Here is a 109309-nt window from a genome sequence, read left to right as displayed (position 1 = left end):
GGCCCGACAGCCGAGAGCGTGTCACGCGGGATCGGCCGGATCGCGATGCGAACGGCCTCGACCTCGACGGAGCGCAGTGCCGGGATCGTCGTCTTGGCCCGGGCGAGCAGTTCCTGAGCCTGGGGATGCGTGGGCAGGGAAGCGGCGTCGGCGGCGACCAGCCGGTCAAGCTCGTTCGAGCGCAGCAGGAACCTGCCGCCGCCATCGGGCCGCATATTGAGCAGGGGAGTGCGCAAGGCACTGCGCAGCGTCACGCCCGCCGGTGGGGTATAGGCGACTAGGCCGACCGTCGGTGCGAGCGGAACCTGATGTTCGCTCCGGTTGGCGACCTCGTTGGACCAGCGTCCCGAACAGTTCACGACGATATCGGCATGGATCGGATCGCCGCCCGCGATCTCCACGCCATCGCAGCGCCCGCCGCTGACCAGCAGTCCCGAGACCTTGGCGTTGACGAGCCTCGCACCATGGCGCTCCTGCGCAGCAGTGACGAGCGCGCCGGCATAGGGCACGGCATCGAGCCAACCATCCCGGGGGTAGTAGATCACCGGCGCATTGCCGATCACGTCCGGGTCGATCTCCGGCTCGAGCTCGCGAACCTCCTTCAGACTGAGCAGCTCGGCCGGGTAGCCCCAGTCGATCAGCTGCCTGAGCTTCACCAGCGGGTCGGTGCCGTCGCGTGCGCCGGCTTCGGCCTCCGCATTCTGCCATTGCAGCACGCCAGGGCGGTGGTACCAGTTCGCGTGCGGAAACTCGGCCAGGATGTCCTCATGGGCCTGCCGGCCGGCGAAGTTCAACTTGTAATAGGCATGGGAGGTCAGCTTCTCGCAGGCATTGACCCAGGCATAGGTCACGCTGGAGGTGCCGCCGCCGATCCGCCTTTCCTCGACGATGGTGACCGCCGCGCCGGCCTGGGCGAGGCGATAGGCGACCGACGAGCCGATGACACCGGCACCGACGACGATGGCTTTCATCTGGAATGTCCTTGACGATTGAGAAGAGGGGGGCGCGGCGGCCTGGCCTGTCCGCGCTTGCCGGTCAGCCCGGCTAGTCAGCCTTTCCCGACCAGCATGCGATCGAGCCCGTAGATGCGGTCGACGAGGACCATCAGCAGGAAGGTCAGCAGGATGACGACGGTCGAGACCGAGGCGACGAGCGGATCGATCGATTCCTCGATGTAGTGGTACATCTTGACCGGCAGCGTCATCGAGGACGGCGTCGCCACGAACACCGTCATCGTCACCTCGTCGAAGCTCTGGATGAATGAGATCACCCAGCCGCCGGCGACGCCGGGGATCATCAGCGGAAACACCACCCGCCGGAACACGGTCCAGCTGGAGGCGCCGAGCGAGATCGCGGCGCGTTCGAGCGCCGGATCGGCCGCGGTCAGGGCCGCGAGCACCAGCCTCAGCCCATAGGGGAAAATGATCAGCACGTGGCTGGCGAGCAGGCCTGCGGTCGAGCCGGTAATATTGACCTGTGTGAAGAAGCGCAGGAACGCGACGCCGAGCACGACATGCGGGATGATCAGCGGCGACAGGAACAGCCCGACCAGGGCCTCGCGCCCGGGGAATTGATGCCGTGCCAGAGCGAGCGCGGCCGGCACGGCGAGCGCCATCGCGCAGGTCGCGGCAACGACGCCGAGCACGATGCTCATCCAGAAGGCGGAAACGAACTGCGGATTGGCCAGGATGGCCCTGAACCAGCGCAGCGAGAACGAGGTCGTGGGCAGCGAGAGCAGGTTGCTCGGCGTCAGCGACATCCACATCACCACAATTAGCGGTGCCAGCATGAAGATGACGAACAGGCTGTGGCAGAGGAGCGCGACGGGGCCGTTGCGGTTCATTGGGCAAACCTCGCATAGCGCCGCTCGAGCAAGCGGTTATAGGTCAGCATGATCGTGGCGTTGACGATGAGCAGCACGATCGCGATCGCCGCGCCGAGCGGCCAGTTCAGCGTGCCCAGGAACTCGTCATAGGTGGCGGTGGCGACGACCTTGAGCTGGCGCCCGCCGATGATCGCGGGCGTCGCGAAGGCACTGGCCGCGAGCGCGAAGACGATCAGCGATCCCGACAGGATGCCGGGCACGATCTGGGGCAGGATGATCCTGATGAAGATCGTGGTCTCGCCAGCGCCGAGCGACTGCGCCGAACGAACCACCTTGGGGTCGAGCCGTTGCAGGGCGGCCCAGACCGAGATGATCATGAACGGCACCGCGACATGGACGAGCGCGATGACGACGCCCTGGATGGTGTAGAGCATCGGGATCGGCCCGCTCGTCAGGCCGAGCCCGGAGGCGACGTTGTTGATCACACCGTTGCGGCCGAACAGCAGCGCCCATCCGAGCGTGCGCACCACGACCGAGATCAGCAGCGGGCTCAGCGTCACGATCAGGAAGATCGAGCGCCAGGGTGGTCGCATCCGCGACAGGAAATAGGCTTCGGGTGCGCCGATCAGCACGCAGAGCACCGTCGTCGCCAGCGCGATCCCGACCGTCCGCAGGAAGATGGTGTGGTAATAGGGATCGCCCAGCGTATCCGCGAAGTTCGACAGTGTCGCCCCGCCGGTCGCACCGGTCGCGAGGTCGAAGGACTGGAAGCTCAGCACGGCGATCATCACCAGCGGCGTCACCAGAAGCGCTGCGAAGAAGAGCAGCGCCGGCAGACTGAGCAGCAGCGGCACGCGGCTCCTGGATGCCTCAGCCATGATGCGCGTCCGCGATGATGGCGGCATCCTCGGGCCGCCAGTTGAGCCCGACATCGTCGCCCTCGTTGAAGGCGGGCACTCCACGATGCGGCTCCGACGACAGGACCGCACCAATGGCCGTCTCGACGGAGAACAGCCATGAACTGCCTTGGAAGACCCGTGATGTCAGCCGACCGCCGAGAAAACCGGTCCCGGGCGGCACGAGGCGGACCTTTTCCGGGCGCAAGGCGATCACCACCGCGCTGCCTGCCGAAAGCGAGGGCTGCGCCGTGCCGGGCACCGCCGCCTCGACGCCCTCGATGCGCAGCGAGCAACGCCCGGCCTCCACCGAGACGATCCTTGCCTTGAGTTGGGAGGAGCGGCCGACGAAGCTCGCGGCGAAATGGCTCGTCGGTGCGTCATAGAGCGTCAACGGATCGGCAAGCTGGACGATCCGCCCGGCATCCATCACCGCGATCCGGTCACAGGTCGCCAGCGCCTCGGCCTGATCATGCGTGACCATGATCGTCGTCGTGCCGACGCGGCGCTGGATCGCCCGGATCTCGACCTGCATTTCCTCGCGCAGCTTGGCATCGAGATTGGAAAGCGGCTCGTCGAGCAGCAACAGGGCGGGCTCGATGGCGAGCGCCCGCGCCAGCGCGACCCGCTGTTGCTGCCCGCCGGACAATTGCCGGGGATAGCGCTCGGCGAGATGGCCGAGACGCACCAGATCGAGCGCTTCCTTGACCTTCTGCTGACGGGCGGGCTTGGCGATCTTCCGCATTTCGAGCCCGAACGCGACATTCTCGGCGACCGTCAGGTGCGGGAACAGGGCATAGCTCTGGAAGACGATGCCCATGCCGCGCTGGCTGGCCGGAACACCCCGGAGGCTGCGCCCGTCGAGCAGTACCTCGCCGCTGGTCGGCTCCTCGAAGCCGGCGACGATGTTCAGCGTCGTGGTCTTGCCGCAGCCGGACGGACCGAGCAGCCCGACGAACTCGCCGGGCTCGATCGCCAGGTCGATTCCGTTGAGCGCCGTGAAGGCGGCAAAGCGCTTGGTAAGCCCGCGAAGGGCGATCTTGGCCATAGTCGAGGGTGATCCATGAAACCGCCTGCGCCCTTGGCGCAGGCCTGATGTCCGGAGGAACGAGGGCTTCAGGAATCGGCCCGAAAGGTGATGCAGATCAAAAGGTTAGATCGGCGAATCGGATAAGATCCGGTCCGCTGATCTAGCGCTCGATCTCGCGGTTCCAGCGCTGCGTCCACGCAGCCCGGTTCTGGTTGACGGTCGGCCAGTCGATCTTGGCGAGCTTGGAAACGGCCTGGTCGCCGACCGCCAGCCCCGCGGCTTCATCCGCCGTCAGCTCCGTCTTGCGGTTCACCGGGCCATAGCCCGCGCCGGCAAAGACCTTCTGGATGGCTGGCGAGAGCATGTGCTGGATGAACTTTTGCGATTGCGGCGCCACGTCGCTGTCAACGACGGGGCACATCGTCACCATCAGTGCGCCGGCCCCTTCCTTCGGCTCGGCCACTTCAAGCGGCAGGCCCTCCTTCTTCAGCGCGACGGCGCGCGAGCGCGAGATCACGGTCAGCGCGATCTCGCCGCTTTGCAGCAGCTCCTCGAGCTTCGGTGCGGAGGGTGCGAAGGTCAGGATATTGGGCCGGATCTTGTCCTTGAAGGCGGCGAAGCCGGGCTCGATCTTGCTCTCGCCGCCGCCCTCGGCGCGCGCCACCATGATCAGCCCATGCAGGCCGGTCGTGCTGGCGGCGCCGAGCAGGGCAAGCTGCCCCTTATAGGCGCTGTTGCCGAGGTCGCCCCAGGAGGTCGGCACCGGCCAGCCTTTCTCCTTGAAGATCTTGGCATTGTAGACCGGGGTGGTGACGCCGATGCCGAAGGCGATGGCCTTCTCGTCCAGTTTCGCGATCGGATAGACATCGTCGAGCACCGGGGCCTTCTCGATCGGCGCGCAGAACCCGAACTGCACGGCCTGATACATCGGGCCGTCATCGACCATGGCGACGTCGATCTCCTGCTTGCCGCGCTGGGCCTGCAGCTTGGCGAGCGTCGCCGTCGACTGTCCCGCGACATACTCGACCTTGACGTTGTTCGCCTTCTCGAAGGGCGGAATGATCGCGGTGCGCATCAGGCGCTCGAAGGAGCCGCCATAGCCCGCGACATACATCGTCTGCTGGGCGCTCGCTCCCGCGCTGACAAGGCCGCCCGTGGCGAGCGCGAGGGCGAAGACGGATCCAAGCGAAGTCGAACGCAAAGTGGCCATGCCGAAAAATCCCCTGTTTGGCCGGGGAACACGGCCCCCGTTGCAGCCAAGGGTTGGGGAGCGGCACCCATCTGTCAATCGACTGATTATGGATCACGCCATTCAGATTTGATATGGTATCGCCGCGATTGCCCTGCCGGCGCACCGACCGGGTCGCAATGCCCGGTCAGGCCGACCGTAGCGGAACGGGAATGGAGTGCCGGATTTGGCTCAGATCACCCACAGGCATGCCGAAGCCTTCAACGCGGTTCTGCATGTCGGGAGCTTCACCAAGGCCGCGCGCCTGCTTCGCAGCTCCCAGCCCTCGATCAGCCGATTGATGAAGGAGCTGCAGGAGGCGGTCGGATTCGTGTTGTTCACGCGCAGCGATGGCCGCACGGTCGCGACGCCCGAAGCGATGGCCCTGCATCAGGAAGTCGAGCGCAGTTTCGTCGGGCTCGAACGGATCAGCGAGCGCGCCGCCCAGATCAAGGAGCGCCGCGTCGAGCAGTTGCGGATCGTCAGCATGCCCGCGCTGGCGCACACCTTCCTGCCTGTCGCCCTTGCCGGATTTCTCAAGGACCGCCCGAGCGTCGCCGCTGCGATCCAGGCGCAGCGTTCGGAGTCGATTGCCTCGTGGGTTTCGACACAGCAATTCGATGTCGGCTTCGCGATGCTCCCGATGGACAAGCCCGGTGTCGAGATCGAGCTGTTCGACCCTGCCATCGGCGTCTGCGTGATGCCGGCCGGTCACCCGCTTGCGGTGCGGCCGGAGATCGTCCCGCAGGACCTGGACGGCATGCCGTTCATCGGCAAGGGCGCGGGGAGTTTCATGTCCCGCTCGCTGCAGCAGGTGCTCGACGACGCCAGGGTGCGCTGCGACGTTCGCGTCGAAACCCCGATCGCCGCCATTGCTTGCCAGATGGTGGCGCAGGGACTGGGCCTGACGATTGCGGACCCGTTCACGGCAAAAGCGTTCGAACCGCTGGGGTTAGTCTCCCGTCCGTTCCGGCCGGCCATCGCCTATAATTTCGGAGTTCTCTACCCCTCGCACAGCCTGCGCTCGCAACTTGTCTCCGACTTCGTCGCGCATCTGCATCTTGAGCGCCAGAAGGTGCACGGAAAGGCTCCAAGCTCGGGGGCGCCGTGAGCCGAACCTGGACTCCCGTCCGTAGGCGGGCGTCTCCAAGCGCCTGCTCCAGCCGGGGCCCTGCTGGCGCAGTTGCGTCTCAGGTCATTTCAGCACCGGCAGGATGAACGCAGTTGAGACCCGGAGAACCGCGCTAACGAGGCGCCCGGTTCGCCGACGCGAAACGCACGTTTCCCATCGTAGCCTCGGTCAGCGCGCCCTGGAGAGATCCCGAAAGCTGCTTCACGAGTTCCGGTGTGTATCGATCGTAGAGAGACTGGTTTGATCGGCCCAGCGCATGCTCGCCGGTAAAACTGCCCGCGTAGCCTCGGATCACGACGTCCAGCACCTTGTCCCGGACGCGGTCGATATAGGCGGCATCTGGCCGGCCGGGATGCACAAGATTGAAGTGCATGCCGCCATCGGCAATATGCCCGAAATCGCAGAGCTCGAGCTCGGGGAACTCGGCGTTGAGGAGCGGAATGATCTCGGTTCGGAAGGGAACAAGGTCTGAGCGCTTCAGGGAAAGATCGAAGGCGATCACATGCCCCGCCGCCTTCAGCCCCTCCGGCAAGGAATGCCGCAACGCCCAGAGTTCCTCCGACCGACCAATCAGCGCATCGGCGAGCAGCGGATCATCCTGCTCGAACAGCTCGGCGAGAACGGTCTCGAGAACGGCTGGGAGCGCGGCTTCATGCCCGCGCTCGGGCCAATTCCGGGTCAGTTCGACGAGGATCGCGTAAGGCGGAATCTCGCCGCGAGCGAACGGATTCCTCAGGCGCTCGACATGGGCAAATGTTCGCTTCATCGCGTTCCGCGAAATCCCCTCGACGGCGCTCAGATACTCGCCGCACGCTTCCTCAAGCGCCGTGAGCAGGAGGGGAATGGCCTCATCGTCACGCGGCACGAGCAACGCCGTCGCGACCTGTCGCGGGACGCGCTGCACTTCGAGAACCGCCCTTGTAATAACGCCGAACGCCCCGCTCGTCCCGACGAAGAGATGTTTCAGGTCGATATGCGCGTTGTCCTTCCGCAGGCCGGTTGTGAGGTCAAGGATGGTGCCATTGCAATCTGGAAGCACGACCTCCAGACCCAGAACCTGTCGCCGCATGGCGCCATAACGGAGGAAGCGAGCGCCACCGGTGTTCGTGGCAATCATGCCGCCAACCATCGGATCTGCGCCGAGATCGATCGGCAGAAAGAGCCCATGCGTCGCGAGGGTCTCATTCAGCGTCGACAAGCGAACGCCGGCCCCTACCGTCACCGTGCGATTGGTCAGATCGATTTCGAGCGGAGCGCTCAAGCGGTCGACGCTGAGAACGACCTGCGTTCCCGACTGATCGGGAGTGGATCCCCCGACCACACCCGTATTCCCGCCTTGGGGCACGAGGCGAATGCCATTCGAGACCGCATAGGCGACGATGCGGGACACCTCTTCGGTTGTCCCGGGCCGGACGACGAATAGCGCCCTCCCCTCGTCATACCGTGCTCCGACCTCGTATCGGCGCCTATCGGCAGCGTCTGTGACCAATCCCTTGGTCCCGACGATTGCGCTGATGGCGTCAAGATGTCTGGTGTCGCTCATGTCTGTGCTCGATCGCTGGCAAATCCGGGCGTGTTGATCGGAACCGTTTGGGAACTCTCGCCCCGTCAGACGGATTCGCTTTGCTTGCACCGGCCACTGATTGTGCCTGGCCTTGCCGACCTAAGGTCAACAGGCGGAGTTCGGTCCGGGTGGGCTCGGCCGACAGCCCTGCCCGCCCGGGGGTTCTCAAGATCCAGTCCGTCAATCCACTCCATCGACGGGACTATTGCGGAGGCGACATGTCGGACTTGAACCATTTCATCGACAGAGTCTTGATCGTGCCATCCGCGAGTGCCTGCTCGATCGCCTGGTCAAAGCGTTGCTTGAGCTCGCCATCGTCCTTGCGCAGGCCGATCGCGACGCCACGACCAAGCAGTCCGCCGCGAAATGACGGCCCCGCAACGGTCATGCCGTTCAGTTCCTTCCTTTCACGCGACGACATCGCAGACGCGTAATCGACGAACACCGCATCGATGCGACCTGCGGAGAGATCAAGATCATGCTGCTCGGCTGTCTTGTACTCCCTGATCTCGATGTCTCCCTTGAAGTAGGTCTCCAGGAATGCAAGGGCGTTGGTCGATGTCTGCACGCCGATCGTTTTCCCCTTGATCAGCTTTTTCATCTGCTCAATCGTGTTTTTGCCGTCGTCGTTCAGAGATGTGATGTCGATCAGCTGTCCGCTCTTGGGCAGATTGAGCATTTCGCGATCGGTCATCGTCGCGAAGACGTGGCGGCTCGTGGCGTAGGGCCTCGAAAAGCCGATCACCGCCAGCCTTTTGTCGGTGATGTTCATTCCCGTCATCACCGCATCGTGCTTTCCGGCCTGGAGAGCCGGGATGATGCCGGCCCAGTCCTGACCGACGACCTTGCACTTGGCATTCATCCGGCGGCAGAGATCGTTCACCAACTCGACGTCGAAACCGCCGAGCTTCCCGCTCGGCTCGGTGTAGTTCCAGGGCATGAAGGCACCTTCGGTTGCGATGGTGATCTCCTTTCCCTGCTGTGCTTCGGCGGCAGTCGCCAGGAATGCGCAAGCGCTCAGCGCCAGCCAGCCCAGTCGAAATCTCGGGTTGTTCATCGTGTCCCCTCCTAACGATGCTCAGAGATGAATTGTCGAAACCGTGGCGATGTTGGTGCGCTGAATACTTCGCCAGGCGGCCCGTCCTCCTCCACCATCCCCTTGTGGAGGAACACCACGCGAGACGAGACATCCCGGGCAAAACCCATTTCGTGCGTGACCACGAGCATGGTGCGGCCCTCTTCCGCCAGCGATCGCATGACGCGCAGGACCTCGCCGACGAGTTCGGGATCGAGCGCCGAGGTTGGCTCGTCGAACAGCATCAGCTTCGGCTTCATGGCGAGGGCGCGCGCGATTGCGGCACGCTGCTGCTGGCCGCCCGACAGATGAGCCGGATAGTGGTTGCGCTTGTCGACGATGCCGACCTTCGCAAGCAGCGCCTCGGCCTCGGCGATGCACTCCGCCCTTGGTCGCTTTTGCACATGGATCGGCGCCTCGATGACGTTCTCAAGCACCGTCAGGTGCGACCAGAGATTGAAGCTCTGGAAGACCATCGCGACGCGGGAGCGGATCCGGTCGACCTGGGAGCGATTAGCCGGCTCCGTGCGTCCGTTTCGGCCCTTGCGCAGTGCAATGACTTCACCGCCGATCGCGATCTCGCCGGCGTCGGGCGTCTCCAGCACGTTGATGCATCGAAGCATCGTTGACTTGCCGGAGCCCGACGAGCCGAGGATTGAGATCACCTGTCCCTCGGCCGCATCGAGCGAAATACCGCGCAAAACTTCCAAGGAGCCGAAACTTTTGCGCAGATCGCGCACCGAAACGGCTGGCGTGGACAATGAGGTCACCGATCGTCTCCGCTACTCATGGACCGGCTCAAGGCGCTGAATGGGCATGGGCGCGTCCCGCAGATGCGGCGAAAGCCTGTGCTCCAGGGCTTGAATGGCCCGCGTCACGAGGAAATTGAGAATGAGGTAGATGGCCCCGGCGCAGATGAAGATCTCGATCGCGCGGAAGCTCTGCGAAATCAGCTTATGCGCAATGCCGGTCACTTCCATCATCGTGATGATCGAGGCGAGCGAGGTCGCCTTCACCATCAGGATGATTTCATTGCCGTAGCCCGGAAGTGCCTGACGGACAGCAATCGGAACGATGATCCGCCGATAGAGGAGAAGCGGCGACATCCCGCAGGCGCGTGCCGCTTCGATCTGACCTTGCGGGACGGACTGCAAGCCTCCGCGGATGATCTCGCTCACATAGGCGGCGGTATTCAGGGTCAGGGCGAGCAGAGCGCACCAATACGGCTCGCGGAAGAAACCCCATAGGTTCATGGCCTGCAGGGCCAGCCGAAATTGACCGAGCCCGTAGTAGATGAGGAAGATCTGAACAAGAAGCGGCGTCCCGCGGAACACGAACACATAGCTGCGCGCAAGCCAGTCCAGGACCGGCACCCCTGACATGCGCATCGTCGCGAGGGCCATCGCAACGATCAGACCCAGAGTGACGGATGAAAACGTGAGTTTGAGTGTGAGGGGCAGTCCTTCCAGCAGCTTGAGGAAGGTTTCCCCCATGAATGCGGCGTCAATCACGGGCTTCGCTTCTCAGGATGCTTGAGGGTGATGGGCATGTGAGCGGGCTGCATTCAGGCTCTCCGGACGCCGCGCATCGCGTAGCTCTCGGCGCGCCGGAATCCCCATGAGGAAACCGTGGTGATTGCCAGGTAGAGCACAGCGGCAGCGAGATAGAAGCTGAACGGCTCACGCGTGGAGCCGGCGCCAATGGCCGACTGGCGGAGCAGCTCGACCAGCCCCGTGACCGAGACGAGGGCGGACTCCTTCAAGGCCAGTTGCCAGACATTGCCCAGGCCCGGGATGGCATATCGCAGCACCTGTGGCGCGATGATGCGGCGGAACATCAGCGTGCGGTGCATGCCCACGGATTTCGCCGCCTCGATCTCACCCCAGTTCAGCGCCGTGTACGCGCCTCGAAAGACCTCTGACTGATAGGCGCCGGAGATAATGCCGATCGCAGCGGCACCCGCGGCGAACCCCGACACACCGACGAAGCCCCCGGGACCGAAAAGTCCCGCGATGCTGCTGAGCAGCGCGCTCCCCCCGAAATAGAAGAGGTAGATGATGAGAAGGTCCGGAATGCCGCGAAGAATCGTGGTGTAGGCATCGGCCGCAGCGCGAGCGACCGCACCGCCTGACAGCTTCACCCAGGCAACAAGGCCACCGATCACAGAACCGAGGAGGAAGCCGCAGGCGGCGACTGATAAGGTCACGCCGGCAGCGACCAGCATCGCCACGCCCCAACCGTCGGAGCCCAGACTCATCAGCGACAATGTCGACATAGGCAGCGTCTCGCGGGCTCAGGCGGACAAGACGCTCATACCAAGCCCGGAACCAATGCCCGCGGCTCCAGGGCACCTCCGCTGGGCTATGCATCCGCCGTTCGACTCGTATGGCAGTTTGATTGCGTTCACGTCAGCCTCCCCGGATGCTGCATTCTTTGTTCTTGTCTTGAACTTAACAAGCGTTTGGTTGTCGGACAAAAAGACATACTAGAAGATGGCCGTCAAGCGCGGTCGCGTTCCGCCCGACTTTGCGGATCGCGAAAACCAAGCAGCGCGAAGAATGTCCCTGAATCGAGTTACACAGCTGGGCGCGCGAGCCTTTCATAGGTTTCGCGGGAAGATGACACGCTCCGCCTGGAATCGAGCAGAGGCCTGCCCCGAGAATGTGTTCCTGCAGCATGAACAAGCGCCGCATTCCAGCGACGATCAAAGTTGCCCGACAAATATTCCTTTGATAGGGATTGGGTGAAATGAAAGCCAAGAGCGCCGGATCCACGCCTGCCGAAGAGCCTCGTCCCTTGCGACGGCCGAACCTTGCCGAGCAGATCGCCGGCGATCTCGCGGCACGCATCAGCGGGGGCGAACTCGAGATCGGCCAGAAATTGCCGACCGAGTTCGCACTCTCACGGAGCATGGGTGTCAGCCGAGCCGTCATCAGGGAAGCCATCTCGAGGCTCAAGCAGGAGGGGCTGGTCGACGCGCGCCAGGGCAGCGGCGCCTTCGTGACGAGCATGCGCGCCGCGGGATCGTTCCGGCTCGATCCACGAGAGATCGAGAATAATCGCGAGCAGCTGTCGCAGGTCTTCGAATTGCGCCTGACTCTCGAGGGTGATGCGGCGGGCTATGCCGCGCTAAGGCGTTCGGACAGCGACTTGCGCGCGCTCTCTCAGTGTCTCCACGCCATTGATGCGAATATCCGCGATGGGGATGACGGCATTGACGCGGACTTCGCTTTCCACAGCACGATCGCCAAGGCGACCGGAAATGCGTTCATTCTCGAGCTGGTTGATCTTCTTGGAGCGCAGCTCAAGAACTCTGTCCGCATCGCCCGTCTGAATTCTTCCTCCTATGTCGGCCGGCCGGAGGCAGTTCTCATGGAACATAAGGAAATCTATGACAATATTGTCGAGCAACGTGTGGAGGCGGCACGCAGCGCCGCCCGGCGGCACGTCATGAACGCAGCGAAGCGGCTGGGTCTCTCGGTCGGCTTCTAGACTCGCGCAAGGGAGGCGGATGCCCGCGCCCTGCCCCGTGAGAAGCCTCAAAATCCCTCGGTCTCCACAGAAGATCCATGCCAATCATGAACCTGGGCGATCTGCGCCCGACCCTTCCGCGCTCGGGCCGCTATTGGTTCGCCCCCGATGCCTCGATCATCGGCGACGTCATCTTCGATGACGACACCAGCGTTTGGTTCGCCGCCGTCATCCGGGGCGACAATGACCGCATATCGATCGGTGCCGGATCAAACATTCAGGACGGCGCCGTGCTCCACGTGGACGCAGGATATCCTTTGGCGGTCGGCGCCTCGTGCACTGTCGGGCACCGCGCCGTTCTGCACGGCTGCACGCTTGCCGACCGGGTGCTCGTCGGCATGGGCTCGACCATTCTGAACGGCGCCGTCATCGGAGAAAACTGCATCGTCGGCGCAAACGCTCTCATCACCCAGGGCAAGCGCTTCGAACCGAACTCGCTGATCGTGGGGGCCCCTGCCAAGGCGGTGCGGTCGTTGACGGATCAGGAGATCCACGACATCGCGGAGACCGCGGCGGAATATGTCTCCAACCACCGACGCTTCATCGCGGAGATGGCAATTGACCATCCAGCGCGGAGCTCCCGGCATCTGGTCTGACGCCGACGAGGTCAAGCGCCATGGTGGCATAGAGCCCGGCCGCTTCTTTCACGGTAAGCCTGCCGTTGCTGCGATACCAGGTGATGACGCCGTCACACATCGAGATGATTGCGAAGGCGGCAAGTGATACGTCCTTGACCGTAAACACACCCTCCGTGACCCCGCCCTGGATCACACGGCGCAGATTCTCGGTGTGCCGGCGCTGCAAGACACGCATGACGCCGCGTTGCTCGTCGGAGAGAAATTCGACCAGCGGACCCATTCCCAGGAACGTCCGGTCATAGACCCGGGCATATTCGACCTTCTCGATCTGATAGCGAACATGCGAGGCCACCAGCGCCGCGAGTTGGCGCCTTGGGTCGGGAGCTGCCTTCGCGACGGCTTCCTCGGTCGTTGCGAGGAAATCCCGTTGATTGTCCTCGAGGACGGCGAAGAGCAGCGCCTCCTTTGAGGAGAAATGGTGATAGAGGCTGGGGGCGGTGATGCCGAGCTGCTCCGCCAGGAGGCGCATGCTCACCCCCTGATAACCGCGCTCACCGAACAGCAGGGTTGCGGTGCGTACGATCGCATCCCTGCCGCTCTCCCGTTGCTCCGGTCTAAAGCTCGTCGTCATCCATCGCTTGTGCACTGGATCCCATGAGAGTTCCAGCCAGGCGTCGCGGCTCGGGCCAATCAGGCGATATGGGCCGAGCTTCCCAGGATGGTTTCGATGCAGCGAGACCAGTAGAGCAGGCGCGCATCTTCCTTGACGCAGCCGACCACCTGGAAACCGAGCGGCAAGCCTGCTGGTCCGCGAGACACCGGCAAGGTGATCGAAGGGTTGTGCAGCAGGGACCAGATGCGGATGAAGGCGGAGCTGCCGGTGCTCGTCGCCTCCGGCGCCTCGCCCAAGGTCGACGGCATGACGAGCACGTCGACATCGCGCGCGAGATCGTGGAAGGCCCTGCGGCACGCGTCCGCGGCGTCGAGCGCACGCGCATAATCGTCGGCGGAGTAGCTCTCGCCGAGTTCGAGGTATTCGATCAGTTCGCGATCGCACTTGTCCGCATGGTTGCGCTTGATGTCGGCATACTCGCGCGCCAGATCATAGGCCATGATCACATCCTGCGCTTCCCCGATCGTCTCGAAGATCGCGGGCATGACCAGCGACTGGACGGTCGCACCTGCCGCTTCCAGTTTGCGCAGATTGTCCTCGAAGATGGCCAGCGCAGCGGGATCGGCCTTATCGAAATCCTTCGTCCTCCACACGCCGACGCGCATGTCGGTACGCACGGATGTCGTTGCATCGAAGCGCGGATCGCGGGTGAAGCCGCGCATGAAGAGCGTCGCGTCTTCCACCGAGCGACAGATCGGCCCGATGACGTCGAGCGGGCGCGAATAGGTCCTGATGCCGACATAGGGAATGGCGTCCAGCGTTGGCTTGAAGCCTACCGCTCCGCAGAAGGCGGATGGCCTCAGGATCGAGCCGGCCGTCTGTGTGCCGATGGAGATCGGCGTCATGAAATCGGCGACGGCGGCGCCGGAGCCGGCCGAGGAGGCCGCCGGCGTGCGCGTCAGATCGTGAGGATTGCGTGCGGGTCCCGGCAGCATGATGGCGTGCCGCGAGACCGTGTTCTTCCCAAGGATGGTGAAGCCGAAATTGCGCGCCATCGAAACCACCGGCGCGTCGGACTGCGGCTGGCGGCGAGGAAATATCTCGGGATCGCCCAGCTCAGTCGGCATGTCGGCGGTGTCGATCGTATCCTTGAGACCGAGCGGGACGCCGTCGAACAGGCGGCTACGGCCGTTCCGGTCGAGAGCCCGCGCGTGAGCGAGGGCGGCGTCGGCGTTCACATGGACCCACGCCTTGACGCCGCCATTGCGCTCCTCGATGCGCTCCAGGCAGGCGCGTGCCCAGGCTTCGCAGGTCAGAGTCCCCTGATCGAGCGCTCGCAAGCCCTCGGTCGCGGTGAGCATGGCCGTGCGCGAGGCAGCCGGCCGTTTGGCCGTCACCGGCCGGTCGACGGAAGAAATGTCCATTGTGCCTGTCCCGTTTCTAGACGTGCGTGGAAGGTGCGTGGGGCATTGCCGCCTGGGATTGGCCGCGTCCGATATAGACGTCGCCCATTTCCTCGTTGGCTAGCAGGCTTGCGCCTGTGTCAGACAAGACGATGCGCCCCGCATCGAGGATGTATCCGCGGTCGCTGAAGGCGAGCGCCTGACGTGCCCGTTGCTCGACCATCAGCACCGCAACATCGGCCTGCGGCAGCCGCTTGACCTCCTCGAAGACCTGGTCGGTCAGCGCCGGCGACAGCGCCGCGGACGGCTCGTCAAGCAGGATCAGGCGGGGCGAGGACATCAAGGCCCGCGCAAAGGCGAGTTGCTGACGCTCGCCGCCGGAGAGGTTTTCCGCATAGGTGCCGCGCCGCCCCGCCAGAGCGGGGAAGAGATCGAACATGTCGCGGATTCGTGCGCTTTTGCCAGGCGCATGTTCCACGACCTGCAGGTTCTCCAGCACGGTCAGGGTGCCAAAGACGTTTCGGACTTGCGGCACGTAGGAAATGCCGATGCGGACGCGGTCCTCGATTTGCAGCTTCATCAGATCGATGCCGTCGAACACCATGGTGCCGGCGATACGGGGCAGGATGCCCATCGCCGCCTTGATGAGGGTCGACTTGCCGGCGCCGTTGGTGCCCGCGATCGTGACGATTTCCCTGGCGCCGACATGCATGTCGATACCGGTGATGATGTCGACATCGCCGTAACCGCCGGACAGGTTGGCGATTTGCAGAAGGCTCATATCACACCCCCCATATAGGCTTCGCGGACGCCCGGATCGGCGAGAACCGCGTCAGGCGTGCCACTGGCGATGACCTTGCCGCGATCCATCGCGTAGAGTCGGGGCACGACGCGCGCGAGCTCGGCGAGATTGTGCTCGATGATCAGCACGGCGATGCCGCGCCGGTTCAACTCGACGATCCGGTCGCAGAGCTGCTCGATCAGAACCGGATTCACCCCGGCGAAAGGCTCGTCGAGCAGGATGCATTTGGGTTCGAGCATCAGCAGCCGGCCGATCTCGAGCAGCTTCTTCTGGCCGCCCGAGAGCTTGCCCGCCAGTTCGTCCGAGACGCGCGCGAGGTTGAGGAAGGCCATCACTTCCCGCACGCGCTCGGCCAGTCGCTCTTCCTCCTGCCGGATCGCGCCGCGCGCGAAAACCAGGGCGGCGAGCTTCTCGCCACGCTGATCCCGCGCTGCCACCATCAGGTTGTCGAACACCGTCATGTGGCTGAATTCACGCGGGACCTGGAATGTGCGGGCGAGACCGCGCCGGACCCGCTGATGGACCGGCACTTCGGTGATGTCTTCGCCCTGGAAGACCACACTGCCGGACCCCGCCGGAATATAGCCGGTGGCGACCGAGAACAGCGTGCTCTTTCCCGCACCATTCGTTCCGATCAACCCGACCAGTTCGCCTTCGCCGACTTCGAGCGAAACATAGTCGAGGGCACGAAAGCCGCCGAAGCGAGCCGTGATATCGGTTATCGAAAGGAGCGCCATCAGTTGCTCCTCCGCGACGATTTTCCGAACAGGCCTTGCGGGCGGTAGAGCACGACGCAGATCAGAGCCATGCCGATGATCCAGATCCGGACGCTCGCCAGTTGGACCTCGGAGACGCCGGTGAAGACATCGCGCAGGAAACGCGAGCCTTCGAGGAACCCGACGAGCAATACGGTTCCGATGACCACGCCGCGCAATGATCCGACACCGCCCAGGACAAGGGCGATCCAGATGTAGAAGGTGATGAGCGGGACGTATTGCTCGGGGCTGATGAAGGTCAGGTAATGGGCCTGGAGTCCGCCCGCGAGGCCCGCGATTCCGGCCCCGATCATCAGGGATCGCGTCTTGAACTGGGCCGGATTCTTGCCCAGCGCCCTGACCGCTACCTCGTTGTCGCGGATGGCTTCGATCACCCGGCCGAACGGGCTCCTGATGATATGATGGATCAGCAGGAAGACCACGGCACAGACCGCAAGCAGCAAGAGAAAGATGTAGAAATCGGTCATTTTCGGATCGACCCAACCGGCAAAGAGCCTGGGGATGCCCGGCAGCCCATGCATGCCGCGCGTCAGCCATTCCTCTGTCTGCAGTGTCATGCGGACAGCTTCGGAGAAGCCGAGCGTGACGATGGCGAGATAGTCGCCGCCCAGCCGCAGCGAGATCATCCCCAACGGGTAGGCCGCGAGGGCGGCGAGCGCCGTCGCTGCAGCCAGCGAGACGGGGATCGGCACCCCTTTCAATGCTAGCAGGGCCGAGGTGTAGGAGCCGATGGCGAAGAACCCGACATGGCCGAAATTCACCAGGCCGGTGAAGCCGTATTGCAGCGCCAGCCCGCTCGCCATCAGGAGATAGATCAGCACGCTGATCGAGATCGCGATCAAATAGCCTTCCATGGCATCACCTCGCTGCAATCGGACGGCCGAACATTCCCTGCGGTCGCAGGAGCAGCACGCAAAGAAGGATCAGGAAGGCGAGAACGACCTTGTAGGCAGGGCCGACGAACAAGCTCGCGACTTCCTGCGCGATGCTGAACGTCACGATGCCCAGAACCGCGCCCACAGGGCTGCCGATCCCGCCGAGGATCACGCCAGCAAACATCGGCATCAGGAGTTCCCAGCCGAGTTCGGGCAGCACCACTGCCTTGATGCCCAGCAGCGCACCACCGAGTCCGCAGAATGCTCCGGCCACGGCCCAGAGGAAGATCATCACCCTGCGCGCTCGAATGCCGCTCGCGGCGGCCAGTTCCGAGCTGTCCGCGATCGCCCTCATGCGACGTCCCGTCGGGGTCAGATACATGACGCAGAAAACCAGCAGGAGCGCGATGATCGCAGCGCCGACGATGTAGAGATCCGTCGGCAGGATGCGGATTCCGCCGAAATTCCAGGCCCGCACCAGTGGCAGGTCCACGACATATTGGTCCTGCCCCGCGAAGAAGGTGATTGTGCTGCGAACGGCAAAGGCCACGCCGATGGAAGCAATAAGCCGGGCGACGTGCGAGCGTTCCGCCAGTGCCCGGAAGACCCAGAAATACATCAACAGCGAAACAGCGGCGGTCATCGTCATCGCGCCGAGCACGGCGGTTACGATCGAGCCTCCCAGAAACATCTGGGAGGCAATGGTCGTGTAGGCGCCCAGGGTCATGTAGTCGCCGGTGGCCGCATTGGGAAAGCGAGCAATGCCGAACACGAGCGTGATCGCGAGTGCGGGCAAGGCCAGTAACATCCCGATCACGACGCCGTTGATGACCGCGTTAGCGATCGAGATCCAATCCATCGGTGCGACCTTCCTATGCCGGCAGCTGGCCGGGGATGGTCTCTTTCAGGACGAGCTTGCCGTCCTGAATGTCGAACACACCGAAATCGGGCACCGTCTCGCCATGCTTGCCGAACTCGAGACGCGAGGACGCCCCGTCGTAATCGACCTTCTGTCCCTTGCGCAGGATATCGCGGCCTTCGACGAAGGAGTTGGCCTTGGTGCCTCCGGTCCCGGTGACCGCGCGGATCTGACCGTTGATGGCGGCGACGTCCGCCTGGGCTCCCGCAGCTTCGAGGGCAAGGGCAAGCGTGATCACCATGTCGTAGCACTGCGCGGCAAAAATATCGGGCTCGCGCTTGGTGATCGTCTTGAATTCGGCTGCGAAACGCTTGAACGCCGGATGCTGCTCGGCCGCGACATTCGAGATCGAGATCAGCCCTTCCGTCGCTTCCTTGCCGAGCGCCTTGACGAGGTCTTCGTTGGCGGTCCAGCCAGGCATGATGAACTTGCAGTCCTGGCCGCTCTGGTACCATTCCTTGAGGATGATGGTGGCGTCGGGACGATAGGCGCTGAGCGAGATGACATCCGGCTTCGACGCGAGGACACGGGCAAGCTCGGTGCGATAGCTGCTCTGGTTGGGCTCGTAGACGACAAAGGCGCTGACCTTGCCGCCATTGGCCTCCCAGGCGCTCTTGAAATAGTTCGCCTGCCCGACAAAGGTCGAGTTGTTGAAGGCCATGACGGCGGGGCGCTTGAAGCCCCGGCGCCGCGCAACCTCCGCAAAGGCATTCCCGAAGATCGCATTGGAAGCCTGGAACATCCAGGCGAGGCCCTTCTTGTTCTCGGTGAGCATCTCCGGCGCGCCGCAGGTGTTCATCGTGATCAGATTGGCGTCGTTGGTGATCGGCATCGTCGCCAGGCCGACCGAGGACGCCCAGATGCCTACGACCGCCTCGACCTTGTTGATCTCGACGAGCTTCTTGACCGCGAGGACAGCCGCCTCGGGCTTCGTCTGATCATCTTCGGCGAAGAGCTGGAACTTGCGGCCCGCCGCACCGCCCGCAGAGTTGACCTCGGCCACCGCTAGTTTGATCGCTTCCAACATGTAGGGGCCGTAGGGGCCGCCGATGCCGGTGATCGAGTTGAGCGCGCCGAGCCGAAATACCCGCTCCCCCTGCGCGAAGCTTTGGCCCGGAAGCGCCCCTAGGCCTGCTGCGGCGGTCCCTGAGACCAAAAAGGCGCGGCGTGACAGATTGTAAGGCTGTTTCATCATCGTTCCCCTATGTTGGCTTTTGCCGTTATTCTTGGACGGTTGGGGGCGGCTTTCCGCCCCCGAGTGACGGTCTATTGAACGGCGCCGCGGCCTCGTAGGCTCGCGATCTGGTCATCCGAAATGCCGAACCGACGCAGGACCCTGTCGGTATCCTCTCCGAGCAGTGGGGCCGGCTTCCTGATTGCACCTGGCGTCTTCGAGAATTTGGTCGGAATCCCGATCATCCGCATGGCACCGAGCTTGGGATGGTCGATCTCCTCGATCATGCCGCGAGCGATGTAATGCGGGTCATTCATCGCCTGTCCGAAGTCGTTAATCGGACCACATGGGACACTGGCCGCCTCGCAGCGCGCGATCCAGGTCGCAGCATCGGCGGAGGCGAAAGCCTCTTCGAGCAGGGGCTCGAGCGCCTTAATGTTCTCGAGCCGGTCCATATTGGTCACAAATCGCGGGTCGGTGATCAGTTCCGGACGGCCGATCACATCCCGGCAGAGCTTCTCCCACGTCCGCTGGTTCGCGGCTCCGATGATGATGAAGCCGTCGCCGGTGCGCAGTGCCTGGTACGGCGCCGAAACGCGGTGGCGGCTGCCCGTCGCCTTTGCCACCGTACCCTCGGCGAAATAGGCGGCAGCCTCCCAGATGAACCAGGGCAGACCGCATTCGGCGAGGGAGATGTCGATGTGCTGGCCCTCGCCGGTCTTAAGCTGATGGACATGGGCCGCGATGATCGAATAGGCGGCCGTGAGACCCGCGCCAACATCATAAATCGCGATACCGGATTTGAGGGGTCGGCCGTCGGGTTCGCCGGTCATGCTCATGATGCCGGTCAGGCCCTGGGCGACCAGGTCGAAGCCGCCCTTCCCGGAATAAGGCCCCGTCTGGCCGTAGCCGGACACCGAGCAGTAAATCAGGCGCGGATTGATCTTGCTCAGCGTCTCGTAGTCGACCCCGAGGGACTTCGTCACGCCGACCCGGTAGTTCTCCACCACCACATCGGCCCAGCGAACCATGTCGTAAAGGATATCGCGCGCCTGCGGATCCTTCAGGTTGAGGGAGATACCCTCCTTGTTCCGGTTGATCTGCGCGAAGCAAGTCGACTCGCCGTTCACATAGGGGCCCATCTCACGGGAATCGTCGCCGGTGACGGGCTTCTCGACCTTGATCACCTCGGCACCGAGATCGGCCAGGACCATGGTGCAGTAAGGACCCGCCATGATCTGGGAGAGATCGAGGACCTTCATGCCGGAGATTGGCGACGGACGGCTGCTCATCGGAATTTTACCTGTCATCTTCTTGTCAGCGCCCGACAAAAGCCGGCTTGATCTTCTGTCCGAACGCCGCTCGGCCCAGCCGGTAATCCTCGGTGTCGAAGCAGGCATAGGCTTCGTCACTTTCCTCCGGCGTCAGCGTCCCGCCCTGCCGCAGGCGCTGGATGAATTTCTTGTGCCAGCGATTGACCAGAGGCGCCGCGCCGGCGATCCGCTCTGCGGCGCCATAGGCCTCGGCGGCGACGGCATCATCATCGGCAAGCCGGGTCACGAGTCCTTTCGACAGAGCCTCCTCGGCTCCGAAGATTCGACCTTCCAGCAGGATTTCGAGCGCCGCGGAATGGCCGATGACGGCGACGATGTCCTCAAGCTCGCGGTAGTCCAGCGTGATGCCAATGCGGTTGATCGGCACTCCGAACCGGGCCGAGCACGCCGCGATCCGGATGTCGCACATCGAGGCGATCTCCAGGCCGCCCCCGACACAAGCGCCTTCGATGCAGGCGACAGTCGGGTGACGCAGGTTCTTGAGCCGGTCCGTCATCGCAAGCGTGAAGTCGGCATAGTCGCGGGCTTGCTGGCGCCCGTCGCGATCATCCCCGAAGCCGCCAATGTCACTCCCGGCACAAAAATGCCCGCCGGCGCCCCTGACGACGACGCAGCGGACCGCGTCATCACTCTCAAGCTGGGAGAAGGCTGCGCCGAACGCCTGGTACATCTCCATGGTGAAAGCGTTGCGCTTCTCGGGACGGTTGAGCAGGACCGTCACCACGCCTGTCCCGTCGCGCGAAACCTCGATGCCCATCATACGTACTCCAGCAGCAGGTCCCTGCCGCGAAGGACGGCGCGTCCATCCAGCTCGAGCGTGGCGTCGGTGAGGATGGTGTCGTAGTGGGCAGCGGCCTTTACTGTGCCGCCGATATAGGCGCTGGTGCCGAGGGCAAGCTGGATCGAGCCGTAAACGCTCTCATCGGACAGCATGGTGCCGTCGAGAACGCAGTTCGGATTCATGCCGACGCCGAGTTCACCGAGATTATAGACCAGCGGATCGTTGAAGCTCTTCAGGAGGTCGCTGAACATCCGGGCCTCGGCTCCGCCTTCGATCGCGACCGCCATGCCCTTCTCCATGTGGATGCGGACGGGCTCGTCACGGATCAGGCTCACGCCTGGAATGCTGGCGTTGACGACAATGACGCCCTCGGCCGTTCCCTCCACCGGCGCCAGGCTAGCCTCGAGACAGTAGCCTGCGGAGATGTCGACCGTGTTGGCGAAGCCATGAAGGGCGCGACCACGTCGCCCGGCGATGCTCATGGTCACGTTCGTCCCGTCGGGACTGGTGACACGGGCAGTGCCGGCCTGGGTGAAGGCATCGGCCAGACATTCGATCTGCGGCCGCAAGGCCACGAAATCCGCCTCCCAACCCTCTGCCAGGAAGAAATCGCCTTGATGCGACTCGGGCAGAACGATGACTCCCACACCGGCGCGCGTGGCCTCCTGACGCGCCTGTGTGTGTGCGATATTGGCGCGGGTCAGTCCGATGACGAGATCCGACGCCTTCATGGCTTGCGCGGTGATCTCGGAGAGCTGCCGCCCATGTCTCGACGAGCCCTCGATCTGCATGAGGTGCACGCCCGCGCCGGCTTCGGACAGGGCGATCGCCAGCGCCTCGACATTATGATCGGTGAAGAGGTCGTAAAGGACCAGAACCTGGCTGTCCGACCCGGCATTGCCGAGCAGTTTCACGACCTTGCGCGCATTTTTGAGCTTGAGAAGCGTGTTCATGTCGATCTCAGGCGCTCATTGCCAGCGGGCTGGCGCGCCGGTCTGCGGCGGCGACCGCATCGCCGAGAATGCCGAGGCCGCGCTCCAACTCCTCCGCCTCCAGCGAGAGCGGCCCAAGGAAGCGAATGACGTTGCCGTGGAAGCCAGCCTTCACCAGGATCAGACCATTGCGATAGCACTCTTCGACGATCTGAGCCGCCAGATCGCCGGCCGGCGCGTGAGATTTGCGATCCCGGACGATCTCGATGGCTCGCATCGCCCCGAGGCCACGCGCATCGCCGACGATCGCATATTGCTGCGCCCAGCCGGAGAAACGATCCTCGACGACCGCACCGATGCGGCGGGCCTTCTCCTGATAATCATCCCGTTCCATCACCGCGATCGTGGCCAGGGCGGCGGCGCAGGAAAGAGGATTGCCTCCATAGGTCCCGCCCAGACCGCCGACACGGGGCGCATCCATCAGCTCGGCGCGTCCGACTAACGCGGCGATCGGCAGCCCGCCGCCCATCGATTTGGCGAGTGTGTAAAGGTCGGCCTCGATGCCGGCATGCTGCGTCGCGAACCACTCGCCCGTCCGACAGAAACCGGACTGGATCTCGTCGGCAATGAGCACGATACCGTGCCGCGTGCAGTATTCGCGGAGCTGCCTCAGGAAGGGCGCAGGCGCAGCATGAAAGCCGCCCTCGCCCTGAAGCGGCTCGATGATCACTGCAGCGACGGCGTCGGGAGAGACCTCCATTTCGACCAGCCGAGCAAACTCGGCGAAGGCGGCCGCGCTGCAAGCCTCTTCGCTTTCATGGCCGGAACGATAGAGGACCGGGAACGGCGCGCGGTAGATCTCCGACGCCAGGGGCCCGAACCCGCTCTTATAGGCCGGCGCCTTCGCGGTGAGCGACAGAGCCATGAAGGTACGGCCATGGAAGGCTCCTTCGAAAGCAATGACAGCCTGGCGCCCCGTCGCGCTGCGCGCCACCTTGATGGCGTTTTCGACCGCCTCCGCGCCGGTCGTCTGGAGCATGACCTTCTTCGGCCATGAACCGGGAACGAGTTCGATGAGCTTCTCGGCCAGATCGACATAGCCGGGATACATAACGATATTGAAGCAGGTATGCAGGAACTGGTCGGCCTGGGCCTTCACCGCCTGCACTACGTCCGGGTGCGCGTGCCCCACGTTCAGCGTGCCGATTCCGCCCGCGAAATCCAGGAACGCATTGCCGTCGACATCCGTCAGCTTCGCGCCGGAGGCGTGTGAAGCAAAGACCGGCGGGCCATTCGCGACGCCACGCGCCACGGCGGCATTCCGCCTGTCGAGCAACGATGCGCACTCAGGGCCCGGAACGGCCAATTCTTGATTCAGCCTCATGCGGCTCCCTCCCCGGCGGCAATCGCCATGAGTGGAGTTAAGCGTGTACATTTTCGTGTGTCAACTATCTTGCAATCGATTGTACAATCTGTTGTCGAGACGATTGATCTATCTGTTCAGCCGCTCTATCGAAGGGAACCGACACCGTGAGGTTGCAGAATGCCTAGGCAAAAGAGAAAGGCGGCGACTGTCGTGGGCGCCATCGCCGACATGCGCAGGAAAATTTCCTCGCGGGCGATCAGCCCTGGCAGCCGCATTCCGGAAGAGGATCTGGCCCAGGCCTATGATTTGCCGCGAGCTAAGGCGCGCGAGGTGCTGGCGACGCTGGAAGACCGCAGCCTGATCACACGAGAACCCAACAAGGGTGCAATCGTCTCCGCGGTTGATATGGAGACCACATATCGCCTCTACGAGGTACGGGAAGCGCTCGACGGCCTCGCCGTTCGGCTGGCGACCCTGAACTCGAAAAGGGGCGATTGGGACGACATCAGCGAATTGTTCGGCCCGTCATTCGAGGAAAGCCTGAAGGCAGGCGATATCGACCGCCATGTCGAGGCAATCGAGACGTTTCGAACCCGCATAACCGAAGCCGCGCGCAACCCGGTCCTCACCGATCTGCTCGAGCGCATCTACGACCGCACCCGTGTCACGATCCGTCGGGTGGCGCTCCTTCCCGGCCGTGCCCAGGCGGGCATACTTCAATATCGGGCCGTACTGGCAGCGATCATCCGAGGCGACGCCGACGACGCCGAGATGCGCATCAGAGAACTAAACCGGAGCGCGCGCGAATACATCGAGCGTTACAAGGATTACGTCCTTTAGCGAAACGCCGGCGGCCCGGCTTCGCCCAGGTCAGGGTGCTCGCACATGGCCGAGAACGAACAAGGCGAGCGCTGCGAAGGCCCCGACGGTTGCGACCGCGGCCGACAGCAGGAGCGCACCCGCGTCGCCGTAGCGCGTGATCGTGGCCGCATAGGCGATCGGCGCCGTGGCCGATAGCAGGAAGCTCGGGGCCACGAGTGTCCCGACGAAGCGTCCATAGCTCGCCGGATCGAACAGGATGAGCGGCACGGTTCCCCGCGTGATCGTCAGCAAGCCGTTGCCGGCGCCATACATGAAGGCGAAGACAAGCGCAGCCTGCCAAGTCGACACCGCCAGGAAGCCAGCGACGAAACTGACGAGCAGGACGACGGTGGCAAAGAGGTTGAGAGCAATGGGATCGACCCGGGCTCCGAACAGGACCTCGCAGAGGCGCGCCGCCGACTGGCCGATCCCACGGAAGCTCGCGGCCATGATTGCAGTCGACGCGCTCAACCCGAGGCCGACCATCATCGCAATCATGTGCGCCGACATCGCCGAATTCAGGAAGTTCGCCAGCGTCACGATCAAGGCAAACAGGCCTGCCGCCCAAATCTTCCGACGCGGGGTTTCGATGCGGCCGGTACTGGACCGGGAGGACGACCTGATCGGCCGCGAGGGGACGGGCAATGTGATCAGCAGCGGGATCGCCAGCAGAGAAATCGCCGCATAGGCGAACACGGCTCCCCGCCAGCCCAGGGTTTCCGCAAGAGCACTGCCGATCGGCCAGAAGACCGTCGAGGCCAGGCCTCCCAGGAGCGTGATCTGGGATATCGGGCGGCGCGCGTCGCTACCCAGCAACCGCGCCAGGGTGGCGAAGGCAGCGTCGTAGAGCGACATGCGCATGCCCAGACCGAGCATGAACCAGGCCGTGAAGTAGAGCGCGAGATTGCCTCCCAGCGCGAGCAAGAGGCAGCCGAGCGCATTGAGCCACGCTCCCCCGATCATGACGGAGCGCCCTCCCCTTCGATCGATCAGTGCGCCAATCGGCGCAGAGCTCAGCCCCATCACCAGGAGGGCAAGCGAATACCCTCCGTAGACCGCCTCTCGCGACCAGCCCGTATCCGCGACGATCAGATTGCCGAACGCGCCGATCAGGTAATACGTCACCCCCCACGAGATGAGCTGCGTGAGACCGAGATTGAAGACCGCCCAGGGGCGCATCATGCCGAGGCCGATGGATACGAACCGTCATCTGGTGGCGTATGGGCTCCCTGGCCCAACGCCCTTTGCATCAGCACCGTGTCCAGCCACCCTCCCAGCTTGAAGCCGATTGCCCGAAACGTGCCGACCGGTTCGAAGCCGAGCCTGCCGTGCAAGGCGATCGAACCACGATTGTCGCTATTGCCTATGACGGCCACCATCTGGCGCCAGGGGCCCCTCTCGCAGTGGTCGATGAGGGCGGCCAGGAGCCGGCTCCCGATGCCGCGCCCTGCCATTCCCGGCGCGACATAGACGGAATCCTCCACCGTATAACGATAGGCGGGCCGGGGCCGGTAGCACGTCGCATAGCAGTAGCCGACGACCGCCGCGTCGATTTCCGCAACCAGGAAGGGCAGGCCGAGATCGAGGACAGCGGCGCGCCTGGCCGCCAACTCGTCGAGCGAAGGCGGAACGGTCTCGAAACTGGCGAGCCCATGCAGAACATGGTGCGCATAAATCTCCTGGATGGTCTCGAGGTCGCGCTCTTGCGCCGCGCGGATTGCGACCCTGGACGACGAGATGGCCGATAGCTGTGATGGGCATTCCGCCAGGCTGGGCATGTTTCGCTCTTCGAAGGTGGATCCTGGCACCCTGGCTACGCCTCCCTCCGTCATTAGGGAAGATTTGCCTCATTATACGGAGCATGAGATATTCTTTGGGTGTCCAATCTCAGTCTCGATCAGTTACAGGCCTTCGTCGACGTCGTGGAGCTGAGCAGCTTCACCGCTGCGGCCGAACGCCGAGGGCTCTCGCAGCCCGCGGTCAGCTTGCAGTTGCGCCAGCTGGAGCGGCGTCTGGGAGTGACGCTGATCGAACGGATCGGCCGCAAATGCCAGACAACCCCGGCAGGTGATGAACTCCTGGGCTATGCGCACCAGATCGGCCGCCTGGTCGGCAGCGCGACCGAAGCCATGGCACGGCATGGCAAGGGCGCGATGGGACGTGTCAGGCTCGGAACAGGCGCAACGGCCTGCATCTATCTGCTGCCACCGGTGCTGAAGGAACTCCGCCGGAAATTCCCGACGCTCGAGATCACGGTCACCACCGGCAACACGACCGATTTTCTCAAGGCCATCGAGGAGAACGCGATCGATATCGCACTGGTGACGTTGCCTGCAGCGGGCCGCATGCTGGACGTGACCCCGGTGCTCGACGACGAGTTCGTGCTCATCGCGCCGCAGGACATGCCGCTTCCCGCCAAGGTCGACCCGGCCTGGCTCGCCGGACGGCCCGTGATTCTTTTCGAGCCCGGCGGGAGGACGCGCAGCATTGCCGATGCGTGGCTCTCTCAGTCTGGGGTGACGCTCAGGCCGATCATGTCGCTGGGGAGCGTCGAAGCCATCAAGGAACTCGTCGGTGCAGGGCTGGGCTGTGCCGTCCTGCCAGGCATGGCCGTCGCAGGCCACCGAGCACCATCCGGCGTCGCGGTGAGGAGCCTGACCCCGAACCTCAAGCGCACGCTGGCGATCGTCGTCCGGCGCGACAAGAAACTGCACAAGGGCCTCATGGAAACGATCCGCGCGTTGGGCAAGCTGTCCGTCTGAACGATCCCGGCAGCGCGTTTCGGGACACTGCGAGTTCGTGGCAAGCGCGATCTTTTCAGGTGGCAGGCCACCCGGCAAAATTCTGGCACCACATGTCGGCACGGGGGCTCAAGCTTCGTCCTTGAACCGAAGGCAGGTCTGCAGATGCTTTACACCGTGCTGTGCTACCATGACAAGGATATCACGACCGCCTGGTCGCGCGAGGAGGAAGCGGTCGTCGTCGACCGGTTGATTGCCGTACACGACAAATCGGGCCGGACGTTCAGGCCGGTGGTTCGGCGGATGCCCACCAATACCGCGACAAGCGTGCGCAAGAGCGGGACACTCGTCACCGACGGTCCCTTTGCCGAGACAAAGGAACAGTTGCTCGGCATCTATGTGATCGAGGTTCGTGACCCGATTGACCTGGGCTTCTTGTATAACCGCGCCTTCGAGGATCCGGACGGCCATGTCCTCGAGCTGGCGTGGATGGATATGAAGGCCGCGATGCCCGCGGCAGACACTGTGCCTGCCTGACGGTTGCGGAGCAGGTCGCGAGGCTCGGCTTTACCGTCCGCCCAGCATCGCGGCCATGTTGCCAGGCAGCCCTGCCACGCCAAAGCGCCTCGTCAACGGTGATACAAGGAAGGGCGCGCCATTGCCAAATGCGTGGCGGAGGCCGGCGCAAAGATCGAGATGGCCTTGGGATGAACCTTGAAATGGGCCGGCGTTGCAGTGACGATCTCGCCGTCAGTGTTGATCGGCATGGGCCTCTTCGTCTCGATGTCGAACTCGACGCATTTCGCAGTGCGAACCTCGCGCCACGCACCATGAGTTCCCGAGCGGAATGAACGCAGCATCAATGCCAGCTTCCAGAGGTTCGTCATCTCCAGGCTGTAGAGGTCGAGATGCCCGTCATCGATCTCGGCATTCTCCTGCACCACATTGCCACCGCCATAGTGCCGCCCGTTGCCGACCGCGATCTGATAGGTCTCGACGTCGATCGCCCGCCCCTTCTCGGTGATGGTCGCGCTGAACCTGGACGCCCGGGTCATGACCTTCATGGCGGCCAGCGCGTAACCCAGCCTTCCGAAACGCCGCTTCAGCACCGGGTCGAGACTTTGCGCGAGCTCGCTGCTCAGCCCGATGCTCGCGACATTGAAGAAGGCGTGGCCATTGACCGTGCCGACATCGACCGGGCGCGTTTCGCCACGCGCGATCACATCGGCGGCTGCCAGCAGGTCCATCGGGATGTCGAGCGTTCGAGCCAGGTCATTGGCCGTGCCCATCGGGATGATGCCCAGCGGCAGGCCGCTTTCCATCGCCGCGAGCGCCGCAGAGGACACCGAACCATCGCCACCGCAAACGATGACGAGATCCGCCATGTGGCGCAGGCGTACGATATCGCGGGCGATCTCGGGCAATGCCTCGAAGGTTTCAACGCTTACGGTGAGCCCGCCGCCTTCCAGCCGCTCGAGGAGGGGCGTGATCGACTCCTGGCCACGCCGCGCCTTGGGATTGCGCAGCAGCAGCGCGCGCTTCTGGATCAATTGGCTCATCGGCTCTTGGGTTGGCAGGACATCGGGCAAGGCAGGTGGGGAAGCTGCCCGCCGATTTCAACCGCAAGGCCCCGTCTCCGGCGGTCCGACCGGGGTATGCCTGATCGGACGGACCGGTTTCCCGATGCGCCGAAATCGGAAACCGAGCCCACCTGAGCACACTCGCGAACGGGCGTGAGGCATTGGGCCGCCCGGCTCAATCCGAAAGAACTCGCTTCCACCGAGACCTACGAAGGCGCCTTCCGGCAATCGCGGATATCGTGGGGTCCAGCGGAAACCTCAGGCTGCTTCTGCCGGCGGCGGCGGCTCGGTTGGCGCCGACCCCAGTCTCACGCACAGCGCCAGCATGGCACGCGCGATCTCGGCCTCACCCATGATCGTCAGCGTCGCACCGCATTTGGTCAGGTGCTCGACCTCCGCATCCGAATGCGCGCGGGCGACGATCGGCAGCGTCGGGTTGTCGCGTCGGGCCTGCATGCAAACCTGGCCGGCCTCGAAGCTCTGCGGAATCGCCACGAAGAGCCGTTTGGCCCGCGCCACACCCGCAGCCGAAAGGACTTCGGGATCAGCCGCATTCCCGACGATGATCTCGGCCCCATCGCGCCTGGCGGTTTCGATCGCATCGGACTGGTCCTCGATCACCAGCAGCTTCTCGCCATGCGCGAGCAGCCCGGCCCCCAGCAATGAGCCGACACGACCGTAACCGACGACGATCATGTGTTGGGAAAGCGAGGTCGGCACGATATCCCGTTCGGGCTCAGGCGCCGGCGCGGGCGCCGCCACGCTCGGCTTCGGCTTCGCCGGCTGCGTCTCCGCGCTGATCTTCTCGACGATCGCGAACAGGACCGGGTTGAGCAGGATCGACAGGATGGCGCCGGCCAGGATCAGGTCGCGCCCCTGCTCCGGCAGGATCGCGAGCGAAACGCCAAGCCCGGCCAGGATGAAGGAGAACTCGCCGATCTGCGCCAGGCTGGCCGAGATCGTCAGCGCCACGGCATTCGACCGGCCAAAGGCGCGCACGATCAGCCAGGCCGCCACCGATTTTCCGACCAGGATGATCGCGAGCGTCGCGAGCAGCGGGCCCGGCGCGCGCAGCAGAATCCCCGGATCGAACAACATGCCGACCGAGACGAAGAACAGCACCGCGAAGGCATCGCGCAGCGGCAGGGATTCCTCCGCAGCGCGCTGGCTGAGCGGTGACTCGCTCAAGATCATGCCCGCGAAGAAGGCACCAAGTGCGAACGAGACACCGAACAGGCTGGCTGCCAGGAAGGCGACACCGAGAGCGACAGCGAGCACCGCCAGCCGGAACAGCTCGCGAGAGCCGGTATGGGCGACCCAGTGCAGGCACCAGGGAATGACGCGACGACCGACGATGAGCATGAACGCGACGAAGGCGATGACCTTGGCGAGGGTCAGCCCGAGCACGCCCCACAGCCCCAGATCGAACTGGGCCGCAAGCGGGCTCGGCGCACCCGGCCGCGCGCCGTTCAGCGCATCAGCGACCGCCGGAATCAGGACCAGCGCGAGGACCATGGCGAGATCCTCGACGATCAGCCAGCCGACCGCGATCTTGCCCTTCTCGGTCTGGACGAGGCGACGCTCCTGGAGCGCCCGCAACAGCACGACCGTACTCGCCACCGACAAAGCGAGGCCGAAGACCACGCCTGCGACCCATGTCCAGCCCAGCAGCAAGCCGAGGCCGAGGCCCAGCAAGGTCGCGACGCCGATCTGAACGATGGCGCCGGGCACGGCAACGGCTTTGACGGAAAGCAGGTCCTTCAGCGAGAAATGCAGGCCGACGCCGAACATCAGCAGGATGACGCCGATTTCGGCCAGCTGATTGGCAAGCCCCTGATCCGCGACGAACCCCGGGGTGAAGGGCCCGACCGCGACGCCTGCGAGCAAATAACCGACGAGAGGAGGGAAGCGGAATTTCTGGGCAAGCGCCCCGAAGACGAAAGCAAGGCCGAGGCCCGCGACAAGGATGGCGATCAGCGGGCCGTGATGCATTGGTCTCCCGGAGCGGTGAGTGATGAAAAGGGGTTGTCAGACCATGGCGGGCGGAAGGTGGAATTTCAACCGCAGCGCGCCGCCCCTCTCGCTTCAGGCAGCAATAATATTGCCGATCGTGCCCGGCGAATTGTCGCAATGGGTCACTGCAGCAGCCTGATGGTGAACGGAAACTTTACGAACGCGAAGCGTTCCGGCAGCGCCCGCCACCTGTGATCAGGAGCGTGGCTTCTCGAGCAGGACCTGTCCCTGCTTCTCGACGCCGAGCTCGAGCTTCTCGGCGAAGACCGCGAGCACCCAGGGCAACATCACCTCGATGCGGACAAGCGTCTCCTCGACCTCGAGCTTGCCCCTGACGGTATAGCCGAGTGCGGCGACGCCGAACTGGACGGCATCCCCGTCCCAGTTCTCCTCGACCAGCTGCATCTTCACCATGCCGAGCTTGTCGCGGATGCGGTCGATGCCGCTGCGCAGCCGGTCCAGGGCGGCCTCGCGTCCGAGGTCATGAGAAACGGTGATGCTGACAGGCTTGGCCATGGCGCTCTTCAATCAGGACGACTGACTGTCATGTGATGTATCGCCGCGCGATATCCAGAGGCACACCCGGCCAATGATGGCCAAGAGACCGGGTTTTGGCCGAAAGGGCTTCCGCTCACCCCGAGAACGCGCTGGAGCAGAGCGAGCGCGAGGCCTGGGTATGCGCGAGCCACCAATAGTTGCGCTCGCTCAGAGCCCGGTGGCCGCGCGCAGTGACACGCCACAGGCCATCGGCCGGCTCCACGAGTCCCCGCTGCCGCAGCGACAGCAACACGGCATCGTCGAAGATGAAGTGCTTGGTCTCCTCGTCGAGGCTTTCAAGGGCAATCCATTCCGGGTCGGTCATGATGGGGTTGCACTGCATCTGAAGGTGCTGTGTTTCCATGATCATCTCCTTAGTCGATCCCGATCGGATGGTGACGACCTCGCATCCAATCTGGGCACCCTCGTGACCGGAAGTCGGCCTCAACAAGCCTTAGCCGGCAGGCTCGGCACATTTCCGTGAACGCTGACGGAACTCTGTCGCTACAGCATCGTTCAGTTTGCACACCCGAAACGAGAGACTGGAGTGTCCGCGATGGCGACCAACAATGCGTTTCCGCCCGACATGCCGAAGGATTGGGACGAGGCAGAGGATGAGGCCAAGCGTGCCGGCAATACGATCCGCGCCAAGGCGGCCGATCTCGCTGGGACCGTCAAGGATGGCTATGATCGCGCCAAGGACGCGATCCGCGATGTCGATCCCGGCGAGGCAGGGCATTACGCCCAGGAAAAGGGCGAGGTTGCCCTGCGCGCCATCCAACGCCATCCGGTCGTCGCCTTCGGCCTCGGCGCCCTCAGCGTCGGCTTGATCGCCTGGGCGAGCATGCGACCCGCACGACCGCAATGGGAGCCCGACTACGGGCGCCTGCGCCGGCTCTTCTCCGATTATGGCGGAGACGACATGATCAAGGCGGGGAGAGATTCGATGAAGGCCGGCGAAAGCTGGCTGCAATCGTCAGGCAATATCGCCCAGGATTATGCCCGTGATGGCAGCCGCCTGCTGGCGAAACGGACGGAGAAGGAGCCGCTCGCAGCGTTGCTCGGCATTGGCATCGCGGTCTATGTGCTCGGCTCGCTGCTGACGTCATCGAGCGAGCCAGCGCCGGCTCCGGTGCGACGCCGCAGCACGAAACGCTAGAGCATCGGCCCGAGAGGTGGATCGCGGCCTTCGGGCAAGCCGATGCAAACAGAAAAGTGAAATCATTGGACGGATTTCGAGATCCAGTCCGGTGATCTTAAAAAGTGATCGGGGAGACCTGCAGCCGGTCAACCAACCAGTGCGCGCTTCAAACAAAAACCGGGAGGCCGAAGCCTCCCGGAAATGGAATGTCACCACCAGTAGCCGGGACGGCCATAGTAATAGCCGCGACCGTAATAGGGGCGAGACGCTGCGGCACCGACAATTGCGCCGCCGACGACGCCCGCGGCAACGCCGGCGGTCACCGCACTGGCGGTCTCATTCGATGCACGGCGGTTCTCGACATAATTGGCAGAACGGCACTGCTGATAAGCGCGCGTGCCCGGACGGAAGCCCTGAGCTTCGCAGGTGATTTCTGCGTCGGCCATCGATTCCTGTGCAGTCTGGCAGCCGGCCAGCCCCGCGGCCAGAAGCCCCACGACAATAAGAGAACGCATCAATATATCCTTTTTCAGCCACCCAAGACCGCCAATTCGCATGAAAACTATCGCTACGGCAACCGTCAAGGCAGACGAGATATTAAGGTTTCCGCATGTGTGGCGTCGCGGTTACGCGTGCTAGCGGCGGGCTTTCTGCGCCGGCTTTTCCGGGGCGGCCTTTCCGGAACGGGTCAGCGAGGTGATCGCGAGAGCCGGCCTGCCGGACTTCTCCGCGATGATCTGGTCCTGTTCCATGATGGCCTCGCGCGCCGGCTCGTCACCATCGAGCCCGCCGAGCAGGTCGGAGGGAACCCGCCGGTTCGACGAGCGCGAGCCATCGGAATAGACGATGTCGAACATGACGAACTCGGCATCGAGCGGTTTGGATTTCTTGCGGGCCATGGTCGATCCTTATGCGAAAGGTCGCCGGCTGCGGCGCGATGGGCCTGCGGCTCTTGAAGCGACCTGAGTGAAAGCGGCCCCGGGATAGAACACCTGCGTCCGCGGTTCAATGCGATCGTCCGCGGCGGCCTGTTTCCCGAAATTGCAGCCAGGCGGCTGATCGTGCGAAATGTGATATGGCCACACACAGGCCTTCAGGAAAGACCCCGATGCTACTGCGCCCGATACTGCTCCTGTCGACGCTCGCACTCGCCGCCTGCGCCGTTCCGAACTCGCGCTCCAACGCAGTCGTCGTGACGGAGAACAAGGAAATCGTTCAAGCCTGCAAGCAGATCGCGGAGATCAATGGCGATTCGACCATCAATCAGACGCTGCTGATCGACAGCGCCCGCGACAGTGCCCTTGCCAGGCTGAAGATCCGTGCCGCCGAAGCCGGCGGGACACATGTGGTCTCACCGGTCGCAGCCCATACCTGGAAGGGACCCAGCACCGCCGGCACAGTCTATAAGTGCTGAGACCCGCCTGGGGATCGGCCCGAGGCTCGGATTGCGTCGGGTTTCGTTCGTTCCTTCGCGGCAGCACGACAATAGGAAACGCCGCGGCAAACGCTCGTTCGGTTCAGGAAAGACCTAGCCGAGGCGCCGGATGACCTTCTCGCCATTCGGCCAGGGACCACGCGCGCGCCCGGAGCGTTTCTCATAAGGCACATACCGGTACCCGGACAGCACCGGCGCCGGAAACTCCGGCACAGGAGCGAAAATCCAGCATTGCCGCCTGATCCGCTCTGCTTCGGACTGGGCTTCCGCACAGGCCATGATCTGGGAGCGCTCCCAGAAAGCCTCGGCGCGCGACGACAGTGCAGCGACGATTGTCGCTGCCGCAAGGCCGCTCAACAGAACTCTGCTCATGAGACAGTCATGGATTGGAGCCTCTTCGGTCTGGGCACCCGTCTTGCACCCCCAGCATAACATCGTCTGCGTCTTACCGGGTCGTAAACACCACACTCGAAAACCTTCGCCAGTCTTCTGTCTCTGCACCGAAACTCTTCGCTTGACGATGAAACCGAGGCCGGCCCAGCTTCCCTCCATCACGATGTGGGGACCGAATCGATGCGGCGGCACGTTTTGAAAATCGGTGCCGCAATCTGCGCCTTCGCCGGCCTGGCAGCGGGCCCGGCATTTGCGACCGAAGGCGGCGCTAGTCTTTATATCCCGGGCTTGCGCGGGGCTCTGTCGGGCCTGGTGCCGCCGCCGGGCTTCTATTTTCAGAATGATTTCTACAGCTATTCCGGCAGCTTGCCGGGCTCCCGCCGTCTCCAGCTCGGCGGGGCCGTCCTCAGCGACGTCAAGGTCGAGGCGCGGGTCGATTTCCTGACACCGACCTGGGTGACTCCGCTCGAGGTCCTGGGCGGCAATCTCGGCTTCGCCGTGACCTTGCCCTTCGGCATTCCGAGAGTCAGCGCCGGAGCCCTAATTGCCGCCCCGCGCCTGGGGCGAGCTTTCGCCTTCAGCCAGCGCGACGCCACCTTCAACATCGGCGATCCCGTCGTCACCAGCTTCATCGGCTGGCATTCCGGCAATTTCCACTGGACGACCGGTGTTGCCGTCAACATTCCCGCCGGCGCCTATCAGGACGGCCAGCTGTCGAATGTCGCGCTCAATCGCTGGATTGGCGACCTCTACGGCGCCGTGACCTATCTCAACACGACCACGGGGCTGGAAGTCTCGGCCGCAGCCGGATTCGAGATCAACGGCACGAACACTGCCACCGACTACAACAGCGGCAACGCCTTTCACGCCGATCTTTCGATCAGCCAGTACCTGAGCAAGGACTTTTCCATCGGCGTGCAGGTCGGCCATTACCAGCAGGTGAGCGGGGATGGCGGCAGCGGCGCCTCGCTGGGCCCGTTCAAGGGTCGGACCACGGCGATCGGCGGAACCATCGGTTATAATTTCGAGGTTGGTGGCCTCCCGATCTCGACGCGATTGAAGGTCCTTCGCGAGGTGGGGGTCGAGAACCGCCCGCGCGGTACGATCGGGCTCTTCACAGTCGCCTTCCCGCTCGGGGGACAGGCGGCTCCGGCAGCGCCCAAGCCGACCATCGTCAAGCACTGACCCCACACCCCGGCCAAGAACCTGGTCCGACCGGCGATACCGAACTTTGCCGGCCAAGGTCGCGGACGCAGCGTCCCCATCAAGACTCCGCTCTCGCTCCACGAAGGCTGCCACAAAGCCACGCGCTGACGCTGGCCGGTGTCACCGGCATGCCAGGCTGCCGTGCCGGCTGCCTGCAGGGAATCTTGTCATTTCCGTCCATCGAGCCAAGATGCGACGCTATCATTTGCGGCGGTCGGGCCGGCCTCGCATGACATCATCCGACGGCAGCGGGCCTCGTCGTGCCAGCGCGATGCCGACGCCGGGCAATCCAGGGGAATACCATGATGGACAAGGACTCTGAGGCCGGTTCGCGCACTGCGATCGATGGCGAGATCGGAATTCTCGCACGTCGCAAGATCGAGGCCGGAATCATCGCGCCGATCTACGAGGTCATGCGTGAAAAGCTGGGCGAAGAGTTGGCACAATCCATTCTCGACACGGCGATCAGGCGGGCCGCCGTTGAGACCGGCAAGGCCTTTGCCGCCAAGACACCGGGAGGGACGACACTGCGCACCTTCCAGGAACTCCAGGATCTCTGGACGCAGGACGATGCGCTGACGATCGAGGTCATCAAGGCCACCGACGCGGAATTTCACTACAACGTCAAACGGTGCCGCTATGCTGAGACCTATCGGGAGATGGGCCTCGGCCATATCGGCCATCTGCTCTCGTGCAATCGCGACGGAGTCTTTTGCACGGGTTACGACCCACGGATCTCGCTGGAGCGCAGCCAGACCGTGATGGAGGGCGCTTCGCACTGCGATTTCAAGTATCGTTTCTCGGACAAGCTCGACACCGCCCCGGAGTGAGCGGCACCGCGTTCCTGCGACCCCGCTTCACCGGCACGGACCGCCGCAAGAAAGGATGCGGCTCGAGCCTGGGCCCTGGGGTCGAGCCAGATTGTCGCGGCAGGGGAACGCCGGAGCGAACGCGCGGTTTCATCCGGTTGTGACTGGCGAAGGGAGCGAGAGATGGCCAGCAAGGACAGTGCCCAGCGGGAAATCCGCAAAATTGCCTATGCCCTCTGGATGGAGCAAGGCCAGCCGGACGGCCGCGATCGCGAACATTGGGAAGCGGCCAAAGTCATTTGGGCTTTCCGCAACCACGAAGCCGGTGGACACAAGACGGTGATACCGCGCTAGAGACCCGCTCTCACGCGGCTCGACCGCTGCCGGATCGCAGATAGTGCTCGGCCAGCTGATAATAGCGCTCGGCCTCGATGCGATGACCGGCCAAGGCTTCGGCATCACCAAGTTTCAGGGCACGCTCATAGTGCTGCCGCGCGCCCTGGAGCGGCGCCTGTTCGGCGCGCCCGGACTGCGGCACGCGATATGGACGCGGGCGCGACGGGATGGAGTAGGTGCGAGGCATCGTTGCTTCTCCCTAACCTAGGATCTCAGCCACGATCTTGCGGAGCTCCTCACGGCTGAGGCCACAGGGTTCGGGCTTCCAGTTCGGATCTGCCCTGAGCGGGACGATGGCATTCTTCCTCAAGATCTCGGGGCGCGCACGCGCCTCAACAGGCTTCGTTTCAATGTTGTTGTGCATGTAGGTCCATTGGCCACGCGGCGAGGCCGCAAGGCATTCGTGTTGGAGAATCGTCGAGCGAAATGCATGCGACGGGCGCGCTGCATCGAGGCAGCGATCAATCGTCGAAGGGATACGGGTTGAGGCTCCGTGCTCTCTCAGGAGACATGAGCCAAGCCGAGCATTTCTAAGTCGACCCGGCACTGTTAGCGGAACAATGTGGCGAATTCAGGTTGTCCAATTGCTGATCGAGCAACCGGCGTCGCCTTTCAGGAAGCCAGGGCCATCATCCGCACCAACGGTCGGATGCGACGCCCCTGCGCGCCACGGCGGGGCGTCGCTCAAAAAGCCAGGACCTTCGTCGCTTGCCGGGGAACAAGCGCCGCCAGCATCATGGCCCCTCCTCCCGGGGAGAGACCCAACATGATCGGATGGCTCATCCTCGCCTTCATGAGTGGGCTTCTGCTCGGAGATATCATCGGCGCGCGTCGATGGCAGCGCCGGGCGGACGAAGCCCTGCAGCTTGCAGCACAGTCTCTCCTGCTTGTCCGCCGCCGCTCAGGACCGACCGGCAATCCGAAATGATGCGCCGAGCTTCGACTCCCAACAGGACAGATGGCGCAGATCGCATGGGCGCGGGACACCAATTGTCAGGCCCCGTTGGCAGACGATGCCGTCTGGCTCTCGCCCTTGACCTTGCACACCGTTCAAGCCCCCGCGCCCGATCATACAGATTCGCCGAAGACTGTGTCAGGAGTTGCCGCGACTGAAGCCGAAGGGGAAAAGCGATGTCCGCCCTGTGGAAAGAGGCTGCCGCCCTCCCGAACAGCAGCCTCCTCCCGCAGAACGGCGTTCCCCCGAGATTATTACTAGCCCTGCGCTCTCTCCCGGCTGACCATACGATTCCACACGCTTCGGGAGGCCGACAGCTAGACTTTATGCTGCGTATCATCGATCTGCGGTGGTGAGCTTCGCAACTTCCGCGCGTGTCGCGCCGGGTGTCGATCGCGCCTCGTCAGTTCCGCCGCGACCGCGATGGTGAGGCGAGGGAGACGAGGCCTGGAACTGAAAACTCCGGCGCGGCGATCAATCCGGCAGACGGGTTTCCGCGAGAGTGCCGTGTCCCACAGCGTAAGGGCCCGGCGCCCCATTCGAGGAGCCGGGCCCTGTTCAAGGCTATGGCGATTGAGCCTATTTCGCGAAGCGACCTTCATATTTGAACTGCGGCGCCGCTTTCAGCTGGTCCTTGGTGGCGTTGATCCTGGCATTCCACTTCTTGTCGGTCGCATTCCAGGTGATGGCGAGCGCGTTCGGGCTGACCGCAACATAGTGCGTGCCCATTCCAAGGAAGCCGCCGACCGACAGAATGTAAGAGGCGAGGGAGTTACCGGCGATGACGACGTCCTCGATCTCACCCACATTCTCGTCACCGGCATTCTTGACGTTGAGCCCCTTGAGACTGCTGGTCAGGGCGGATGCTTCGTTCACTGAGACGAAGACCGGAGCCTGAGCCGGAGTGGGAGCGGTCTGCGCGAAAGCGGCGCTGGAAAGCACGGTGGCGGCGAGAGCAAGAGCAATGGGACGCATTTTTGGGATAACCTTCTTGTTGGGCCGCAGTCGGAGACCGCTGCGGCGTGACAGAGAGGTAATTCCCGGCCTCCCGATCGGTTCCGGGAATATCTGCAGTGCGACAAGGGGGCTCATGGCCCGGTGGGACCGCTGACATCTGCATCGCGCGCCTGGATATTCGCAGGAGCGCGCGGGCGAACATCTCTCCAGGAGATCACGATTTTCGAGAAGGACTGATCCGATCCCTGCCTCGGGCGTTTAGCCGGCAGGAGGAACGGCCATGAAACATGATCACATGCTCAAGGCATTCACCGTGATGCTTGCGACGACCGCGGTGACGCCGGCTTCAGCCCAGCAGGCCATGATCGACGAAGCGTCCTTTCTACAGGCATTCGAAGGACGCTTCACGGGCACCGGGACGCTCGAAAATGCGGGCGGATCGAGCCATAAACTGAACTGCAAATTCGACGGCGATCAGCAGGGCTCCCGGGTCACTTTAAGCGGCCATTGCTCGACCGCGCTGGTCCTCTCCACGACCGTGAAGATCGATCTGCGCTATGATCCCAGGACGCAGCGCTATGACGGTGAGTTCCGCGAGAGCAAGGGCACTGTGGCAAACCTCGCCGGCGCACGTCGTGGTGACAATCTCGCATTGTCCTTCCGCGAGACGGCGGAGAGCGTTCGGCCCAGTCCGCCGGCCACGCTGACGATCAGCCGGCACGCAGAAGGGTTGGCCCTGGCGCTCAGAGCGAGCCAGCCGGGGCAAGGGCAGAACCTCGACCTGCGCCTCAGCGGAAAACGGCGCGGCCCTTGAGGACAGGGGCTTGGCGAAGAGCAATTCGCGGATAGTCTTGCCCCATGACCAGATCTCTTCACCTCCTCGGCTCGATCGCAGCATTGGCGCTCGCTGCTTGCACGGCCGCCGGTCAACCATCCAGTGCCGCGCCGCCAAGTCCGTGCTCGCCCGAAGGAGCCAAGCGCCTTGCAGGGCAGATCGGCAAGAGCGACGCCGAGGTCATGCGTGCGACCGGCGCAAGTGTGGTGCGACGTCTTTCACCCGGCTCGCCCATGACGATGGATTACCGCCGGGAGCGGGTGACGATCGAGGTGGATGAGAGCGGAAAAATCCAGCGGGCGCTCTGCGGCTGACGCCAAACGGCGCTCCGCAGGGGGGCCATTGCTCGAGGCGATGAAACCCTGAGCGGGAAGATGGCGGACAGGGAGGGATTTGAACCCCCGATACCCTTGCGGGTATGCCGCATTTCGAGTGCGGTGCATTCAACCACTCTGCCACCTGTCCGCGGTCGCCTTCGGTCGAAGCGGGCTGGTTACTACACGCCACATCGGACGGTTACAAGTCTCCTCGCTGTCATAAATCCGACGAATCTGAAGCCTCGCGACTTGACCTGAAGAGCCGCCAAGACTATCGAGCCTCGTCCGGCGTGGGGAAACCCGCGCCTGATCTCTTTTGCGTGTCCGGCTCCGCGTTGCGGCATCCGGCATGATCGAAGAGTGAACCCGACCACGTAACGACTGCCAAAAAGCCGTCCCGCATGCGCCTCGCGAGGCCATGACAGGGCGGGGCTGAACATGGAGAACAACGATGTTCGCAGTCATCAAGACCGGCGGTAAGCAGTTCCGCGTCGCCGCGAACGATGAAATCACCATTGCCAAGCTCGAAGGCGAGCCTGGCGATACCGTTGCCTTCGGCAACGTCCTGATGCTGACCGACGGCGAGAAGTCGACGCTCGGCGCGAAGGAACTGGCCGAGATCACCGTTGCCGGTGAGATCGTGCGCCAGGCCCGCGGCGAGAAGGTCATCGCCTTCAAGAAGCGCCGCCGCCAGAACTCGAAGCGCAAGCGTGGCTTCCGCGCCGAGCTGACGATCGTGCGCATCACCGACATCCTCACGGGCGGCAAGAAGCCCGAGATGAAGAAGGGTGACGCTTCGACCGTTGCCGTGAAGGCCGCCGCCAGCGCCGTCAAGGGCAAGGCGAAGGCTGAAGCCAAGGCTGAGGCGCTCGACGCCTCGAACCTCTCGCTGATCTCGGGCGTCGGCCCGACCATCGAGAAGAAGCTGCGCGCTGCCGGCATCACCTCCTGGAACGACATCGCCGCTTGGTCCGAGGCCGACGTCGCCAAGTGGGACGAAGAGCTCAAGCTGCGTGGCCGCGCCACCCGCGAGGAGTGGGTTGTTCAGGCCAAGGAACTCCTGGCCGGCAAGCCCCCGCGCGCCAAGGTCGACCAGGCCGAACAGGCTTCCGGCGAGGACTACTGACAGCTCCTGTCAGGCAGTCTTCGGCTTTCATCTCCGAACCGGTGGCTTTTGCCGCCGATTCGGGTTAGAGAGACAACAGTAGTTTCGAGGTAGGGCGTTATGGCTCACAAAAAAGCAGGCGGCTCGTCGCGCAATGGTCGCGACTCCGAAAGCAAGCGTCTCGGCGTGAAGCGCTTCGGCGACCAGGCGGTCGTGGCCGGCAACATCATTATTCGTCAGCGCGGCACCAAGTGGCATGCCGGCGTGAACGTTGGCATGGGCAAAGACCATACGCTCTTTGCGACGACCAATGGACGAGTCCGATTCACGACGAAACTCGGCCGAGCTTTCGTGAACGTAGTCCCGGCCCAAGAGGCCGCAGAGTAAAAGGCGGATAGGGAAGTTCCTTGATCCGCCGGTTCCATCGAACCGATCGGATCAAGGGCAAGGCCCGACAAGGGTCTCCCGAAGGTCAAGCGAAAGGGGAGATGGGACCAAAGTCCCAGCTCCCTTTTTTCGTTTGCGCCGACGGAGAGACCGATGTTCCCCGAACTGACCCGCGACGATGTCTTCCGGCTCGAGACCCGCCGTCTCTGGCTGCGTTGGCCGCGCATGGCAGACGCTTCCGCCATCCTGGGCCAGGCTGGGGAGAAAGCCGTGGCCGAGATGACGGCCTCGATCCCGCATCCCTATCCGGCGGATGCGGTCGAGCCCTTCATTTTCGCCATGCGCAAGGGCAATGCGCTCGGCGAGCATCTGGCGCTGGCGATCACGCCGCGCTCCAGGCCGAACGAGCTCATCGGCATGATCGGCGCCCATAAGCAGGCGACCGGCATCCCCTTCATCGGCTACTGGCTCGGCACCCCGCACTGGGGCAAGGGCTACACGACCGAGGCCGCGCAGGCTCTGATCGACACGCTCTTCACCTTGCTCGACATTCCGGCGATCGAGGCGGACACGCGCGTCATCAACCCGGCCTCACGCCGGGTGCTGGAGAAGTCCGGCTTCCGGCAGGAGGGCTCCTTCTTGAAGTCGCTGCCGGCTCGCGGCGGGCTGTTCCCCTGCGAGCAGTACCGGCTCGACCGCTCGACCTGGGCTGCCCTGAAGAGCTGGGGAGCAACGGGCTGGACCCACGCGCCCGAAATCGAGACCCCCGGCGAATTCTGCGTCGCCTGAAACGAAACAGCCCCGGCAGATGATGCCGGGGCTGATTGCTGTTGGCCGTGAGCTCCAGGCTTACCTAACGAAGTTGCCGCCAAGCTCGTCATCGATATGGGCGCGGATGATCTCCTCGAAGCTCGCTTCCGCCTTGAAGCCGAGCGCGGTCGAACGCTGCGGGTTGAAGTTGCGCGGCCAGCCGGCAACGATGCCATCGATGACCGGGTCCGGAACCCGCTTGATCCGCTTCACCACATTCTCGCCGGCGACCTTGCGCAACGCCTCGATCTGCTCTGCCACCGTGCAGGAATAGCCGGGCATGGTCAGGGTGCGGCGAGGCCCGATGGCGCCGGTATCCATCGTCGCGGCATGGATGAGGAAGCCGACGGCCGAACGCGGCGAGGCATGCCAGTGCCGGACCTGATCGGAAACCGGCAGCACCGCCTCTTCACCGTTCAGCGGCTCGCGGATGATGTTGGAGAAGAAGCCGGACGCGGCCTTGTTCGGCTTGCCCGGACGCACGCAGATCGTCGGCAGGCGAATTCCGACGCCATCGAAGAAGCCACGGCGGGAGTAATCGGAGAGCAGCAGCTCGCCGATCGCCTTCTGCGTCCCGTAGGAGGTCAGCGGCGTGGTGAAGAACTCGTCCTCGATCTTCTCATGGAAGGGCGCACCGAAGACCGCGATCGAGGAGGTGAAGACGACACGCGGCTTGTAGCCGCCGCCGACCTTTCGGATCGCTTCGAAGAGATGGCGCGTGCCGTCGAGATTGATCCGGTAGCCCTTGTCGAAATCGGCCTCGGCTTCGCCCGAGACGATCGCCGCGAGATGGACGATCAGGTCGGGGCGGGAAGCGATCAGCGACTCGGCCTCCCCCTCGTTCGACATGTCGGAGACGACGACGTCGAAGATGAAGGGCGCTGCGGCTGGCGCGCTTGCGGCGATGACATCCTGGGCCGTGATCTTGGTGACCGGCTTGCCGCCGAGCTGACCGTCATGGGCCAGTCTTTCGATGAACTTGCGGCCGACCATGCCGGCGCCACCGAGAACGAGAATATGCATGGGGATTTCCTGGTGCTTGTTGTTGATCAGTGTGGCAGGCGCCCGCCGAGTTCATCTTCGATATGGACGCGAATGATCTCGTCGAAATCCTTTTCGGCCCGGAAACCGAGCCGAAGCGCGCGCCTGGCCTCGAAGCCGGTCGGCCAGCCGGCGACGATCTCGGTGACTGCCTTGTCCGGAGCACGGCGGATCAGATTGACCGCCTTCTCGCCGGCCACGCGCCGCAGGGCCGCGATCTGCTCCCCGACCGAGCAGAAGACGCCCGGCATGGTCAGATTGATCCGCGGGCCGAGGGTTTCGCGGTCCAGCCCGGCAGCATGGAGCAGGAAGCCGACAGCAGAACGCGGGCTCGCATGCGTGAACACGAGATCGTCGCCGACCGGCAATGACGCCTCCAGCCCGACCAGCGGCTCGCGGATGATGCTGGAGAAGAAGCCACCGGCCGAGGCGTTCGGCTTGCCCGGGCGCACGGCAATCGACGGGAAGCGAATTCCGACGCCGTCGACGAAACCCCGCCGCGCGTAATCCGCAAGCAGCAGCTCGCCGATCGCCTTTTGCGTCCCGTATGAGGTCAGCGGCGTGGCATGGAACTCGTCCGGAATCACCGCCGGATAGGGCGCGCCGAAGACGCCGCTCGACGAGGTGAAGACGAGACGGGGCACATAGGAGCCGCCATCCTTCCGTCCTTCCCGGCGGATCGTCTCGAGCAGGCTCAGGGTCCCGTCGAGATTGATCCGATAGCCCTTGTCGAAATCTCGCTCGGCCTCGCCGGAGATGATCGCAGCAAGATGGAAGATCACGAGCGGGCGGGCCCCGATCAGCTCCGCGGCGATGGCGGGATCGGCGAAATCCTCGGTGCGGATCTCGATCTCGCCGTCAAAGCCCCCCGGCGTCTCCGGCGTAACGACATCGGTCAGCGTCAGCTTGCTGATAGCCTTGCCGGCGCAAGCACCGTCAGCCGCCAGCTGCGCTGCGAGCTTGCGGCCGACCATGCCGGCCGCGCCTGTCACCAGGACGTGCATCGACGCGCCCTTCCCTGCGTCAGAGCGCGAAGCCACCATCGGCGAGATGAATCTGCCCGGTGGTGTAGCTCGACTCGTCGGAACCCAGATAGACGGCAAGCCAGGCGATTTCCTCGGCCGTGCCAAGCCGGCCCATCGGCTGGCGGTCGACGAAGGCCTGACGCGCAGCCGCCTCGGTCGTCTTCGTCACCTTGGCGAGATCGGCGATGCGCTGGTCGAGCGAGGGCGACTGGATCGTGCCCGGGCAGATCGCGTTCGCGCGAATGCCTTTCTTGATGTAGTCGGCGGCGACTGCCTTGGTCAGGCCGATCACGGCCGCCTTGGTCGCGCCATAAGCATAGCGGTTTGGAATGCCGCGCACCGAGCCGGCGCCCGAAGCGATATTCACGATGGAGCCCGCGCCCTTCGACAACATCCCCGGCAGGAAGGCCTTGGTCGTGCGGTGCATCGACTTGACGTTGAGGTCGAAGGAAAAATCCCAGGCCTTGTCGTCGCAGTCCAGAACGGTGCCGTGGTGAACGAAGCCGGCGGCATTGACCAGGATGTCGATCGGTCCGACCTTCTCGGCGAAAGCGTCGACGGCCTTGCTCGAAAGCACGTCGAGCTTGCGCTTCTTCGCCTTCGGGATTCCCTCCAGCAGCGCAACATCCTTGTCCGTTGCCCAGACCGTCGCGCCTTCCCTGACGAAGGCTTCCGCGATCGCCCGGCCGATGCCCTGCCCCGCGGCCGTGACGACGGCGACCTTGCCCTTCAAACGTCCTGCCATGTCCTTGGTCCTCTTGTTAAGCCGGCTTATTGTCAGAGCTGCTTGCGCATATGCGTCAGGCGCCGATCGGCCAGATCAGTGTGATGGGTAACCGCGAAACCCAGGCGCTCATACCAGGCGATGCGCTCGGTTAGTTTCGCGTGGGTGTAGAGATGCACCGAACCAAAGCTGAGTGCGGCGGCGCGCTCGTCGGCAAAGCGCATCAGCAGCAGACCGAGCTTGCGCCCTTGTGCCCCTGGGGAGACCGCCACGCTCCAGATCGTGAAATCGTCCGGAGAGATCTCGAGAACAAGCGCGGCATCCAGCCCGTTGTCGCCGTCGACCAGCCAGACCTCATGCTCGGCCACGACCTGCGCATAATCGGCGATCCGCGGGAGCGAAGGCACGCCGATAATGGCCTCGTTCGGCGTATAGGCTGCGCTCTTCAGCGCCCTGATGGCGGGAATGTCGCCGGATGACGCCCGGCGCAAGGACAGCCCATCGATCCCGCCCAGCATCTGGTTGAAGGTCCCGAGCGCCAGCTTCTGCCGGCCCTCGGCGTCGAAATTCGCGGGATCCAGCCAGCGCTGGAAGCCTTGCGCCCGCACCGGCCATTCGCTGTCGAGGATCGAATACCAGGCGGTGTCGCGATTCCTGCCCTTCACCACCATGTGCTGGCGGAACAGACCCTCGTATTGGAAGCCGAAGCGCAGAGCGGCCCGCTTCGACGGTTCGTTCAGGGTGTTGCACTTCCACTCGAAACGGCGATAGCCGAGCGAGAATCCGTAGGCGCCGCACAGATAGATCGCCTCGGTCGCAACCCGGGTCTTCTGCAGGCTCGGCGAATAGGTGATGTAGCCGACCTCGAAGACGCCATGCTCGGGCCTGATCTCCATCAGCCAGAGATGGCCCTTGGCCTTGCCGTCGGCCCTGTCGATCGCCGCGAACGGCACGATGCCGGCCTTCGCCGCCATCGTCGTCAGCAGCTCGCGATAGCTTTCGCGATCCTGCGGCGGATGGGCCGGCATCCAGGTCCAGATCTGATCATGCCCGCCATTGGCCTGCCAGATATCGTCAAGATGCCGGTCCGGATCGATCGGCTCGAGCCGACAATAGCGCCCTTCCAGTACCTTGGCGGGCGGAAAGGGCGGTGCTTTCCAATCAGGCGAAAGGGTCATGATTTCCCCCGCGCATGCCAGGCGGAGAGATCGAGCGAGATATTCCAGCCAGCACCGAGCTCGGCAGCGGCCGCATGGGCGAGCGCTGAACCCTCCGCCTCCCAGACAAGCCGCTCGACCTCGTTCGCGAAGGCCGACGCCGCCTCGTCCTCTTCATCGTAGATCGCGTCGAACGCATCCATCCAGGCTTCCAGCCGATCGCCGAACGCCTCGGAGAGACCGGCGTCCTCGGCGTCGATCGCCTTGCGCCTGTCCTTGGCGTCGATCATCCAGAGGCCGCTTCGCCCGAGCCATTCGGGCGCAATGACGAGTTCGCTGCTCACGAGCGCGCCTTGAGGTCGTCCTCGAAGAAATTGTTAAGCGGGACCGACGGCCCGTTGCCGGCGAAGCCTGCAAAACTGCCCTGCTCGGTGATCAGGCGTGTCGCCTCGATGAAGGCAGCCCAGGCCGCGCGCGCCAACGCCGCGCCGATCGAGATGCGCCGGACACCAAGTGCGGCGACATCAGACACCGTCAGGCCGAAATCGCCATAGATCAGCGCATTGACCGGCTTGCCGCCGGCAGCCGCGACAATCGCGGCGATCTGCTCGCGGGTCTTTGGCCCGGGTGCATAAAGCACATCGGCGCCCGCCTCGGCATAGGCGGCAATGCGCCTGACCGATTCGTTCAGCGGATCGTCATGGCCGGTGAGAAAGCACTCGGCACGCGCCGTCAGCAGAACGCCGGAGCCGGTCTCGTCAATCGCCCGCCGCGCCGCGCGGATCCGCTCGACCGCGAGCTCGAAAGGATAGAGCGGGACGTCATCGCGCCCGGTCGCATCCTCGATCGAGAGCCCGGCGACCCCGGTCGCCACACAGGCTTTCACATTGAGCGCGACATCGGCCGGTCCGTCGGCATAGCCGTTCTCGAAATCGGCATTGATCGGCAGGTCGGGTACGGCTTTCACCATATCCGCGATATGAGCGAGCATCATGTCGCGCGGCACGTCCTGATCAGCCCGCCCCTGCGTGAAGGCGAAACCGGCGCTGGTCGTGGCCAGCGCCCTGAAACCCTGCCCGCGCAGCCAGCGCGCCGAACCGACATCCCATGGGTTCGGCATGACGAAGCAGCCAGATTCGTGAAGTGCACGAAAGGCGGCGATCTGCGGACTGTCGGTCATTTTAAATCGTTTCAGATGCGAGTTGGCCGAGCGATGCCCCATACTGTCCGGGCGCGTGCCGTTTGTCAGCCCTTCACGTCATGCGTCAAGGCTCGGCACCGATGCGCAACCGGCATGGAGGCCGATCAATAGGCTGCAATCAGCTCGTAGATGAAAGCCGTGAGACCGGCCGGGCTCGGAATCCTGGAGGCAAGAGCACCGCGCAGCAGCGCAGGCAGTGCCTCCCGGTCTGAGCCGCTGAGCAGGGCAATGCCTTGCGCTGCACTCGCATCCTGCATTGTGGGAAAGGCGGGATGGGGCCTGGCCGCCAGGGCAACGCCTGTTCGGACCGAGAGGACGCCAGAACGCCCGATCAGGTCCACCAGGCTCGGTGGCGGCACCGCCTCTTCACCCGCGCCCTGCCATGTCACTCCAGCGAGATAGCGGCCGAGGCCACGCCCGGCCCGGCCCGTCTCACGATAGACAGAGCGGCTGAACGCCCCCATGGCCGGTCGCATCCTGCGCGTTTCCGGGGTCGGATTGGCAAGCAGATCGAGATATTCGGGCGTCTCCAGTGCCTCTGCCGAGCCGAGGTCGTAGAGCGTCAGATAGCGGGCGGAGGCGCCACGCCCCCCGGCGTAACGCTTCGCGGCGAGGAAGCCGGGCATAGTCAGCCGCTCCGGGACATGCTCGCCCCCGTGCCAGACCTCGTAATCCGGGCGCATGGCCGGGTCGACGCTGTTGCCGATCGCCAGGAAGACTGGTCCGGGCCAATCGGCCGAACCTGACGGCATGCCCGTCATGGCCGCAGGACGATCTTGGATGCAGTGCGACGGCTTGCTCTTGCAAAGGCGTCGAGCCCCGCTGCGAGCGGCATCTCTTCACTGATCATCCGCCGGATGCGCTCCTGTTGCGCAGCCATGAGCGCGATCACCCGCGGCCACGTTGCCAATGGCGAGCGATAACTCCCGCGAATCTGCTGGTGCCGCCGCACAAGCGCCGTCAGGTCGATTGGCGCCGGACGGGAATGAATCCCGCAGATGACAAGGACACCGCGCAATGCAAGCAGATCGATCGCCTCCCGCACCACTACCGGTGCGCCCGCGGCCTCGATGATCACATCATAGCTGACAGGCAGGCCGACGCGCGTGAGCGCCTCTCGCAAGGTCGTCCCGGCCGTGTCAACCGTCTCGGGAAAGCCGAGTGCCTCGACGGTGGCGAGGCGCACCGCGTCGTCGCGCCCAGCCACGACAACCCGCGCTGCACCAGCCACCTCGGCGGCCAGCGCCGCCCCTTGCCCGATCGTACCGGGCCCGATGACCAGCACCATATCGCCCGGTTTCACCCCGCCCGTATCGACGGCCTCGGTCGAAACCGTCATGGGCTCGGCGAGTGCCGCAACTGCATCATCGAGCTCATCGGGGAGTGCGATACAATTCTCTGTCGGAACGGCGGCAAGGGCTGCAAAGCCGCCATTGCGAGCAATGCCGATGCCGGTCCGCATGGCGCAATCCTCTGCCCGTCCTGAGCGGCAACGCTCACAACGCCCGCAGACGACGGAGGGACGCACCACCACGCGTGTCCCGACCGCGATGCCGTCGGTGCCTTCACCGAAATGCCGGACGCGGCCGACGAACTCGTGCCCGAGCGTGACCGGCATTGCGGCCGCCATCGCTTCGTACCCGCCCGACCAGTCCGCGATATGGAGATCCGTGCCGCAAAGACCTGCAGCCGTAACCTCAAGCAGCACTTCGCCGGGACCGGCACTCGGCTCGGATATCTCACCGAGCCAGAGCCCGGGCGCGGGGGCGGTCTTGCGAAGCGCGAGCATGAACCGCTCTCACTCGACCTTGATCGCAGCCGACTTGACCACCTTTGCCCAAGTTTCGGCATCCTTGGCCATGAACGCCGCGAGTTCGGCCGGCGTGCCGGGTGCCGGCTCGGCGCCGATCTCGACCAGGCGGGCGTTCACATCGGGCCGGGCCAAGGCCGCATTGATCGCGGAATTGAGCACCTGCACCACTTCGGGGGCCGTTCCCTTGGGGGCGACGAGGGCGACCCAGGCCGAGAGGTCGTAGCCGGGATAGCCTTGCTCGGCGACAGTCGGCACATCCGGCAACAGCGAGGCACGCTTGCCCGTGGTCACCGCGAGCGCCTTCATCGTGCCGCCCTTGACGTGGCTGGAGGCGCCGGCAAGGGTCGAGAACATGACGTCGATATTGCCGCTGATCGCATCGGTCAAAGCTGGCGCTTCGCCGCGATACGGCACATGCTGGACCTTGGTATCCGAGACCAGGCCGAAGAATTCTCCAGCCAGATGCGCGACCGTGCCGGTGCCGCCCGAACCGAAGGTGATCGGCCGCTTGCTCGCCTGCCCATGCGCAGCCAGTTCCTTCATCGTATTGGCCGGATAGGATTTCCCGGCCGCAACAACGAAGGGCAGCTTCGCGATCATCGCGACCGGGACGAAATCCTTCTCCCAATCGAAGGGCACAGTCGCCTTCAGCGCGGGATTGATCACCATCGTGGTCGGCGCAGCGAGCAGCGTGTAGCCGTCGGGCTCCGCCTTGGCGACGGTCTGGGAGCCGAGGATCGTGGCAGCACCGCCGCGGTTCTCGATGACGAAGCGCTGCTTGAGCACGTCGCCCGCCGCTTCGGCAACGACGCGCGTCACGACATCGACGCCACCACCTGCGGCAAAGGGCACGACAAGCTGCATGGCCCGCACCGGATAGGCCTGGGCCCGCGCCGGCCCGGCAGCCGTTGCCGCAAGCAGCCCGAGCGCCGCCGCCATCGCCTCACGCCTGCTCAGGGGGCCCGGCCGGATGGGGGTAAGCGCCAACGGGTCCGTCATGATGTTTCCTCCTGCTCTTATTGCAAACGACAAGGCCATCGATGGGGAGGGGCGACAACAGCGAATCCTGCGTCCCGCGATAGCCTGAGGCTATAGATCAGCCCCGACTTTTGAGATCTCGGCCCGCAAGGCCGTCTCGAAATGCTGGATCAGGCGACTGCGCGCGCGTTCGACATTCCGATGCAGGAAGACCTCGTACTGGGCCGGGTGATCGAGCGGCAGAAGCGCGACCACATCGCGGTTGGCCGCCAGCGCGCTGAAACGGTCGACGATGGCAAGACCGAGCCCCGCCTCGGCAAGCGCAATCGCGGTTTCGGCGAAGCGGGCGACATGCGTCCGCTCCGGCACGACGCCACCGTCGCGCAGCACCGCGTCGACGACCTGACCATGCACGGATTGTGGCTCGAACACGATGATCGGAATACCAGCCAGAGCCGAGGGCGACAGGCGCTTGGCCGAAGCCAGCGGCCAGTCACGCGGACACACGGCAACCGCCTTGCCGGTCCCGACCGATATGCTCCGGATTCCCGCATGAAGAATAGGGAACAAGGTGACGGCACCCTCGCCCTGAGCCGAGAGCAGATACTCCATCACCTGGCTGACCGACAGGATATCGAGATGCAGGCTGAGCCCGGGATGGTCATTCAGCAGGCTGGCGGCTGCGCGCGGGATCAGGACGCGGCCAATGCTCGGCGAAGCGCCGAGACGGAGCGAGCCGGTATCGGCCCGCGCCAGCCTGAGCGCCCGCGCCAAAGCGCCTTCGAGCTGGTCGAAGGCGATGTCGACCTCACCGAGAAGACGATGCGCCTCCGCCGTCGGCGTCAGGCGGCCGCCATGCCGGTCGAACAGGGCAAACGCGCAGATATCCTCGATCCGCCGCACCGTCTTGGTCACGGTCGGCTGGGCGATACCGAGATCGCGCGCCGCACCGACGATGGTGCGAGCGCGCATCACGGCGCGGAAGACCTCGATCTGCCTCAGCGTGAGCAGCAAAGCGGCGCGCTCCTGCGCCAGCGACGACCGACTAGTGATTGTCGCGCGGAACGCCGAACTTCTTGTGGATTTTCTGGTACTTGACCGCCGGCTTCAGCACCATGCCCTCGGAGAGCTCGCCAACGATCTTGCGCTGGATCTCCTGCCAGGGGGTCTGGCTCTTCGGATATTTGTAGCCGCCGGCCGCCTTCAGCGCGACGCGGCGCTCGTCCAGCTCCTTGTCGGAAATCAGGATGTCGGCCGTGCGCTTCTTCAGGTCGATGCGGACCTTGTCGCCGGTCTTCAGCAGCGCAAGTCCGCCGCCGGTCGCCGCTTCCGGCGAGGCGTTCAGGATCGAGGGCGAGCCCGACGTGCCGGACTGGCGGCCGTCACCGATACAGGCCAGCGCCGTGATGCCCTTCTTGATCAGGTAATCCGGCGGCCGCATGTTCACGACCTCGGCCGCGCCGGGATAGCCGATCGGCCCGACGCCGCGAATGAAGAGCACGCTGTGCTCGTCGATCGCGAGCGACGGATCGTCGATGCGGTGGTGGTAATCCTCCGGTCCGTCGAAGACGATTGCCTTGCCCTCGAAGGCCATTGGGTCCTTCGGGTTCTCGAGATAGCGCTTGCGGAATTCCGGCGTGATCACGCTGGTCTTCATGATCGCGGAATCGAACAGGTTGCCGCGCAGATTGAGGAAGCCGGACTGCGCCTTCATCGGCTCGTCATAGGCCTTGATGACCCGACGATCGCCGGAGAAGAAGCCTTCGCAGTTCTCGGCCAGCGTCTTGCCGTTGGCGGTGATGGCGGGCTTGATCTTGCCCTTGGCGACGAGCTCGGCAACGACCGCAGGCACGCCGCCGGCGCGGTAGAAATCCTCGCCGAGATATTCGCCGGCGGGCTGCAGGTTGACCAGCAGCGGGATGTCGTAGCCGATCGCAGTCCAATCCTCGTTGTCGAGTTTCACGCCAATATGCTTGGCGATGGCGTTGACATGGATCGGCGCATTGGTGGAGCCGCCGATCGCCGAGTTGACGACGAGGGGGTTCTCCAGGGCTTCGCGTGTCAGGATCTTCGACGGGATCAGGTTCTCCCAGACCATCTCAACGATGCGCTTGCCGGTGTGGTAGGCCATCTCATAACGGTCGCGATAGGGCGCCGGGATGGCGGCGCCGCCGGGCAGGGTCATGCCCATCGCCTCGGCCAGCGAGTTCATGGTCGAGGCCGTGCCCATGGTGTTGCAGTGGCCGGCCGACGGAGCCGACGACGCCACCAGATCGACGAAGCCGCGATAGTCGATTTCGCCGGCGGCCATCATCTGGCGCGCCTTCCAGACGATCGTGCCCGAACCGGTGCGCTCGCCGCGGAAATTGCCGTTCAGCATCGGCCCGCCCGGCAGTGCGATGGCCGGGATGTCGACCGTGGCGGCCGCCATGATCTGTGCCGGGGTGGTCTTGTCGCAGCCGGTCGTCAGCACGACGCCGTCGAGCGGATAGCCATAGAGGATCTCGACGAGCGAGAGATATTGCAGGTTGCGGTCGAGGCTCGCGGTCGGGCGCTTGCAGGTTTCCTGGATCGGATGGATCGGGAACTCGAAAGGCACGCCGCCCATCTCGCGGATGCCGTCGCGGACGCGGGCGGCGAGCTCGATATGATGGCGGTTGCAGGGCGCGATATCGGAGCCCGTCTGGGCGATGCCGATGATCGGGCGGCCCGACTGCAGCTCTTCGCGCGACAGGCCGAAATTCATGGTGCGCTCGATATAGAGCGCGGTCATGTCGGCATTGGCGGGATTGTCGAACCAGGCCTTGGAGCGCAGCTGCTCCGGCTTGATCTTGCGGACCGACTTCCTTGCAGGCGTCTTGGCCATCCCCGTCATTCCCTCTCGCACCGGCGCGCAGCCTTCGCGCCGCGTCCGCCATGGTCTTTAAATCGATTTGACCAGCCAATCATGCCGATCGCCATGCGCGCGACAAGAGCCAAATTCGACCAAATCGCGTCACCTGCATTCTGCATACAGCACACAAATTACTTCGCCAATCCATGCAGATGCCGGCTGCGCAGGAAAGGTCGCCGCCCTGCAGTTTGCAAGTGTTCCAAATGCGCGGGCGCCCGGCGGCCGGTGCAGACGGCGGGCTTGCATCGCCGCTGCGTTTCCGGCCAAGACAGCGCACCACGACAGCGCAAGGCCCACGACAGGGCCGCCTCGTCGAGAGCTTGCAGAGGAAAACGCACCATGACGCTGCAGACCGTCTCCTCCTTCGCCCGGATCGGCGAGGAAAACGCTTTCGCCGTGCTGGCACGAGCGACCGAGCTGCAGCGCAAGGGCAAGGACATCATCAATCTCGGCATCGGCCAGCCCGATTTCCCGACGCCCGACCACATCGTCGAGGCCGCGGTGAAGGCGCTGCGCGACGGCCATCACGGCTATACGCCGGCCAATGGCATCCTGCCGCTGCGCGAGGCGGTCGCCGCCGACGTGCACAAGCGCTTCTCGGTCGACGTCTCGCCGGAAGAGGTGATGATCGTGCCGGGCGGCAAGGTCACCATGTTCATGGCGATCCTGATGTTCGGCGAGCCCGGCGCCGAGATCCTTTATCCCGATCCCGGCTTCCCGATCTATCGCTCGATGATCGAGTTCACCGGCGCGACCCCGATCCCGGTACCGATCCGCGAGGAGAACGGCTTTGCCTTCTCGGCCGAGGAGACGCTCTCGCTGATCACGCCCAAAACCCGGCTGCTGATCGTCAATTCGCCGGCAAACCCGACCGGCGGCGTCACGCCGAAGGCCGAGGTCGACAAGCTCGTCGCCGGGCTCAGCCGCTTCCCCGATGTCGCGGTGATGTCGGACGAGATCTACGACCAGATGCTCTATGACGGCGAGAAGCACGTCTGCCTGCTGAGCTATCCCGAAATTCGCGACCGGCTGATCCTGCTCAATGGCTGGTCCAAGACCTATGCCATGACCGGCTGGCGCATGGGGTTCTCGGTCTGGCCGAAGCCGCTCTACGACAATGCCCGCAAGCTCGCGGTCAATTCGCATTCCTGCGTCAACGCCCCGGCGCAATGGGCGGGGCTCGCCGCGCTCACCGGCCCGCAGGACGCGGTGCATGCCATGGTCGCAGAGTTCGATCGGCGCCGGAAGGCGGTGGTCGCCGGCTTGAACGCCTTGCCCGATGTGTCCTGCGCCGTGCCGAAAGGCGCCTTCTACGCCTTCCCGAATATCTCGAAGACCGGGTGGAAGGCGAAGAAACTGGCCTCCGCCCTGCTCGAGGATGCGGGTGTCGCGACGATCGGCGGGCCCGATTTCGGCATCCATGGCGAAGGCTATATCCGCCTGTCCTATGCCAACTCGCTGGAGAACATCGAACGCGCGCTGGAGCGGATGAAGAGCTTCCTCGCCAACGCGAAGGCAGCATGACGATGATCACCTGCCATTTGAGCTATATCGTCGATCCCTACCAGCTGCCGGCCTTCGAGGCCTATGGCAAGCTCTGGATCAGGCTGGTCGAGAAATTCGGCGGCAAGCATCACGGCTATTTCATGCCCTCGGAAGGCACGTCGAACGTCGCATTGGCGATGTTCAGCTTTCCGTCGCTTGCGGCCTATGAGGAGTATCGCACCGCCTCGTTCAGGGACGAGGAATGCCTGGCGGCCGTGGCGATGAACGAGAAGCACCGCTTCATCATCAGCTATGAACGCTCGTTCTTCCGACCGGTCTTCGAAGACGATCAGGGTGCGCGCCGCGCACCCTGATCGCGCCGATTGGAACGGCGTCAGGCTTTCGCCGCGCTCGCGGCCGCGTCGATATTGGCGACCAGTTCGGCATCGAGCCCGACCGAGCCCGCAAGCCCGGCGAGGAAGTCCTTCTCCGCGGGCGTATCAGGATTGATGGCGATGCGAGCCGCCGTGTAGATCTGCGCCGCGAGTTCCGGCGTTTCCGCCGCTTCGGCGAGGACATCGACCGAAGCCGGATTGGCCATTTCATGGGCGAGCCAGGCATTGGCTTCCGGATCGAAACCGGCGTCGCGCAGGCCGCCGAGAATGGCATTGCGCTCCTCGGTGTCGATATGACCGTCGGCGGCAGCGGCTGCGATCATCGCCCGGATGAAGATCAGGGCCGTTGCCTCGCTTGCGGCCTCCGGCTCGAAACCGGTCCCGACTGGTGCCGGCAGAACCTCCTGACGCTTCAGATCGAGCAGGGGTTTGCCGGCTTGATGGTTCTGGTAGGCCTTGTAGGCGAGGCCGCCGATCAGCGCGAGGCCGCCGAGTTTCGCCGCAGAGCCGGCAACCGAACGCCCTGTCGAGGAACCGAAGAGCAAGGCGCCGAGGCCGCCGAGCACCGCAGTCGCCACGGCCGGATTGCTGCTGAACATCCCCTTGGCCTGTTCCAGCAACTGGTCGGGCGTCTTGCCGCCGGAGACCTGGCCGAGAACGTCGCTCGCCTTCTGCTCCAGCCCTGTCTGGCGCGCGGCATCCTGCATGCCCTGCGTCGCCTGGCCGAGCACGCTGCCGACGAGGCCGCCAATGCCACCCGAACCACCGGCCTGCTGAACCTGTTGCGCCAGATTGCCCAGCATTCCGCCGAGCCCCCCGGACTGGCCGACCTGCTGACCGGCTTGATTGCCGGCGCTGACCAGCGCGTCCAGCAGAGATTTTGCGTTGAACATCGAGAGGCTCCCTCGTTTAGGCCATTCACCGCAAAGCGGCGGCGTAACCTGCACCCGGGTCACGGGCTTCACAAGCCGCCCCGCATGGAAGGGAACCTTGACGCGATCATGACGAAGGCAACGGCAGGAGCCCCGGCTCCTTCAACGTCTCGAGCGCGATTTCCGAGCGGACCCGCGCGACGCTTTCATGCGGCATCAGGATCTCGTTGACGAAGCGCGAGAGCTCCTTGAGGTCGCCGACCGCAACCTTGAGCAGATAATCCGCCTCACCCGTCAGGGCATGCGCCTCCAGGATCGCGGGAGTCAGCCTGACGAGATCGCGAAAGCGGCGGGCATTGTCACGCGAATGAGTGTTCAGCGCGACATGGATGAAGACGGTCACGCCGAGCCCGACGGCTGCCGGATCGATCAGCGCGCGGTAGCCGCGGATCGTCCCCTCCTCCTCGAGCCGTTGGCGCCGGCGGGAAATCTGGCTCGCCGACAACCCGACCTTCTCGGCCAGCGCGCCATTCGTCAGGGAGGCATCCTGCTGGAGCGCATCGATCAAGCGCCAGTCGAAGGAATCGAGACCGCTCACATCACGCACCGTTGGTGACCTCCCTGCACAAGTTGTGCGGATCTCGCGCCATGACGCGGCATTTTGCAAGCTCCTTGCCTTCGCCGTGCGCGACCATGTCGGCAATCACATCGAGAGGAGAACGCCATGGGTCCATTTCCGCACGACACCGCCCCTCCCGCTATTTCCGAGGTCAATCCGATGGGAACGGACGGATTCGAGTTCGTCGAATACGCCCATCCCGAGCCAGAGAAGCTCGGCCCGCTCTTCCAGCAGATGGGCTTCACCGCCGTCGCCCGGCATCGCTCCAAGAAGGTCACGCTGTACCGTCAGGGTGACGTGAATTTCGTCGTCAATGCCGAGCCGGATTCCTTTGCCCAGCGCTTTGCGGCCGAGCACGGCCCCTGCGCTTGCGCCATGGCCTTCCGCGTCGTCGATGCCAGGCATGCTTTCGAGCGCGCCGTGTCGCTTGGCGCCGAGCCCTATGAAAGCAAGGTCGGCCCCGGCGAGATGCAAATTCCCGCCGTGAAGGGCATTGGCGGCTCGATCCTGTATTTCGTCGAGCGTTATGGCGCGAAGGGCTCGATCTGGGATGTCGATTTCGAGTGGATCGACGAGCCGGATCCGCACCCGGAGCAGGCTGGTCTCTATTACCTCGACCACCTCACCCACAACGTCCATCGCGGCCGCATGGACCATTGGGCGGGCTGGTATGGCAAACTCTTCAACTTCCGCGAGATCCGCTTCTTCAATATCGAGGGCAAGCTCACAGGCCTGATCTCGCGCGCCTTGACCTCGCCCTGCGGCAAGATCCGCATCCCGATCAACGAGTCGCTCGACGACAAGAGCCAGATCGAGGAGTACCTGCGCCAGTACAAGGGCGAGGGTATCCAGCACGTCGCGCTCGGAGCCCACGACATTTACGCCACCGTCGAGCAGCTGCGCCGCAACGCCCTGCCCTTCATGCCGGCGCCGCCGGCAACCTATTATGAGCGCGTCGAGGCGCGCGTTCCCGGCCATGGCGAACCGGTCGAGCGGCTGAAGGCCAACGGCATCCTGATCGACGGCGAGGGTGCGGTTGCGGTCGGCTCCAAGGAGGGCCGGATGAGCAAGGTCCTGCTCCAGATCTTCTCCGGCACGGTGCTCGGGCCGATCTTCTTCGAGTTCATCCAGCGCAAGGGCGATGACGGCTTCGGCGAGGGCAACTTCCGCGCCCTGTTCGAGTCGATCGAAGAGGACCAGATCCGTCGCGGCGTGCTGAAGGTCGAGGCGGCCGAGTAACCTCCGCGATCGCGGCACAGGACGCGGCGCCGCCCCCCACGGCAGCGCCGCGTTTCGCTTGTCGGGGAGCCAAGACAAGCGTAGCATTTTCGGGAGCGCGCACGCAGCCAAGTGCGCGTCTCGAGGGACTGCCCATGTCGACAGCTGCGATCACGCGCGGTCATCAGGGTCCCTGGTGGACGCATCTCTACGTCCAGGTGCTGACCGCCATCGCGATCGGGGTGCTCGTCGGGCATTTCTATCCGCATACCGGCGAGGCGATGAAGCCGCTCGGCGACGCCTTCATCAAGGCCATCAAGATGATCATCGCGCCGATCATCTTTCTCACCGTCGTGCACGGCGTCGCGTCGATGGACGACATGAAGAAGGTCGGCCGCGTCGGCGTGAAGGCACTGCTCTATTTCGAGGTGGTGACGACGCTTGCGCTCATCGTCGGGCTCATCGTGATCAATCTCTGGAAACCCGGAGTCGGCATGAGTGTCGATGTCGGCGGGCTCGACACCAGCTCAATCACCGCGTTCACGGCCAAGGCGAAGGAGCAGAGTACCATCGGCTTCCTGATGGACATCATCCCGGCGACAGTGGTCGGTGCCTTCGCAACCGGCGAAATCTTGCAGGTGCTGTTCTTCGCCCTGCTCTTTGCCTTTGGTCTGCAGATGCTCGGCGAACGCGGCAAGCCGGTCCTGCACTTCGTCGACGATATCGCCCAGGTCTTCTTCAAGATCGTCGGCATCATCATGAAGGCGGCACCGATCGGTGCTTTCGGCGCGATGGCCTTCACGATCGGAAAATTCGGCATCGGCACGCTGCTGTCGCTGGGCAGCTTCATGGCCGCCTTCTACACGACCTGCCTCATCTTCATTTTCCTCGTGCTCGGCACGATCGCCCGGCTGCATGGCTTCAGCATCGTGAAGTTCATCGCCTATATCAAGGAAGAGCTGCTGATCGTGCTCGGCACCTCCTCCTCCGAGAGCGTCCTGCCACGGATGATCGCCAAGATGAGCTATCTCGGCTGCAAGGAGAATGTCGTCGGCCTGGTCATCCCCACCGGCTATTCCTTCAACCTCGACGGCACCTGCATCTATCTGACGATGGCCGCGATCTTTCTCGCCCAGGCAACCAATACCGAGCTGAGCCTGTCGCAGGAGATCGGCATCATCGCCGTGCTGCTGCTGACCTCGAAAGGCGCGGCCGGCGTCACGGGCTCCGGCTTCATCGTACTCGCCGCAACACTGGCCTCGGTCGGCACTATTCCCGTGGCGTCGATCGCCCTGATCCTCGGCGTCGACCGCTTCATGTCGGAGGCGCGCGCCCTCACCAATCTGATCGGCAATGGCGTCGCGACGATCGTCGTGGCGAAATGGGAAAATTCGCTCGACGAGCGTCGCATGCAGCGCATCCTCGCCAAGGAAGCCGATTACGACGCCGCCGAGCCCGAGCGCGTCGTGGCGGTCTGAGCGCTGCCAGATCATCTGACGGGATATCGTATCCAGCCCGATGATCTCACCTTTGTGTTTGCATCGGCTTTCCCGAAAACCGCGATCCACTTTTCGGGCCGATGCTTAGGGCGCGAGCTTGCGCAGCATCAGCGGTGCGCCCACCGCAGGGTCCTTGCGCCATTGGCCGTTCTCGAAGACGAGATCGACGCTGTGCCCCTTGCGTGCAACCAGCGAAAGGCGCCCGGCCGCATAGCGCCAACCGACGGGATCGAAGATCGTCAAGCCAGTATCGTCGCAGCGCCCGTCGAAACGGGCGGGAGCGCCACCCGGAGAATTTGCGGGGCCGGCCGCAAGCATGAGGCGACATCCCTCGCGGTTCTGCTGGCGCATCGTGACATAGCGGCCGGGCACGGCGTCGGTGGCAGGCGCGCCCGCAGGGTCGACAACGGTCGGCCGGGCCGCAGCGGTCGCGGCGCGCTCTGCCGCGCTCGGAGGCACTGGACGCGCGCTGCGTGGATGATCCTTCGGATCCAGCAGATAGTCCTGCCCGTCCGTGCCCTTGCCATTCAGGCCGGCGCCGGACTTGCTGAGCGTGATCACGGCCTTGCCGGCCTCGTCATTCAGGCGCAGCCCGCCCCCCTCAGCCACACTCCAGGACACAATCTGCCCGATAATGGGCAATGCGCGGCGGCAGGTGGCAGGGAAGCGCAATTGCCGCCCCTGTCCCGACTGTTCCGCTCCAAGGGTAATGGTGCATTGGCGCGGCGCGCCGACCTGTTCGAGGTTCCAGGCACCGATCATGGGGCGAACGGTGTCAGGCGCGGTCTCCGCTCCCTTCGGAAGCGGCGGCTTCTGCGCCTGTACGGGCCCCGCGAAAAGGACGCCCGCCACAAGCGGCAGGCATCCGCGCCTCATCTGAACCAAAACGTGGTGTCTCAGGCTTTCTTCCATGGTGTCTCGGCAACCGGCGTCAGAGGACCCCTGCCATCGAACCATGAAACCAGGTTGTCGACCAGAAGCTGGCCCATCTGTTCACGCGTATGCACCGATGCCGATCCGACATGCGGCAACAGCACCACATGATCCATCGCGATCAGTTCGGCCGGCACGCGCGGCTCGTCCTCGAAGACGTCCAGGCCGGCCGAAAGGATGACCTTGTTCTTGAGCGCCTCGATCAACGCCTGTTCGTCGACCACCGAACCGCGGCCGACATTGATGACGATGCCATTGGGGCCGAGCGCCTTCAGGACGTCGGCATTGATCATGTGATGAGTCGCAGCGCCGCCAGGCGCAACCGAGATCAGGGTGTCGACATCGGCCGCCATCTCGATCAGCGAAGGATAGTAGCGATAGGACACATCCGCCTGGCGGGTGCGGCCATGATAGCTGACCGGCAGGCCGAAGGCCTCGATACGCTGCGCCACGGCCTTGCCGATTCGGCCGAGCCCAACGATGCCGACCTTGCGGGTCCGCAGCGAGGTCGTCAGCGGATAGGCCTTCTCCAGCCACTTGCCGGCGCGCAGGTACCGGTCGACCTGCGGCAGCTGGCGCACCGTCGCGAGCAGCAGGCCGAGTGCCAAGTCCGCAACCTCATCGGTCAGCACGTCCGGAGTATTGGTGACGATCAGCCCGCGCTTGCCGGCTTCCTTGGCATCGACGGTGTCGTAACCGACGCCGAAATTGGCAACGATCTCCAGTTTCGGCAGGGCGTCGAACAGCGTGCCATCGATCCTGACATGCGCGCCGCCCCCGGCGACGCCACGAACCTTGCCGCCGATCTCCTTCAGCATGGCGGTCCGGTCCTCTGCCTTCCAGAGTTCATGCACCGTGAAACGGGCCTTCAACTGGTCGGCAGCATAGGCCATCAGCGGGCCGGTCATGATGATGTCGGTCATATCGTGAACTTTCGTCGGGCGTGAGTGTCAGAGCGGCTGGCTTGATTTCAATTCTTTAAAACGATTAGATCGCGAAACCTCAAGGCCTCCGCCACGCGGCATCGGCAGAGCAGTACTACACGGGCTGCAGAGCGAGAAAAGCGCGTCGTTGTCATATGTAGTATGACTTATTCAGGCGATTTTCGGGGTGCTCTGCTGTCCGGCCCATGCCAGGAAGGTGAGCGTGGTGTTCAGGCTGTCCGTTACCAGCGCACTCATCCGGGCCGCGGCGAGATCGCCGTCCCGCTGGATGATCGCATCCAGCACCCGCTCGTGATCGAACAGCGACGTGACATAGAACCCCTGATCGTCTCCCGACTTCAGCAGCAGCGACCATTGGATCGTCGCCGAGACGACGCTTGCCAGACATTGCAGCGTCGAATTCTGCGCGGCAGCGAGGATCGCCTCGTGGAAAGCCAGGTCGGCACGAATGGTTGCCTCGGCATAGGGCGGGTTGTCGATCATGCCGTGATAACCCGCCTGGATTCGTACGAGATCGGCGGGCGTACGCCGCAGGGCCGCAAGGCGCGCTGCGCTCGGCTCGACAAAACTGCGCAACTCGAACAGGTCGCGGATGAATTTCTCGTTCGGGTCGGCCTCGAAATGCCAGGACAGCACGTCGGGATCGAGCAGGTTCCAGCCGTCGCGCGGCGCTACCCGCGTGCCGCTCTTCGGGCGCGCCTCGACCAGCCCCTTCGCCGTCAGGTACTTCACAGCTTCGCGATAGGCGGTGCGCGAGACCGAGATTTCGGATTTCAGATCGGCTTCGTTCGGCAACAGCTCGCCGGCTTTGAACGTCCCTGAAATGATCGCGACCGCGAGCTTCTGAGCCACCTGCCCGAACAGGCGGTCGGGATTCAGGGTCGTCGGCCGCGAAAAGTCGCGCACCCGCATCTGCTGGCGTCCTCACCCGTTTTCAATCGCGCCCAAGCCGCCGGAAGGCGGTTTCATTGGAGCGATTCCGGCGCTTGACACGCCTGTCCGTATCGTATGACTTTATCGTAGATGAAACCCGGCGCAACAGGCACTGCCTGGTCTGCGGCGCTTTTCGTCGGTCGGTCACGAGAAGCCGACAGCAGCGGCGGTGCGGAGTGCCCGGACACGGGACGATACCGGACCCCAGAGGAAACTTAAGTCCGGGAGAGGGTTCAGATGGCCTCAGTCCAGATCGCTGATGTGCGCAAGGCTTACGGCTCGACGCAGGTCATCCATGGCGTCGATATCGACATCAACGATGGCGAGTTCGTTATTCTCGTCGGCCCCTCCGGCTGCGGAAAATCGACCCTTCTGCGCATGATCGCCGGGCTGGAGAATATTTCCGGAGGCGAGATCCGCATCGGCCCGCGCGTCGTCAACGACGTGCCGCCGAAAGAGCGCGACATCGCCATGGTGTTCCAGAATTACGCGCTCTATCCGCACATGACAGTGGCCGACAACATGGCCTTCTCGATGAAGCTGCGGAATGCCCCCAAGGCCGAGATCGACGAGCGCGTCAACAAGGCTGCCGGCATTCTCGGCCTCAACAAGCTGCTCGACCGCTATCCGCGCCAGCTTTCGGGCGGTCAGCGCCAGCGTGTCGCCATGGGCCGCGCGATCGTGCGCGATCCGCAGGTCTTCCTCTTCGACGAGCCGCTTTCGAATCTCGACGCCAAGCTGCGCGTGCAGATGCGCACCGAGATCAAGGAACTGCATCAGCGTCTCAAGACCACGACGGTCTATGTCACGCACGACCAGATCGAGGCCATGACCATGGCCGACAAGATCGTCGTGATGCATGACGGCATCGTCGAGCAGATGGGCGCTCCGCTCGACCTCTACGACCGGCCGAACAACCTTTTCGTCGCGGGCTTCATCGGCTCGCCGTCGATGAACTTCCTCAAGGGCAAGATCACCGCGGCCGGGTTCGAGACCGAGGGCGGCGTGATCTGGCCCATCGGGCAGCATCCGGCTGACTCGAACGGCAAGGCCGCGGTTTTCGGCATCCGTCCGGAGCACCTCCAACTCAACCCCAACGGCCTCAAGGCCGAGGTCGTGGTCATCGAACCGACCGGCTCCGAGACGCAGGTCGTCGTGCGCTGCGGCGGGCAGGAACTGACCTGCGTCTTCCGCGAACGCATCACGGCCAAGCCCGGCGAGACCATTGGCATCACGCCGGACACCAGCGTCACGCATCTGTTCGACGCCGCCACCGGCAAGCGTATCTGAGCTTCTGACTGCTGCGGAGGCCCGCGCCTGATTGCGCCTTGGCCCGCATGACATGACGTCACGACAGGCCAGCACGGACACCGGCTGGCCTGGCGCAGCCAAAAGAGCCGGCGATGACTTCCAGGGACGGGTCGCAGGCCACATAAAAAAGGTCCCTTCTTTCCGGGAAGGAACAACCAATGACGATTTCAAGACGCGATATGCTGCTGGGCAGCGCCGGCGTGGCTGCGGGCGCCGGCCTGATGGGGCACTTGGGGACCGCCCCCGCCTTCGCCCAGGCGGCCGCTCCAAAATTCACCCCCGAACCAGGCGCTCAACTGCGCGTGCTGCGCTGGGCCCCCTTCGTCAAGGGTGAGGAAGACGCCTGGCTCGCCAATACCAAGAAGTTCACGGATGCGACCGGCGTTCAGATCCGGGTCGACAAGGAAGGCTGGGAAGATATTCGTCCGAAGGCCGCCGTCGCCGCCAATGTCGGCGCAGGCCCCGACATCGTGCTCGTCTGGTTCGACGATGCCTTCCAGTATCCCGACAAGCTGCTCGACGTCACCGAGCTCGGCAATTATCTCGGCGGCAAATATGGCGGCTGGTATCCCGGCCTTGAAGGTTACGCCAAGAAGGACGGCAAGTTCATCGGCCTGCCGCTGGCTGCCATCGCAAACGCCGTGCTTTATCGCGACAGCTGGGTCAAGGAAGCCGGCCACTCGACCTTCCCGACCAAGACCGACGCCTTCCTCGATCTCTGCAAGGCGCTGAAGGCCAAGGGGCACCCCGCCGGCTTCACCCTCGGAAAGGGTGTCGGCGACGGCAACAACTTCTGCCACTGGCTGCTCTGGAGCCATGGTGGCCGAACCGTCGATGATGCCGGCAAGGTCGCGATCAACAGCCCCGAGACGATCGCGGCCATCAAATACGCCGCCGAGCTCTACAAGACCTTCATCCCGGGCACGGAAAGCTGGCTCGACATCAACAACAACCGCGCCTTCCTGGCCGGTGAGGTTTCGGTCACCGCCAACGGCGTCTCGCTCTATTACTCCGCGAAGAACGACCCCAAGCTCGCCGACATGGCCAAGGACATGAGGTCGGCGAACATGCCGATCGGCCCGGTGGGCCAGTCGGTCGAATTGCACCAGACCACCACCTGCGTGATCTTCAAGCACACCAAGTTCCCGCAGGCGGCACAGGCCTATCTCCAGTTCATGTACGAGCAGGAACAGATGCCGACCTGGATCACCCAGGCCAGCGCCTATTGCTGCCAGCCGCTGAAGGCCTACGCCAATAATCCGGTCTGGACCTCGGATCCGGTTCACACCCCGTATCAGAAGGCCTCTGAGACACTGCGCCCGAACGGCTATTCCGGCCCGCTCGGCTACGCTTCGGCTGCGGTGATGGCCGACTACGTTCTTGTCGACATGTTCGCGGAAGGCGCCACCGGCCAGCGGACGCCTGAGGAAGCGGCCAAGCGCGCAGAGGCACGGATCAACCGCTACTATCGCGTCTGATCGCTGCAACGAAACGGCGCGGCCACGGCCGCGCCCGCCGGCGGCGAAGAGCCGCCGGCCCTGCATCCGGGAGAGATCACCATGGCTGACACCGCAATCGCGCGGCCGGCGGAGCGTGCGAGACCTTCTATGCTGGCGCGGCTGGGCCAGAGCCGCAACGGACTCGGCATCCTGTTCATGGTGCCCGCGGCGATCTTCCTGATCGTCTTCCTCGCCTGGCCGCTGGCCCTCGGCGTCTGGCTCGGCTTCACCGATACCCGCATCGGCCGGGCGGGCGTCTTCATCGGGCTCGAGAATTACGAGTCGCTGCTGACCGACTCGGTGTTCCGGCTCGCGGTCTTCAACACCATCCTCTACACGGTCGTCGCCTCGGCCCTGAAATTCGCGCTCGGGCTCTGGCTGGCGCTGCTCCTGAACGAGCACCTACCCTTCAAGGCCTTCATCCGCGCCATTGTACTGCTGCCCTGGGTGGTGCCGACCGTACTCTCGGCGATCGCCTTCTGGTGGATCTTCGACACCCAGTTCTCGGTGATCTCCTGGGCTCTGAAGGAGCTCGGCCTGATCTCGACCAATATCAACTTCCTCGGCGACACCACGAATGCGCGCGCCTCGGTGATCGCAGCCAATGTCTGGCGCGGCATTCCCTTCGTCGCGATCTCGCTGCTGGCCGGCCTGCAGACCATTTCGCCCTCGCTCTACGAGGCCGCGATGCTCGACGGTGCAACCAACTGGCAGCGCTTCCGCTTCATCACCTTGCCTCTGCTCTCGCCGATCATCGCGGTCGTGATGACCTTCTCTGTGCTGTTCACCTTCACCGATTTCCAGCTCATCTACGTGCTGACCCGCGGCGGCCCGCTCAACGCCACTCACCTGATGGCGACCCTCTCCTTCCAGCGCGCCATCCCCGGCGGCCAGCTTGGCGAAGGCGCAGCGATCGCAGTCGCGATGATCCCCTTCCTGCTCGGAGCGATCCTGTTCAGCTATTTCGGCCTGCAGCGGCGGAAATGGCAGCAGGGCGGCGCGGACTGAGGACGCCAGCCATGACCGACATCAGTCAACCGACCGCCCCGCGCGTTCAGCTCACCGACGAAAGCGTCGGCACCAGCTACATGGCCAACCTGCCGCGTCGGCTGGTGACCACTTGGTTGCCGCTCATCGTCTTCATCTTCGTGCTGCTGTTTCCATTCTACTGGATGGGCGTGACGGCGCTGAAGCCCAATCACGAGCTGACGGATTTCAAGAGCCACAACCCGCTCTGGCCGGGCGAGCCTACGCTGCGCCACATCAAATATCTGCTGTTCGAAACTACATATCCGCACTGGCTGCTCAACACGATCTTGGTCTCGATCGGATCGACGATCCTGTCGCTCACCGCCGCCGTGTTCGCCGCCTATGCGATCGAGCGTCTGCGCTTCAGCGGCTCGCGGGTCACCGGGCTGGCGATCTTCCTCGCCTATCTCGTACCTCCCTCGATCCTGTTCATCCCGCTCGCCGTGCTGATCTTCGGCTTCGGCATCTACGACACCAAGCTCGCGCTGATCTTCACCTATCCGACCTTCCTGGTGCCGTTCTGCACCTGGCTGCTGATGGGCTATTTCCGCTCGATCCCCTACGAGCTGGAGGAATGCGCGCTCGTCGACGGCGCCAGCCGCTGGCAGATCCTGGTCAAGATCATCCTGCCACTGGCGGTGCCGGGGCTGATCTCGGCCGGCATCTTCGCCTTTACCCTCTCCTGGAACGAGTTCATCTACGCGCTCACCTTCATCCAGTCCTCGGAGAACAAGACCGTCGCTGTCGGCGTTCTCACCGAGCTGGTGCGCGGGGACGTCTATGAATGGGGGGCGCTGATGGCCGGCGCGCTGCTCGGCTCGCTCCCGGTCGTCATTCTCTACTCCTTCTTCGTCGAGCATTACGTCTCGTCGATGACCGGAGCCGTGAAGGAATAATCCAGCGGGGCCCGCCGGGCCCCGTTTGCGTTTGAGGGACTGCGTTCGTGAACGAGATCAAATCCATCGCCTTCGTCGGGCTCGGCGCCATGGGGGCGCCGATGGCCGAGAACCTCGTGAAGCGTCAGTTCCGGGTCACTGGCTTCGATATGCGCAAGAGCGCCCGCGAGGCGCTAGTTTCAGCCGGAGGCCACGCTGCCGAGAGCGCCGCGGCGGCCGCAAGAGATGCCGATGCGCTCGTCCTGATGGTCGTCAATGCCGCGCAGGCGCGCTCGGTCCTGTTCGAGGCCGGCGCCCTGGCGGCACTCGCGCCCGGCGCGAGCGTGCTGCTGATGGCGACCTGCCCTCCCGGCGAGGTCGAGGCGATCGCGACGGAGGTCACGAAAACCGGCCGTCACTTCGTCGATGCCCCGGTCTCCGGCGGCATCAGCGGCGCGCGCGGCGCGACGCTGACCATCATGGTCGGTGCGCCGCAGGAGAGTTTCGCACTGGCAAAGCCCGTGCTCGATGCGATGGGCGACAAGGTCTTCCATGTCGGCCAGAAGCCCGGGCAGGGTGCGACCGTGAAGACGGTCAACCAACTGCTCTGCGGCGTCCATATCGCGGTGGCGGCCGAAGCGCTCTCGCTCGCCGAGAAGGCGGGGATCGACGGCAAGATTCTCTTCGAGATCATGGGTGGCTCGGCTGCCTCGTCCTGGATGCTGCGGGATCGCGGTCCGCGCATGCTGCTGGAAGATGCCCCCGTCGCCAGTGCGGTCGACATTTTCGTCAAGGATCTCGGGATCGTGCTCGATGCCGGCCGCGCCGCCAGGACAGCACTGCCGCTCGCCGCCGCTGCACATCAGATGTTCCTGGCGAGCTCGGGCCTCGGCCATGGCGCGCGCGACGATTCGCAGGTCGTGCGCGCCTATCGCGCGCTCAACGCCAAACCCGCGAATGATCCATGAGCGGGATCTAGCGTTTGGGCGGTGTCGTCGTGCCCCGCACGACGAGCTCCGGCGTCAGCACGATCCGCTGCGTCGGCGCAGTCGGATTCTCGATGCGCCGGATCAGCAGTTCCGCCGATTTGCGGCCCATCTCGTCCTGGAAGTTCTTCAGCGTGGTCAGCGCCGGATACCACTGCGCCGCTTCCTGGACGTCGTCGCAGCCCACGAGCGAAAACTCGACCCCGGCCTCCAGCCCACGATGACGCAGGCCGAGCATCGCGCCGAAGGCGATGAGGTCATTGAAGCAGACGGCCGCGGTTGGCGGATTCTGCGCATCGAGCACCTTCTGAATGCCCTTGAGGCCGTTCTCGCGGGTGCCGATCGACGCATAGACCAACGCAGGATCAAGCGGAATCCCGTGCCGGGCGAGCGTCTCGCAATAGCCCCGATACCGGTTGCGGCCCGTCGAGATCAGGTTGTTTTCGCCGAGGAAGGCGATGCGCCGGTGGCCAAGACCGATCAGATGCTCCAGCGCCAGCACGGTGCCGTGATGATCATCCGACCCCACGAAATCGAGGTCGAGACCCGGAATCTCCCGGGAGAGCTGGACCAGCGGGACACCGGCCTCAATCAGATGGCCGAAGGTTTCAGCCGTGCTGCCGCCTGCGGCACAGATCACCATGCCGTCGGGTCGATACTCCTTCAGGGTGTTCAGGACCCGGTCCTGCCGCTCCAGGTTCTCCGCATAGGTACCGAGCAGGATCGAGCGGCCATGCGCCGTCGCCGTTTCCTCGATCGCGGCCAGGAGTTCGGCGAAATAGGGATTCGTGATGTCGTGGAAGCCGACGCCAAGGATATTGGTGCGGTCGGTCCTCAGCGACGCGGCGCTGCGGTTGTAGCTGTAGCCCATGTCGCGCGCGATCTGCTGAACCCGCAGCCGTGTCGCGTCCGCGACGAGAGGCGAGCCGCGCAGGGCCAGCGACACCGTCGCCGTCGACACCGAGAGATGGTCGGCGATGATCTGCAATGTCACCCGCCCACGGCCCGGCGCAGCCAGTCCCGCCTTCCCGGCTGGCCCGGCCTCGGGGGTGTGGCCGTTGCTGGTCATGACACGCCCTCTTCAGACGGAAGCGAAAGAGTCCCGCGAGTTTCAACCGGCCTGCGAAAGGCCGTCTGATCGAGTCCTTCTCATATAAGTCGGAGAAATTGAAGATGAGCACCGCGAAAGAGTCGATCGGCTTCATCGGCGTCGGCCTGATGGGGCAAGGCATGGCCCGCAATCTCCTCGACAAGGGCTTCCAGCTGACGGTGATGGGCCACCGCAACCGCAAGCCGGTCGAGGAACTGGTGGCGGCTGGTGCAACCGAAGCCAGGACACCGAAGGAACTGGCCTCGCAGGCGACGATCATCTTCCTGTGCGTGACCGGCTCGCCCCAGGTCGAGGCCGTGCTGAACGGCCCGGACGGCATCGTCGCCGGCGCCGGGCCCGGCACGATCGTGGTCGATTGCTCGACCTCAGATCCCGGTTCGACCATCCGCCTTGCCGCCGAACTCGAGGCGAACGGCCTGCATCTCTGCGACGCACCGCTCGGCGGCACGCCGGCACAGGCCGCTCAGGGCCAGCTCTCGACCATGATCGGCGCCAGCGATGCGGTCTTCGCGCGCATCAAGCCGGCCTGCGAGGCCTGGGCGCAGAAGGTCGTCCATCTCGGCCCCGTCGGCGACGGTCACAAGATGAAGCTGCTCAACAACTTCCTGTCGATGGGCTATGGCGCGATCTATTCCGAGGCGCTCGCTCTGGCCCAGAAGATCGGCATCACGCCGCAGACCTTCAACAGCGTGCTCTCCGGCAGCCGGATGGATTGCGGCTTCTATCAGACCTTCATGAAATACGTACTGGAGCGCGACCGTGACGCGCACAAGTTCACGCTGGTCAACGCGCTGAAGGATGTGCGCTATCTCGAAGGCGTCGCCAATGCGGCAGGCGTCCCGAACCCGATCGGCAACGCCGTCAAGAACGCCTATGCCTCCGCCGTTGCCAATGGCCGGGGCGATGATTACGTGCCGATGCTCTCCGACTGGATCGCCCAGCAGAGCGGCCTTTCGCTGGCCCCGAAGGACTGAGCCCTGCCAGTGCTCAATCGAGCCGGGCCGAGCCCTCGGGCACGGCCCGGACCCGCTCGCGATAGAGCAGATAGAGCCCGACGAGATCACGATGGCTGCGCCGATGAAGGTCCAGCGGTCGGGTAGCTGCCCGAAGACGAGATAGCCCAACGTGACCATCCAGACGATCTGCGAATAGATGAACGGCGCCAGCACCGTCGCGGGCGCCAGCCGGTGCGCCAGGATCAGCAGCCAATGCCCGAAGCCGCCCATGGCGCCGGTCACCAGCATCAACGCCCAGGGCAACGGTCCATCCGGCCAGGTCCAGAACAGGGGAATAAGCGGCAGCAGCGCGACCGTTCCCGCGACGCCGGAATAGACCATTGTCGTCTCCGGCGGGTCGAAGGCCGCCAGAAGCCGGGTCGAGATCGAATAGAAGGCGTAGCAGACGACGCCGATCATGCAGAGCAGCGCCGCCGGATGCATGCCGCCAAGGCCGGGCCGTGTGATCACGAGCACGCCGATGAACCCGACACCGATCGCGACGAGCCGGCGTGGCCCGGGCCATTCTCCGAGCAGCGGCCCGGAAACCAGCGCCACCAGAAGCGGCGTCGCGAACATGATCGACACGGTCTCGGCGAGCTGCAGATATTTCAGCGCGAAGAAGTTCAGGGCCGTTGAACCGAGCAGCAACAGCGAACGCACCGCCTGCAGCCAGGGCTTCTTGGTGCGCAGGATACCGGGATGGCTCCAGGGGTTCAGCAGCAGCGAGACCAGGATCATGCTGCCGGCATAGCGCGCGAACACCACCTGAAGCGGGTCCATATGACCGGCCAGCCATTTCGCGCTGGTATCGAGCAGCGAGAAGCACAGCACGGCACCGCACATCAGCCCGATGGCGATCAGGCGGGAGCGGCCCGTTTCCGGTCGATGGGAATAGGCGGGCAAAGGACCGTCCCGTCATGCGTGAGAAGAATGACGGAGAGAGATTTAACCGATTTAGGGAACGACGCCAGCGCCAGAGGGCATGCGTTCCATGCGCTGATCAGGCCTCAGCCTCGGCCTCGTCCCCATCGGCGTCAGGCTCGTCGATTTCGGCCCCGGCCTTGGACAGGCCCTTCGAGGCCTTGCGCAGCAGCTTGCGGAGCTGCTTGCGCTCCTTGGCGTCGAGCTTTTCCAGCAGTTCGTCCTCGACCTGATTCCAGACCGCATCGAGCGCAGCCGCGGTCTTCTGACCGTGCTCGGTCAACGCGACCTGAACCAGCCGGCCATCGCGGCTACCGCCCTCGCGCGTCACCAGCCCCTGCAAGGAGAGCCGGCCAATGGTCTTGGACACGGTCGGCGGTTTGACCCGAAGCAGGGTCGCCAGTTCGCCCATCGTCATAGGGGCTGGCTGGAGGGCCTTCAGCGCCTGCTCCTGCCCGGGAAAGAGCCCGAGGCCGTTGAGCCTCTCGCCCATGCGCGCCCGATGCAGGCGCGCAGCCACAAGGAGAGCTCGACCGACGCTTTTCTCGAGGGACTTGGTCATGAGCCGGTCCTTGGAAACTGCTCGGAAATCTATTCGCCGGCTCTGAGATCGCTTGCGATCATGACAGTGTGATGACGCAAGTGCAGCGCACAATCACAGAGTACGCATCTTTTTCGAGACGCGCGCAAGGAAGGCGTCGCGGCTGCCCGCTGTTGCGCGATTCATGTCGTAGTGAGCCAGGTAAAGCGGGCGTGCACTCGGATGACAAACGGCGCGCAGGGCCCGACACACCACCTTGCGCGGCGGATCGCCCATCAGAAAGGCGCGCCAGCGCGAGCCGCCATAGGTTGTGACGGCCACGAGACGGCGAATATTCCAGAGATTGGGCCTGACCTTGCCATCGTTCAGCTTGAACGAAACACCGGGCAGGAAGACGCGATCGAAATAGCCCTTGAGGATCGCGGGATAGCCGAAATTCCAGACAGGAAAGCACAGGACCAGCGCCTCGGCTGCTCGTAGCCGCTCGACATAGCCGGCAACCGGAAGCGTGTTGCTGGCAACATCGTGATAGCCGACCCGGCCCTCCCGGCTCAGCACCGGATCGAAGCCCTCGGCATTGAGATCGCAATCGTCGACCTCATGGCCGGCCTCTTCGAGCCCCTTCACCACGGCCCGATGCAACGCCGCCCCAAAACTGTCCGGATCGGGATGAGCGTAAAGGACGAGCACGCGCATGATCATCCACCCACGCCGGCATCGGCCAGGCTGCGGAACAGGAAGGTCTTGCCAGACTTGTAATCGTAGGACGGATCCTCCCAGGCGATCATCTTGCCGGGATTGAGCAGGCCTTGCGGATCGGCCTCGCGCTTGAAAGCGAGCTGCAGCTCGTCGGTCTGCTTCATGCCGCCTTCTTCCAAGGTGTAGCGATGCGGGTTGAAGATCGGCGCTCCCATCTCCTCATGAATCGCCATGATCTCCTCGAGCCGCTCCTCGCTGGTGAAGCGCACCAGCGGCAGGCCGAAGCAGGTGACCTTGCCGTCGAAGCGGACGAATTCGAGATGGCAGCGCACCTCGTCGCCAAAGCGCTCATGAATGCGCTGGATCAGCTCGACCTGGTTCGGGAAGGGGTAGAGCACCTGGAGATAGGTGATGGACGGGTCAACCCGCAGCGCCCGCAGCGTCGTGTGGTTCCAGCCCAGCTCATAGCCGGGCGGCAGGCCCTTGGCCTCTTCCGGCGAGAGTTTGTCGGAGCGCATCAGCAGTTCGGCGCCGCGGAAATGCCGGGCATAGGCGAGCAGTGCATCGACTGCGAAATCCGCCGCCATGACGATCACGACATGGCTGTCGCGCGGCAGGAATTTCTTGTGCCGCAGAAAATAGTCATGCGGCGCCGGGGCCGCGACGACCGCGAGGTTCTTCAGAGCCAGCCCGTCCTGCTCACCAAGCGCATTGGCGAACTCGGTCGCCGCGCGCAGCGTGTCGAAGCCGAGGATGACGTCGACCCAGTCATAGGCGGGCCCGAGCGGCATCTCGACCTCGGTGATGATGCCGTTGGTGCCATAGGCATGGGCAACCTTGTGCAGGTCGTCGCCGGTGAATTCGAGGATCCGGGGCGAGGCCTCCATCGTCGCGACCTTGAGCCGGATGATGTTGCCCCAGTCGCGCAGGCCACCCCATTTGATCGAGCCGACGCCGCCCGAACCACCGGCGATGAAGCCGCCGATCGAGGCGGTCTGATAGGTCGAGGGATGCAGGCGCAGCTCCTGCCTGGAATGCGCCCGCGTCTGCTCGTCGATGCGGGCCATGACCGCGCCCGGCTCGGCGACATAGCGTCCAGGCCCGATCGACTTGACCTTGTTGAACCCCGAGAGATCGAGCAGCACCCCGCCAGAGAGCGGCATCGCCTGGCCGTAATTGCCGGTCCCGGTGCCGCGCGGCGTCACCGGAATGCCGAGTGCATGAGCGGCCGCAAGGACGTCCAGCACCTCGGCCTCGCTGGTCGGCGAGACGATGATATCGGCCGTGACGTGGTCGAGCTGACGCTTGAGGGTCGGCGAGTACCAGAAGAAGTCGCGGCTCTTCTGCTTCACCAGCGCCGGATTGTCCTCGGTCCTGATTCCGCCGAGACGGTTCTTCAGGGCGGCGATGTCGTAGCGGGGGCTCATGCGCTCTTGCTCATCAGATGGTCGAGTTCGCGGTAATCCGGCAGCGTCCGGTCGATCGCCTTGCCGGCGACCAGCACCGTGCGATCAGCCTGGGGGCGCGCGAAGAATTCGGTCCAATCGCGGGCGCGGGTCAGGATCAGGTCGGCGGACAGTCCTGGCGCCACAACGCCCTTGTCGGCGACGCCCATGATCGCAGCCGGTGCGCGCGCGATCATCGCCGCGAAATCGGTCGGGCCATGATCGAGCTGGAGGATGCGGGTGCCTTCGCGCAGCACCTCGACGAGGTCGAGATCGCCATAGGCATAGAACGGATCGCGCGTATTGTCGGAAGCGATCATCACCGCCACGCCGGCAGCCTTCAGTTCGTGCAGCGCAGTGACGCCGCGCCAGCGTGGCGTGCGGCCGCCGTCGCGGTCCTGCAGATACATGTTGCACATCGGCAGGGACACAACCGCAATGCCGGCTTGCCCGACCTTGGCGATGATCCGCGCCTCATCCTGCGGAGCCTGCACAGCGAGCGAACAGCAATGGCCGGCGAGGATCTTTCCGGTGAAGCGATGCCGGAGTGCGGCCTCGGCAATGTATTCAAGCGACCGCGCCGCCGGATCATTGGTCTCATCGACATGGAAGTCGAGATCGAAGCCGTTCTCGATCGCCGTGCGGAAGACGATGTCGAGCGCCTCCGCGAGCTCCGGGATCATATAGGTGACGCAGCCGAAGATGCCGTCGCCATGCGCCTTCACGGCCCGCGTCACCGCCTGCATGTGCTCGGCGTCGAGCGCAAACTGGATGCCGAAAAGCGGCGAGGCCTGCAGCGCGACACGCCCGGCCCATTCCGCCCGCATCTCGGCCAGCACCGGCCAGGAGATGCCGATCTGCTTGCCGAGCGAGTCGATATGGGTGCGGACCGCGCTCGTGCCATGGGCGAAGGCGCAGCGCAGGCCGAAATCCATGCGGGCACGCACATCTTCCGACGTCCAATTGGCCTCGCGATCGGCCATGACATTCTCGAGTGCGCCCATGAAGGTGCCGTCCGGATTGCGGCGGCGCGGCCAGATATGGCCCTTGTCGAGATGGACATGCGCATCGACCAGCCGCGGCAGCACGATGCCGCCATCGAGATCGAGCCTGGGACCGCCCTCCGGCGCTTCCGTACCGGCCGGCAGGATCGACGCGATGCGCCCATCCTCGACGCGAAGGTCGACCAGCGCCAGTCCATCACGATCGGCAGCAAGGTCCGCGCCCTCGATCAGGCAGAGCGGGGAGCGGGCATTGGTCAGGCGATAGCTGGTCGAGGCGGGAATGGCGGCAAATCCTGTCGTCACGTCGTCAGCACTCCATCCCGTCAATCGCTGCCTTGCCCTCGCTCGATACAGGCCAGCATGAGTGGCGGCAAGGCGGCGATCACGCTGCCGTCGCCGCAGGCAAGAACAGCGCCTTTGGCGCAAATGGCCAAGGCGACGGCGCATCGATAATGGTGCGTCGATACTTGCCGCCCGCACGATGATCGCGCATGAGGAGCACTCAGCGAAACACAGGCGGTGGGTCATGGCGGATCAGGCGCGCATCATCGACGGCAAGGCGGCAGCTGCGGCACTGCGTGCCGAGATCGGCCAGGAGATCACCGCGATCAAGGCTGAACGGGGCCTGGTCCCCGGCCTGCATGTCGTGCTCGTCGGCGACGACCCGGCGAGCCGTGTCTATGTGAACTCCAAGGAAAAGCTTGCCGGCGAGATCGGCATGAACTCTGCGGTTCACCGCCTGCCGGCCGAGACCAGCGAAGCGGAGTTGCTGGCCAAGGTCGCCGCGCTGAATGCCGACGACAGAGTCGACGGCATTCTGGTGCAATTGCCCTTGCCGAAGCACATCAATCCCGACCGTGTGATCGAGGCGATAGACCCCGCCAAGGACGTCGACTGCTTCCATCCGATCAATGTCGGCCGCCTCGCCAACGGCCAGGCCAGCCTGATCCCCTGCACGCCGCTCGGCTCGATGATCCTGCTGAAGCAGACCCTGCCAACGCTCGCCGGACTGGAAGCCGTGGTGATCGGCCGCTCGGGCATCGTCGGCCGGCCGATGGCGCAGTTGCTGGTCCAGGCCGACTGCACCGTCACCATCGCCCATTCCCGTACCCGCGATCTTCCCGCAATCTGCCGGCGCGCCGACATCCTGGTCGCGGCGGTCGGGCGGCCCCACTTCGTAAGGGGTGACTGGATCAAGCCCGGCGCCACCATAATCGATGTCGGCATCAACCGCCTGCCCGACGGCAAGCTCGCCGGCGATGTCGACTTTGCCGAGGCCGTGAAGGTTGCAGGCGCGATCACGCCTGTACCGGGCGGCGTCGGCCCGATGACCATCGCCTGCCTGCTGCGCAACACCCTGACCGCCTTTCATGCAAGGCGGGGCCGATAAAGCCGAGGTCACGCGGACGCCGGTTCTGCCTTCGCATCACCCGAAACGTGAAACGCCCGGCGAAGCGCCGGGCGTTTGTCATAGGGGCTGAGATTCCCGGGCCTCCGCCTACGCTTCGGCCGGGAATCGAGATGCCGCTCACATATGGATCGCGCGCTTGTCGACGGCGAGCGCAGCTTCCTTGACCGCCTCGGCCAGCGTCGGATGAGCATGGCAGGTGCGGGCGAGATCCTCCGACGAGCCGCCGAACTCCATCAGCACCGTGACTTCGGCGATCAGGTCCCCGGCATGCGGGCCGATGATATGGCAGCCGAGCACGCGGTCGGTCGCCGCATCGGCGAGGAACTTCACGAAGCCCTCTGTGTGGCGCATGGCGCGGGCGCGGCCATTGGCGGTGAAGGGGAACTTGCCGATCTTGTAGGCGATGCCCGCAGCCTTCAGCTCCTCCTCGGTCTTGCCGATCGCGGCGACTTCGGGAGCCGTGTAGATGATGCTCGGGATGGCGTCATAGTTCACATGCCCAACCTTGCCGGCGATCAGCTCGGCCACCGCCATGCCCTCGTCCTCGGCCTTGTGAGCGAGCATCGGACCGCGCACCACGTCGCCAATGGCATAGATGCCCGCGACGTTGGTCTTGAAATGGTCGTCGATCACGACGCGACCACGCTCGGTCGCGACACCAGCGGCGTCCAGGCCGAGGCCATCGGTGTTCGGACGACGGCCGATCGCGACCAGCACGATATCGGCAGACAGCGTCTTGGCCTCACCGCCGGCGGCGGGCTCGACCGTGACGGTCGCGCCCTTCTTGCCCGTCTCGACCTTGGTGACCTTGGAACCCAGGTGGAATTCGAAGCCCTGCTTCTGCAGGATGCGCTGGAATTGCTTGGCGATCTCGTCATCCATGCCGGGCAGGATGCGGTCGAGATATTCGACCACGGTGACCTTGGCGCCGAGACGGCTCCAGACCGAACCGATTTCGAGACCGATTACGCCGGCGCCCACCACCAGCAGCTCCTTCGGCACGGACGCAAGCTCGAGTGCGCCGGTCGAGGTCACCACGGTCTTCTCGTCGATCTCGACGCCCGGCAGGCCGGCCGCTTCCGAACCCGTCGCAATGACGATGTTCTTGGTCTCGAGGACCTGGCTCTTGCCGTCCGCACCCGTGACCTCGACTTTCCCCGCGCCGGGGATGCTCGCGGTGCCCTGGAAGGCCTCGATCTTGTTCTTCTTCAGCAGGAAGGCGACGCCATTGACGTTCGCGTCGATCGTCTCCTGCTTGTGGACCAACATCTGCTTGAGATCGAGCTTGGGCGTGCCGACGCTGATGCCGAGACTCGGGAAGGTGTGGCCGGCCTCTTCGAACATTTCCGACGCGTGCAGCAAGGCCTTGGACGGGATGCAGCCGACATTCAGGCAGGTGCCGCCATGAGTCTTGCGCTTCTCCACCACGGCGACCTTGAGGCCGAGCTGAGCGGCGCGGATGGCACAGACATAGCCCCCGGGGCCAGTACCGATGACGACGAGATCGTAGGACATGACTTCCTTCCGTTGAGCAGGCAATGCGCGCCGACACTCGCGGCGCGGCGTCTTACCGGCCGCAATACATCGCTTTGACGCAGTCCGCCATGCCCGCAATAGATGTCGACATTGCGAGCGCGATTGCTATCATTTCCGTTGATTGAGCGTATAATTCGCAACAATACCAAGAAGCACATTTCGCGTTCCCGCCTTGCGACGGCTCAAGGGAAGATAGCGCCATGTGGAATCAGGTCTACGACCCATTCGGAAACAGCGCCCTGTCGACGCTCGCCGCAGCGCTTCCGGTCCTTGTATTGTTAGGATTGATCGCATCAAATACCGTCAAAGCACATATTGCAGCGATCATTGCTCTTATTGTCGCCAATCTTGTGGCGATATTTATATTCACGATGCCCGCCGGAATGTCGGCCCGCGCTACGGCGCTCGGAGCGGTGACTGGATTCTTCCCAATAGGCTGGATTGTCCTAAATGTGATCTTTCTCTACCGGCTTACGGTCGAGAAAGGCGCCTTCGAAACCTTGCAGACCACGATCGGCGGAGTGACCAGCGACCGACGGATTCAGCTCCTGCTGATTGCCTTCGCCTTCGGAGCCTTCTTCGAGGGCGCTTCGGGCTTCGGCACCCCGGTCGCGGTGACCGGCGCGATTCTGATCGGGCTCGGCTTTTCCCCCTTGGCAGCATCTGGGCTCTCGCTCATCGCCAATACGGCGCCGGTCGCCTTTGGTGCTCTTGGAACACCGATCCAGGGGCTCAGCCAGGTCACCGGAATTGATCCGTTCCTGCTTGGAGCCATGGTCGGCCGACAATTGCCGTTCTTCTCGTTGCTCGTGCCGTTCTGGCTGATCTGGGTCTTCGCCGGCCGGCGTGGCATGCTGCAGATCTGGCCGGCCATATTGGTCACCGGCGTCTCTTTTGCGGTGCCGCAGTTCCTCATCTCGAACTTCATCAATCCCTGGATCGTCGATATCGGCGCCTCGCTGATCTCGATGGCTTGCCTGATCGGCTTCCTGCAGATCTGGAAGCCCCGCGAGATCTGGGCCTCACCGGCCCTGCGCGGCCATGACGTCTCCGCCGAGGGGCGAATCATACCGGCTGTATCCACGGAGCGATCCGCACCTGCGCAGGTCTGGATGGCCCTGGCGCCCTGGATCATCGTTTGCGCGATCCTGCTGATCTGGGGCACGGACTGGTTCAAGACCAGTGTGAATTCCTGGGCCGTGTGGAGCTATCCGGTGCCGGATCTCCATAACCAGATCGCCAAGGTGGCGCCGGTTGCGCCACGTCCGACACCGGAGGCCGCCGTGTTCTCGTTCACCTGGCTCTCCTATACCGGCTCGGGCATGTTGATCGCAGCGATCATTTCCGGCTTCGTCATGGGATTCACGCCTGGTCGCATGATCATGACCTATGTCCGGACGATCAGGCTCTGCGCCTATTCTCTGATCACCATTTCGGCCATGCTGGCGATTGGTACCCTGACCAGGCTCTCAGGCATCGATGCCACCCTCGGGCTCGCCTTTGCCGGAACCGGGGTGCTCTATCCCTTCTTCGGCACCCTGCTCGGCTGGCTCGGCGTGGCGCTGACGGGCTCGGACACCGCCTCGAACGTGCTGTTCGGCAATCTGCAGAAGGTCACCTCAGAACAGCTCGGCCTTTCGCCGATCCTGATGGGGGCGGCGAACTCGTCCGGCGGTGTCATGGGCAAGATGATCGATGCCCAGTCGATCGTCGTCGCCTCCACGGCGACAAACTGGTTCGGGCACGAGGGCACGATCCTGCGCTTCGTCTTCTGGCATTCGATCGCGCTAGCCTGCCTCGTCGGCGGCCTCGTGATGCTGCAGGCCTATGTCCACCCCTTCTCGGCGATGGTCGTGCACTGAAGCAATGGCGCGATCGGGCTTAGGCTTCAGCCCGGCGCCAGCGGCGCGTTGAAGGCCCAGACATGGCCGAAGGGATCGGTCAGGCGGCCGTAACGCGCGCCCCAGAACACATCGCCCGCCGGCATGAAGGTGATTGCGCCCGCAGCTTCCGCCCGGGCCATTGCCGCGTCGACATCGCTCGGGCTCGGCAGATTGACGTTGAGCGCGATGCTGGCGCCGCCATGTGCATGCGGCGAAGCGACAGGCCCCCCGAATTCCGGGAACTCGTCATGCAGCAGGATTTCGCTGCCGAACAGCGCAAGATTGGCGTGCAACACCCGCACGCCATCCTGCGCCATCTGCTTGAAGGTGCACTCGGCGCCGAAAGCCTTCTCGTAGAAGGCGATCGCCTGGAGGCCGCCCTTGACGCAAAGATGCGCCTGGAGCGAGGGAGGATTGGGGCCAAAAGCCATCGCGAACTCCTTCCCTATCCCTGATCCCAGCGCGAGACCGCAAGACAAGCCGAGTGGTCGCGCAGCCGGATCAGGCCCTTGAAATGGGAACCAAGCTCGCACCCGGCGATGGCCGCCTGAGCGACGTGCCGGGCACGGGCACGGTTCCCGCAGTCCTATGCGAACTCAGAGGTCCAGGACGAGACGTGCCGGGTCCTCAAGAGCTTCCTTGATGCGAACGAGGAAGGTCACAGCCTCCTTGCCGTCGATGATGCGGTGATCGTAGCTGACCGCCAGATACATCATCGGGCGCACGACGATCTGGCCGCCGACCACCATTGGGCGCTCCTGGATCTTGTGCATGCCGAGGATAGCCGACTGCGGCGCGTTCAGGATCGGCGTCGACATCAGCGAGCCATAGACGCCGCCATTCGAGATCGTGAAGGTGCCGCCCTGCATGTCCTCGATCTTGAGCGCGCCATCGCGCGCCTTCTTGCCGAGCACACCGATTTCCTTCTCGACACCGGCAATCGAGAGCTGGTCGGCATCGCGAACCACCGGCACGACGAGGCCCTTGTCGGTGCCGACCGCGACCGCGATATGGTAGTAGTTCTTGTAGACGATATCGGTGCCGTCGATCTCGGCATTGACCGAGGGGATTTCCTTCAGGGCCTGCACGCAGGCCTTCACGAAGAAGCCCATGAAGCCGAGCTTCACGCCGTGCTTCTTCTCGAACACGTCCTTGTACTGGTTGCGCAGCGCCATCACAGCCGACATGTCCACCTCGTTGAAGGTGGTGAGCATGGCGGCAGTGTTCTGCGCCTCCTTGAGGCGGCGCGCGATGGTCTGGCGCAGCTTCGTCATCTTGACGCGCTCTTCGCGCGAAGCGTCATCGGGAGCCGACGGGGCGCGGACCTGGACCGGAGCTGCGGGCGCGGCCGCAGCCACTGAACCCGTCGCGATGGCAGCCAGCATGTCGCCCTTGGTGACGCGACCGTCCTTGCCAGACGCCGCGACATTCGCCGGATTGACGCCGCTCTCGGCGGCGAGGCGCGCGACGGCCGGGCCGGAATCGGCAGCCTTGGTCGCCGGCGCAGCAGCAGCGGCCGGAGCAGCGGCAGGCTTCGCAGCCTCGGCAGCCGCGACAGGCTTTGCCGGAGCTGCAGCCACGCCGTCACCGGCCGAGATCGAGCCGAGCAGGGCGTTGACGCCGACCGTTTCGCCTTCCTTGGCGACGATCTCGCCGAGGACGCCGGCAGCCGGGGCGTTCACCTCGAGCGTGACCTTGTCGGTCTCGAGCTCGACCAGGGGCTCGTCGGCCTTCACAGCCTCGCCCGGCTTCTTGAACCATTTGCCGATCGTCGCCTCCGAGACGGATTCGCCGAGTGTGGGTACGCGGATTTCGGTCGCCATATCAGGCCTCTTGTTCGTGTCTTTGTCTGGCGTCTTCGGACAGGGTCAGGCCGCGAAGGCCTCGTCCATGAACGCTGCGAGCTGGGCGGTATGCTTCGACATCAGGCCGGTCGCTGTCGCGGCCGAGGCCGGGCGTCCGACATAACGCGGGCGCTTCGGCTTCGAGCCGGCATGGCCCAGCACCCATTCGAGATAGGGCTCGACGAAGGTCCAGGAGCCCATGTTCTTCGGCTCCTCCTGGCACCAGACCACATCGGCGGCCTTGAAGCGCGCCAACTCCTGCGCCAGCGTCTTCAGCGGGAACGGATAGAGCTGCTCGACGCGCATCAGGTAGACGTCGTCGATGCCGCGCTTCTCGCGCTCGTCGAGCAGGTCGAAATAGACCTTGCCGGAGCACAGCACGACCCGGCGGATCTTGCCATCCTTGACCAGCTTCGTCTCGGACCGGCCGCGCTCGGCATCATCATGCAGCACGCGGTGGAAGGTCGAGCCCTCGGCCAGCTCCGACAGGTCGGAGATGCAGCGCTTGTGGCGCAGCAGCGATTTCGGCGTCATCAGGATCAGCGGCTTGCGGAAGTCGCGCTTCAGCTGCCGGCGCAGGATGTGGAAATAGCTCGCAGGGGTCGAGCAGTTCGCGACCTGCATGTTGTCCTCGGCGCACATCTGCAGGAAGCGCTCGAGGCGGGCCGAGGAATGCTCCGGCCCCTGGCCCTCATAGCCATGCGGCAGCAGGCAGACGAGGCCCGACATGCGCAGCCACTTGCGCTCACCCGACGAGATGAACTGGTCGAACACGACTTGCGCGCCATTGGCGAAATCGCCGAACTGCGCTTCCCAGGCAGTCAGGGCGTTGGGCTCCGACAGCGAGTAGCCGTATTCGAAGCCGAGCACCGCCTCTTCCGAGAGCATCGAGTTGATGACCTCGTAGCGTGACTGGCCTTCGCGGATGTTGTTCAGCGACGTATGGCGGGCCTCAGTCTCCTGGTCGATCAGCACCGAGTGGCGCTGCGAGAAGGTGCCGCGTTCGCAATCCTGGCCGGAGAGACGCACGGGGTGGCCGTCGAGCAGCAGCGAGCCGAAGGCGAGCGCCTCGGCCGTCGCCCAATCGATGCCCTGCCCGGCCTCGACCGCCTTGCGGCGATTGTCGAGGAAGCGCTGGATCGTGCGATGGACGTTGAAGCCGGGCGGCGTCGAGGTGATCTTCTCGGTGATCTCCTTCAGCACCGCGGCCGGAACGCCGGTCGCGCCGCGGCGCGGGTCGTCCTCGTCGGCGCGGATCGCCTTCATGCCGGCCCAGCGCCCGTCCAGCCAGTCGGCCTTGTTGGGCTTGAAGGTCTGGCCGGCGTCGAACTCGATCTCGAGCTTGCCTTTCCAGGCCGCCCTCATCTCGTCGAACTCGCCCGGCTGCACCACGCCTTCGGCTTCCAGCTTGGTGGCGTAGAGCTCCAGCGTGGTCTTGTGGCCGCGGATCTTGCGATACATCAGCGGCTGGGTGAAGCCCGGCTCGTCGCCTTCGTTATGGCCGAAGCGGCGATAGCAGAACATGTCGATGACGACCGGCTTGTGGAATTTCTGCCGGAACTCGATCGCGATCTTGGCGGCGAACACGACCGCTTCGGGGTCGTCGCCGTTCACATGGAAGACCGGCGCCTCGACCATCTTCGCCACGTCGGACGGATAGGGCGAGGACCGCGAATAGCGCGGATAGGTGGTGAAGCCGATCTGGTTGTTGATGATGAAATGCACCGAGCCGCCGGTGCGATGGCCCTTCAGTCCGGACAGCCCGAGGCACTCGGCCACGACACCCTGGCCGGCGAAGGCGGCATCGCCATGCAGCAGCAGCGGCAGCACCTTGGAGCGCTCGACGATATCGCCGAACTGGTCCTGCTTGGCGCGGACCTTGCCGAGCACCACGGGATCGACGATCTCGAGATGCGACGGGTTGGCGGTCAGCGAGAGATGGACGTTGTTGCCGTCGAACTCACGGTCGGACGAGGCACCGAGATGGTACTTCACGTCGCCCGAGCCCTCGACATCGTCGGGAGCGAAGGAGCCGCCCTTGAACTCGTGGAACAGCGCGCGGTGCGGCTTACCGAGCACCTGGGTCAGCACGTTGAGGCGGCCGCGATGGGCCATGCCGAAGACGATGTCGCGCACGCCGAGCGCGCCGCCGCGCTTGATGATCTGCTCCAGCGCCGGGATCAGCGCCTCGGCGCCATCAAGGTCGAAGCGCTTGGTGCCGGTATATTTCAGGTCGATGAACTTCTCGAAGCCCTCGGCCTCGACCAGCTTGTTGAGGATCGCCTTCTTGCCTTCGCGGGTGAAGGCGATCTCCTTGTCCGGCCCCTCGATCCGCTCCTGCAGCCATGCCTTCTGCTCCGGATCGGAGATGTGCATGAACTCGATGCCGATCGTGTTGCAATAGGTCCGCTGCAGGATCGCGACCATCTCGCGAAGCGTGGCGAACTCCATGCCGAGCACGTTGTCGATGAAGATCTTGCGGTCGAGATCGGCGTCGGTGAAGCCGAAAGTGGCCGGCGACAGCTCCTCGGGATCCCTCGCCTGCTCAATGTCGAGCGGATCAAGCTTGGCGTGGAGATGGCCGCGCATCCGGTAGGCGCGGATGAGCATGATGGCGCGCACGGAATCCCGCGTCGCCTGCTGCACGTCCGACGCGCTGAGCGTCGCGCCGGCAGCCTTGGCCTTGGCGCTGAGCTTGTCGCCGATGACCTTCTCGACCACGCCCCAATGGCCATCGAGCGCCGAGATGAGCTCGCCGTTGGCATGGATCGGCCAGTTCGGCTTCGTCCAGGACGCACCCTTGGCGTTCTGGATAATGGCCGGGCCATCATCCTTCAGCCCGGCGAAGAACCCGCGCCACTGCTCGTCGACCGAATTCGGATCGGCCTGATAGCGCGCATAGAGGTCCTCGATATAGGCCGCGTTGCCGCCATAGAGGAAACCCGTCTGCGCGAGAGCCTCGTTGATGTCCTGGCGAGCCATTGTCGTCCTGCCTTCTACCGTCGTCCTGCCCCGTTCCCGGAGCGTCTCATGCCGTCATTGCGTCTTAAGTAAGATGGCCGGGCTGGCCCGGCCATCTCGTCGCGTGGGCGTTCAGCCCTTCAACACGTCGACCAAGGTCTTTCCGAGGCGAGCCGGCGAAGGCGAGACCCGGATACCGGCCGCTTCCATCGCGGCGATCTTGTCTTCCGCGCCGCCCTTGCCGCCGGAGATGATCGCGCCGGCATGGCCCATGCGGCGGCCGGGAGGAGCCGTGCGGCCGGCGATGAAGCCGACCATCGGCTTCTTGCGGCCGCGCTTGGCCTCGTCCTTGATGAACTGCGCGGCGTCCTCTTCCGCCGAGCCGCCGATCTCGCCGATCATGACGATCGACTCGGTCTTGGGGTCGGCCAGGAACATCTCGAGCATGTCGATGAACTCGGTGCCCTTGACCGGGTCGCCGCCGATGCCGACGGCCGTGGTCTGGCCGAGACCCTCGCGGGTGGTCTGGAATACGGCCTCATAGGTCAGCGTGCCGGAGCGCGAGACGATGCCGACCGAGCCGGGCTTGAAGATATTGGCCGGCATGATGCCGATCTTGCTCTGGCCGGCGGTGACGACGCCCGGGCAATTCGGCCCGATCAGGCGCGACTTCGAGCCGGAGAGCGAACGCTTGACCCGCACCATGTCGAGCACCGGGATGCCTTCGGTGATGCAAATGATCAGCGGAATCTCGGCGTCGATCGCCTCGCAGATCGCGTCGGCCGCGCCCGGAGGCGGCACATAGACGACGGAGGCATCGGCCCCGGTCGCGTCGCGCGCCTCGGCGACGGTGTCGAAGACCGGCAGGCCGAGATGCAGCGCACCGCCCTTACCGGGCGAGGTGCCGCCGACCATCTGCGTGCCATAGGCGATCGCCTGCTCGGAGTGGAAGGTGCCGTTCTTGCCGGTGAAGCCCTGGCAGATGACCTTGGTGTTCTTGTCGATCAGGATGGACATTGTTTTTCCTCAAGCCTTCTTGACCGCAGCGACGATCTTCTGTGCCGCATCGTCGAGGTCGTCCGCCGGGATGACATTGAGGCCGGAGGTCCGGATGATCTCCTTGCCTTCCTCGACATTCGTGCCCTCGAGGCGCACCACCAGCGGGACCTGGAGGCCGACCGCCTTCACGGCGGCGATGACGCCGCGCGCGATGACGTCGCACTTCATGATGCCGCCGAAGATGTTGACCAGGATGCCCTTCACCTGCGGGTCGGCGGTGATGATCTTGAAGGCTGCAGTGACCTTCTCTTCCGAGGCGCCGCCGCCGACATCGAGGAAGTTCGCCGGCTCCTCGCCGTAGAGCTTGATGATGTCGAGCGTCGCCATGGCGAGGCCCGCGCCGTTGACCATGCAGCCGATCGTGCCGTCGAGCGCGATATAGGCGAGGTCATACTTGGACGCCTCGATCTCCTTGGCATCCTCTTCCGTCTCGTCGCGCAGCGTCATCACCTCGGGGTGACGATAGAGCGAGTTGGAATCGAACGAGACCTTGGCGTCGAGGCACTTGAGCTGGCCCTGCGTCGTCACGATCAGCGGGTTGATCTCGAGCATCGCCATGTCCTTGCCGACGAAGGCGGCATAGATCTGGGCGATGACCTTCTCGGCCTGCTTGGCGAGGTCGCCGGTGAGACCCAGCGCCTTGGCAACGGTGCGGCCGTGATGCGGCATGATGCCGGTCGCGGGATCGACCGAGAAGGTCAGGATCTTCTCGGGCGTGTCATGGGCGACAGCCTCGATGTCCATGCCGCCTTCGGTCGAAACCACGAAGGCAACGCGCGAGGTCTCGCGGTCGACCAGGGCCGAAAGGTAGAATTCCTTCTCGATGTCCGAGCCGTCCTCGATATAGAGGCGGTTGACCTGCTTGCCGGCCGGGCCGGTCTGGGCCGTCACGAGCGTGTTGCCGAGCATTTCCTTGGCATGGGACTCGACCTCTTCGATCGACTTGGCGAGACGCACGCCCCCCTTCGCATCGGCCGGCAGTTCCTTGAACTTGCCCTTGCCGCGACCACCCGCATGGATCTGGCTCTTCACGACATAGAGCGGGCCCGGGAGCTTCTTGGCGGCCTCGACGGCTTCCGCCACCGTAAGGGCCGGGAAGCCGGCGGAGACGGGCGCGCCGTACTCCTTGAGGACCGCCTTGCCTTGATATTCGTGGATGTTCATGTGCTCGAATTCCTTGCGTGCGCTGGCGAGGGCGAATGGAAGGGCGCGCAGCAGTGAGACTGCCGCACGCCCTTCGCTCTATCTCACGCCAATGACGAATCGATGGACTTGCAGGCGTCGATCAGGCCCTGCACCGAAGCCACCGACTTCGAGAGCATTTCCTGCTCCGCCTTGTTGAGACGGATCTTCACGACCTTCTCGACGCCCTTGGCGCCGATGACCACGGGAACGCCGACGAACATGTCGCGCACGCCGTACTGGCCCTTCAACGCGGCAGCCGCCGGCAGGACGCGCTTCTGGTCCTTGAGGTAGCTCTCGGCCATCGCGATGGCCGAGGCCGCCGGAGCGTAGAAGGCCGAGCCGGTCTTGAGCAGGTTGACGATCTCGCCGCCGCCCTTGCGGGTGCGCTCGACGATGGCGTCCAGACGCTCCTGCGTCGTCCACTTCATCTTGACGAGATCGGGCAGCGGGATGCCGGCGACGCCGGAATAGCGCACCAGCGGCACCATGTCGTCGCCATGGCCGCCGAGCACGAAGGCCGAGACGTCCTTGACCGAGACCTGGAACTCTTCAGCCAGGAAATGGCGGAAACGGGCCGAGTCGAGCACGCCGGCCATGCCGCAGATCATGTTGGGCTTCAGGCCCGAGAACTTCTGCAGGGCCCAGACCATCGCGTCGAGCGGGTTGGTGATGCAGATCACGAAGGCCTTCGGCGCATATTGCTTGATGCCCTCGCCGACCGACTTCATCACCTTGAGGTTGATGCCGATCAGGTCGTCGCGGCTCATGCCGGGCTTGCGCGGCACGCCGGCGGTGACGATGACGACATCGGCGCCCTTGATGTCCTCATAGGACTGGGTGCCCTTGTAGCCGGCGTCGAAGCCGTCGACCGGGGATGACTCGGCAATGTCGAGGCCTTTGCCCTGCGGGATGCCTTCGGCGATGTCGAACAGCACGACGTCGCCGAGTTCCTTGAGCCCGGCGAGATGGGCGAGCGTGCCGCCGATCTGGCCGGCGCCGATGAGGGCGATCTTCTTGCGGGCCATAGCCTAGTCCTTGTGCTTGCGCTGCGAGATGCCGGAGACCCGGCGAAACCGTGGGTTTCTTTGGCCCAAACAGGCCTTTTGCTGCAAGTCGTCTTATGGCGATCACGGTCGGGCTGGAGCGCACGCGCCCTGGAAAACAGCCTTCACCTTTCTCGCCGTCAAATCAATGTCTTGCGCAATGCACGCCTCGCGCGAGGCAGGAATAAGGCGGGCAAATTTCCGATTACAAATTACAAAAAATGTAATTTGTAGCCAGAATTTTCAGACGATGCCCGTCGCCAGCACGCGCAGGATGACCCTGATCAGCGTCGCCAACCGAAGGTCTACCGAAGCCTGCGGCACATCCGCGTCGAGCGCCAGCGCAGCAGGGTGAATGAAGCGATGCGTGGCATCGATGACGAAGGCGATCGCCCTGTCGCGATCGCGCGGTTCGAAGGCGCCCGAGCCGATGCCCTCGTCGATGACCCGCTCGAACAGCGCCCTCACCCGGGTGCGGTTGCGACGGCTGATCGCATGACGCCCGGCGACAGCCTGCGACAACGCGGCGAACAGATGCCGGTCCTCCAGCAGCAGGTCGCGATTGGCCTTGGCCAGAGCCAGGATCAGCCGCTCCAGCTTGTCATGGGCGGGGTCTGGTCCGTCGGCGATGTCGGCGAGGCTGCGCTCCGTCGCCTTGAGCCAGACATCGACCACGGCGTCGACGAGCGCAGCCCGCGACGGGAAATAGCGATAGACATTGGCATGCGTCATGCCGGCTTCTTCGGCGACCGCCACGACGGTGAAGCGCTTCAGCCCGTGCAGGCGCAGATGCTCGCTGGCGACGGTGAGGATGCGGGTTTCGCTCGGCTCGCGCGTCGGCATGCGGCGACGCTTCTCAAGTCTCGACCAGGCCGGTCGTGTCGCCGCTGGCGGCGGAATCGACACGGCCATGCGGCAAGGCCAGGTAATCGCCGGAGCGCATCTCGATCAGCCGCGAGACCGTACGGTCGAACTCGAACGCCTCGCGACCGCTCGTGGCGATGTAGAGTTCGTGCGGCTCGGCCTGCGCCGAAGCGATCAGCTTCACATGGAGCTCATAGAGCGTGTCGATCAGGATGATGAAGCGCTTCGCCTCGTTGCGCTGCGTCTCGTCCATCACCGGAATGTCTTCGATCATCAGCGTATGGAAGCGCTCCGCCAGCTCGAGATAATCCGAGGCGCCATAGGCCTCGGCGCAGAGATCCCTGAAACCGGCGCGCGCGACGCCCCCGGCCGCTTCCGGCACGCGCAGCTCATGCCCCTTGACCGACAGGACGAGCGGCCGCCCATGGGCGACCCCGCTCAGAGTCAGAAAAGCCTTGTCGAGCGCGGCCCTGGCCGTTGCATCGGCAGGCACATGATAGGTCGGTGCGCCGCCAAGCTTCTCCAGCCGGAAGTCGGTGCGGGCATCGAGACGCAGCACATCGACCTTCTCGGTCAGCAATGCGATGAAGGGCAGGAACAGCGCTCGGTTGAGCCCGCCCTCATAGAGACGCGACGGCTCGACATTCGAGGTTGCGACCACCACCACGCCGGCCGCGAAGAGCGCCGTGAACAAGCGCCCCAGAATCATTGCATCGGCGATATCGGTGACGGTGAATTCGTCGAAGCAGAGCAGCGTTGCCTCTTCGGCGAGTTCGGCTGCGACGGGACCGATCGGGTCGGGCTCCTTGACCTCGCCCGCCTTCAGGCGCTGGCGGTAGGCGTGGATGCGCGCATGGACATCGGCCAGGAAGGAATGGAAATGCACGCGCCTGCGGGCCATAACCGGCGCCGAGTCGTAGAACATGTCCATCAGCATGGTCTTGCCGCGGCCAACCGAACCCCAGATGTAGAGGCCCTTGATGCCATTGGCCGACGCCTGCCGCTTGCCGAACAGCCAGCCGAGCGCACTGCTCTTTCTGGCCAGTTGGCGTGAGGCGAGTGTCTCCGACAGCGCCTCGAGCCGCTTCACCACGGCGAATTGCGCCGCATCGCGCTCGATGACGCCGGCCTCGACCATGGCGACATAGCGTTCGGAGATGGTGGCGGGCATGGCCTGCGGGCGGGACAGCATCGGCTGCCCGGGTTAAGCCAGGCTCGATGCAACCGCAAGCCTGCTGGCTGATGCACGCTTAGGCATGGGCCGCAGATCGGGGCAGATTGGGCGAAATATCCGCGCTCCCGCCCAAATTTGCCACAGCTTCGCCTCTTGCATTCCCAGATTGGCGGCGCATCTTCCGACCCGAGCTCTAGGGACGAACGCCTCCTGGACGGTAGCGCGACATGGCGCTGTGACAGGAGAAGACAATTGGCTCGTTCGACAAAGGCCGGCGCAATGTCCGGCCAGGGTGAAATTCGCCGGCTCTGGCCTGCGGAACGCACCCTCTTCATCGATCATCTGCTGCGCTTGGACGTGCTTACGCGTCGCGAGCGCTTTGGCACGGCCGTCAACGACGATTTTCTCGTCAATTACGCTGAGACCACCTTCGGCGTCGGCGGGCTGGTCTATGCCTATATCGAGGACGGAAAGGTCCGCGGCGCGGCCGAACTGCGCGGCCTGGAAGACATCGTCACCCAGACGGGCGAAGCCGCGTTCAGCGTCGAGAAGGCCTGGCGCCGGCAAGGCATCGGCGAAGCGCTGTTCACGCGGCTGATCACGGCCTCGCGCAATCGCGGCATTCGCACGCTCTACATGACCTGCCTGCCCGAGAACGCTGCCATGCGCCGGCTGGCGCGCAAGTTCGAGGCCGAGCTGATTGGCGGCTACAACGATGTCGAGGGGACGATCGCCACCGGCGGGCCGACGCCTTTCACCGTCCTCGACGAAGCCTTCGACAATGCCAAGGGCTTTGCCACTCTGGCGCTGTCGCTGCAGCGCCGGTTCTGGCGCCCGGCCTTTTTCGCGAGATCGTCGTCGCGCCCATGAGGCGCGACGAGCAGGCCCGCCTCAGCGGTTGAGCGAGAGGGCGGCGCCGGATTTGGTGACAGCGCCGTTCATGCTGCCGCTGTCCCCGGCACGCAAACGCGCGACTACCGTGCCGCCCGGCTGGTAGAGATAGACCTCGCCGTCGCGATAGTCCCAGGCATTGACCTTCTGCAGGTCACGATTGGCGCAGCCTGCCGCATTGGCGCGGTAGAGATCGAGAGCCGGCGTGCTCGACAGCTGGATCCGGCAGGAACTGCCCGTCGCCTCGCGCGCGGTCCAGCTCCCGATGACGCTGTCACGCGAAGATCCCGCGCTGCGGGCGGGGGCGGCGCCCTGGCCCAGCGTCGCGACCTGGCCGCTGCCGCCTCTGAGTTGCGGAATCTCGGTTGCCCCGGCGACAGGCGGCGCGCTCTGCGGTTGCGGCCGTCCTGCATTGGGATCGAAGAACGGATCCTGCGGCGCCGGCAGGGCTCCCGGCGACGAAGGCGCGGAGGCGGCCGGATATCCGCCCGGCGGCGGCAAGGGCTGCGACGTCACGGGAGCAGAGCTGATCGGCGGAGCCGATTGCAGCTGAGGCTGGCCGTAGCCCGGCCCACCGGAAAAGCCGGGTCCCGGCCCGTTGAAACGCTGCGATCCCGCGCAGGCCGTGAGCGCAAGGAAGGGCAGCAGGCAGGCGGCCTTGAAGAAGCGATGTCGTGTCGCGGTCACGGTCGTCATGCGGTGCCTATTCCCGTCTCGTTGGCTCAGCTGATTCGCAAGCCTAGGCCTGCGCAATGAACGTGGCATGAGCACCTCAATCCCCCAAATACCGGAACTGATCAACTCCGCCACGGGGCATTTGGTTCTTGGGTGCCCGGCGCGGCATAGTCCGGCAGCTTTGGAGAACCAGCATGAAGCCGCTCAACCCGCCCTCGATCCGCCCGCCCTTCGCCCGCTATAGTCATGGAGCCGAACTGCCCGGCGGGCAGCGCCTCGTCTTCTGCTCCGGGCAGCTCGGCATCACGGCCGATGGCGGCATTCCCGAAGATGCACGGGCTCAGGCCGATCTCTGCTTCGCCAACATCGCCAAGATCCTCGGCGAAGCCGGCATGACGCTCGCCGATATCGTGCGGATCAATGCCTATGTCACCGACCGGGCGTATATGAAGCCTTATATGGAATCGCGTGACGCCCATGTCGGCACGCCGCCTCCGGCCTCGACCCTGATGATCGTCTCCGGCTTCACGCTGCCCGAGTTCAAGGTCGAGATCGAGGTCGTGGCCGCAGCAGCCTGATCCGAGCGATCAGGCCTCGGCGCGCCACGGATAGCTCCAGGTCTCCGTCAGCGTCTTGTCGCCGCTCTTCAGGAAGGCACGCATCTCTGCGAGTTGCCCGGGCTCGACGACGATGTCGATGAAGGCGCGGAAACCTTCGGTCTTCGGGTTGGGCACGATAAAGGCGCGGTTGATCCGGCCGTAGGCGATCGAAGGCACGATCTCGACCTTCTCCGGCTGCTTCAGGTGATAGTCGAGATCGCCGCCGGCGAAATCGACGATGAAGCGGCGCGCGCCATCGGTGACGGGCTCGCCCGAGCCGAGCGCCTTCGGCTTCGCCTGGTAGGTGTTGATCACGCGGCCGCCGGGGTGGAGGTCGCTGGAGTCGAGCAGCGCGGTCAGCTTGTAGCCGAAGCGGAACTCGCGGCCGGCCTCCAGCGCGGCCTTGGGCGCCCAGAGCGCGACGATATTGTCGTTGGTCTCGTCGCCGGTCGGCAGTTCGATCAGCTCGACCACGCCCTCGCCCCAGTCGCCCTGAGGCTCGATCCAGTAGGACGGCCTGAGCTCGTAGCTGAGATCGAGATCCTGATAATGCTCGAAGACACGGTCGCGCTGCATCAGTCCGAAGCCGCGCACATTGCTTTCGACGAAGGAGGAAACCGCCTGCTGTCGCGGATTGCGCAAGGGCCGCCAGATCCATTCGCCGGTGCGCGAGTGCACCATCAGGCCGTCGGAATCATGCAGCTCGGTCCGGAAATCGTCATGGAAGCGCCGGTCGTTCTCACCGGTGAAGAACATCGAGGTCAGCGGCGCGAGGCCGAGCTTTTCGATCGTCTTGCGCGGGAACAGCGCGACGCTGATATCGACCACGCTGTCGACATCCGGATAGATATGGAACTGGTAGGCGCCCGATACCGAGGCTGAATCGAGAAGCGCATAGACCGTGACGCGCTCGGCGCCCGCGCTCGGTGCCTCCACCCAGAACTCGCGGAAGACAGGGAACTCCTCGCCTCCGGGCACGCCGGCACCGATGGCCAGGCCGCGCGCCGAAAGCCCGTAACGCTGCTCGCGGCCGAGCACCCGGAAATAGCTGGCGCCGATGAAGGAGATCAGCTCGTCGAAAATGCGCGGATCGTTGAGCGGATAATGCAGGCGGAAGCCGGCAAAGCCGAGATTGACCGGCAGCGGCTTCTCGAACTTGATCCGGCCATAGTCGAACAGGTTCGACGAATAAGGCACCGGTGTCGGTACGCCGTCGCGCACGATGTTCACGGTCACCGGGCGCGTGAACAGGAAGCCGGGATGGAACATCTGCATCCGGAAACCCGAACCGGTCGGCGCCAGCAGCGCCCGCTCGGGGCGGAAGCGGATATCGCGCCAGGCGTCGAAATCGAGACGCGACAACGGTTCCGGCAGAGTCGGACCAGGCTCATAGGGCGCGGCCGCGATCTCGCGAGCCCGGCGCACCACGTCCTCGAAGCCGAAGCGCGGCTGCGGTGGGGTCGGGGCCGGAGCCGGCTGCGTCTCCGGCTGCTGCGCGAGCAGCGCGGCGGGCGCCACGGAAAAGCTCAAGGCGGCGGAAAGGCCGGCCAGGATCTGGCGGCGATTGGATACGGTCATGATTCGAGGAAGCCCCGTCGCGTTTGCGCCCGAAGGCGCATCTCGCCAACGACTTAGGCGATGAAATGGGGCCGGTCTAGGGCGCAGCGGCGGCGCATCTCCGGCACGCACGATGTTGACAGCCGATCGCCCTGTTTTCTACGTTTCGCCCCGGGCCGGATGCAGCCCGCCGCTCGCGCCCTCCCAGGGCATGGTGAATGCATCCCGCTTCCGTCCCGATCCCGATCGATCCGGTGGACGCTTCCAGCAATGCGAGCCCTGGCCGCTTCGTCCACCATCGAGAAGGATTGTGACCATGCGCACCTATCGCGATGCGAAACTGATGGCCAAGGCCCTGCGCGAAGCCGTGGCTCCGCAGACCGCGCTTTCACATGCCCAGGCGCTCGAAATCGTCGCCCGGCAGTTCGGCTATGACGACTGGAACATCCTCGCGGCGAAAATCGGCGAGGCAGAAGCCCGCCCGGCCGCCGGCACCGACCAGACAGGCGTGACCCTGAATATGGGTATCCCGATCCTGCGGATCTTCGACCTGGAGAAAGCCAAGGAGTTCTATCTCGGCTTCCTCGGCTTCAGCATGGATTGGGACCACCGCTACGGACCTGAATTCCCGATCTACATGCAGGTTTCACGCTCGGGCCTGCAACTTCACCTCTCCGAGCATCATGGCGACGCCAGCCCAGGGTCGACCGTCTTCGTCTGGATGCAGGGCGTGGACGCCTATCGCGCCGAACTGATCGGCAAGCGCTATCCCTTCTCGAAACCCGGTATCCAGGAAAATGGCCCGGGCGGTCGCACGCTGGAGGTGCCGGACCCATTTGGGAACCGCATCCGCTTTTGCGAGAAGCGGGTCTAGATTGAGGCTCGATCAGCCTCGATACCTGCGGTTGCGCGCCCGTCGACCAGCCCGGCGCGCTTCTGCCTCGCGCGTTCGGCGAAAAAACCGAACCCCGAGGTCAAAAAGAACTTGTAGAGGGGGGCCGCAGTTCGTATATGCGGCTTACCCAATTCGCACGTGCCTGTGGCCGCGTGCTGGTCGGTGGGCATTCGGACAAGAGGCCGGACAGCCGCCAGGGATGGGAAACGGATGGAGGGGGATGGATATCCCCTCAAATCACGCTCCCGGTTCTCGCAAGAGAGCCGCTCCCGAACAGCGACCAGCAGCCGGAGGCGAAACCGGCAAACCCCGAATCTCCACGGGGGACGCAGCTTAAAGCAACGACGGAGCGGGCTTTTTTGGTCTCGTTGGCTTTCCACAGGTCAACACCGAAGAGGCTTGTCCTTCATTGCCGGCCGTGCGGGGGGTCCCCAATCGACGGTGTTTCGGGTCCGGACGTTTCGTCCGCTGTTCTCGGCGTCTCCATCGCGCCGTGACCTGCGAACGACTCACCCGGCGATACGTCGTATCGGCGCCGCTTGCGCCGTAGGGGAGTCGCGCCGATGACCGAGCGCATCCGTGAATTTCTGCGCAACCGCCGTGAAGACGGTCCCTGCGTCGTCATCGATCTCGATGTCGTGCGCGAGAATTATCGTGCCTTCTCCCGGGCCCTTCCCGACACGCGCGTCTTCTACGCCGTGAAGGCGAACCCGGCACCGGAGGTGCTTGCCCTGCTGGCCAAGCTCGGCTCCTGCTTCGATTGTGCCTCGGTCGTCGAGATCGAGCTCGCTCTCGCGGCCGGCGCCACCGCTGACCGCATCTCCTATGGCAACACGATCAAGAAGGAGCGCGACGTCGCGCGCGCCATGGAGCTCGGCGTGCGCTTGTTCGCCGTCGATTGCGTAGCCGAGGTCGACAAGATCGCCCGTTCCGCCGCCCTCACCGCGGTCAAGGACGCGCGCATTTTCTGCCGCATCCTCTGCGACGGCGCCGGCGCCGACTGGCCGCTCTCGCGCAAGTTCGGCTGCGTGCCCGAAATGGCCGCGGACGTGCTTGAGCATGGCCATCGTCTTGGCCTGGGCGCCTATGGCATCTCGTTCCATGTCGGCTCGCAGCAGGCGAATGTGAACGCCTGGGATTCCGCTCTGGCCTCGGCCTCGGCGGTGTTCAAGGAATGCGCCACCCGTGGCATGTCGCTGTCGATGGTCAATCTCGGCGGTGGCTTCCCGGCGCGCTACCTGCGTCCGATCCCGGGCGTTCCGGCCTATGGCGATGCGATCTTCCGGGCGCTGTCGAAGCATTTCGGCAACCAGCTCCCGGAGACGATCATCGAGCCGGGCCGCGGCATGGTCGGCGAAGCCGGCATGATCGAGGCCGAGGTCGTGCTTGTCTCGAAGAAGAGCGAGGACGATCAGGTTCGCTGGGTCTATCTCGACATCGGCAAGTTCAGCGGTCTCGCCGAGACCATGGACGAGGCGATCCGCTATCCGATCCGCACCCCGCGCGACGGTGACGCGACCGTGCCGAGCGTCCTGGCCGGCCCGACCTGCGACTCGGTCGACGTCATGTACGAGAAGACCCCGTACATGCTGCCGTTCAGCCTGGAGATCGGCGATCGGGTGCTGATCGAGGGCACCGGTGCTTATACGACGACCTATTCGGCCGTCGCCTTCAACGGCTTCCCGCCGCTGAAGCAATACGTCATCTGACGTTCTGGCTCCGGCACCTGCCGGAGCCGCCCCCCAAATCATTCTGTTTGGCCGCGTTCGCGCGCGGCGCCGGGAAGGTCTGCGCTCTTGCGCAGGCGCTCCGGCCGGAGGTGCGTCATGATCACGATCCGCGAGGAAACCGCGTTCGACATCCAGGCCCGTGAGGCCCTGCTCGACCGTTGCTTCGGCGAGCGCCGTTTCGCCAAGACCAGCGAACGCCTGCGTGAAGGCCGGATGCCGGCCGCCGGGCTGGCGCTTGTCGCGGAGCGCGACGGCGCAGTCGTGGCAACCGTCAGGCTCTGGAACATCGATGCCGGCGGCCATGATGCGCTGCTGCTCGGGCCGCTCGCCGTCTCCCCGGATCTGCACGGCGAAGGGCTCGGCAAGACGATGATGCGCGAGGCGATCTGGCGCGCCGCCTGCCATGGCCACGGCGCTGTGCTGCTGGTCGGCGATGCGCCCTATTACGCTCGGTTTGGCTTCTCGGCCGAGCCGATGCGCGATCTTGCCATGCCCGGCCCCGTCGAGCGCGAGCGCTTCCTCGGCCTCGAACTGCGCCCCGGCGCGCTCGCGGGCGCCGCCGGCGTCCTGTCCGCAACGGGGCGCCTGATCGAGCCCCTGCCTGCCGCGGCGCTCGCAGCCTGATCGCGAGCGTCACCGCGGCGTCATCCGCACCGGGTTGTCTTCAGCGTCGTCGGGGTCGGAATCGACCCTGGCGGCGCAAAAATGGCGTTCCGGATTGACGAGCGCGGCCGCTCTCCATACGAGCCCGCGAAAGATTTACCCCCGTTCCACCCCAACCAAGGAAACATCATGACTCATTGGCCCGTCCACGGCACCATCACCGGACCGATCGTAATGATCGGGTTCGGCTCCATCGGACGCGGAACACTGCCGTTGATCGAGCGGCATTTCGAATACGACCGCAGCCGCTTCGTCGTCATCGACCCGCATGACACCAACCGTGCCCTCCTCGACGAGCGCGGCATCCGCTTCATCCAGGAAGCGGTGACCCCCGAGAACTACAAGAGCCTGCTGCAGCCCCTTCTCACCGAAGGCGGTGGCCAGGGCTTCTGCGTCAACCTGTCGGTCGACACCGGCTCGCTCGACATCATGCAATTCTGCTCCGAGCTTGGCGCACTCTATATCGACACCGTCAACGAGCCTTGGCTCGGCTTCTATTTCGACCACAGCAAGGGTCCCGAGGCCCGCTCGAACTATGCGCTGCGCGAAGCCACCATGGCTGCCAAGCGCGCGCGTCCGGCCGGCACCACCACGGCAGTCTCCTGCTGCGGCGCCAATCCCGGCATGGTCTCATGGTTCGTCAAGCAGGGCCTGCTCAACGTCGCGGCCGATCTCGGCCTCCAGACCCCCGAACCGAAGAACCGCGCCGAATGGGGCGCCCTGATGCAGCAGGTTGGCGTCAAGGGTATCCATATCGCCGAGCGCGACACCCAGCGTGCCAAGCATCCCAAGCCGCGCGATGTCTTCGTCAACACCTGGTCGGTCGAGGGTTTCGTCTCGGAAGGCCAGCAGCCGGCGGAGCTCGGCTGGGGCACGCATGAGCGCTGGATGCCAGAGAACGGTCGCACGCATGAGGCTGGCTGCCAGTCGGCGATCTATCTGCTCCAGGCCGGGGCCGAGACGCGCGTGCGGAGCTGGTGCCCGACGCCCGGCCCGCAATACGGCTTCCTGGTGACGCATAACGAGGCGATCTCGCTCTCCGATTACTTCACGGTGCGCAACGAGGCCGGCAACCCGACCTATCGGCCGACCTGCCACTATGCTTATCACCCCGCCAATGACGCCGTGCTTTCGTTGCATGAGATGTTCGGTAGCGCCGGCAAGGTGCAGGAGAAGCAGCACATCCTCGAGGAGAGCGAAATCGTCGATGGCATCGACGAACTCGGCGTACTGCTCTATGGCCACGGCAAGAATGCCTACTGGTTCGGCTCGCAACTCTCCGTGGAAGAGACCCGCCGGATTGCGCCTTATCAGAACGCCACGGGCCTCCAGGTGACCTCCGCCGTGCTTGCCGGCATGGTCTGGGCCCTGGAGAACCCGAAGGCCGGCATCGTCGAATCCGATGAGCTCGATTTCCGTCGCTGCCTGGAAGTGCAGTTGCCCTATCTCGGCCCGGTGGTCGGGACCTATACCGACTGGACGCCGCTGCAGGGCCGCCCGGGCTTCTTCCCGGAGGATATCGACACCAGCGATCCCTGGCAGTTCCGGAACATTCTGGTCCGCTGACGCCTACCATCCTCGGGAAGCCTCGCACCGGCCCGAGGGTCTCCGGACCCCGTTGCACCGCCTGAAGCAAGGCAGCACGCACCAAACAGAAAGGCCCGCCGATCCGGCGGGCCTTTCTCGTCTCTGCCCGGACGGCTCAGAAGCCCGGCGTCGAAAACGTGTTCCGGAACGGGTTCACACCGGCGCCGATGCGCGGCGGCAAGGTGCTATCGCCGTAAAGCTCAGCGACATTCGAATAGACCGGGGGTGAGATGAGCTGCTGAGTGGCGTATCGGTTCAGCGAGCCGACCGGCACGACATTGCCGGGATCGAGATAGCTGCGCTTCTGCACGATCACGCGCAACGGCTTGCGCTGCTGCTGCGCCTCGGCCACCGAAGCGACCGCGGTCAACGCCACGAGCGAAATGCCGAGACCGGCGGCGAGACGCTTGAAGGAATTCATGGCGAGGGTCTCCTGAGGCGATGACCAAGGGGAAGTAAAGCGGCGATTGATAGCGCCAAATCTATCCCGCCGCGGTTAACGCTTTTACTGCCCCATAGCTCTGAGATAACGCTCGGGCAGCCGATTTCAACGGCCGTCCCCTCACCTTTTCGCGGCCGCCTGGTGGCTCGGCAGCGTGCCTTCGGCGTCGAGCGATGACGTCTTGCGACCGGCCGCGGATGGGCGCGGCGGTGAGCAGGCGCCGCCGCGGTTACGTTCAGCTGCGGCAAAGAGGCTACGCAGCACTTGATCCTCGCCGGCGCTGAGCAGGGCAAGCCCATCGACCAGGCAGGCCAGTTGCTGACGATCGACCGGGCGCGCCGCCCCACCGCACCACCAGCCGCTCAGTCGCAGCGGCGTGTCGCCGCCCCGGTGGCGGAAGCCGATGCAGGCGCGTTCATTCGCACCATCGCTCAGGGTCACATCCGTAGCTTCGACAGAGCCGAATTTGGTGGTGAGCCCTGTCGGCGCACCGCTGCGCTGCACGGACATGCCGCGCGCAGCGGCCTCGCGCACCAGCGCGATGATGAAGGGCTGCGTCAGATGATCGTCGCCATGGTCAACGACGAGGCGCAGGAGCAGATGCGGCTTTGCCTCGGTGAACGCCCCAAAGCTCAACACATCCTCACGCTTCGCGCCGTCCTGGCTCCGGCTCGCCTCATAGGCCATGGCCTGGCGCTCCAATTCCGGAGAGTCGAGGCCAAACATCGCGATCGGCCGCGCGATCCTGGTCCAGTCTTCATGTTGGGCGCCGAGCAGGCGCGGCTCCTGGCGAACGTCCCGAACGGACCGGATCTCCGCAGCCGGTTGCCCGGCAAGGCTGGCGACCTGCATCTCGCCGCCATCGCCCGAAAGGCCCGTGACGAGCGCAGCCGCCATCCCGATACCGGCAACGGCTGCCAGGCCGCGCCAGGCCAGACCGCCGGTCAGGCCCAGGCCACGATGGCGGACGGCAGCGCGCAGCCAGCGGAGGATTGTCCGCATCGCTGCCTCGACATGGTCCATCACGCTGATCAAGGCGCCAATCGGATCGGGACCGCCGAGCTTGCCCTTCACGCTGCCCGCCACAGGCAAGGCACGATGTGCGGCCGCCGAGCCGAGCTCCCGGCAGCTCGAGCCGAGCCGGCGAAAGCCATTGACCAGTAACGCTGCGAACTCACGCGACACGACAAGACCCCGCTCGTTGCCTGCGCCTCCGCGCCAGCAGCCTGTCCTCACCCGCCGGCGACGCTGAGGGCATCCGGGTCAGTATCGGGTTACCGGCGGCCTGCGAACCGCGATTGTAGTGAATCGCTGGTTAGGAGGCTGGGTTAATCCCGTCCTGACGCGCTGGGCTGCCGAGACCAATTGACTTTTTATCGCCGCGGGTGTTCTGGATGAGCATCGCGAGGCGAGCATCCACTCGAGCGCGACCGCGAATGCTTTCAGCCCTATGGGATTTGGCTCTGTGATTGTCGCCCTGACGACGAAACGCACGACCAAAACGACGACCGGCACGCTCCGGACGTCGCGCTGACGCTTCGCCTCGGTTCCGGGCCCTCCCCCCCGGCGGGGGCTAAGGCCGAACCCGCCATCCAGACCAGGCGGGTCGGCATCTCCCGGGGGAGGCAGAACCGGTTACTTCCAAAAGGAACAGCAGCATGAGCTTCAAGGTCGCGGTTGTCGGCGCCACAGGCAATGTGGGTCGCGAAATATTCGACATCCTTGCCGAGCGGGCTTTCCCGGTGAGCGAGGTCGTGGCGCTTGCCTCCTCGCGCTCGATTGGTACCGAGGTCTCCTTCGGCGACAAGACGCTGAAGGTGAAGGCGCTCGATCACTATGATTTCTCCGATACCGATATCTGCCTGATGTCGGCGGGGGGCGAGGTCTCGAAGCAATGGTCGCCGAAGATCGGCGGCCAGGGCTGCGTCGTCATCGACAATTCCTCGGCCTGGCGCATGCATCCCGACGTGCCCCTGATCGTGCCGGAGGTGAATGCCGCGGCGGCCGCCGGCTTCTCCAAGATGAACATCATCGCTAACCCGAACTGCTCGACCGCGCAGCTCGTCGTGGCGCTGAAGCCGCTGCATGACCGCTTCGGCGTCAAGCGCGTCGTCGTCTCGACCTATCAGTCGGTCTCCGGCGCCGGCAAGGAAGGCATGGACGAGCTCTTCAACCAGACGCGCGCCGTGTTCTCGGCCGGCGACGTCGTCACCAAGAAGTTCCCCAAGCGCATCTCCTTCAACCTCATCCCGCAGATCGACGTCTTCATGGAGGACGGCTTCACCAAGGAAGAGTGGAAGATGATGGCGGAAACCAAGAAGATCCTCGATCCGAAGATCAAGCTGACCGCCACCTGCGTGCGCGTGCCCGTCTTCATCGGCCATTCCGAGAGCGTCAACATCGAATGCGAGAAGCCGATCACAGCCGACGAGGCGCGCGAGGTGCTCCGCACCGCGCCCGGCATCCTCGTCATCGATAAGCACGAGCCCGGCGGCTACATCACCCCGCACGAGGCGGCCGGCGAGGACGCGACCTATGTTTCGCGCATCCGCGAGGACAATACGGTCGAGAACGGTCTCGCCTTCTGGTGCGTCTCGGACAATCTGCGCAAGGGCGCAGCCCTGAACGCCGTGCAGATCGCCGAGGTGCTGGTCAACCGCAAGCTGATCCAGCCGCGCAAGAAGGCGGCCTGATTCCGGCAGCTCGGAAAGCTCCACGAAGGCGGGCGCAAGCCCGCCTTTTTCATGAAGGGCCCGGGCGCATGGGCGCTGTTCCGAGTTTGCGCGCCCGCCGCAGGCAAATCCTGCTAGCGTCGTCCCACTCTCCAGTTCCGGCGTCGCCTTGTCCTCTCCCCACCCTTCAAAAGCTCCGGTACCGGCCTTGCCCGCGCATACCGAGGCCGTTCCTCCCGTGCCGCAACGTCGCGATGCTGCGCTGCGCGGCATCGGATTGATGCTGCTTGCCAGCATCTTCCTGTCCAGCTCCGACGTCGCTTCGAAATATCTCGCGGCGACGATGCCCGCGCTACAGATCACCTGGCTGCGCTATGCCGCCTTTACGGCGATCATGTTGGCGGTGGCACTGCGCGGCGGCGCAGCACGCCTGCGACCGAAGCGTCTGCACATGCAGTTGCTGAGAGGCGTCGCAGTCACCCTCTCCTCCATCATCTTCGTCTCGTCGCTGCGATACCTGCCGATCGCTGATGCGACCGCGACAAGCTTCATTGCGCCGCTCTTCGTCACGGCCTTGTCGATCCCGATGCTTGGGGAGAAGGTTGGCTGGCGGCGCTGGACCGCGACCCTGGTCGGTTTGGCCGGTGTCCTGATCATCGTCCGGCCCGGAGGTGCCAACTTCCACGCCGCGTCGCTTTTGCCAGCGCTTTCAGCCGCGACCTGGGCCTTTGCCCTGATCGTTACCCGCATGATGAGCACGACCGAGGATCCGGTGACGACACTGACCTGGTCGGCCGTGGTCGGCTTCCTGCTGCTGACCGTACTGCAGCCCCTCGGCTGGCAGCCACTTACGGCGGAGGCGATCGCCATCGGCATCTTCATCGGCGTCGCTTCGACCATCGGGCACTGGTTCGTCATCATCGCCTTCCGCCATGCCGACGCCTCGCTGCTCGCGCCCTTCTCCTATGTGCAGCTGCTCTGGGCTTCGGTCTTCGGCTTCTTCCTGTTCTCGGTCCTGCCGGATCTCTTCACCTTGCTGGGCTCGGTGATCATCGCCGCCTCGGGCCTCTACACCGCCCATCGCGAGCGGATGCGGGCGCGAGCCTTGTAAGCGGACTATCGCTTGCCGTATCGCGCGAGGAACATTGCGACCGCCGAGGCAACCACGCGGGAGATCTCGGCCTCGGACGGTCGCTCGCGCACCGCATTGAACAGGCGCGGGCGCAGCACGGTCGACTGGCACAGGTCAACGAACTGCACGGCTGCCAGCGCGGTATCGTCGATCTCCAGCTGTCCCTCCGCGACCTTGCGGTCGAGATAGCCGGCGATGCGCCGTGCGCCCTGCAACGGTCCGTTCTCGTAGAATTCACGGCCGAGATCGGGCATGCGCTCCGCCACGCCAACGACGATGCGCTGGGCGCTGAGCGCAAAATCGCAGACCAGGAGCTGGACGATCCGCTCGCCGAAATGCGTCAGCGCATGACCGAGATCGGGATCATCGTCGAGCGCTTCGAAGATCCCGCGCTTCTGTTCTTCACGCTCGCGTTCGATCAGGGCGACGAAGAGATGTTCCTTGTCCTCGAAATAGACATAGAGCGTGCCCTTCGAGACATTCGCGGCCGCGGCAATGTCGCTCATGCTGGCATTGTCGAACCCGCGCGTCAGGAAGACCTCATGGGCTCCGTCCAGGATCTGGCGACGTTTGTCGGGATCTGCGCCCGCCGCACGCCGTTTCCGGCGCGGCGGCACTCCTGCGATCTTCACAACCTCGTCCATGACCCCATCTCGCCCCGGCATTTTGCGCCGCACAAAAATAATCGAACCACTCAGTTCGATTTCACTTGATATGCGCCATCGCCAGCGCTATTTCAACTGAAATCGAACCGATCGGTTCGAACAGTGATTATCAGGATCGCCCATGTCCGCCGAGACAAAGACTGAGTCGCGTCGGGACCGGCTGAAGCTGGTCGACCCCGCGCTCGAAACCACGCCGCTCCCCGCCCAGGCCCGCAAGGCCGACGAAGCAGCTCCGCGCGAAGCGGAGAGCCCTGCCGCCGCCAAGCCCCGCGGCAAGACGGTGCGCCGTGCGGGCATGATGCTGCTGGCGACAGCCGCGCTCGGCTCCGGACTCTGGTTCGGCGTCGACTGGTGGCGCAATGGCCGTTTCATCGTTTCGACTGACGACGCCTATGTCGGCGCCGAGATGGCCACGATCTCGGCCAAGCTCGCAGCCAATGTCGCAACTGTCGCCGTCAAGCAGAACCAGCAGGTCAAGGCCGGCGAGCCGCTCGTCACCCTCGACGATGGCGACCAGCGCATCGCACTGGAGAGCGCCCGCGCCAAGAGCGCGACGGCAGGCGCGACGCTGCTGCGCATCGACAGCCAGATCGAGGCCGGCCGCGCCAGCCTGCTGCAGGCCCAGGCGCAGCGGGACTCGACCCAGGCCGATATCATCCGCACCGTCGCCGATTTCGACCGCGCCAACAGCCTTGCCGCCAAGTCCTACGGATCGCAGGCGACCCTCGATGCGGCAACGGCAGCGCGTGACCGAGCCCGCGCCGCACTGGCCAGCGCCGAGGCCGGGGTCTCCGCGGCCGAAGCCAATATCAAGGTGCTGGAGGCACAGCGCAACGAAGCCTCCCGCCAGATGGACGAGCTGAAGGTCGCCGAGGACAAGGCCGCCCGCGACCTGTCCTTCACCAGGATCGCAGCGCCGATCGACGGACTGGTCGCCAACACCAATGTCCAGCTTGGCGACCTCGTCAGTGCCGGCAAGCGGCTGATGTCGATCGTCCCGCTCGACCAGGTCTATATCGATGCCAACTTCAAGGAGACGCAGGTTGGCGGCCTGAAGATCGGCGACAAGGCAAGGGTCACGGTCGACGCCCTGCCCGATCAGGTGTTTGACGGCGTCGTCAGCGGCATTTCCGGCGGCACGGGCTCGGTGTTCTCGCTGCTGCCTCCTGACAACGCCACCGGCAATTTCACCAAAATCGTCCAGCGCGTCCCGGTGCGCATCACGCTCAGCCCGCAGGCCATTGCGCGCCATGCGCTGCGTCCGGGCATGTCGGTCGTGGTGAAGATCGACCCGCGCCCTCAGGCCTGAACGGAACCACAAGACCCATTCCGGATGGCGCGTCGCGACGATCCGGAATCCATGCAGCCGTAACGCCCACCGATTGACCCCGGCTTTGCGCGGCCAATGCCGCTTGGCCAGGGCGACGGTGCGGGGCGCCAGGAAGACGAGGCCGTCATGGCCACTGCAACACTGACAGCCGGCGCGCCGGCGGCCTCCGACGCCATCCCGATGCGGCGGATCTTCGCCTTCCTGGCGATGGTCTTCGGCATGTTCATGGCGATCCTCGACATCCAGATCGTCTCCGCCTCGCTGGCCGAGATCCAGGCGGGCCTGTCAGCCAGCGCCGACGAGATCGCCTGGGTCCAGACCGCCTATCTGATCGCAGAAGTGATCATGATCCCGCTCTCCGGCTATCTCAGCCGGGCGCTGTCGACCCGCGTCTTCTTCTCGATCGCCGCAGCCGGGTTCACGGTCTCGAGCGTGCTGTGCGCGATGTCGTCCTCGATCAACGAGATGATCCTGTGGCGCGCGGTCCAGGGCTTCATCGGCGGCGGCATGATTCCCGGCGTCTTCGCGGCCGCCTTCACCATCTTCCCGGCCTCGAAGCGGCCGATCGTCTCGCCGCTGATCGGGCTTGTCGCGACGCTCGCGCCGACCATCGGCCCGACGGTCGGCGGCTATCTCAGCCATGCCTTCTCCTGGCATTGGCTCTTCCTGGTCAACGTCATCCCCGGCATCGGCGTCACCATCGCAGCCTGGACGCTGATCGATTTCGACAAGCCGCAGCCCGGCCTGCTCAAGCGTTTCGACTGGCTCGGCCTCGCCAGCATGGCCGCCTTCCTCGGCAGCCTCGAATATGTGCTGGAGGAAGGCACGCGGCTCGACTGGTTCCAGAGCCACGAGATCGTGTTCTTCACCGCGTTGATGCTGGTGGGCGCGGTCCTGTTCTTCTGGCGGGCGCTGACGCGCGAGGATCCGCTCGTCGATCTCTACGCCTTCACCAACCGCAACTTCGCCTTCGGCTCGCTCTTCAGCTTCACGATGGGCATTGGCCTCTACGGGCTGACCTATCTCTACCCCGTCTTTCTCGGCCGCATCCGCGGCTATGACGCGCTGATGATCGGCGAGACGATGTTCGTCACCGGCCTGTGCATGTTCCTGACGGCGCCCGTCGCCGGCAAGCTGTCGCAGAAGCTCGATCCACGCGTGATGATGATGATCGGTTTCGCCGGCTTCGCCGCCGGCACCTATCTCGCGTCCTTCATCACCAAGGACTGGGACTTCCACGAACTGCTGCTGCCCCAGATCCTGCGCGGCGTCTCGCTGATGCTGTGCATGGTGCCGATCAACAATCTGGCGCTCGGCACCTTGCCTCCGGCGCAGCTCAAGAACGCATCGGGCCTCTACAACCTGACGCGCAATCTTGGCGGCGCGGTGGGCCTCGCCGTGATCAACACGCTGCTGAACACCCGGACCGACCTGCACATCACCCGGCTGCATGAAGCTGTCGCTGTCGGCAGCCAGGTCGCCGAAGAGAGGCTGGCCCAGATGATGCAGCTTTTCGCCAGCTATGGCGCCAATGCCGAGGCGATGGCGCTCGCCAAAATCAGTCAACTCGCCCATCGCGAGGCCTTGGTCATGGCCTTCGGCGATGTCTTTCTCGGCCTGACCTGGATCTTTGCAGGGCTGGTCGTGCTGGCCGTGTTCATGCGCAAGCCGCCCAAAGCGCCCCCCGCCGAGGCCGGGCACTAGCCGCGCCGGGACCTGATGCACCGTGTCGCAGCCGGCTCCGGATTGACATTCGCGCGGAGTCCCGCCAAATATAGCAATGATATCAGTAGTTTAGATATTTTCTAAACTACGAGGCCGGCATGCCGGCGATGTGGAAGGCGTACCGATGAGCGTTTTGCCCGTGAAGGATCCCAGCCAGGCCCGTGCTGCCGCGGAACAGATTCCGTGGCCGCAGAAGAGCCCTGCTTCCTGCCCGATCAGCGCGGTGAAAACGCGGCTACGCAATGCTGGCCTGCGTCCGACCAGGCAGCGCATGGCGCTGGGCTGGCTGCTCTTCGCCAAGGGCGACCGGCACGTCAGCGCCGAAATGCTCTATGAGGAGGCGCTGCGCGCCCGCGAACCGCTGTCCCTCGCGACCGTCTACAACACGCTGCGGCAGTTCTCGGAAGCTGGCCTGCTCCGCCAGGTTTCGGTGTCCGGCCCCAAGACTTTCTTCGACACCAATGTGTCGGAGCATCACCATTTCTATAACGAGGACGACGAAACCGTCGTCGACATCCCTGGCTCGGAAATCCAGGTCTCCGGCCTGCCCGTCGCCCCGGAAGGCATGATGATCTCGTCCGTGGAGGTCATTGTCCGCCTGCGCAACGCCGATGGCGCCGAAGTCGAGACCCGGGTCGCCGCCGGAGCTGGGCACCACGCGTGATCGTCTGCTCCTGCAACGTCCTGTCCTGTCGGCAGATCAAGGGAACCATTGCCCCCGATGGCACTGGACCGGTGACGGCTGGCGAGGCCTATGACTGTCTGGGCTGCAGCCCGGACTGCGGACGTTGCGCCCGGGCCGTCAGAGCCATTCTTGCTGAGGCCCGCGCCGCCTGCGCCAGCCAATGCCATTCCTGCGCCAGTCGCGACGTTGAATGCGCGGTGCATGTCTCCGTCACCCAGATGATGGACGGGCTGGCGATCGAGAAAGACACGATCGCGGCCTGAGGCTTCTCGGCCGCGGGCCACGTCGATATTTCCCGGTCCTGGCGCGACTTCTCCCTTTCATTCTCCGAATTGCCGCTCTACATTAGGATCATTCTAATGTGATGTGAGCCCGAGGAGAGCTGCGATGAAGGGTGACAAGAAGGTCATCGAATACCTCAACAAGGGGCTCCGCTCCGAGCTGACCGCGATCAATCAGTACTGGCTGCACTACCGGATGCTCGACAATTGGGGGCTGAAGGAGATGGCCAAGACCTGGAAGAAGGAATCGATCGAGGAAATGGTCCATGCCGACCGTTTCGTCGACCGCATCCTTTTCCTCGAGGGCTTCCCCAATCTGCAGACGCTTGACGCACTGCGCATCGGCGAGAACGTCAAGGAAGTGATCGAGTGCGATCTCAAGGCCGAGGTCGAGGCGCGCGGACTCTATCAGGAAGCGGCCAAGTATTGCCGCGAGGTCGGCGACTACCCGTCCGAGGACCTGTTCAAGGCGTTGATGAAGGATGAGGAAGGTCATATCGACTTCCTCGAGACCCAGCTCGACCTCATCGAGCGCGTCGGCATCGAACTCTACACCCAGAAACATATCGGCGGACTCGAAGCGGATCATTGATCCCCGAAGCATTCCGACGCCGGTCGCAAGCCGGACCTGCCCCGCAGGTCCGGCTTTTTCGTGCGGAAGCAGTGGCCCGAAGTCGGAACAGGACCACCGCCTTGACGGCGCGATTGAAAGCGACCTAATTCATAGGCTGATACCGACGTAGTTTGTAATGATTATCGTTCAATACTGAAGCTCTACGGAAGATCAGCGCCGAACCTTGTCTGCCTCCTGCAGATTATCGATTTGGATCGCTGCGATGAGTTCCGTTCCGCCATCTGATCTTGCTGGCAAGACAGCACCCCACTCCGGACAATCGGACGTCCCGGTCGTCGACGTCCGCCAATTGGTCGGCACCGGACGCGAGGTCATCCTGATGCATCTTGGCGAGGCCTATCGCCTGCGCGTCACCGCCCGCGACCGGTTGATCCTGACCAAATAGCGCCCCGCTCGCCAAGCCACGCGCTCTGTGCCAGAGAGCCTGCTTCCGTCCCGGACTCCTCTCCGCTGTCCTCGGGCGCGATTCCGAGGGCCGGCTCGTTCGCAAGTCCGGAATCATGGCGATCGTTCTGGCGGGCGGCGAAATCCGCTCAGGCGATGCCATCGGCCTGACCTTGCCTGACCTCCCGCATCGCGCGCTCGAACGGGTCTAGTCGAGCGCTCGCAACCAAGACTCGCTCGGCCCTGAGCGATCATTGCGCCAATCGAAGAGCGCCGTGTGCGTCGCTCGCCAATGTTCGGGCGTGCGCGCTGCCAAGAGGCCAGAGCCGTCTTGTCCAGCGCGATAGGGCGAACCATCCCAGCGCGCGACGCGGCCGCCAGCCTCGCTCAGGAACAACGTTCCGGGCAGATGATCCCATGGCAGCGTTCGCCAGAAGACGGCGAAATCGCGCTCGCCAGTGGCAATGGCAGGATATTCGGCCCCCGCGCAAAGCAGCGGCGGCACGATCAAGGGCACTCGATCCAAGCGCGCCTCGATGACCTCAAGCACGTCAGGCGGCAGGAAACGAGTGGAGATCGAGCCCCGCCGCAGCCCATCCGGCTTCCCATCAGCGACCACGGGCACTCCATTGATCTGGGCGCCGCTGCCCAGTTCGGCGACATGAAGCTGATCCGACAACGGATCGAGCATCCAGGCTGCGACGACCTCGCCTTCGCGAAGCAGTGCAAGCATGATCGAAAATGGTCCTCGGCCGGAAATGAAATTTCCGGTGCCGTCCAGCGGATCGATCAACCAGACGGTGCCCCGATCGAGAGTGTCAGCCAATGCAGGCGTCTTGGCGCAGGCTTCCTCGCCCACGACCCTGGCGGACGGATCGAGCAGCAGCAATTGCTCGCCGATCAACCGTTCGGCATGCTGATCGGCAACGGTGACGAGTTCTCCCGGGGACTTTTCCTCCACATCACGCGCGGTCAGATTGCGAAAGCGCGGCAAAATCGCCTCTGCAGCTGCCTGTCGCAGAACCGTCGATACTTTATCGATCAGACTCATCGTGATTTCGGCTCCCCTATCTCGGGCTTGCCTTCTGGATCCCGCCAATTTGCCAAGGACCGCCTACCACCACCCAAACCGGCGCCGCGTTTCAAAGGAAGCGCCCCGAACTCGCGCCCGAACCGCGAGCACCGATCGCGAAACAAAAAGATCGGGTTGTTGGGGCTCCGGCCGCCCGTTGATACGGGATGACGGAGAGCGGTCTTCCGGTCAGGCTCCATCGATCCAACCGGTCAGGAGGCCTGCCATGGAGCTGTTCGTCGGTCTTGATGTGTCTGTTCGCACCACCA

At 64.4% G+C, this 109309-nt stretch carries 111 protein-coding genes, 1 tRNA gene and 1 pseudogene; 43 read left to right on the top strand and 70 right to left on the bottom strand.

Annotated features, from left to right (window positions below; all coding sequences use genetic code 11):
• From AC1DJT_RS00565 to AC1DJT_RS00545, 5 genes are all read right to left on the bottom strand, one after another.
• Window positions 1–971 (bottom strand): NAD(P)/FAD-dependent oxidoreductase (locus AC1DJT_RS00565; protein WP_476833323.1); only part of this gene is annotated, 971 nt, incomplete at its 3' end.
• 77 nt (window positions 972–1048) lie between these two features.
• Window positions 1049–1843, bottom strand: coding sequence for an ABC transporter permease (locus AC1DJT_RS00560; RefSeq protein ID WP_441492496.1), 795 nt, complete (start codon window positions 1841–1843; stop codon window positions 1049–1051).
• The gene (locus AC1DJT_RS00555) at window positions 1840–2703 is read right to left on the bottom strand and encodes an ABC transporter permease (protein ID WP_476769447.1); all 864 of its coding nucleotides are present in this window, start codon (window positions 2701–2703) and stop codon (window positions 1840–1842) included. Before AC1DJT_RS00555 ends, AC1DJT_RS00560 begins: the two co-directional genes overlap by 4 nt.
• On the bottom strand, window positions 2696–3769 hold the full coding sequence (locus tag AC1DJT_RS00550) for an ABC transporter ATP-binding protein (protein WP_441492494.1): 1074 nt from the start codon (window positions 3767–3769) through the stop codon (window positions 2696–2698). Before AC1DJT_RS00550 ends, AC1DJT_RS00555 begins: the two co-directional genes overlap by 8 nt.
• A gap of 142 nt (window positions 3770–3911) precedes the next feature.
• A complete protein-coding gene (locus AC1DJT_RS00545) occupies window positions 3912–4961 on the bottom strand; it encodes an ABC transporter substrate-binding protein (protein WP_441492493.1) in 1050 nt (349 codons plus the stop codon).
• Between the two features lie 205 nt (window positions 4962–5166).
• Between AC1DJT_RS00545 and AC1DJT_RS00540 the strand changes: the two genes are divergently transcribed.
• Entirely contained in the window at window positions 5167–6090 is a 924-nt protein-coding gene (locus tag AC1DJT_RS00540) for a LysR substrate-binding domain-containing protein (protein ID WP_441505737.1), read from the top strand.
• 133 nt (window positions 6091–6223) lie between these two features.
• Here AC1DJT_RS00540 and AC1DJT_RS00535 read toward each other — a convergent pair whose 3' ends face one another.
• The 5 genes from AC1DJT_RS00535 to AC1DJT_RS00515 form a co-directional block, all read right to left on the bottom strand.
• Entirely contained in the window at window positions 6224–7654 is a 1431-nt protein-coding gene (locus tag AC1DJT_RS00535; protein ID WP_441505738.1) for an FAD-binding oxidoreductase, read from the bottom strand.
• A gap of 223 nt (window positions 7655–7877) precedes the next feature.
• Complete coding sequence (locus tag AC1DJT_RS00530) at window positions 7878–8732, bottom strand: transporter substrate-binding domain-containing protein (RefSeq protein WP_441505739.1); 855 nt, start codon at window positions 8730–8732, stop codon at window positions 7878–7880.
• Window positions 8733–8743: 11 nt separating this feature from the next.
• Window positions 8744–9520: an ABC transporter ATP-binding protein gene (locus AC1DJT_RS00525; RefSeq protein WP_441505740.1), complete on the bottom strand. Its 777-nt coding sequence runs from the start codon at window positions 9518–9520 to the stop codon at window positions 8744–8746.
• A 12-nt stretch (window positions 9521–9532) separates the two neighbouring features.
• Window positions 9533–10258, bottom strand: a complete 726-nt coding sequence (locus tag AC1DJT_RS00520; RefSeq protein WP_441505814.1) for an ABC transporter permease — start codon at window positions 10256–10258, stop codon at window positions 9533–9535.
• Window positions 10259–10314: 56 nt separating this feature from the next.
• Complete coding sequence (locus AC1DJT_RS00515) at window positions 10315–11025, bottom strand: ABC transporter permease (RefSeq protein ID WP_441505741.1); 711 nt, start codon at window positions 11023–11025, stop codon at window positions 10315–10317.
• A gap of 473 nt (window positions 11026–11498) precedes the next feature.
• Here AC1DJT_RS00515 and AC1DJT_RS00510 point away from each other — a divergent pair, with 473 nt between their 5' ends.
• Both AC1DJT_RS00510 and AC1DJT_RS00505 read left to right on the top strand, forming a co-directional pair.
• Window positions 11499–12242 carry a FadR/GntR family transcriptional regulator gene (locus AC1DJT_RS00510; protein ID WP_441505742.1) on the top strand — a complete coding sequence of 248 codons (744 nt, stop codon included), beginning with the start codon at window positions 11499–11501 and terminating at the stop codon, window positions 12240–12242.
• Between the two features lie 77 nt (window positions 12243–12319).
• Window positions 12320–12877, top strand: coding sequence for a gamma carbonic anhydrase family protein (locus tag AC1DJT_RS00505; RefSeq protein WP_441505743.1), 558 nt, complete (start codon window positions 12320–12322; stop codon window positions 12875–12877).
• Here AC1DJT_RS00505 and AC1DJT_RS00500 read toward each other — a convergent pair.
• The 11 genes from AC1DJT_RS00500 to gabT all read right to left on the bottom strand — a co-directional run bounded on the left by AC1DJT_RS00500 (window position 12822) and on the right by gabT (window position 23852).
• Window positions 12822–13490 carry a TetR/AcrR family transcriptional regulator gene (locus tag AC1DJT_RS00500; RefSeq protein WP_441505744.1) on the bottom strand — a complete coding sequence of 223 codons (669 nt, stop codon included), beginning with the start codon at window positions 13488–13490 and terminating at the stop codon, window positions 12822–12824. The two genes, AC1DJT_RS00505 and AC1DJT_RS00500, sit on opposite strands and share 56 nt — an antisense overlap.
• 59 nt (window positions 13491–13549) lie before the next feature.
• Window positions 13550–14896 (bottom strand): amidase, encoded by a 1347-nt coding sequence (locus tag AC1DJT_RS00495; RefSeq protein WP_441505745.1) that lies wholly within the window; start codon window positions 14894–14896, stop codon window positions 13550–13552.
• A gap of 16 nt (window positions 14897–14912) precedes the next feature.
• Window positions 14913–15587, bottom strand: a complete 675-nt coding sequence (locus AC1DJT_RS00490; RefSeq protein WP_476775517.1) for an ABC transporter ATP-binding protein — start codon at window positions 15585–15587, stop codon at window positions 14913–14915.
• A gap of 65 nt (window positions 15588–15652) precedes the next feature.
• Window positions 15653–16414 carry an ABC transporter ATP-binding protein gene (locus tag AC1DJT_RS00485; protein ID WP_441505747.1) on the bottom strand — a complete coding sequence of 254 codons (762 nt, stop codon included), beginning with the start codon at window positions 16412–16414 and terminating at the stop codon, window positions 15653–15655.
• On the bottom strand, window positions 16414–17307 hold the full coding sequence (locus tag AC1DJT_RS00480; RefSeq protein ID WP_441505748.1) for a branched-chain amino acid ABC transporter permease: 894 nt from the start codon (window positions 17305–17307) through the stop codon (window positions 16414–16416). Before AC1DJT_RS00480 ends, AC1DJT_RS00485 begins: the two co-directional genes overlap by 1 nt.
• Before the next feature lie 4 nt (window positions 17308–17311).
• Entirely contained in the window at window positions 17312–18187 is an 876-nt protein-coding gene (locus tag AC1DJT_RS00475) for a branched-chain amino acid ABC transporter permease (RefSeq protein ID WP_441505749.1), read from the bottom strand.
• A 13-nt stretch (window positions 18188–18200) separates the two neighbouring features.
• Complete coding sequence (locus AC1DJT_RS00470; protein WP_441505750.1) at window positions 18201–19439, bottom strand: ABC transporter substrate-binding protein; 1239 nt, start codon at window positions 19437–19439, stop codon at window positions 18201–18203.
• Between the two features lie 74 nt (window positions 19440–19513).
• Window positions 19514–20713, bottom strand: a complete 1200-nt coding sequence (locus AC1DJT_RS00465; protein WP_441505751.1) for a CaiB/BaiF CoA transferase family protein — start codon at window positions 20711–20713, stop codon at window positions 19514–19516.
• 25 nt (window positions 20714–20738) lie between these two features.
• Entirely contained in the window at window positions 20739–21512 is a 774-nt protein-coding gene (locus AC1DJT_RS00460) for an enoyl-CoA hydratase/isomerase family protein (protein WP_441505752.1), read from the bottom strand.
• Window positions 21512–22489 (bottom strand): aminopeptidase, encoded by a 978-nt coding sequence (locus AC1DJT_RS00455; RefSeq protein WP_441505753.1) that lies wholly within the window; start codon window positions 22487–22489, stop codon window positions 21512–21514. Before AC1DJT_RS00455 ends, AC1DJT_RS00460 begins: the two co-directional genes overlap by 1 nt.
• 7 nt (window positions 22490–22496) lie before the next feature.
• Complete coding sequence (gene gabT / locus AC1DJT_RS00450) at window positions 22497–23852, bottom strand: 4-aminobutyrate--2-oxoglutarate transaminase (protein WP_441505754.1); 1356 nt, start codon at window positions 23850–23852, stop codon at window positions 22497–22499.
• A 192-nt stretch (window positions 23853–24044) separates the two neighbouring features.
• On the opposite strand from gabT, the gene AC1DJT_RS00445 reads away from it, so the two are divergent.
• A complete protein-coding gene (locus AC1DJT_RS00445; RefSeq protein WP_441505755.1) occupies window positions 24045–24674 on the top strand; it encodes a GntR family transcriptional regulator in 630 nt (209 codons plus the stop codon).
• A 30-nt stretch (window positions 24675–24704) separates the two neighbouring features.
• On the opposite strand, the gene AC1DJT_RS00440 is transcribed toward AC1DJT_RS00445, so the two are convergent.
• The gene (locus AC1DJT_RS00440) at window positions 24705–25877 is read right to left on the bottom strand and encodes an MFS transporter (RefSeq protein WP_441505756.1); all 1173 of its coding nucleotides are present in this window, start codon (window positions 25875–25877) and stop codon (window positions 24705–24707) included.
• Window positions 25874–26473, bottom strand: coding sequence for an N-acetyltransferase family protein (locus tag AC1DJT_RS00435; protein WP_476769454.1), 600 nt, complete (start codon window positions 26471–26473; stop codon window positions 25874–25876). The genes AC1DJT_RS00440 and AC1DJT_RS00435 overlap by 4 nt, the downstream gene beginning before the upstream one ends.
• A 99-nt stretch (window positions 26474–26572) precedes the next feature.
• Here AC1DJT_RS00435 and AC1DJT_RS00430 point away from each other — a divergent pair, with 99 nt between their 5' ends.
• Together AC1DJT_RS00430 and AC1DJT_RS00425 are read left to right on the top strand one after the other, a co-directional pair.
• Entirely contained in the window at window positions 26573–27457 is an 885-nt protein-coding gene (locus AC1DJT_RS00430; RefSeq protein WP_476769455.1) for a LysR family transcriptional regulator, read from the top strand.
• 144 nt (window positions 27458–27601) lie between these two features.
• Window positions 27602–27973 carry a YciI family protein gene (locus AC1DJT_RS00425; protein WP_476769456.1) on the top strand — a complete coding sequence of 124 codons (372 nt, stop codon included), beginning with the start codon at window positions 27602–27604 and terminating at the stop codon, window positions 27971–27973.
• 92 nt (window positions 27974–28065) lie between these two features.
• On the opposite strand, the gene AC1DJT_RS00420 is transcribed toward AC1DJT_RS00425, so the two are convergent.
• From AC1DJT_RS00420 to AC1DJT_RS00405, 4 genes are all read right to left on the bottom strand, one after another.
• Window positions 28066–28995: a lipid kinase gene (locus tag AC1DJT_RS00420; protein ID WP_441505760.1), complete on the bottom strand. Its 930-nt coding sequence runs from the start codon at window positions 28993–28995 to the stop codon at window positions 28066–28068.
• Window positions 28996–29274: 279 nt separating this feature from the next.
• Window positions 29275–31008: a YbaL family putative K(+) efflux transporter gene (ybaL, locus tag AC1DJT_RS00415; protein ID WP_476775521.1), complete on the bottom strand. Its 1734-nt coding sequence runs from the start codon at window positions 31006–31008 to the stop codon at window positions 29275–29277.
• A gap of 216 nt (window positions 31009–31224) precedes the next feature.
• Complete coding sequence (locus AC1DJT_RS00410) at window positions 31225–31545, bottom strand: polyhydroxyalkanoic acid system family protein (RefSeq protein WP_476769458.1); 321 nt, start codon at window positions 31543–31545, stop codon at window positions 31225–31227.
• A gap of 115 nt (window positions 31546–31660) precedes the next feature.
• Entirely contained in the window at window positions 31661–31930 is a 270-nt protein-coding gene (locus AC1DJT_RS00405) for a hypothetical protein (RefSeq protein WP_441492482.1), read from the bottom strand.
• A gap of 192 nt (window positions 31931–32122) precedes the next feature.
• Between AC1DJT_RS00405 and AC1DJT_RS00400 the strand changes: the two genes are divergently transcribed.
• Window positions 32123–32725: a hypothetical protein gene (locus AC1DJT_RS00400; RefSeq protein ID WP_441492481.1), complete on the top strand. Its 603-nt coding sequence runs from the start codon at window positions 32123–32125 to the stop codon at window positions 32723–32725.
• 191 nt (window positions 32726–32916) lie between these two features.
• Here AC1DJT_RS00400 and AC1DJT_RS00395 read toward each other — a convergent pair whose 3' ends face one another.
• Together AC1DJT_RS00395 and AC1DJT_RS00390 are read right to left on the bottom strand one after the other, a co-directional pair.
• Window positions 32917–33222 (bottom strand): hypothetical protein, encoded by a 306-nt coding sequence (locus tag AC1DJT_RS00395; RefSeq protein WP_084651267.1) that lies wholly within the window; start codon window positions 33220–33222, stop codon window positions 32917–32919.
• A gap of 120 nt (window positions 33223–33342) precedes the next feature.
• Window positions 33343–33606 (bottom strand): hypothetical protein, encoded by a 264-nt coding sequence (locus tag AC1DJT_RS00390; protein ID WP_441492480.1) that lies wholly within the window; start codon window positions 33604–33606, stop codon window positions 33343–33345.
• Between the two features lie 209 nt (window positions 33607–33815).
• Between AC1DJT_RS00390 and AC1DJT_RS00385 the strand changes: the two genes are divergently transcribed.
• Entirely contained in the window at window positions 33816–34121 is a 306-nt protein-coding gene (locus tag AC1DJT_RS00385) for a hypothetical protein (protein WP_476775522.1), read from the top strand.
• A gap of 114 nt (window positions 34122–34235) precedes the next feature.
• Here AC1DJT_RS00385 and AC1DJT_RS00380 read toward each other — a convergent pair whose 3' ends face one another.
• Window positions 34236–34514, bottom strand: a complete 279-nt coding sequence (locus AC1DJT_RS00380) for a hypothetical protein (protein ID WP_476769460.1) — start codon at window positions 34512–34514, stop codon at window positions 34236–34238.
• Window positions 34515–34715: 201 nt separating this feature from the next.
• On the opposite strand from AC1DJT_RS00380, the gene AC1DJT_RS00375 reads away from it, so the two are divergent.
• The 3 genes from AC1DJT_RS00375 (at window position 34716) to AC1DJT_RS00365 (ending at window position 36904) form a co-directional block, all read left to right on the top strand.
• Window positions 34716–35720, top strand: a complete 1005-nt coding sequence (locus tag AC1DJT_RS00375) for a SphA family protein (protein ID WP_441492477.1) — start codon at window positions 34716–34718, stop codon at window positions 35718–35720.
• A 326-nt stretch (window positions 35721–36046) separates the two neighbouring features.
• Window positions 36047–36571, top strand: coding sequence for an L-2-amino-thiazoline-4-carboxylic acid hydrolase (locus AC1DJT_RS00370; RefSeq protein WP_476768420.1), 525 nt, complete (start codon window positions 36047–36049; stop codon window positions 36569–36571).
• A gap of 162 nt (window positions 36572–36733) precedes the next feature.
• Window positions 36734–36904: a DUF2934 domain-containing protein gene (locus tag AC1DJT_RS00365; RefSeq protein ID WP_476768421.1), complete on the top strand. Its 171-nt coding sequence runs from the start codon at window positions 36734–36736 to the stop codon at window positions 36902–36904.
• A 10-nt stretch (window positions 36905–36914) separates the two neighbouring features.
• Here the strand turns inward: AC1DJT_RS00365 and AC1DJT_RS00360 are convergent, their stop codons facing one another.
• Window positions 36915–37133 (bottom strand): DUF4167 domain-containing protein, encoded by a 219-nt coding sequence (locus AC1DJT_RS00360; protein WP_476768422.1) that lies wholly within the window; start codon window positions 37131–37133, stop codon window positions 36915–36917.
• Between the two features lie 579 nt (window positions 37134–37712).
• Between AC1DJT_RS00360 and AC1DJT_RS00355 the strand changes: the two genes are divergently transcribed.
• Complete coding sequence (locus AC1DJT_RS00355; protein WP_476768423.1) at window positions 37713–37874, top strand: hypothetical protein; 162 nt, start codon at window positions 37713–37715, stop codon at window positions 37872–37874.
• A 606-nt stretch (window positions 37875–38480) separates the two neighbouring features.
• Here the strand turns inward: AC1DJT_RS00355 and AC1DJT_RS00350 are convergent.
• Window positions 38481–38876 (bottom strand): PRC-barrel domain-containing protein, encoded by a 396-nt coding sequence (locus AC1DJT_RS00350; protein ID WP_069878801.1) that lies wholly within the window; start codon window positions 38874–38876, stop codon window positions 38481–38483.
• Between the two features lie 262 nt (window positions 38877–39138).
• On the opposite strand from AC1DJT_RS00350, the gene AC1DJT_RS00345 reads away from it, so the two are divergent.
• Both AC1DJT_RS00345 and AC1DJT_RS00340 read left to right on the top strand, forming a co-directional pair.
• A complete protein-coding gene (locus AC1DJT_RS00345; RefSeq protein WP_441505767.1) occupies window positions 39139–39672 on the top strand; it encodes a hypothetical protein in 534 nt (177 codons plus the stop codon).
• Between the two features lie 44 nt (window positions 39673–39716).
• Window positions 39717–40007, top strand: a complete 291-nt coding sequence (locus AC1DJT_RS00340; RefSeq protein WP_441505768.1) for an I78 family peptidase inhibitor — start codon at window positions 39717–39719, stop codon at window positions 40005–40007.
• A 61-nt stretch (window positions 40008–40068) separates the two neighbouring features.
• Here AC1DJT_RS00340 and AC1DJT_RS00335 read toward each other — a convergent pair.
• Window positions 40069–40158 (bottom strand) — tRNA-Ser (locus AC1DJT_RS00335).
• Between the two features lie 303 nt (window positions 40159–40461).
• On the opposite strand from AC1DJT_RS00335, the gene rplU reads away from it, so the two are divergent.
• The 3 genes from rplU (at window position 40462) to AC1DJT_RS00320 (ending at window position 42291) form a co-directional block, all read left to right on the top strand.
• Window positions 40462–41136: a 50S ribosomal protein L21 gene (rplU, locus tag AC1DJT_RS00330; RefSeq protein WP_069878798.1), complete on the top strand. Its 675-nt coding sequence runs from the start codon at window positions 40462–40464 to the stop codon at window positions 41134–41136.
• 99 nt (window positions 41137–41235) lie between these two features.
• Window positions 41236–41502, top strand: a complete 267-nt coding sequence (rpmA, locus tag AC1DJT_RS00325; RefSeq protein ID WP_043241804.1) for a 50S ribosomal protein L27 — start codon at window positions 41236–41238, stop codon at window positions 41500–41502.
• A 153-nt stretch (window positions 41503–41655) separates the two neighbouring features.
• Complete coding sequence (locus AC1DJT_RS00320) at window positions 41656–42291, top strand: GNAT family N-acetyltransferase (protein ID WP_476833322.1); 636 nt, start codon at window positions 41656–41658, stop codon at window positions 42289–42291.
• Window positions 42292–42351: 60 nt separating this feature from the next.
• On the opposite strand, the gene denD (AC1DJT_RS00315) is transcribed toward AC1DJT_RS00320, so the two are convergent.
• From denD (AC1DJT_RS00315) to AC1DJT_RS00265, 11 genes are all read right to left on the bottom strand, one after another.
• Entirely contained in the window at window positions 42352–43335 is a 984-nt protein-coding gene (gene denD / locus AC1DJT_RS00315; RefSeq protein WP_441505769.1) for a D-erythronate dehydrogenase, read from the bottom strand.
• A 26-nt stretch (window positions 43336–43361) separates the two neighbouring features.
• A complete protein-coding gene (gene denD, locus AC1DJT_RS00310) occupies window positions 43362–44357 on the bottom strand; it encodes a D-erythronate dehydrogenase (protein WP_441505770.1) in 996 nt (331 codons plus the stop codon).
• A gap of 19 nt (window positions 44358–44376) precedes the next feature.
• Entirely contained in the window at window positions 44377–45123 is a 747-nt protein-coding gene (locus AC1DJT_RS00305) for an SDR family oxidoreductase (RefSeq protein ID WP_441492468.1), read from the bottom strand.
• A gap of 32 nt (window positions 45124–45155) precedes the next feature.
• Complete coding sequence (locus tag AC1DJT_RS00300; protein ID WP_476832619.1) at window positions 45156–46280, bottom strand: GNAT family N-acetyltransferase; 1125 nt, start codon at window positions 46278–46280, stop codon at window positions 45156–45158.
• Entirely contained in the window at window positions 46277–46603 is a 327-nt protein-coding gene (locus tag AC1DJT_RS00295) for a hypothetical protein (RefSeq protein ID WP_476833321.1), read from the bottom strand. Before AC1DJT_RS00295 ends, AC1DJT_RS00300 begins: the two co-directional genes overlap by 4 nt.
• Window positions 46600–47439, bottom strand: a complete 840-nt coding sequence (locus AC1DJT_RS00290) for an isocitrate lyase/PEP mutase family protein (protein ID WP_441505772.1) — start codon at window positions 47437–47439, stop codon at window positions 46600–46602. The genes AC1DJT_RS00295 and AC1DJT_RS00290 overlap by 4 nt, the downstream gene beginning before the upstream one ends.
• A gap of 125 nt (window positions 47440–47564) precedes the next feature.
• Window positions 47565–48221 (bottom strand): hypothetical protein, encoded by a 657-nt coding sequence (locus tag AC1DJT_RS00285; protein ID WP_441505773.1) that lies wholly within the window; start codon window positions 48219–48221, stop codon window positions 47565–47567.
• Window positions 48218–49249, bottom strand: coding sequence for a zinc-dependent alcohol dehydrogenase (locus AC1DJT_RS00280; protein WP_441505774.1), 1032 nt, complete (start codon window positions 49247–49249; stop codon window positions 48218–48220). The genes AC1DJT_RS00285 and AC1DJT_RS00280 overlap by 4 nt, the downstream gene beginning before the upstream one ends.
• 9 nt (window positions 49250–49258) lie before the next feature.
• The gene (locus AC1DJT_RS00275; protein ID WP_476768430.1) at window positions 49259–50272 is read right to left on the bottom strand and encodes a tripartite tricarboxylate transporter substrate binding protein; all 1014 of its coding nucleotides are present in this window, start codon (window positions 50270–50272) and stop codon (window positions 49259–49261) included.
• 90 nt (window positions 50273–50362) lie between these two features.
• On the bottom strand, window positions 50363–51265 hold the full coding sequence (locus AC1DJT_RS00270; protein ID WP_441505776.1) for a LysR family transcriptional regulator: 903 nt from the start codon (window positions 51263–51265) through the stop codon (window positions 50363–50365).
• 31 nt (window positions 51266–51296) lie between these two features.
• Window positions 51297–53117, bottom strand: coding sequence for an IlvD/Edd family dehydratase (locus tag AC1DJT_RS00265; RefSeq protein ID WP_476833320.1), 1821 nt, complete (start codon window positions 53115–53117; stop codon window positions 51297–51299).
• 366 nt (window positions 53118–53483) lie between these two features.
• Between AC1DJT_RS00265 and AC1DJT_RS00260 the strand changes: the two genes are divergently transcribed.
• Together AC1DJT_RS00260 and AC1DJT_RS00255 are read left to right on the top strand one after the other, a co-directional pair.
• Window positions 53484–54668, top strand: a complete 1185-nt coding sequence (locus tag AC1DJT_RS00260) for a pyridoxal phosphate-dependent aminotransferase (protein WP_476768431.1) — start codon at window positions 53484–53486, stop codon at window positions 54666–54668.
• A gap of 2 nt (window positions 54669–54670) precedes the next feature.
• A complete protein-coding gene (locus tag AC1DJT_RS00255; protein ID WP_441505815.1) occupies window positions 54671–55003 on the top strand; it encodes an NIPSNAP family protein in 333 nt (110 codons plus the stop codon).
• A gap of 20 nt (window positions 55004–55023) precedes the next feature.
• Here the strand turns inward: AC1DJT_RS00255 and AC1DJT_RS00250 are convergent, their stop codons facing one another.
• Together AC1DJT_RS00250 and AC1DJT_RS00245 are read right to left on the bottom strand one after the other, a co-directional pair.
• A complete protein-coding gene (locus tag AC1DJT_RS00250; protein WP_476832622.1) occupies window positions 55024–55917 on the bottom strand; it encodes a tellurite resistance TerB family protein in 894 nt (297 codons plus the stop codon).
• 106 nt (window positions 55918–56023) lie between these two features.
• Complete coding sequence (locus tag AC1DJT_RS00245) at window positions 56024–56503, bottom strand: Lrp/AsnC family transcriptional regulator (protein WP_441505779.1); 480 nt, start codon at window positions 56501–56503, stop codon at window positions 56024–56026.
• 117 nt (window positions 56504–56620) lie between these two features.
• Here AC1DJT_RS00245 and hppD point away from each other — a divergent pair, with 117 nt between their 5' ends.
• Window positions 56621–57754: a 4-hydroxyphenylpyruvate dioxygenase gene (gene hppD, locus AC1DJT_RS00240; RefSeq protein ID WP_441505780.1), complete on the top strand. Its 1134-nt coding sequence runs from the start codon at window positions 56621–56623 to the stop codon at window positions 57752–57754.
• 134 nt (window positions 57755–57888) lie between these two features.
• Complete coding sequence (locus tag AC1DJT_RS00235) at window positions 57889–59211, top strand: dicarboxylate/amino acid:cation symporter (RefSeq protein WP_441492455.1); 1323 nt, start codon at window positions 57889–57891, stop codon at window positions 59209–59211.
• Between the two features lie 105 nt (window positions 59212–59316).
• Here AC1DJT_RS00235 and AC1DJT_RS00230 read toward each other — a convergent pair whose 3' ends face one another.
• The 3 genes from AC1DJT_RS00230 to AC1DJT_RS00220 form a co-directional block, all read right to left on the bottom strand.
• Complete coding sequence (locus tag AC1DJT_RS00230) at window positions 59317–60084, bottom strand: AprI/Inh family metalloprotease inhibitor (RefSeq protein WP_476768434.1); 768 nt, start codon at window positions 60082–60084, stop codon at window positions 59317–59319.
• Window positions 60085–60128: 44 nt separating this feature from the next.
• Window positions 60129–61088 carry a 2-hydroxyacid dehydrogenase gene (locus tag AC1DJT_RS00225; protein WP_441505781.1) on the bottom strand — a complete coding sequence of 320 codons (960 nt, stop codon included), beginning with the start codon at window positions 61086–61088 and terminating at the stop codon, window positions 60129–60131.
• Window positions 61089–61259: 171 nt separating this feature from the next.
• Entirely contained in the window at window positions 61260–62021 is a 762-nt protein-coding gene (locus AC1DJT_RS00220) for a FadR/GntR family transcriptional regulator (RefSeq protein WP_441505782.1), read from the bottom strand.
• 258 nt (window positions 62022–62279) lie between these two features.
• On the opposite strand from AC1DJT_RS00220, the gene AC1DJT_RS00215 reads away from it, so the two are divergent.
• From AC1DJT_RS00215 to AC1DJT_RS00195, 5 genes are all read left to right on the top strand, one after another.
• A complete protein-coding gene (locus tag AC1DJT_RS00215) occupies window positions 62280–63332 on the top strand; it encodes an ABC transporter ATP-binding protein (RefSeq protein WP_069878780.1) in 1053 nt (350 codons plus the stop codon).
• Window positions 63333–63511: 179 nt separating this feature from the next.
• Window positions 63512–64831, top strand: a complete 1320-nt coding sequence (locus tag AC1DJT_RS00210; RefSeq protein WP_441492451.1) for an ABC transporter substrate-binding protein — start codon at window positions 63512–63514, stop codon at window positions 64829–64831.
• Window positions 64832–64960: 129 nt separating this feature from the next.
• A complete protein-coding gene (locus tag AC1DJT_RS00205; RefSeq protein ID WP_441492533.1) occupies window positions 64961–65860 on the top strand; it encodes a carbohydrate ABC transporter permease in 900 nt (299 codons plus the stop codon).
• Between the two features lie 11 nt (window positions 65861–65871).
• Entirely contained in the window at window positions 65872–66777 is a 906-nt protein-coding gene (locus AC1DJT_RS00200; protein WP_441505783.1) for a carbohydrate ABC transporter permease, read from the top strand.
• Window positions 66778–66824: 47 nt separating this feature from the next.
• Window positions 66825–67724 carry an NAD(P)-dependent oxidoreductase gene (locus tag AC1DJT_RS00195; RefSeq protein ID WP_441505784.1) on the top strand — a complete coding sequence of 300 codons (900 nt, stop codon included), beginning with the start codon at window positions 66825–66827 and terminating at the stop codon, window positions 67722–67724.
• A 7-nt stretch (window positions 67725–67731) separates the two neighbouring features.
• Here the strand turns inward: AC1DJT_RS00195 and AC1DJT_RS00190 are convergent, their stop codons facing one another.
• Window positions 67732–68811 (bottom strand): LacI family DNA-binding transcriptional regulator, encoded by a 1080-nt coding sequence (locus AC1DJT_RS00190; protein WP_441505785.1) that lies wholly within the window; start codon window positions 68809–68811, stop codon window positions 67732–67734.
• A 98-nt stretch (window positions 68812–68909) separates the two neighbouring features.
• Here AC1DJT_RS00190 and AC1DJT_RS00185 point away from each other — a divergent pair, with 98 nt between their 5' ends.
• Window positions 68910–69827, top strand: a complete 918-nt coding sequence (locus tag AC1DJT_RS00185) for an NAD(P)-dependent oxidoreductase (protein ID WP_441505786.1) — start codon at window positions 68910–68912, stop codon at window positions 69825–69827.
• A 141-nt stretch (window positions 69828–69968) separates the two neighbouring features.
• Here the strand turns inward: AC1DJT_RS00185 and AC1DJT_RS00180 are convergent.
• The 5 genes and pseudogenes from AC1DJT_RS00180 to AC1DJT_RS00160 form a co-directional block, all read right to left on the bottom strand.
• Window positions 69969–70694 (bottom strand): annotated as a pseudogene (locus tag AC1DJT_RS00180) (DMT family transporter); the annotation flags it as partial.
• Window positions 70695–70851: 157 nt separating this feature from the next.
• Window positions 70852–71334, bottom strand: a complete 483-nt coding sequence (locus tag AC1DJT_RS00175; RefSeq protein ID WP_441480592.1) for a MarR family winged helix-turn-helix transcriptional regulator — start codon at window positions 71332–71334, stop codon at window positions 70852–70854.
• Between the two features lie 93 nt (window positions 71335–71427).
• Window positions 71428–72009, bottom strand: coding sequence for an NAD(P)H-dependent oxidoreductase (locus tag AC1DJT_RS00170; RefSeq protein ID WP_441505788.1), 582 nt, complete (start codon window positions 72007–72009; stop codon window positions 71428–71430).
• A gap of 2 nt (window positions 72010–72011) precedes the next feature.
• Window positions 72012–73439 carry an FAD-binding oxidoreductase gene (locus AC1DJT_RS00165; RefSeq protein WP_069878773.1) on the bottom strand — a complete coding sequence of 476 codons (1428 nt, stop codon included), beginning with the start codon at window positions 73437–73439 and terminating at the stop codon, window positions 72012–72014.
• Window positions 73436–74764 (bottom strand): cytosine deaminase, encoded by a 1329-nt coding sequence (locus tag AC1DJT_RS00160; protein WP_441505789.1) that lies wholly within the window; start codon window positions 74762–74764, stop codon window positions 73436–73438. Before AC1DJT_RS00160 ends, AC1DJT_RS00165 begins: the two co-directional genes overlap by 4 nt.
• A 223-nt stretch (window positions 74765–74987) precedes the next feature.
• Here AC1DJT_RS00160 and folD point away from each other — a divergent pair, with 223 nt between their 5' ends.
• On the top strand, window positions 74988–75851 hold the full coding sequence (gene folD, locus AC1DJT_RS00155) for a bifunctional methylenetetrahydrofolate dehydrogenase/methenyltetrahydrofolate cyclohydrolase FolD (protein WP_441505790.1): 864 nt from the start codon (window positions 74988–74990) through the stop codon (window positions 75849–75851).
• A 138-nt stretch (window positions 75852–75989) separates the two neighbouring features.
• Here folD and lpdA read toward each other — a convergent pair whose 3' ends face one another.
• The gene (gene lpdA, locus AC1DJT_RS00150) at window positions 75990–77387 is read right to left on the bottom strand and encodes a dihydrolipoyl dehydrogenase (protein WP_441505791.1); all 1398 of its coding nucleotides are present in this window, start codon (window positions 77385–77387) and stop codon (window positions 75990–75992) included.
• A gap of 221 nt (window positions 77388–77608) precedes the next feature.
• Here lpdA and AC1DJT_RS00145 point away from each other — a divergent pair, with 221 nt between their 5' ends.
• Window positions 77609–79270 carry an L-lactate permease gene (locus tag AC1DJT_RS00145; RefSeq protein ID WP_441505792.1) on the top strand — a complete coding sequence of 554 codons (1662 nt, stop codon included), beginning with the start codon at window positions 77609–77611 and terminating at the stop codon, window positions 79268–79270.
• Between the two features lie 26 nt (window positions 79271–79296).
• On the opposite strand, the gene AC1DJT_RS00140 is transcribed toward AC1DJT_RS00145, so the two are convergent.
• The 8 genes from AC1DJT_RS00140 to zapE all read right to left on the bottom strand — a co-directional run bounded on the left by AC1DJT_RS00140 (window position 79297) and on the right by zapE (window position 89439).
• Window positions 79297–79722 carry a VOC family protein gene (locus tag AC1DJT_RS00140; RefSeq protein WP_441505793.1) on the bottom strand — a complete coding sequence of 142 codons (426 nt, stop codon included), beginning with the start codon at window positions 79720–79722 and terminating at the stop codon, window positions 79297–79299.
• Window positions 79723–79887: 165 nt separating this feature from the next.
• Window positions 79888–81114, bottom strand: a complete 1227-nt coding sequence (odhB, locus tag AC1DJT_RS00135; protein ID WP_441505794.1) for a 2-oxoglutarate dehydrogenase complex dihydrolipoyllysine-residue succinyltransferase — start codon at window positions 81112–81114, stop codon at window positions 79888–79890.
• A 45-nt stretch (window positions 81115–81159) separates the two neighbouring features.
• On the bottom strand, window positions 81160–84117 hold the full coding sequence (locus AC1DJT_RS00130; protein ID WP_476833319.1) for a 2-oxoglutarate dehydrogenase E1 component: 2958 nt from the start codon (window positions 84115–84117) through the stop codon (window positions 81160–81162).
• Between the two features lie 111 nt (window positions 84118–84228).
• Window positions 84229–85113: a succinate--CoA ligase subunit alpha gene (sucD, locus tag AC1DJT_RS00125; protein ID WP_069878765.1), complete on the bottom strand. Its 885-nt coding sequence runs from the start codon at window positions 85111–85113 to the stop codon at window positions 84229–84231.
• A 9-nt stretch (window positions 85114–85122) separates the two neighbouring features.
• Window positions 85123–86319: an ADP-forming succinate--CoA ligase subunit beta gene (gene sucC / locus AC1DJT_RS00120; RefSeq protein WP_441492436.1), complete on the bottom strand. Its 1197-nt coding sequence runs from the start codon at window positions 86317–86319 to the stop codon at window positions 85123–85125.
• Window positions 86320–86402: 83 nt separating this feature from the next.
• Entirely contained in the window at window positions 86403–87365 is a 963-nt protein-coding gene (gene mdh / locus AC1DJT_RS00115; RefSeq protein ID WP_043241858.1) for a malate dehydrogenase, read from the bottom strand.
• A 261-nt stretch (window positions 87366–87626) separates the two neighbouring features.
• Window positions 87627–88226, bottom strand: coding sequence for a TetR/AcrR family transcriptional regulator (locus tag AC1DJT_RS00110; protein ID WP_441492435.1), 600 nt, complete (start codon window positions 88224–88226; stop codon window positions 87627–87629).
• A gap of 13 nt (window positions 88227–88239) precedes the next feature.
• Window positions 88240–89439 carry a cell division protein ZapE gene (gene zapE, locus AC1DJT_RS00105; protein ID WP_441505795.1) on the bottom strand — a complete coding sequence of 400 codons (1200 nt, stop codon included), beginning with the start codon at window positions 89437–89439 and terminating at the stop codon, window positions 88240–88242.
• Window positions 89440–89673: 234 nt separating this feature from the next.
• Between zapE and AC1DJT_RS00100 the strand changes: the two genes are divergently transcribed.
• Window positions 89674–90291, top strand: a complete 618-nt coding sequence (locus AC1DJT_RS00100) for a GNAT family N-acetyltransferase (protein ID WP_441492433.1) — start codon at window positions 89674–89676, stop codon at window positions 90289–90291.
• A gap of 21 nt (window positions 90292–90312) precedes the next feature.
• On the opposite strand, the gene AC1DJT_RS00095 is transcribed toward AC1DJT_RS00100, so the two are convergent.
• A complete protein-coding gene (locus AC1DJT_RS00095; RefSeq protein WP_441505796.1) occupies window positions 90313–91008 on the bottom strand; it encodes an AprI/Inh family metalloprotease inhibitor in 696 nt (231 codons plus the stop codon).
• 173 nt (window positions 91009–91181) lie between these two features.
• On the opposite strand from AC1DJT_RS00095, the gene AC1DJT_RS00090 reads away from it, so the two are divergent.
• Window positions 91182–91565 (top strand): RidA family protein, encoded by a 384-nt coding sequence (locus AC1DJT_RS00090; protein ID WP_441505797.1) that lies wholly within the window; start codon window positions 91182–91184, stop codon window positions 91563–91565.
• A gap of 9 nt (window positions 91566–91574) precedes the next feature.
• Here AC1DJT_RS00090 and AC1DJT_RS00085 read toward each other — a convergent pair whose 3' ends face one another.
• The gene (locus AC1DJT_RS00085; RefSeq protein ID WP_441505798.1) at window positions 91575–93164 is read right to left on the bottom strand and encodes an OpgD/OpgG family glucan biosynthesis protein; all 1590 of its coding nucleotides are present in this window, start codon (window positions 93162–93164) and stop codon (window positions 91575–91577) included.
• Between the two features lie 295 nt (window positions 93165–93459).
• Between AC1DJT_RS00085 and AC1DJT_RS00080 the strand changes: the two genes are divergently transcribed.
• The 4 genes from AC1DJT_RS00080 (at window position 93460) to AC1DJT_RS00065 (ending at window position 97997) form a co-directional block, all read left to right on the top strand.
• Complete coding sequence (locus AC1DJT_RS00080; protein WP_441505799.1) at window positions 93460–94017, top strand: glyoxalase superfamily protein; 558 nt, start codon at window positions 93460–93462, stop codon at window positions 94015–94017.
• Between the two features lie 584 nt (window positions 94018–94601).
• Window positions 94602–95747, top strand: coding sequence for a type III PLP-dependent enzyme (locus AC1DJT_RS00075; protein ID WP_069878757.1), 1146 nt, complete (start codon window positions 94602–94604; stop codon window positions 95745–95747).
• Between the two features lie 117 nt (window positions 95748–95864).
• Window positions 95865–96392 carry a GNAT family N-acetyltransferase gene (locus AC1DJT_RS00070; protein ID WP_441492428.1) on the top strand — a complete coding sequence of 176 codons (528 nt, stop codon included), beginning with the start codon at window positions 95865–95867 and terminating at the stop codon, window positions 96390–96392.
• Between the two features lie 168 nt (window positions 96393–96560).
• The gene (locus tag AC1DJT_RS00065) at window positions 96561–97997 is read left to right on the top strand and encodes a homospermidine synthase (protein ID WP_476768947.1); all 1437 of its coding nucleotides are present in this window, start codon (window positions 96561–96563) and stop codon (window positions 97995–97997) included.
• 136 nt (window positions 97998–98133) lie between these two features.
• On the opposite strand, the gene AC1DJT_RS00060 is transcribed toward AC1DJT_RS00065, so the two are convergent.
• Complete coding sequence (locus AC1DJT_RS00060; RefSeq protein WP_441492426.1) at window positions 98134–98439, bottom strand: hypothetical protein; 306 nt, start codon at window positions 98437–98439, stop codon at window positions 98134–98136.
• Between the two features lie 141 nt (window positions 98440–98580).
• Complete coding sequence (locus AC1DJT_RS00055; protein ID WP_476768948.1) at window positions 98581–99645, bottom strand: hypothetical protein; 1065 nt, start codon at window positions 99643–99645, stop codon at window positions 98581–98583.
• 473 nt (window positions 99646–100118) lie between these two features.
• On the opposite strand from AC1DJT_RS00055, the gene AC1DJT_RS00050 reads away from it, so the two are divergent.
• Together AC1DJT_RS00050 and AC1DJT_RS00045 are read left to right on the top strand one after the other, a co-directional pair.
• Complete coding sequence (locus AC1DJT_RS00050; protein ID WP_441492424.1) at window positions 100119–101153, top strand: aspartate-semialdehyde dehydrogenase; 1035 nt, start codon at window positions 100119–100121, stop codon at window positions 101151–101153.
• A 187-nt stretch (window positions 101154–101340) separates the two neighbouring features.
• Window positions 101341–102243, top strand: a complete 903-nt coding sequence (locus tag AC1DJT_RS00045; RefSeq protein ID WP_441505802.1) for a DMT family transporter — start codon at window positions 101341–101343, stop codon at window positions 102241–102243.
• 5 nt (window positions 102244–102248) lie between these two features.
• On the opposite strand, the gene AC1DJT_RS00040 is transcribed toward AC1DJT_RS00045, so the two are convergent.
• On the bottom strand, window positions 102249–102908 hold the full coding sequence (locus tag AC1DJT_RS00040; protein WP_441505803.1) for a TetR/AcrR family transcriptional regulator: 660 nt from the start codon (window positions 102906–102908) through the stop codon (window positions 102249–102251).
• Window positions 102909–103050: 142 nt separating this feature from the next.
• Between AC1DJT_RS00040 and AC1DJT_RS00035 the strand changes: the two genes are divergently transcribed.
• The 6 genes from AC1DJT_RS00035 (at window position 103051) to hemP (ending at window position 107969) form a co-directional block, all read left to right on the top strand.
• On the top strand, window positions 103051–104238 hold the full coding sequence (locus tag AC1DJT_RS00035) for an HlyD family secretion protein (protein WP_476768949.1): 1188 nt from the start codon (window positions 103051–103053) through the stop codon (window positions 104236–104238).
• Window positions 104239–104385: 147 nt separating this feature from the next.
• Window positions 104386–105963 carry a DHA2 family efflux MFS transporter permease subunit gene (locus tag AC1DJT_RS00030; RefSeq protein WP_441505805.1) on the top strand — a complete coding sequence of 526 codons (1578 nt, stop codon included), beginning with the start codon at window positions 104386–104388 and terminating at the stop codon, window positions 105961–105963.
• Between the two features lie 145 nt (window positions 105964–106108).
• Window positions 106109–106648: an iron response transcriptional regulator IrrA gene (gene irrA, locus AC1DJT_RS00025; RefSeq protein WP_441492420.1), complete on the top strand. Its 540-nt coding sequence runs from the start codon at window positions 106109–106111 to the stop codon at window positions 106646–106648.
• Window positions 106645–106932: a (2Fe-2S)-binding protein gene (locus AC1DJT_RS00020; RefSeq protein ID WP_441505806.1), complete on the top strand. Its 288-nt coding sequence runs from the start codon at window positions 106645–106647 to the stop codon at window positions 106930–106932. The genes irrA and AC1DJT_RS00020 overlap by 4 nt, the downstream gene beginning before the upstream one ends.
• A gap of 124 nt (window positions 106933–107056) precedes the next feature.
• Window positions 107057–107542, top strand: coding sequence for a bacterioferritin (bfr, locus tag AC1DJT_RS00015; RefSeq protein ID WP_113517171.1), 486 nt, complete (start codon window positions 107057–107059; stop codon window positions 107540–107542).
• 244 nt (window positions 107543–107786) lie between these two features.
• On the top strand, window positions 107787–107969 hold the full coding sequence (gene hemP / locus AC1DJT_RS00010; RefSeq protein WP_441505807.1) for a hemin uptake protein HemP: 183 nt from the start codon (window positions 107787–107789) through the stop codon (window positions 107967–107969).
• A 207-nt stretch (window positions 107970–108176) separates the two neighbouring features.
• Here hemP and AC1DJT_RS00005 read toward each other — a convergent pair whose 3' ends face one another.
• Window positions 108177–109067 carry an inositol monophosphatase family protein gene (locus tag AC1DJT_RS00005; RefSeq protein ID WP_476833318.1) on the bottom strand — a complete coding sequence of 297 codons (891 nt, stop codon included), beginning with the start codon at window positions 109065–109067 and terminating at the stop codon, window positions 108177–108179.
• Window positions 109068–109309 lie beyond the last annotated feature (242 nt).

It is taken from the genome of Allobosea sp. 05T422_2, from assembly GCF_056396265.1.
Note: the sequence above shows the minus strand (reverse complement) of the source record. Positions and strands in the feature narration are given on the sequence as shown.

Coding starts and splice junctions, on each gene's coding strand:
- AC1DJT_RS00560 (WP_441492496.1), bottom strand. CDS start 1,843: ATGAACCGCAACGGCCCCGTCGCGCTCCTCTGCCACAGCCTGTTCGTC.
- AC1DJT_RS00555 (WP_476769447.1), bottom strand. CDS start 2,703: ATGGCTGAGGCATCCAGGAGCCGCGTGCCGCTGCTGCTCAGTCTGCCG.
- AC1DJT_RS00550 (WP_441492494.1), bottom strand. CDS start 3,769: ATGGCCAAGATCGCCCTTCGCGGGCTTACCAAGCGCTTTGCCGCCTTC.
- AC1DJT_RS00545 (WP_441492493.1), bottom strand. CDS start 4,961: ATGGCCACTTTGCGTTCGACTTCGCTTGGATCCGTCTTCGCCCTCGCG.
- AC1DJT_RS00535 (WP_441505738.1), bottom strand. CDS start 7,654: ATGAGCGACACCAGACATCTTGACGCCATCAGCGCAATCGTCGGGACC.
- AC1DJT_RS00530 (WP_441505739.1), bottom strand. CDS start 8,732: ATGAACAACCCGAGATTTCGACTGGGCTGGCTGGCGCTGAGCGCTTGC.
- AC1DJT_RS00515 (WP_441505741.1), bottom strand. CDS start 11,025: ATGTCGACATTGTCGCTGATGAGTCTGGGCTCCGACGGTTGGGGCGTG.
- AC1DJT_RS00510 (WP_441505742.1), top strand. CDS start 11,499: ATGAAAGCCAAGAGCGCCGGATCCACGCCTGCCGAAGAGCCTCGTCCC.
- AC1DJT_RS00505 (WP_441505743.1), top strand. CDS start 12,320: ATGCCAATCATGAACCTGGGCGATCTGCGCCCGACCCTTCCGCGCTCG.
- AC1DJT_RS00500 (WP_441505744.1), bottom strand. CDS start 13,490: ATGACGACGAGCTTTAGACCGGAGCAACGGGAGAGCGGCAGGGATGCG.
- AC1DJT_RS00495 (WP_441505745.1), bottom strand. CDS start 14,896: ATGGACATTTCTTCCGTCGACCGGCCGGTGACGGCCAAACGGCCGGCT.
- AC1DJT_RS00490 (WP_476775517.1), bottom strand. CDS start 15,587: ATGCATGTCGGCGCCAGGGAAATCGTCACGATCGCGGGCACCAACGGC.
- AC1DJT_RS00485 (WP_441505747.1), bottom strand. CDS start 16,414: ATGGCGCTCCTTTCGATAACCGATATCACGGCTCGCTTCGGCGGCTTT.
- AC1DJT_RS00480 (WP_441505748.1), bottom strand. CDS start 17,307: ATGGAAGGCTATTTGATCGCGATCTCGATCAGCGTGCTGATCTATCTC.
- AC1DJT_RS00475 (WP_441505749.1), bottom strand. CDS start 18,187: ATGGATTGGATCTCGATCGCTAACGCGGTCATCAACGGCGTCGTGATC.
- AC1DJT_RS00470 (WP_441505750.1), bottom strand. CDS start 19,439: ATGAAACAGCCTTACAATCTGTCACGCCGCGCCTTTTTGGTCTCAGGG.
- AC1DJT_RS00465 (WP_441505751.1), bottom strand. CDS start 20,713: ATGAGCAGCCGTCCGTCGCCAATCTCCGGCATGAAGGTCCTCGATCTC.
- AC1DJT_RS00460 (WP_441505752.1), bottom strand. CDS start 21,512: ATGGGCATCGAGGTTTCGCGCGACGGGACAGGCGTGGTGACGGTCCTG.
- AC1DJT_RS00455 (WP_441505753.1), bottom strand. CDS start 22,489: ATGAACACGCTTCTCAAGCTCAAAAATGCGCGCAAGGTCGTGAAACTG.
- gabT (WP_441505754.1), bottom strand. CDS start 23,852: ATGAGGCTGAATCAAGAATTGGCCGTTCCGGGCCCTGAGTGCGCATCG.
- AC1DJT_RS00440 (WP_441505756.1), bottom strand. CDS start 25,877: ATGATGCGCCCCTGGGCGGTCTTCAATCTCGGTCTCACGCAGCTCATC.
- AC1DJT_RS00435 (WP_476769454.1), bottom strand. CDS start 26,473: ATGCCCAGCCTGGCGGAATGCCCATCACAGCTATCGGCCATCTCGTCG.
- AC1DJT_RS00425 (WP_476769456.1), top strand. CDS start 27,602: ATGCTTTACACCGTGCTGTGCTACCATGACAAGGATATCACGACCGCC.
- AC1DJT_RS00420 (WP_441505760.1), bottom strand. CDS start 28,995: ATGAGCCAATTGATCCAGAAGCGCGCGCTGCTGCTGCGCAATCCCAAG.
- ybaL (WP_476775521.1), bottom strand. CDS start 31,008: ATGCATCACGGCCCGCTGATCGCCATCCTTGTCGCGGGCCTCGGCCTT.
- AC1DJT_RS00410 (WP_476769458.1), bottom strand. CDS start 31,545: ATGGCCAAGCCTGTCAGCATCACCGTTTCTCATGACCTCGGACGCGAG.
- AC1DJT_RS00405 (WP_441492482.1), bottom strand. CDS start 31,930: ATGGAAACACAGCACCTTCAGATGCAGTGCAACCCCATCATGACCGAC.
- AC1DJT_RS00400 (WP_441492481.1), top strand. CDS start 32,123: ATGGCGACCAACAATGCGTTTCCGCCCGACATGCCGAAGGATTGGGAC.
- AC1DJT_RS00395 (WP_084651267.1), bottom strand. CDS start 33,222: ATGCGTTCTCTTATTGTCGTGGGGCTTCTGGCCGCGGGGCTGGCCGGC.
- AC1DJT_RS00390 (WP_441492480.1), bottom strand. CDS start 33,606: ATGGCCCGCAAGAAATCCAAACCGCTCGATGCCGAGTTCGTCATGTTC.
- AC1DJT_RS00385 (WP_476775522.1), top strand. CDS start 33,816: ATGCTACTGCGCCCGATACTGCTCCTGTCGACGCTCGCACTCGCCGCC.
- AC1DJT_RS00380 (WP_476769460.1), bottom strand. CDS start 34,514: ATGAGCAGAGTTCTGTTGAGCGGCCTTGCGGCAGCGACAATCGTCGCT.
- AC1DJT_RS00375 (WP_441492477.1), top strand. CDS start 34,716: ATGCGGCGGCACGTTTTGAAAATCGGTGCCGCAATCTGCGCCTTCGCC.
- AC1DJT_RS00370 (WP_476768420.1), top strand. CDS start 36,047: ATGGACAAGGACTCTGAGGCCGGTTCGCGCACTGCGATCGATGGCGAG.
- AC1DJT_RS00365 (WP_476768421.1), top strand. CDS start 36,734: ATGGCCAGCAAGGACAGTGCCCAGCGGGAAATCCGCAAAATTGCCTAT.
- AC1DJT_RS00360 (WP_476768422.1), bottom strand. CDS start 37,133: ATGCCTCGCACCTACTCCATCCCGTCGCGCCCGCGTCCATATCGCGTG.
- AC1DJT_RS00355 (WP_476768423.1), top strand. CDS start 37,713: ATGATCGGATGGCTCATCCTCGCCTTCATGAGTGGGCTTCTGCTCGGA.
- AC1DJT_RS00350 (WP_069878801.1), bottom strand. CDS start 38,876: ATGCGTCCCATTGCTCTTGCTCTCGCCGCCACCGTGCTTTCCAGCGCC.
- AC1DJT_RS00345 (WP_441505767.1), top strand. CDS start 39,139: ATGAAACATGATCACATGCTCAAGGCATTCACCGTGATGCTTGCGACG.
- AC1DJT_RS00340 (WP_441505768.1), top strand. CDS start 39,717: ATGACCAGATCTCTTCACCTCCTCGGCTCGATCGCAGCATTGGCGCTC.
- rplU (WP_069878798.1), top strand. CDS start 40,462: ATGTTCGCAGTCATCAAGACCGGCGGTAAGCAGTTCCGCGTCGCCGCG.
- rpmA (WP_043241804.1), top strand. CDS start 41,236: ATGGCTCACAAAAAAGCAGGCGGCTCGTCGCGCAATGGTCGCGACTCC.
- AC1DJT_RS00320 (WP_476833322.1), top strand. CDS start 41,656: ATGTTCCCCGAACTGACCCGCGACGATGTCTTCCGGCTCGAGACCCGC.
- denD (WP_441505769.1), bottom strand. CDS start 43,335: ATGCATATTCTCGTTCTCGGTGGCGCCGGCATGGTCGGCCGCAAGTTC.
- denD (WP_441505770.1), bottom strand. CDS start 44,357: ATGCACGTCCTGGTGACAGGCGCGGCCGGCATGGTCGGCCGCAAGCTC.
- AC1DJT_RS00305 (WP_441492468.1), bottom strand. CDS start 45,123: ATGGCAGGACGTTTGAAGGGCAAGGTCGCCGTCGTCACGGCCGCGGGG.
- AC1DJT_RS00300 (WP_476832619.1), bottom strand. CDS start 46,280: ATGACCCTTTCGCCTGATTGGAAAGCACCGCCCTTTCCGCCCGCCAAG.
- AC1DJT_RS00290 (WP_441505772.1), bottom strand. CDS start 47,439: ATGACCGACAGTCCGCAGATCGCCGCCTTTCGTGCACTTCACGAATCT.
- AC1DJT_RS00285 (WP_441505773.1), bottom strand. CDS start 48,221: ATGACGGGCATGCCGTCAGGTTCGGCCGATTGGCCCGGACCAGTCTTC.
- AC1DJT_RS00280 (WP_441505774.1), bottom strand. CDS start 49,249: ATGCTCGCGCTTCGCAAGACCGCCCCCGCGCCCGGGCTCTGGCTCGGT.
- AC1DJT_RS00275 (WP_476768430.1), bottom strand. CDS start 50,272: ATGACGGACCCGTTGGCGCTTACCCCCATCCGGCCGGGCCCCCTGAGC.
- AC1DJT_RS00265 (WP_476833320.1), bottom strand. CDS start 53,117: ATGGCCAAGACGCCTGCAAGGAAGTCGGTCCGCAAGATCAAGCCGGAG.
- AC1DJT_RS00260 (WP_476768431.1), top strand. CDS start 53,484: ATGACGCTGCAGACCGTCTCCTCCTTCGCCCGGATCGGCGAGGAAAAC.
- AC1DJT_RS00255 (WP_441505815.1), top strand. CDS start 54,671: ATGATCACCTGCCATTTGAGCTATATCGTCGATCCCTACCAGCTGCCG.
- AC1DJT_RS00250 (WP_476832622.1), bottom strand. CDS start 55,917: ATGTTCAACGCAAAATCTCTGCTGGACGCGCTGGTCAGCGCCGGCAAT.
- hppD (WP_441505780.1), top strand. CDS start 56,621: ATGGGTCCATTTCCGCACGACACCGCCCCTCCCGCTATTTCCGAGGTC.
- AC1DJT_RS00235 (WP_441492455.1), top strand. CDS start 57,889: ATGTCGACAGCTGCGATCACGCGCGGTCATCAGGGTCCCTGGTGGACG.
- AC1DJT_RS00225 (WP_441505781.1), bottom strand. CDS start 61,088: ATGACCGACATCATCATGACCGGCCCGCTGATGGCCTATGCTGCCGAC.
- AC1DJT_RS00220 (WP_441505782.1), bottom strand. CDS start 62,021: ATGCGGGTGCGCGACTTTTCGCGGCCGACGACCCTGAATCCCGACCGC.
- AC1DJT_RS00215 (WP_069878780.1), top strand. CDS start 62,280: ATGGCCTCAGTCCAGATCGCTGATGTGCGCAAGGCTTACGGCTCGACG.
- AC1DJT_RS00210 (WP_441492451.1), top strand. CDS start 63,512: ATGACGATTTCAAGACGCGATATGCTGCTGGGCAGCGCCGGCGTGGCT.
- AC1DJT_RS00205 (WP_441492533.1), top strand. CDS start 64,961: ATGCTGGCGCGGCTGGGCCAGAGCCGCAACGGACTCGGCATCCTGTTC.
- AC1DJT_RS00200 (WP_441505783.1), top strand. CDS start 65,872: ATGACCGACATCAGTCAACCGACCGCCCCGCGCGTTCAGCTCACCGAC.
- AC1DJT_RS00190 (WP_441505785.1), bottom strand. CDS start 68,811: ATGACCAGCAACGGCCACACCCCCGAGGCCGGGCCAGCCGGGAAGGCG.
- AC1DJT_RS00175 (WP_441480592.1), bottom strand. CDS start 71,334: ATGACCAAGTCCCTCGAGAAAAGCGTCGGTCGAGCTCTCCTTGTGGCT.
- AC1DJT_RS00170 (WP_441505788.1), bottom strand. CDS start 72,009: ATGCGCGTGCTCGTCCTTTACGCTCATCCCGATCCGGACAGTTTTGGG.
- AC1DJT_RS00165 (WP_069878773.1), bottom strand. CDS start 73,439: ATGAGCCCCCGCTACGACATCGCCGCCCTGAAGAACCGTCTCGGCGGA.
- folD (WP_441505790.1), top strand. CDS start 74,988: ATGGCGGATCAGGCGCGCATCATCGACGGCAAGGCGGCAGCTGCGGCA.
- lpdA (WP_441505791.1), bottom strand. CDS start 77,387: ATGTCCTACGATCTCGTCGTCATCGGTACTGGCCCCGGGGGCTATGTC.
- AC1DJT_RS00145 (WP_441505792.1), top strand. CDS start 77,609: ATGTGGAATCAGGTCTACGACCCATTCGGAAACAGCGCCCTGTCGACG.
- AC1DJT_RS00140 (WP_441505793.1), bottom strand. CDS start 79,722: ATGGCTTTTGGCCCCAATCCTCCCTCGCTCCAGGCGCATCTTTGCGTC.
- odhB (WP_441505794.1), bottom strand. CDS start 81,114: ATGGCGACCGAAATCCGCGTACCCACACTCGGCGAATCCGTCTCGGAG.
- AC1DJT_RS00130 (WP_476833319.1), bottom strand. CDS start 84,117: ATGGCTCGCCAGGACATCAACGAGGCTCTCGCGCAGACGGGTTTCCTC.
- sucD (WP_069878765.1), bottom strand. CDS start 85,113: ATGTCCATCCTGATCGACAAGAACACCAAGGTCATCTGCCAGGGCTTC.
- sucC (WP_441492436.1), bottom strand. CDS start 86,319: ATGAACATCCACGAATATCAAGGCAAGGCGGTCCTCAAGGAGTACGGC.
- mdh (WP_043241858.1), bottom strand. CDS start 87,365: ATGGCCCGCAAGAAGATCGCCCTCATCGGCGCCGGCCAGATCGGCGGC.
- AC1DJT_RS00110 (WP_441492435.1), bottom strand. CDS start 88,226: ATGCCGACGCGCGAGCCGAGCGAAACCCGCATCCTCACCGTCGCCAGC.
- zapE (WP_441505795.1), bottom strand. CDS start 89,439: ATGCTGTCCCGCCCGCAGGCCATGCCCGCCACCATCTCCGAACGCTAT.
- AC1DJT_RS00095 (WP_441505796.1), bottom strand. CDS start 91,008: ATGACGACCGTGACCGCGACACGACATCGCTTCTTCAAGGCCGCCTGC.
- AC1DJT_RS00090 (WP_441505797.1), top strand. CDS start 91,182: ATGAAGCCGCTCAACCCGCCCTCGATCCGCCCGCCCTTCGCCCGCTAT.
- AC1DJT_RS00085 (WP_441505798.1), bottom strand. CDS start 93,164: ATGACCGTATCCAATCGCCGCCAGATCCTGGCCGGCCTTTCCGCCGCC.
- AC1DJT_RS00080 (WP_441505799.1), top strand. CDS start 93,460: ATGCGCACCTATCGCGATGCGAAACTGATGGCCAAGGCCCTGCGCGAA.
- AC1DJT_RS00075 (WP_069878757.1), top strand. CDS start 94,602: ATGACCGAGCGCATCCGTGAATTTCTGCGCAACCGCCGTGAAGACGGT.
- AC1DJT_RS00070 (WP_441492428.1), top strand. CDS start 95,865: ATGATCACGATCCGCGAGGAAACCGCGTTCGACATCCAGGCCCGTGAG.
- AC1DJT_RS00065 (WP_476768947.1), top strand. CDS start 96,561: ATGACTCATTGGCCCGTCCACGGCACCATCACCGGACCGATCGTAATG.
- AC1DJT_RS00060 (WP_441492426.1), bottom strand. CDS start 98,439: ATGAATTCCTTCAAGCGTCTCGCCGCCGGTCTCGGCATTTCGCTCGTG.
- AC1DJT_RS00050 (WP_441492424.1), top strand. CDS start 100,119: ATGAGCTTCAAGGTCGCGGTTGTCGGCGCCACAGGCAATGTGGGTCGC.
- AC1DJT_RS00040 (WP_441505803.1), bottom strand. CDS start 102,908: ATGGACGAGGTTGTGAAGATCGCAGGAGTGCCGCCGCGCCGGAAACGG.
- AC1DJT_RS00035 (WP_476768949.1), top strand. CDS start 103,051: ATGTCCGCCGAGACAAAGACTGAGTCGCGTCGGGACCGGCTGAAGCTG.
- AC1DJT_RS00030 (WP_441505805.1), top strand. CDS start 104,386: ATGGCCACTGCAACACTGACAGCCGGCGCGCCGGCGGCCTCCGACGCC.
- irrA (WP_441492420.1), top strand. CDS start 106,109: ATGAGCGTTTTGCCCGTGAAGGATCCCAGCCAGGCCCGTGCTGCCGCG.
- bfr (WP_113517171.1), top strand. CDS start 107,057: ATGAAGGGTGACAAGAAGGTCATCGAATACCTCAACAAGGGGCTCCGC.
- hemP (WP_441505807.1), top strand. CDS start 107,787: ATGAGTTCCGTTCCGCCATCTGATCTTGCTGGCAAGACAGCACCCCAC.